A 100,644-nucleotide genomic window follows, 5' to 3' on the forward strand; every position below is an offset into this window, starting at 1 on the left:
ATCCGACTTCAACATTATGCCCTAATTTGATTGTTCCAGTATGTTCTAGTCCATCTACCATCACGCGCGCCAAAGTGGTCTTACCTTGTCCGTTTTGGCCCACAAATGCAATCTTTTCTCCTCGATTGACGTAGAAGGAAACCCCATCAAAGATCTTTTTATCCCCATAGGCTTTTCCAACATTGTCCAATTCGAAAATGATTTTTCCTGGAATCACTGCTGAAGCAAAACGGATGTTCATTTTGTGAACGTCCTCGTTTTCGACTTCAATTCGTTCCAATTTATCCAATTTCTTAATCAAAGATTGTGCTGTTGCCGCTTTGGACGCTTTGGCACGGAATTTCTCGATCAATTGTTGGGTATGTTTGATGTGTTGCTCTTGATTTTTTTGAGCTTGTTCCATCTTTTCACGTCTTTCTTGACGCAATTCTATGTATTTGGAATAATTGGCTTTGTAATCATGCACTTGTTTATTGGCAATTTCCAATGTACGATTGGTTACAGTGTCCAAAAATTGTTTGTCGTGCGAAACCAATACAACTGCTCCTGGATAGTCTTGTAAAAATTCCTCTAACCAAAGAATGGAATCGATGTCCAAATGGTTGGTAGGCTCATCGAGCAATAAAACATCGTGTTTTTGAAGTAATAATTTCGCCAATTCAATTCGCATGCGCCAGCCGCCAGAGAATTCCTCAGTTTGACGATGAAAATCTTCTGTTTTGAATCCCAATCCAATTAGGATTTGTTCCATTTCAGCATCTTTGGTATATCCGCCCAAAATGGAAAAACGATCGGTTAAAACCGTGATATCTTCAATTAACTGTGCATACGAATCACTTTCATAATCGGTTCTTTCGGTCAATTGCTGATTGGTGAAATCTATTTTTGCTTGAATTTCGTTTAATTGTTCAAAGGCTCGTCCGGCTTCTTCCCAAACGGTTCTTCCTTTTTCAAAGTCGATGTCTTGGGTTAAATAACCTACGCTAACTTCTCCTTCATGGACTACATCGCCTTCGTCTGAATCTTGTTGTTTGGCTAAAATTTTCAATAATGTTGACTTTCCTGCTCCGTTTTTTCCCGCTAAACCAACACGATTTCCTTTGTTGATTCGAAACGAAACATTGTCAAATAAATAACTTCCTGCGAAATGAACGCCTAAATTTTGAACTAATAACATTTTGCAAAAATAATCGGATATTGCACGAAATTAAAATAAATAAAAAAAGGAAGGACAATTGCCCTTCCTTCTATGTTGATAATGTTATAATAAAAGCAGTACATGAGGTTATTTATTTTTAAAACATTAAATTTTTTACCTGCCTTTAATTATGACCACAAAGAAATTTGAAAAAAAATACATGACCATAAATTTCCTTACTTATCTATTACTCATTCTTTCTAACTAAGATTTTTAATCCTTGAGAATAGATTCATTTACTTAAGATTTTGATAACGATTAGATAAAGTTAAATTTTTTGTAAAATAGCTGAAAGCCTTTATTACAAAAAGTTTCAGTTCGCATAAGTAGAATGTGAGTAGTTAACATTTCGCGACTTATTTACTACTCAATTTACGAATTCGTTAAGATTATACAAGAGAATTCAGCAGATGTTTTTTTGCTTTGTGAGTCTAATTTGTTAAATAAAAATTTTATGAGGACTAAAAATGTGTTGTTAAGCTTCCTCTTTTTATTTGCATTCTTCCAATTTGTGGATGCGCAGGTAAAAGGGACAGTGAATGACCAAGATGGATTTGCAGTGAGCGATGCCGAAGTAAAAGTACAAGGTACTGAAACGGTTTCTTACACTGATGAAAACGGAGCATTCGAAATTGATGCTCAAATCGGAGATGTGTTAACGATCACAGACATGATGGGTATGTTGGTCGATTTCAAAGTAACCAAAAACGACATGGGTGTGTTGAGCTTCAACTCAACTTTGTTGGATGAAGTAGTTATTTTGGGTTATGGTATTGCTGAATCTGATGAGCAAAAAACAGGTTCATACGTAACTGTAAAATCAGATGACATTGAAAAAGTAGGATCAGTTTCTTTTGATCAAGCTTTACAAGGTCAGGTTGCTGGTTTGAGTATTGGTGCAGCTTCTGGACAACCAGGTGCAGCATCTCCAATTTTCGTAAGAGGGGTTACGTCTTTGACAGGTAATACAATGCCTTTGGTTGTTGTGAATGGTGTTCCAATGGTTACAAACGATTTGTCTAGCATCGCTGCTACAACGAATCCATTGGCAAACATTGACCCTTCTACAATTGAATCTGTCACTGTATTGAAAGATGCGGTTGGAACTTCATTGTATGGATCTCGTGGTGCAAATGGTGTAATCTTGGTAACCTTGAAAAAAGGTGTTAAAGGAAAAGGTAAATTCTCATTCAATACTGAATTTGGATTTGGTGATGTTGCGTATGAGAAAAATGATTGGTTAGATGCTCAAGGGCATACAAATTTCTATGCTCAAACTTTACAAAACTATACGGGATGGTCTGCAGAAGATGCGTATGCATATGCAGTGAATGATTTAGGATGGGATGGTGTTTCTAATACAGACTGGAGAAAAGCTGTAAGACATAATTCTATTGGATCTCAAAAGTATGTATTGAACTATTCAGGAGGTTCTGAGTCTACAAGAATCTTTACTTCCTTAAGCTACAATACGCAAGATGGTATTGCTTCTGACGCAAGATATGACCGTATTGCTGGTTATTTAAGCGCTGGTTGGGATGTAAACGAAAAAATGAACATTGATTTCAACATCAATTTAAGCAAAGCAAATCAAAAAGGACCTACAGATGGATCTTCTTTCTCAAACCCTATTTTTGCTAGCTATTTGATGTCTCCAACTCAAAATGTATTCAATGCTGATGGATCTCACAACTTGAATTTAGCATTTATCAATCCAGAATTCAACCCAGTTGCTTTACAGGCAAGAAACGTTTCTAATTCTGATTTCTACAAAGTTGTAGCAAACTTATCAGGAGATTATGATATCACGAAAGATTTGAATTTCGAATCTCGTTTTGGTGTTGATTACAACTTCTACGATGAGTTGTTGTATTGGAATCCTGATTTTGGAGATGGTGCTGGAGAAAATCCACTAGGAAAAGGATATGGATTGTCTTCTGCTAGAAACTTTTCAACTTGGAACTGGACTAACGCTTTGCGTTATATGAAAACATTTAACGATGTTCACAATTTAACTTTGACTGCGGGAACTGAAGCAATCAAATACAATACAAGTTATACAATTGCTGAAGCAAGAGGTTATGCAGCGGGTAACACAAACCCAACATTGGATAACGCAGTAAATCCTTATGGAGCTACTTCTGCAGGTGCAGATTATTCATTCGTTTCATATTTTGGACGTATGGCGTATAACTTCGATGATCGTTACTCTGTAACAGCGAACATTCGTCGTGATGGTTCATCTCGTTTCGGTGCTGGAAACAGATGGGGAACTTTCTGGGGTGTTGGTGCTGCATGGAACGTACACAAAGAAAACTTCTTAGAAAATTCTGCTGTTAACGAATTGAAATTAAGAGGATCTTATGGTACAGTTGGTAACGCTGAAATCGGAAACTATGCTTCTTTGAAATTATTCAAAGCTACAAACGGAGCTTACTTAGGTCAAGCTGCTGGAGCAATCACTCAATTAGGTGATTCTAACTTGAAATGGGAAACTTCTGAACAAATCAACGTTGGTTTGGATTTAGGATTGTTCCAAAACAGAATTAGAGCTACAGTTGATGTTTACGAGAAAAATGTAAAAGATTTATTGTACACGAAAGCAACGAATGCTTCTTCTTCTGGATTTACTTCTTACTGGACAAACGATGGGGATATGCAATCAAGAGGTATTGAAGCTTCCTTGACTGTAGTACCTGTTAGAACAGAAGATTTCGAATGGTCATTGTCTGGTAACTATGCATACAATGATTCTAAAATCAAAAACTTGAACAACGGAAACTTAGCAGTAAGAAACGGTGTTAAAGCTTGGCAAAACGGACACAACCCAACTGAATTCTATACAAGATTGTGGGCAGGTGTTAACCAAGAAACTGGAGAAGCTCAGTGGTATACAGACGGAACAAAATCAGAAATTACTTCTGACTATTCAAGAGTTCAACAAGCTTTTACAGGAGAGCAAGCTTTACCAGTTCACACTGCAGGTTTGTCAACTTCATTGAACTACAAAGGATTCTCTTTGAGCTCTCAATTCTCTTATGCTGGTGGACACTCAGTATACGATTACTGGGGATTTGTGTACAACGGAGATGGTGCTTTTGGTTACATGAACACAAGAGAAGCTTGGGCTAATGGTGCTTGGACTCCAGAAAATGCTGGTTCTGCAACTTTACCACAAGCTATCTATGGAGGAAACGGAAACAGTTCTGCAAACTCAACTCGTTATTTATATGACGCTGACAACATCCGTTGGAGATCTGCTGAATTAGGATATACTTTTGGTAAAAACATCTTAGGGGATAAAGTAGGATTAGACAAATTGTATGTATATGTAAAAGGATACAACTTGGTAGTTTGGGCATTTGATGATGATGTATGGTTTGATCCAGAAACTTCTTCTAGTGATCCAGATTTCTACGGAATAGAGCAATTAGGTTTATACAACTTGACTCAGCCAAACTTGAGACAGTTCGTATTTGGAGTTAAAGTTGATTTCTAATCTTTATAAATAGAAAACAAAATGAAAAAAATATTTTTTAGTTTAAGTATCATCGGATTGTTGGGATTGACTTCTTGTCAAGACGATTTTATGGAATATGAGCCAACTGACACAAGTGACGTAGGAACTGCGATCACCAACGAAGGTCAGTTGCAAACAGCGGTTTTTGGTGTATATGATGCTTTACAAAGCAATTATGCATACGGAAACTACTACATCACGGCACAAGAAATCATGACCGACAATGGGTTTGTTATGTTTGATAACTCAAACCGTTTCACAGATTTCTACCGTTATACGCACGCACAAGCTACAGGTGGTTCTATTAGCAATATGTGGACGATTGGATACCGTGCGATTGCAAGAGCAAACTTTGTTTTGTCTTTTGAAGGAAATATTACAGGAAGTTCAGTTGATCAAAACTTTGCAGAAGCAAGAGCTTTAAGAGCCTTGACTTTGTTCAACTTGGTAAACTACTACGCTCGTCCTTATGGAACAATCAACCAAGACTTAGGAATTCCAGTTCCAACTGTATTGGAAACAGATGTTCCATTGGCTCGTAAAACTGTAGAAGAAGTATACGCAGAAATTATTTCTGAATTGGAAACAGCTGCACCTAATTTAGGAGCAGAAAACTCTCGTATTACTCAAAAAGCAGTTTATGGTATTTTGTCAAGAGTGTTCTTGTACAAAAAAGACTACCAAAAAGCTCAAGACTATGCTGCTTTGGCATTGGCTGGAAGCGAGTTGTTAAATGGAGTTGTTGAAGTAGAAGGAGAACCTACAACAGACGCAACTGTATTGGAGAATTATTATTTAAATCCATTGGCAAGTTCAGAAACTTTATTTGCTATCGATTTTACAGCTTTGGATAATCCAAATACCAACGATGCATTGAGTGCTACTTGGACAATTGGAGGAACTTATGAAGATACTGCTGCAACAACTGACTTCTACAATCTAATTGAAGAAGGTGATGCTAGAAAAGGTCTTTATTCTGTAATTCAATCTGCAGATAATCCATTGCCATATGCAGTGAAGAAATTTGGTCCAGTTGATAACGATGTTGTGGTAATTCGTGCAACTGAGGTTAAATTGAACCAAATTGAAGCTATGTATTATACCAACCAAGCAGCAGCATTGACTGAATTGGTTGATTGGGTACAAACCTACAGAAATCCAGAGTATACTTTCTCAGGTTCTGGTCAAGCTTTGTTGGATGAAATCTTAGAACAAAGAAGAATTGAGTTGGCATTTGAAGGGCATAGATATTTCGATTTAAATCGTTACGAATTGCCAATCATCAAAAGTGCAAACTGTACAGTGAATTGTGATTTACCATTCTCAAATCATATGAGAGTATTCCCAATTCCTTTCAATGAAACGAACACCAATTCATTGATGGTTCAAAACCCTAACTATTAATAAACAGCAATACTAGTAGTTAATTAATAATAAATGCTTGAAAGCCGCTTCCTTTTGGGAGCGGCTTTTTTTATGGTAGAAAATGTTTTGAAATTTTTAAACCAAATTCAAAGATTGAAGATGGAAGTTTTGAATCCAAATATTCAAGTTCTCTTCAGGTGATAAACTGAATTTTTTACGCAATTTGTATTTGCGATTTTGAACGGTTCGGATAGAACTATAGGTAATTTCTGCAATTTCTTTAGTCGAATAATCCAATTTCATCAAGGCACAAAGTTTCAAATCAGCCGTTGTTAAATCTGGAAAACTAGAAACCAATTGATTGTAAAATTCCGGATAAACCTCAATGAAACGCGATAAAAAGTGAGGAGAATTCATTTGGGCTAATTCCGCTACTTCTTCAAAAGCCGTGTTCAATTTTTGTTTCAATTGGGTATTTTCCTCTTTTCTGTAGGTGTTTTTACGTTTTTGTTTTTTGATGTACAAGTACACAAAAATTCCCGTAAGGATAAAGGAAATACTTAGAATAATCAACAAGAAATTGGATTTTGATTCGGCTGATTCTAGTTTCTTTTTCGAAGCATTTTTTGCCAATAAAATAGGAACTTGAAGATTGTCTTGATGAAGAATTTTCAAGCTATCATCGACCGCAACATAATCAGCTAAATATTGGTTAGAACGATTTTCATCGCCAATTTTACCGTAGATTTCTGATAGTTTTTTGAGCAATTCGGGTTCTGGTCGATTGAGCTGGTTTTTGAGGGCAATAGAGCGTTCGTAATAATAAATCGCAGAATCGTTTTGACCTATTTTTTCATAATACTTCGCCAGCATTTTATCAAAAGTTGCTTCGGTGTTTTTGGTTCCTAATTTTTGTAAAACCCCTTCCGAATTTTTCAAATAATACAAGGCAGAATCCATTCTATTTTGCTCCATATGGACATCGGCCAAACTGATGGAACTAACGAAACGATTGTTCAAATCTTTGGTTGGCGAATGAAAGGCTGCTTGGTAAAAATACAAGGCAGAATCCGTTTGATTCTTTAATTGATAGGCATCTCCAATGTTGATATAGGATTTATACATATTGTCGGTGCGCTTGTCTACGTCACTGATTTTTTTGGAAATGGCAATCGATTCTTTGTAGCGTCTGATGGCTTGATCATGCAAACCCAAAACATGCAAATTGATTCCTTCGCCAAAGTAAATTTCAGACATATCTTCGGGCGATTCTTTGGCATAAGATTCATCTTTTGCTTTGATGAGAAGTTGGGTTGCTTGCTCCAATTTATTTTGCTTAAATAAAATGGCCGAAGCGCCTACATAGCCTTTGGTAAGTCCTTTGGAATATTTTTTTTGAGAAGATTGGGCAATGGCATTTTCAAACAAGACAAGTGCCTGATTGTATTGTTCTTGGCTGGCTAACTTATCAGCCTCATCAATCATTCCATCAATTTCAGGGTATCCTTTTTGATTGGGAAATATAAACCCAATATCGGCTCGTAGATTTGTATGTGACCCCCAACATACAACTACAACGAGAAATAATTTACTCAATTTCATTCTTACAACACATTATCAACACTTTAAAATATTTGATTTAACAAATATTAATTTTTGAGTGGTTTTTTTTACCTGCAATTTGTATACCAACAATCAAATTTGTTTCAATATTAGAAAAACTTAACATTTAGATTTCCTATAATTGAGTTCTTATAATAGAATTTCATAGAAAGGTTTTACACCTGATGGTTGGGAAGTATTATATTAATTGATTCAATTGACAATCAATAAAATCGGTCAACATATGAAAAAGTAAACCAATTCCGAAAATTCTTGTTTTGGAGAAAAAAAGCATGAATGCATAAACGATCATTGCCCAGTAGGAATGCAATAGGTGAAAATTGATGCTACATCTTCCAGGATCAAATATGGGATCGGCTAACAAATGATCCAAATCAACCAACATTGTACAAACTAAGAGTAACCAAGCTTTTTTCCAATTAGATCGATAGAAAAGGTACGCAATGATTCCAGGCGCTAAAAAATGCAAACCATAATGAACCAAAAACTGGAAAATGCTCCAATAGGAAAGATCAGTCATTTGGAAAATGCTTTTTGGTAAAACGATTCAAATCGGCTTCTTTGTCCAAGGCTTGTTTCTCTTCGATGAAGGCAAATAATTCCTCTGTCATGTCTGGAGCCAATAAAGTTCCTCTTGTGCCCATACCATTGAATAAATAGATATGAGGAACCTTTGGATGCGCACCTATAACAGGTCTTCTATCTAGTACAGTAGGCCTAATTCCTGCCCAATGCTCCAAAACTTCCACTTTTCCAGAATAGATTTCCCCTAAATAGGAAAGAATTTCTTGTTTTCCTTTTTCGGTCGGTTCAGGGCTTAGGTCATCTCGATCATAGGTAGACGCGGTCAAGGAAATTCTTGGTTCTATTTCCAATAAAAAATTATGAGCTTTCCAAATTCCTTCAGAAATTGAAGTTTCTGTTTTGATTTTGAGTACTTCTCCTTTTACACCAATGATGGGTAAGTAGTTGAAATAAGGATTTTCCTTGATGCCAAATCCGTCACAAAAAACGAGTTTATCTGCTTGAATATCTTGGTAAAGTACATGATTCTCCTCGATTACGATTTGATGGTAATCAAATTTTTCTTCTAAAATGAATTGATTCGCTTTCAAAAAATTGCGAAAATCTTGAAGACAAGTGGATAAGTCGATTCTCCCGGTTTGTTTAACTTCTGCAAATCCTTTTGGTGCATGTATTTTTTCTGGAGCATCTTGCCTGATCGTCGTATCTAGAAATTTAGAAAGTTCTGGCTTTTCGGCTTTTAGGTTCCAAGCGTGAATTTCATTATCATCTTTTAAAATTCGATAGGTAGGAATTTCATGAACATATTGACCGCCTAATAAGCTTTCGAACGCACGGAAATACTGATGCATACGATCTAATTGTTGTTGGGCTTTCCAAATCAGGGCAAATCGTTTCAAAACAACGGGATTGTAAATGCCAACCGCTACTTTTGACGCCATATGCTCCTGGGAATCGATAACCAAAAATGATTTATTTTGTTGAAGTAATTTTAAAGCGAAACAACTTCCAGCTACGCCTTGCCCAACAATGATATAGTCAACCTTCTTCATGAAGCTATAAAGGTATTTGAAATTATTCAATCTCAAGTTCAAAGAACTAATTAGGGTTTCTTATTATTGGATAGGTTAAAATAACTACCTATCCTATGTTAAGGAAAATTAGTATAAAAAAAGCCCTGCAATAACCAGGGCCATCATTAACTAACAGTGAGTAAAACATTACTTTTTGAGAATCTTGAATATTTCCGTTTTTCCACCTTCTAATTGAACTTTCACTAGATACGTACCAATTGGTAGGTTGGATATATTTAATTTTTTGGAAGAAGTATTCTTAGTTACTTGAACCAATCGTCCTTCTAAATTGTAAACTTGAATCGAAAGAATATCATCTTGTGTAACAATATTCACTATATCATGGGTTGGATTTGGATAGTAAGCAAAATCAATTTTTGATAAATCATCCATTCCCAAAGTGGCACATTCACCTTCTAAACTCATAAACCCTTCTAATCTTAAATCTGGACCATATTCGTATTCATACCAATAGCTTCCATCATTTTCAGATTTCCAAGCAGGTAATGTATTAGGAGAATATTTCACAAATGCTGCCCAATTTACAGATCCATTATTTGGAATTGCATGTGCTTTTAAAGCAATCCAATATCTTTTATCGGCGTTTGGTGTAGCTGGGAAAATAATTGTGTTGGGTAAAGTAAATTCCACTTCATAGACAGGGTAATTTTGAAAATTAAATAAACCAACTTGTTGAATTGAAGAAGGAGAAATGCTTTCAATTGTTTCTCCGAATTGAGCACCAACTCCATTTTCACCTTCATGGAAGCTTATATCAAATTTGGTTGGTTCTGCACTTGTTGTATAAACAAGGATGTTGATTTTTTCCATTTCATATTGCGTATTGGCCAAAACGTTAAAGTCATTTGCCGCTCTATGATTTCCATATTGAGTATCAGATATTGTCATGCCTGTTCTCAAATCTCCATTTAGATCTAATGCGCATGGATCATAATCATCTTCTACACTCTCACATGTAACTTCTAAGGCATAAGAACCTAGCCAAACGTCTGTATAGCCTTCAATTAGGATATAGTAAGTTGAAACACCATCGGAATAGAAAGTTAATTTTGATGCTTGTCCACAAGAATCATCATTGTACATAATTCTATTGTTTAATGTACAATCAGAGTAAACACTTAAATAAGAATCAAAATTAGAATTACATAAAGATAAAGTTACAATTTCAGGTTCTCCATTTCCTGTAAATTTATAGAACACATCTCTTGAAGTTGTAGAACCTCCAGAATCAGTAGCAAAAAAGATGGAACCCGTTGCTACATCACCACAACTTACAGGGATTGCATTTTCGCATTCATCATTTGCCGGTGGTCCAATAGGTAAAGCACATTCAACAAATTTTGTTCTATTTCCAGTTTCGGAATAATCACATTCATCATTTAAATGTAAATAAAAGCGATAAGCGCCTGTTGTAAGAGGTGAAAAACTAACTTCTCCCGTTCCTGCAACGTATGCTACAGTTCCGGTTTCGTCAGCAATGGTAATAAAGTCTGTTTCTACAGAGCTAGAAAATTTATAAAGTGTTTCTTGTGTTAAGTTAATTATGCTATACTCTCCTGTTCTAGCATTGGTTGTAATGGCTTCTGGACCATCTCCACATGTAGGCGTAACAGGACTAGTAGGGAACTGTCCCAAAGGAGCTGTTAAACACCCATCTGTTAATACCGTACAATTTAAATTGGTGGTGATTTTTTCTTCTCCTCGAACAATTTGCCCTGAAGCTACGATTTGGTCTCCGTTAGAAATTATATAATGCGCACTACCACCCATTTCTGTCAAATCTTCAGATTTAATTTCAAACGTTAAAGGACCAGGTGCGGTGATGTGTTTTATATCATCGAAACCATCGGTGGTATAATGTCCACCTGATAATAATAACTCATCTCCAGCGCTTAATTTCCATGAAATGTAATGACCATAGGTATGTCCAATTACAGAAACCGTCCATTCACATCCTAATTCAGGAGCACCATCGTTACAATAAATATATCCAGGACCTGAAATTTGGTTTTCGAAATGTCCATATTCTTCTGCATCAACACCCGTCGTAACAAGGTAATATAACGTCCCGGCTTCTAATTGAGTGGTAATTTGTGAAGTTCCTACCCCACCAAAATTATCATTTCCAGCAACAAAATTAACCAATGGAGCATTTCGACTAAAATTATTTTCATACAAGAAAATCATTCCATCCCATCCATCTTGTGTTGATGTAAGGGTATAGGTTCCTGTCTCACTTACGTGGAAATAACCATATATGTTTAAAAATACATTTTCTCCGTTTTCATCCAATGCTGTACCATCTTCAGTTGGTCGATTGAAAGTAGGTCCATTGGTTGTTTCTGCTGATAAATCACAGCTTGCATACAATGATGGTTCTTCAGAGAAAAAATCGATCCAATAAAAATCCAATACAGATGCACCAATTTGACCAATTAATGTAGACATACCCGTTTCTAGATTCACAGATCTAAATTCTGATGAGATATTACCCACATTGAACGCAGCCATGTAGACTTGGTTCGTTTGAGGATCCCAAGCAATAGCTTGTTGATAATACGCATCAAAACCAATGTACCCAATAGGAGTAGAATTACCTGTTGTTAAATCAATGGAATATAATCTATCTTCGTTTCCATCAAAAGTATAGGCATTTCCATCCCCTGTAATGGCCAATCCAAGAGCATAATAACCCAACGTATTTAAGGAGCCAATTAGCTCGTAGGTAAGATTAATTGGATCTAATAAATATAATGTAGTATCGGAAATCCCATATAATTTTCCATCAACAGGATTGAAAGCCATTGCTACTATAATATCAAACGTATTGATGTTTCCTAAAAAAGTATAAGTTCCAGTCGGAATATCCAATGAATAAAAAGAACCATCATCTCTTAAAGTATATGCTTCATTTTTATTTTCAGGTTTTAATGCACCTGCATACTCAAAAAAATGACCATCTCCAATTACATTTAAAAAAGAAGGATTGGTAATGTCAAATTTGTATAATATTGCATACATTCCTTCATTTCCTACCGCTCTAGTGATAGGGTCAATATCAATCCCATCAGTTCCGTAGTCAAATCCTCCTAATTGAACATTCATGGAGTTTTGAACAGCATAGTAATTTCTCAATTGATTCACTTCATCAATTGTAAAGTAGTTCAAAATACTACCCCTTCTATTCTCATGGTTTTCGAATTTATTAACCAATTCCTGGAGACTTAAGGTCTGTGAACTGGTTTGCTGTGAATAAACATTCAAAATGTTAAACAGCAAGAAAAATGTAAAAATTATTTTTTTCATGTGTTCTTGTTAATTTTTGCCAAAACTAAATGCATCTATACCTTTAACATAGTATGTCATGCTTTTTCCATTAGTATTTCGGCTTTTAATTTGTCACATGATTGAAAATCAACTTTTTGTAAAATGGCTTTTTCTGAATAATGTCCACATTCTGGACTTCAATTCTTAGAATTTATTTGTTTCAGATTCAATTTTACCTCCATTTGAGTGAAAATTTGGGCATACGAAAAGTTCGTTCGAATTCAATTGAAATAAATTCAAACTAAGAATTCTCAAATTTAAAATTCGAAGGATTTTTGGAATTAAGATTTGTTCATTTCCAATAATGGATCTATAAATTCTCTTGAATTGGCCAATCTTGGAACTTTGTTTTGTCCGCCAAGTTTTCCTCTGGACTTCATCCAATCAAAAAATAAATTGGGTTTGGCAACATTCAGTTTTAATGGATTTAAAGTGATGTTTTTGTAGCGCTTTGCCTCATAGTCAGAATTGAGTTCCTGTAAGGTTTCATCCAATAATTGAGCAAAACCATCGATGCTTTCTGGCATTTTCTCAAATTCGATGATCCACTCATGCGCACCCTTTGCATTTCCTTCCATATAAATAGGAGCAGCCGTAAATTCTTTGATAATAGCACCCGTTTTGGCACAAGTTCTTTTCAGGGCTTCTTCTGCATTTTCAATAATCAATTCTTCACCAAATGCATTGATATAATGTTTGGTTCGTCCAGAAACAATTATTCTAAACGGATCTTTGGATGTGAATTTCACGGTATCTCCAATGATGTAACGCCACAATCCACCATTGGTGGTAATGACAATTGCATAATTTTTTCCGATTTCTACATCTTCTAATGCGATAACTTTGGGATTGTCCGAATCGATTTCCTCCATCGGAATGAATTCATAAAAAATTCCATTGTCTAACAACAACAACATGTCTTTGGAATCACTTCGATCTTGGATTCCGAAAAATCCTTCCGATGCATTATACAATTCGTAGAAGTTTAGTTTTTTGTGGGTAAGGTTTCGGTAATTTTCTTCATAGGGTTTGAAACTAATTCCTCCATGAAAAAAGACTTCTAACATAGGCCAAACTTCATCTAACTTTCCTTTTCCTGTTTCGGTCAACACATTGTTGAGCAAAACCAACATCCAAGAAGGAACTCCTGTTAAACAACCGATATCTTCTGTGATTACGGCATTGGAAATTGCTTTCATTTTGGTTTCCCATTCGCTCATCAAGGAAATTTGCTTGTTGGGCGTATTGCGTAATTCGGCGTAGAAGGGAAGGTTGTCAATCAAAATAGCAGACAAATCACCAAAAAGCGTATCGTATTTCTGGTAGATTTCGGAACTTCCTCCCAATCGAAGGTTTTTATTTTTGAAAATTTCGGTGTCAGGATGGTTGTTCAAGTAAATGGCAAACATCATTTTTCCTGCCGCATAATGACATTCATCCAAGGATTCTTGACTGATGGGAATAAATTTACTTTTGGCATTGGTGGTTCCAGAAGATTTTGCAAACCATTTTATTTTTCCTTTCCAGCTGACGTCTTTTTCCCCTTTTCTTGCTTTTTCAATAAAAGGTTCAAAATCTTCGTACTTCACAAGGGGTAAATTGGACTTGAAATCTTCATAAGTGCCAATGGATTTAAACCCGTATAAATCTCCATACTCCGTATTTCGAGCAATGGATAAATTCTTAAACAAAATGTTTTCTTGGGTCTCAATTGGGTTCTTAATGAAATTCTCAATTTGGCGCATTCTACTGCTCATTAAAAGCCCCATGACTTTGTTCACCAATCCTTGTGCCGGCATATTTTCGTACTTTTATCACAAATTTAAGGAAAACAATGATTTTTGAGGGACAGATTCGTAAGATGATTGCAGAAAATGGCAATCCAATTCGTTATTACCTAAATCTTAAAGACGATTATATCGATTTAAATCAGCAACTTGGAAAGAAATTAACTCTTGTACATGATCATTATGAATGTTTGGGTTGTGGATTGAACAAGGAAATTTACCGAATGGGTTATTGCCAAAATTGTTTTTTTACACTTCCTCAAGCCAATGAAAGCATCATTCGTCCTGAATTATCCAAAGCGCATTTAGGAATTCAAGTTCGAGACTTGGAGTGGGAGAAAAAATTTGAATTACAACCGCATATTGTGTATTTGGCAGTTTCGCCCGATTTGAAAGTTGGGGTAACTCGTGCAACGCAAATTCCTACTCGTTGGATCGATCAAGGCGCCAATGCGGCAATTATTCTCGCAAGAACAGAAAACCGATACGAAGCGGGAATGATTGAGGTGGCGTTGAAAAATGTCACGTCTGACAAAACGAATTACCAACGCATGTTGAAAACCGAAAAGGCAGAGGTTGATCTGGTTCATCAAAAGGATTTGTTCAAAGTTTATTTGCCTGAAGAAGAATCCAAATTTTACTTGGATGACAATACAATTTACGAATTTCATTATCCGGTTATGCAGTATCCAACCAAAGTGAAATCCTTGAATTTAAAAAAGGAAGGTAGGTTTGAAGGCACTTTATCAGGCATCAAAGGGCAATATTTGCTTTTTGACGATGGCACCGTTTGGAATGTACGAGGCCATGAAGGATTTTATGTTCAATTGAGCATTTAACCCTAAAAAGATGTGATATAGTCAAAAAGTTCGGCGTTTTCGTCAAGGTTTAATTTTTTGGAAATTCTTTCTTTTCGTTTTCGGCAAGCATCGATGGTAATGTTGAGCAAGGAAGCAATTTCTTTGGTTGTCAAATTCATGTATAAATAGGAGACAAAACGAAGATCATTGGCATTGAGATCGGGATGCTTATCTTTCAAATTTTTCAGAAATCCTTGATTGACCTCTTCGAAATGGGTGAAAAACTCGTCCCATTCCGTTTCATTTTTCATATGTTTTTTTAGATCATTGAACTGTTTTTTCAAATGAGTGTTTTTGGCGACTTCAGAGGAATGGCTAAGTTGTTTTAAAACATCTTCGATCAATTCATTTCGAGCCGATAGAGAAAGTGCTTTGGCGGTTAATTTCCTGTTTTTGGTTTCCAATTCATTTTTCAACTTTTCCTTTTCCAAAAGGGACTTTGTGTTTTGTTCTTCGAGTTCTTTGGCCAAAAGAATTTTTTGATTTCGTTCTTTTTCCAACTCCAATTCCATAATCTTTTGATTGTTTAAATCAATGATTTTTCGCTGTTTCAATCGAGCCAAATAGTTGAAAATGGCTATAATAATCGACAATAATAAAATCAGAGAAGCAATCAAAGCACCAATGAAAATCTTGCGTTCTCTTTGAAATTTTTCCTGACTGACGGCCAATTCATGTTCTTTGTTCTGGAGTTCAAATTTGATTCGACTATTTTCATATACTTGGCCATTTTTGATTTGTTGAATACTGTCTTTTGCAAGAAACATTGAATCTTTGTACTGAAGTGCTTTTTCTAATTCATTGGAATTGGCGTAGATATCGGACAGTAATTGATAAGATCGAAGTTTTTCAATCATGCTGGCGTATTGATCTTTGCCAACCAACTCGGCGTAATAGATGGCCTTTTTATATTGTTTTTCTTCTAAATAGTTTTCAGCCAAAAGCATAAGAAATCCAATTTTTGCAGGCTGATGTTCGGGATTGGTAAGTTTTGGTAATTCTTGTAAGCACAATTCAATTGCTTTTTTGTTTTGCTTTTTAAGGGAGAAGATTTTGGCTTGAATTGTTTGGGCGATATAATAATTTATTTCTGGTTCTTGTAAATGCTCAAAGGCTATTTCAAGATATTTTTCAGCTTTTTCAATGTCTTCGGTTGCCGCTGCAATGGAAGCAACATTGGCCGCAAATAGATGGATGTTTTTTTTGCTATTGTGTTTAACTGCAATATCATAAGATTTGGTAAAATAGGACTCTGCAGATTTATACTCTTTTTCTTTATAGTATAAAATGGCAATGCTGTTGAGAACGATGATTTCATCTTTGGGCTCTAGATGTTCGATGGATATTTTATGGGCAATTAAAAATTGGTTGAGCGCTTCTCCATAATCCAACATCATATAATAATTGAGACCAATGTTGTTGTAGGATAAAAATAGTTCATGGTACCAATCGTTGGTTTTGGCAATTTTTTTGACTTGCGTCAAAAGTTCCAATGATTTTTCATGATTTTTTTTGTGTAATTCTTCAATACCTTGATGCAAAACATCCATGGTTTCTTCCCTAGTCTGACTTTGAAGCAAAGTAGTGTAGGTGAGGAAAACAAAACAAAATAATGTATGAAGATAGAGGGATTTCAAATTTGAGCGAATATACGATAATTCCAAATTTAAATGGATTAGCCCCTTATTTACAAATCAATATCCGAATTTCTATTGATTCAAAATAAAAATATAATTCAAAAAAAAGTCGAACAAAAGTTCGACCTGCCCCTAACCAACTTTCTTATCAAAATTGATAAGCTAGTGTTTTATGATTCTATGTGTTGATGTGTTTTGAGATTTCGTTAGAATTTTTAAGAAATATATCCCTTTTGGCAATTGAGAAATTTCAATTTGATTTTTTGAACTTTCGAACATTAATTTTCCCATAGAATCATAAACTTTCACAGATTGAATCGGTTCATCAGATTGAATAAAAAGATAATCTTGTGCAGGATTGGGGTAAATTTTCACAGAAACTTCAGTGGGTTGAGATTCCAAATTGGATAAATTGTTATGGTAGAAAATAAAAACAGATCCAGCATCCATCAATTCATTTTCTTGGTTTTCGTCAAAATCATCTCTTGTTGCGCCAACTGCTAGAGTTTCGCCGAAAGCTTGAAAACTCCATCCAAATGCATCTTCCTCCATAGATTCATTGGGTTGAATAAGTTCTGCCAAATTCCAAATTCCCTCAGAAGATTTCGTGTAGTGGTAAACTTTCCCAGCCTCTTGTCCAAAGAAATGGGGCGCTGAAATCCATAGATGATTTTCAGAGATTTGGGTCATCCAGCCATAAAAACTGTCTTCACTGGATGATTCTCCAACCAGTCTTTGCGTTTCTTCCCAGGTTTCTCCATTCTTTTGGAAAACGTACGCAGAAGCGTAGTCAGTTCCAGGATTTCCTTCTGCATAGGCACCCACAACAAATTGATTTTCATGAATGTGAAGTGAATTCCCGAAATAACTATTGGTTTGAGGAGTGGAGGATTCGAGTTTTTGCTGAAACTCCCAAAAACCATTTGCGTTTTTTTCATAAACATAAACTGCACCTTTTCCATTGTTTTCACCACTTGCACCGACAATTAAGGTGTTACCTGAAATGCTTACACCAATTCCGAAATTCGAATATTCAATGGGTTCTGGTGCGGTAACTTTTTGAACTTCTGTCCAGTTTTCATTGATTTTTTGGAACACATATACCGCTCCTGCCCAATCGTTTGTTCCAGGCGCACCGGCCACAAGGGTATTTCCGCTGATGTCTATGCATGTAGGGTTGGCTCCGAGCAAACTATCGTCGCTGTAGTCGGAAGCTACAAGTTTTGAATTGAATACAAAACTTCCATCTGTTAGATCATACAAATAAATAGCACCGGCGCGAAGCGCATCTCCAATGTCTGCTCGACCTGAAGCAATAGCAAGGAAATTATCACCCATTTTCATAGCGCCTCCAAATTCTGCCATTTCATGCCCATCTTCCGCTTGAATTTTCTGATGAAATTCCCAAGTTTCATTCTGGTTTTTCTGGTAAACATAAACAGCTCCTGTGGCAATATTTTCTCGAGAAGCGCCAACTGCCAAATACTGAGAATTCATGGAAGTTGAGGTTCCAAATTCAGCTCGTTGTTCGCGATCGCCAACTAATTTTTGTTGGACTTCATATTGAGCCTTTGATTGGGTTGATAATGAGGTCAAAATGACTAGCATGAGCCCTATTGAATTCAATTGTAATTTTTTCATCATAGTGTATGTATTTGAAGTTAAGTTGCTGCAATGGGAAAAGACTTTCGTTAGTTTTTAATGATCTTCTGGGTTTTCGTATCCCCATTTTGAAGATGGATTTTTAGAAAATAAACGCCTTTTGGCAAATCTTCGACAGAAATTTTAGACGAATTTTCAGTGCGTATTTTCTGTCCAGTTTGAGAATAAATTTCTACCGATTCAGTTTGAATTTTGCTTTCAATGTTGACAATTCCTTTGGTTGGATTAGGATATATTATTAAATTCTGACTTGGTAAAATTTCAGAATCGATTAGGTTTAAATTCAGAAGGTCTAAGGTTATTTTCAGAACTCCCAAATCCATGGTTCCCACAAAAATTCTTAGGTTATCCTCGTCCAAATAAAAATCAGTAGATTTCATAATACTAGACAAATGAATAGGAGCATCGATTCCTAGCGAAAATACATTCCAAGTATTTCCCTGATCAGCTGAATACTTAATTTGAAAATTTTTCCCATCAGATTCAGACGTAATGGAAACTAGGATTTCGTCTTTTGCCAATGCATTTACAGTAAATTCATCGGTAAGTTGCTCCCAAGATAATCCCTGATCTGTTGAAAGAAAGATCCCTTTTGAAGTAGCGAGAACAAAACGGTTGGGTTCTGTTGTATTTTGAATTAGTCGGAAGATTTGATCGGTAGTTGCATCCAGAATTTCTAAACCAACACTAGCGTTCAACCAAACTTGTCCATAATTTGTCGATTTAAAAACTTTGCTTCCTTGTGTAATCAGTATGTTTTGGGAATTGCTAGGATCTACATGAATGGTATTGATTGTACCACTTTCTTGTGGTGTCGAAAGGATTTCGGTTTGAATTGAATTGAAATCATGTACATCCAATTTTATTAATTCTGTCATATTTCCCATCATACTAGAACTAGCATAAATGATATGAGAATTAGTTGGATCAACTGTCAATGAATTGATTTGATCCATATTCATTGGTTGATAAATGGGAGTTTGGGTTATGCCATGATCATTGCTCATAGAAAGGGAAGCATTGGGAAAATAAATGAAAATCCTTCCTTCTGTTTTTTCATCAATGTTGAGCATTACATTGGGAGAATAGGAATTAGAATTAATGGGTACAACGCCTACTGAATTTTCTTCCGAATTTTGAGCATTAAGATGAACAAATCCATTTTGAACTCCGAAGTATAAATGTTCCAAGCCATTGGTATAAAAATGATGCAGATTGCCAAATTCACGATGAAATGGATTCTTGATTCGTTCGAATTCCACTCCGCCATCAGAAGAAAATAACGGATAAAAACTGGAGTTCACAAAAACCTCTTGTTCGTTGAATGGATTAAACGAAAGATTTCGTCCATCATAATATCCTTCAATCGACATATCGGTTTCAGGATGCGTGTATAAATTCCAAGTTAAACCTCCATCTTGGGATTTTGCTATTTCATTTTCTTCCAATACCATCATTAAGTCAGCATTGCTAGGGTGAAAGGCAATAACTCGAATGTTGTCGCTCATATAAGATGTCCAAGGAATGGAAACTAGATTCCAGGTTTCTCCGCCGTCTAGTGATTTATAAAGCCCTTGAGTATGATCGTTTCCATACCCAATCCCAGATCCAATCCAAATTTCTGATGGATTTTCTGGATGAAAGCTTATAGGCGAAAAACAGATTCCACTTAATTTTTCGGTCCATGTTTGGCCTGCGTCTGTTGAAATTAACAATCCACCAGCAGATTCCGCATAACTAATCCCTCTTGCGATGAACAATTTTTCCGCATCATCTGGGCTGATGGCTAGATTTTCTGGGAAATAATCGTTGTTATCGTTTGAATAATAAACTTCGGTCCAGTTTTGGCCACCATCTGTTGTATAATATACTTTTGAATAGTTGAAAAATTCAATTCGATATTCTTGAGCGATTAAGGCAACGTCTGGATTGCTTTCCCAAATTGCATAGGATTTAATGGATTCTCTATCTGCTCCTTCTTGATTAGGAACTTGAAATGTTTTGATTACTGATAAAGAGTGCAAGTTGAATATATGCACTCCATAATTGAGAGAAAATTCTCCAAAGGAATTGGGTGAATTTTTAGAAGAAAAGCTCAAGGAATTTTCCGTTTCTAAGAATTTTAAATTTTCCAATTGTCCTTCTGGATGAGCATATAAAACCTCCCAAGTTTCTCCATTGTCAGAAGATGTGAGAATATGATTTCCTTGAGTTAAAGCATAAAGTTTGTTTTCAAGGGTTGGATGATAAGTTATGTCGAGAATTCTGCCGTATTCTTTGGAACCAAGGGTTTCAATTTGGCCAAACATCATGAAACTGGTGAAGAATACAAACGAAAGAAATCCAATTATTTTTTGCATCAGAATTTTTTAAATTATTGTTTGATGCAATTTCTATGGTTTTGAGAAAATTTTGTTCCTTGCTCTAGGGATTTAGCGTGACATCTTCTTAAGTGAGTGATTTGCAGCAATTTGAGCGAGTGGTTTTAGGTGGTATATTTGAGAGTTATAGTTAAAACAACATTGGATGCTTTGGATTTTACAAAAATGGATTCCTTAAAAATGAAATATTTCGTTTAAGAAGTAAAGATTTGTGTAACTGTATAAATAATCAAACCAACCAAACCGCCGACCAATGTTCCATTTATCCGTATAAATTGTAAATCTTTCCCAACTTCCAATTCCAACTTGTCGCTTAATTCTTTCCCTTCCCAACTCGAAACAGTAGAACTAATTAGAGTTTCTACTTCATTTCGATTTCGAAGAATCATTCGATACAAAAACAAACGAATCCATTTGTTGATTTTTAGACCTAATTCTTCATCGTTTTGTAGGTTTTCGGACAATTTTTGATTGTTTTTACGCAAATATTCGTGCAAAGTAGAATCAGGGTCATTCAAATTTTCGACTAACATTGTTTTGATGGATTGCCAAGCTTCATCGGTATAATGTCGAAGGTTTTCGGTTGAAATCAATTCGTTTTTCAATTGGTCAAATTTCTCATTCCAATTCTCTTCAATCAATAAATCTTGAGCAAATTTCTCCAAATTTTCTGTCAGTTTTTTACGGACAAAATGCTCTTTGTCAACTTCAATTTCTTCCAAAAACATCATCAAACCATCGGTCAATTCTTTGGAAATACGTTTTCCTGCTAGAAATGAGATAAACGGACGTTGTTCCGAAATACGCTCACGGATCATTTGTTGGCTTTCGTTCACATATTCTTTTAGTTGAGGTATTAAGTTTTCCAATAATTTGATGTGTTCTTCTTTTTCAATCAAATAATGAATTCCAGAAGATGTGAGTTGTTGGTAATCAATGGATTTTAAGATTTCTTCACTTTTGGAAACTAAGAATTTTTCTACTTCTTCATCATTCAAATCTTTGACGATTTTTTGAATGAAATTTCCAATTTCCTCTTCTAAAATTTTTTGATTGTCAACCTTTTCTAACCAGTTAGAAACCCATTTTACAACATCTAATTGTTCGATATACGGTCGAATATTGGAAGGATTCAAAAAGTTATCCTTGACAAATTTTCCTAAATTTTCACCCAAATCGTTTTTCTTACGTTCAATCAAATTGGTATGCGGAATAGGAATTCCCAAAGGATGACGAAACAAGGCTGTCACCGCAAACCAATCGGCCAGTGCGCCTACCATTCCTGCTTCTGCGAAAGCTTCAACATAACCCATCCAAGCTTGCGGATTTTGATGCTGAAAATACACCATCAATCCGTAAACCATCGCCATCAGGAAAAACAATCCTGTTGCAATGGATTTATGTTTTCGTAATTGGATTTCTTTTTGGTTGGGCATCTAATTAGGTTTCTAACAATAAAATTACGGATAAATTTTAGAATCCATTCGGCTTAATTAGAACCTATAAAATTCTAATTTTATTTTTCTCTCAACCAATTCGATTTCTCAGATGGATATAATTTCACATCGTTTATCAATTCGAAATAAGGGGTAACTTTTTGAATATGAACTGTATCGATTTTGCTTTCAGTCTTATTTTTGCAGTGAGATTCAAGAATTTGAATCTTTTCATTTGAATTTACTTCTGAACTGTAAATAACGTTTCCTTTCTTCAATTCTTCGTTCCAAAATCCACATTGGTATTGAAAATAACCATGATAAGCGATAAATGGAATCAACGCCAACACCAATCCGCCGACAAACAAAAGCAGGTTTCCCCATTGTTTGCGTTTGGATTTTATGCTTAAAATGAACAATCCATAAATGGAAGCTGCGGTTAAAAAGACTAATATTTGAGGGAAATAACTTGCAAATTTTCGATCTGTAAAGGTCAACGAAATTTGATCTCCATATAAGAAATAGACAGAAAACCATACGATTATGGCAATGCTTAGAACTTGAAGAAACCTTTTCGTAAACCGATAAAATTTGTTCATTATCCGTTTTTCATTAATTCATTCAACACTTCAATTGCCGAGTCGGCTAAGTTGGTTCCAGGACCGAAAATGGCGTGGGCTCCGTGCGCATACAAGAAATCATAATCTTGACGAGGTATCACACCTCCGACTACGATGAACATATCTTCGCGTCCGTATTTTTTCAATTCTTCTACAACCTCAGGAACCAAAGTTTTGTGTCCCGCTGCCAAGGAAGAAATACCTAAGATATGCACATCATTTTCTACGGCTTGCTTCGCAACTTCTGCAGGCGTTTGGAATAGTGGCGCGATGTCCACATCAAATCCCATATCGGCATAACTGGTCGCCACCACTTTTGCGCCTCGATCGTGACCATCTTGGCCCATTTTGGCTACCATAATTCTCGGTCTTCGACCAAATTTCGTCGCAAATGTTTCGGCTAATTTTCTTGCTTCTGCAAATGAGGTATTGTTGTTTGCTTCCATAGCATAAACTCCTTGAATACTTTTGGTTTGGGCTTTGTGTCGTCCAAATACCGATTCCAATGCGAAAGAAATTTCGCCCAAAGTCGCTCTTCTTCTTGCTGCTTCGATTGAAAGCGCCAAAAGATTTCCGTTTCCAGATTGAGCTGCTTCGGTTAATTGTGCCAAAATCTCGTCAACTTTCGCTTGATCTCTTTCAGCTTTGATTTGGTTCAATCGATTGATTTGACTTAAACGAACCGCCGTATTATCGATTTCTAAAATTTCCAATTCTTCTTGATCCAATTTGGATTTGTACGAATTCACTCCAATAATCGCATCTTCTCCAATATCGATTTTGGCTTGTTTTTTCGCCGCCGCTTCTTCAATTCGCATCTTCGGGATTCCCGCTTCAATCGCTTTGGTCATTCCACCCAATTCTTTCACTTCTTCAATGTATTCCCAAGCTTTGGTAATCATTTCTTGCGTCAAAGCTTCGACCATATAACTTCCGCCCATTGGGTCAGCAGTACGGCAGATTTGGGTTTCTTCTTGAATGATCAATTGGGTATTTCGAGCAATTCTCGCCGAAAAATCTGTGGGCAAAGCAATTGCTTCGTCCAAGGCATTGGTATGCAAAGATTGGGTTCCACCAAGTGCTGCTGCCATCGCTTCGATAGCGGTTCTCGTCACATTGTTGTACGGATCTTGTTCGGTTAAGCTCCAACCCGAAGTTTGACAATGCGTTCGCAACATCAAAGATTTAGATGATTTCGGATTGAATTCACGCATCATTTCGGCCCAAATTACACGAGCTGCACGCATTTTGGCAATTTCTTGGAAATAATTCATTCCAATTGCCCAGAAAAAGGATAATCTCGGAGCGAAATCATCAATGTTCAATCCCGCTGCCAATCCCGTTTTTACATATTCATATCCGTCTGCCAAGGTATACGCCATTTCCAAAACAGGTGTTGCACCCGCTTCTTGCATATGGTATCCGGAAATCGAAATTGAATTGAATCGAGGAATGTTTTGAGACGTATATTCGAAAATATCGGCAATGATTTTCATTGATGGTGTTGGCGGATAGATATAGGTGTTTCGCACCATAAATTCCTTCAAAATATCATTCTGAATGGTTCCACTCAATTGATTTTGAGCCACGCCTTGCTCTTCGGCAGCAACGATGTAGAAAGCCAAAATCGGCAAAACCGCACCGTTCATCGTCATCGAAACCGAAATTTGATCCAATGGAATTTCATTGAACAAAATTTTCATATCCTCGACGGAATCAATGGCTACACCCGCTTTTCCAACATCACCCAAAACGCGTTCGTGGTCCGAATCGTATCCTCTATGCGTTGCCAAATCAAAAGCAACCGAAAGTCCTTTTTGACCTGCAGCTAAATTTCGTTTGTAAAAGGCATTGGACTCTTCTGCTGTGGAAAATCCAGCGTATTGACGGATGGTCCAAGGTTTGCGAACATACATCGTGGTATAAGGTCCGCGTTTAAAAGGAGCAATTCCCGGAAGGTTGTCCAAATTTTTTAAATTTTGGGTGTCTTCTTGTGAATATATGGATTTCACTTGAAGGCTGTCCAACTCAATCGATTCGCTTTTACTGCTTACTGATGGCTCGTTGACCGTATATTTTAAATTCGAAAAATCTTTGCGTGAACTCATTTTGATTGAAATGAAGTTTAATTTGCTAAATTACGGTATTCCGATCAAACAAGGCGCTATTTCGTGGAAATCCCATCGAAAAATCATCAATATTTTAAGAAACCCACTGCTTATTGAGATTCTATAAACCCCATTTATTTATCTTTGCAAAATGTCAGAAGAAAAGAAATTTAGATCGGGATTTGTGAACATCATTGGAAATCCAAATGTCGGAAAGTCAACTTTGTTGAATTTGTTGATGGACGAAAAATTGGTGATTGCCACTCACAAAGCTCAAACTACTCGTCACCGCATCAAAGGAATTTTGACGGGAGATGATTATCAGATTGTTTTTTCTGACACGCCCGGAATTTTGGAACCTGCCTATGAATTGCAGTCTAAAATGATGGATTATGTGAAGGAAGCTTTGGTCGATGCCGATATGATTTTGTATGTTGTGGAAGCAGGAGAGAAGGCACCTAAGAATCCGGAACTATTTGAAAAACTGAAGAAAACTTCGACGCCAATTATCATTTTGATCAACAAAATCGACAAAATGACGCAAGAAAAATTACTGGAAGCGGTGGATCATTGGCATTCGTTGATTCCCAATGCGGAGATTTTACCGATTTCAGCTTTGGAAAATGTCAATGTCGATATGTTGAAGACCAAAATCATTCAATCTTTACCAGAAGGTCCGATGTATTTTCCGGAAGATCAATTGACCGATAAATCCGAACGATTCATTGTCAACGAAGTGATTCGAGAAAAGATTTTGTTGAATTACCAGAAAGAAATTCCCTATTCGGTTGAGGTTGTCACCCAAATTTTCAAGGAAGGAATTGAATTGATCCAAATCGAAACCGATATTTACGTGGAACGCGATACACAGAAAGGAATTTTAATCGGCCATAAAGGCGAATCTTTAACCAAAGTTGGAAAAGAGGCGCGTGAAGATTTGGAAAAATTCTTTGACAAAAAAATCTTCTTGAAACTCTATGTAAAAGTCAAAAAAGACTGGCGTAAAAAGGATGGAGATTTACGAAGATTTGGGTATTAAGATGAATGAAGTTCGAAATTCGTTTTTAGAAATTCGCAGAAATATAAATCCCGCCAGATTATTCTGACGGGATCGATTTGAATTGGTCAAATTATTTCTTTATCAATCTAGTTGCGTTGATTTTGCCATTGTTTTCGATAGATAAAATGTAAATTCCTTTGGGAAGGGATTTTCCATTCCAACGAAAGGATTTTGCATCAGTTGATTGTTGAGTTTGGTGAATCATTTTCCCAGCTAAATCATGAATTCGGAAGTAATAATCACCCTTTATTGTTTCGGGCAATTGAACATTTATTTCTTCGGTGAAAGGATTGGGGTAAATTCTAAATCCGGAATCAATAATTTCGTCAATTACAAGTGTGGAATTCAATTGAAAAGCGGGAGAAATTGTTTGTTCTTGCTTATTTCCAGCTTCATCCGTACAAATAATTTTGACATCAAACCAAGCATCAGGGCTTTCAGTGTTTATACTCGCCAAAGATGCTTCGTAATAATCGCCATAGGCCAATGGAACTAATTCTTCAGGATAATGAGTCAAAGGAAGTTCTGTCCAATCATTTTCTCCATGAGAGCTGTACAAAAACTTTACCTGATTTCCTGGAACATAGGTCAAGGATCTTATTTCTGAATTGTATTCAAAATCTCCAGCTGCTAAACGTACGAATCCTTCTTCGCCATCTGTAAAACGATCTATAATTTCATTCGCTTCATTTCTGAATTGAAGCATTTGAAGAGTAGGAGGAATATTGTCAGGATTTCCAGCATTGAAACTTAATTTTGTTTCTGTCTTGCCTTGAATTTGATCGACAAGGGTGTTCGAATTGGTAAAATTAAGTTCGATGTTTCCAGTTTGGATAGGATCTGTCCATAAAAAATCGGGATAAATTCCTTCAAAAAGAATATTTCCGTCTTTTTTTAGTAGAACATCTGTGTTGAAGATGTCAGATTCTCGGCCTTCACCATATCTTCCAACATAGCTCGTTCTCACAAAATATTCGTCATAACTGGTGATGCTGATTGGTACGTTATTGCCAAAGGTGATTGGTTTTTCGGGATTGTGTTGAAATGAAAACTTAGGATGAAAAGGCAATAATTCTACACCTTCTTCACTTACATGGTAGGAATAGCCGGTAAAATAATAACCCGATAAGAAAGTAGAAGAACCGTAGATAATGTTTCGATTTTCATCTAGCATAATGTAATTTCCATTGATGTGAAAATTTTCGTCGCCCGTCCACGGATCAGCTGTGCCAAAATAATCTTTCAATACTGGATTTAAAATAATATCAGTTGGATTATCATCCTCTGAATTGTTCAAATGAAAACGCAAATTTTCATTTAGATGGGTAGGGTCTGGAAAAAGTCGCCCAACCCAACCTGAAAGTCCATAACCATCGTAAATGTCCCAATTGGAAAATCCATAATAAAAAGATTCTTGACTTTCCCCTAAAATACTGGGTTGAAAAGCTTGTTCGTGGGTAACCCATTCTTCAGGATTGTTCTGAAGAGTTAGCGCAGAATGTACTCCATCGTCCAAAGTTTCGTACTTCGAAACATATCCTTCTCCATTGTATCCCAATCCTAAATTGGAATGAATTAAGGCATAGCGATCACTCACATCCGATACGTAATAATTCCAAACTTCATTTTCAACACCGTCACTATTTTCCCATAAATAATACAAAATAAAGGGTGTCCATCTTTTGGATTTATAATAAATGTAGGTTGTGGCATAAACATTTGCAGTTCCATCTGTAATTTCCCCAGTGTCAAAATCTACAATTCCGGGTTTTAAATCGTTTCCGTCCTGATCCAAAAATTTGGTGGTAATAAGATTGTCTGCCTCTGTTAAATCTATAGTTACAACTGTATCTTCGGTTACCGAGATTAATTCTTTGAAATTGAACGCAAATTTTCTGTCAGACATTTTTAAAGATTGTACCAAAACATCGTAAATCCCTGGTGTAACTTGAAATGTTACGGTATTTGTATTCCCTATCATTTCGCTTTGAGATTCTTCCTCTTCTTTGAAAACTACGACGAAATTTGGGGTATACGCTCCAGATGGGTAAATTAAATTCACCTCCAATGAAACAGTTTCTTCGGTTCCTTCTGTCGATTGTGTATGTTCATTTGTTTGGGAATTTTGATAAAACTGGAACTCGCCTTGACTTAATTTTAAATTGTAATCCAATAGTAAATTGTCGGATTGATGGTGTTTGGCATTTACCGAACCATTTGTGTGGATAATTTCGGTAATGATTTCTTGAGCCAGTAAATCATGTACATTGGTACATACTAAACTCAAGAATAAAGGGAAAATTTTGAAGTTTCTCATAAATAGATTTTGATTTTATAAGCTGAATTGAATTTTAAAAATCAAAACTATCCATTCAGGTAGGAACTGGTTTGTAAATCAAGTAGACAAACTGTGACACTTGGACAAGGCATATATTTTAGTCAAAAAAAAAAAGTGCCACTTTTTCTGTGACACTTTGGATTTTAAAATTAAATTTTGAATCTATTTCACATTGAAAACCAATTTGTTGTCGCCTTCTTTTTCAGGGAAATAATCAATCAAAACAACACTGTTGTCGTGAACATTTCCTTTCAAAATCTCTTTGGACAATTCGTTCAAAACATCTTGCTGAACCACTCTTTTCAAAGGACGAGCCCCAAATTGAGGATCGTATCCTTTGTTGGAAATATAATCCAAAGCTTCTGTTGTGATATCCAACGTAATGTCTCGTTTGGCTAATTTTTTCGCCAATTCATCGATTTGGATTTTTACGATTCCACCAATTTGACTATTTGACAATGGTTTGAACAAAATCGTTTCATCAATTCGATTCAAGAATTCGGGACGGAAATGGCGTTTCAATTCTTCGAATACTTCACGTTTGGTTTCATCATAGACGAAATTCACATCTTTATTGGCCAAATCTTCAAAGTTTTCCAAGATGATTTGCGAACCAAAATTCGAGGTCATAATGATGATCGTATTTTTGAAATTCACCACGCGTCCTTTGTTGTCGGTCAATCGTCCATCATCCAAAACTTGCAGTAAAATATTGAACACGTCAGGATGCGCTTTCTCAACTTCGTCCAACAAAATTACCGAATAAGGTCTTCTGCGAACGGCTTCGGTTAATTGTCCGCCTTCATCATAACCCACATAACCCGGAGGCGCTCCTACCAATCGGCTAACCGAATGACGTTCTTGGTATTCGCTCATATCGATTCGGGTCATCGAATTTTCATCGTCAAATAAATATTCCGCCAAAGCTTTGGCTAATTCGGTTTTCCCGACTCCGGTTGGACCTAGGAAAAAGAAGGAACCAATTGGTTTGCCTTCATCACTCAAACCAGCTCGGCTACGACGAATCGCATCGGCTACTGCTTGAATCGCTTCGTTTTGTCCAATCACACGTTGGTGCAATTCATCTTCCAAATGCAATAATTTTTCACGTTCCGATTGCATCATTTTGTTGACTGGAATTCCCGTCCATTTGGAAACCACTTCGGCTATATCTTCTGCATCAACCGCTTCTTTCACCAATTTTTTGGAACCTTCTTCTGCAATTTGCTGTTCCAATTGGTGCAATTTTTCTTCTTCTTGTTTGATGGATTCATAACGAATTCTGGCAACGGTTTCATAATCTCCTGCACGTTCCGCTTGTTCGGCTTGAACCTTCAATTCATCAATTTTCTTTTTGGCTTCTTGAACTTGATCGGCTTTGCCTTTCTCTTCCATCCATTTCGCATTCAATTCGGTACGACTTTCTTGTAAATTGGCCAATTCCTCTTTCAGTAAATTCAATTTCTTTTCGTCGCCTTCTTTTTTAATGGCTTGAATTTCAATTTCTAACTGAATGATTTTTCGATCCAATTGATCAATTTCTTCTGGTTTGGAATTCATTTCCATACGCAATTTCGAAGCCGCTTCGTCCATCAAGTCAATCGCTTTATCGGGTAAAAATCGATCCGAAATATAGCGTGTAGACAATTGAACCGACGCAATGATTGCTTCGTCTTTGATGCGAATTTTATGGTGAACTTCGTACTTTTCCTTAATTCCACGCAAAATCGAAATCGCTGATTCTTCATCGGGTTCTTCCACCATTACCTTTTGGAAACGACGTTCCAAGGCTTTGTCCTTTTCGAAATATTTTTGGTATTCGTTCAAAGTAGTCGCTCCGATTGCACGTAATTCGCCTCTTGCCAAAGCAGGTTTCAAGATGTTGGCTGCGTCCATAGCGCCTTCACCGCCACCTCCAGCTCCGACCAATGTGTGAATCTCATCGATGAACAAAATGATGTTTCCATTGGATTCGGTGACTTCTTTTACCACCGCTTTTAGTCGCTCCTCAAATTCCCCTTTGTATTTTGCTCCGGCAACCAAAGCACCCATATCGAGTGAAAATACTTTTTTGTCCAAAAGATTTTCAGGAACATCTCCGCTAATGATTCTATGGGCGATTCCTTCAGCGATGGCTGTTTTCCCAACACCAGGTTCTCCAATTAAAATCGGGTTGTTTTTGGTTCTTCTCGATAGAATTTGCAACACACGTCTGATTTCATCATCACGTCCAATTACGGGATCCAATTTTCCTTCATAAGCTAATTCCGTTAGGTTTTTGGCGTATTTGTTCAAAGAATTATAAGTTTCTTCTGCATTTTCAGAAGTTACTCTTTGTCCTTTTCGTAATTCTGAAATCACTTGAACCGAATCTTTGTAGGTCAATCCTTGGTCTTTCAAAACTTGTGAAACATTGGAATTATTTTGTAAAATACCTAATAATAAATGTTCCAAACTGATGAATTCATCTTTCATTTTTTTCGCTTCGTCCATTGCAGAAACCAAAATTCGATTGGAATCATTGGAAAGGTGATTTCCACCTCCTTGAACTTTTGGAAAACGTGAAATTATGTCAGTTAATTCTTTCGTGATTTGGTTTGGATTTCCACCTTGTTTTTCAATGATAAAATCCAAAACATCTTGTTCTGTTTCCATCATTCCCTTCAAAATATGCCCGGGTTCAATGGCTTGATTGCTGTTTCTAATAGCGATTTGCTGCGCTTTTTGGATAGCTTCTCTTGATTTGATTGTATATTGATTAAAATCCATAGTCTAATTTGTTTTCTTGGGTATTACAAATAAAATTCCAATTCAAAAATTCTGACAAAATGGCAGAAAAAGTTCTTTTAGTGATGAAAGTTAGGGTAAATTGATAGATTATATAGATAATTAAATCATAAAATTGCAGTTATATCTACAAGCGAATTGAGTCTGCTGGATGGAATTCGTATTTTTGTTTTTAAATCAACCCAAAATGGCTTTAGAAAATATTAATCCAACCCAAACTCAAGCATGGGTAAAGCTTCAAAATCATTTCCATGAAATCAAGGATAAAACCTTGCGTTCATTATTTGAAGACCCAAATCGTTTTGAGAAATTTCATCTCAACGTTCACAACATTTGGCTGGATTATTCCAAAAATCGAATCGATGAAACAACGATGAAATTATTGGAGGAGTTGGCTAATGAATGCCAATTAAAAGATGCTATTGAAAGACAATTTTCGGGTGATGCGATCAATCAAACCGAAAACCGTCCCGTATTACATGCAGCCTTACGAAATAGAGATAATCGTCCTATATATGTAGATGGAAAAGATGTAATGCCTGACGTAAATCGCGTTTTGCAGCAAATGAAATCTTTTTCGGGAAAGGTGATTTCTGGTGAATGGAAAGGATTTTCGGGAAAAGAGATTACCGATGTGGTCAATATTGGAATTGGAGGTTCTGATTTGGGGCCAGTCATGGTTTCGGAAGCTTTGAAACACTACAAAACAAGACTAAATGTTCATTTTGTTTCCAATATAGATGGGACGCATTTGGTGGAAACTTTAAATAAATTAAATCCAGAAACGACTCTTTTTATCATCGCTTCTAAAACTTTTACGACACAAGAAACGATGACAAATGCGCATTCTGCTCGAAATTGGTTTTTGGAAAATGAAGGAAAAGAAAACGCTATTTCCAAACATTTTGTGGCGATTTCTACGAATGCCGAAGAGGTTCAGAAATTTGGAATCGATACCCACAATATGTTTCAATTTTGGGATTGGGTTGGTGGCCGATATTCTTTATGGAGTGCGATTGGTTTGAGCATTGTTTTAGCAATCGGATTTGAAAATTTCGAAGAATTATTGGAAGGTGCTTTCCAAATGGACAATCATTTTCGAAACGAAGATTTTTCGGAAAATATGCCCGTAATCATGGCTTTATTGGGAATTTGGTATTCGAATTTTTTCGAAACTGAATCTCATGCCATCTTGCCATACGAACAATATTTGCATCGCTTTCCGGCCTATCTACAACAAGCCGATATGGAATCCAATGGAAAATCTGTGGATAGAAATGGTCAAAAAATCGATTATCAAACGGGTCCAATTATTTGGGGAGAACCAGGGACCAATGGGCAACATGCGTTTTATCAACTGATTCATCAAGGAACAAAACTAATTCCTTGTGATTTTTTAGCTGCCGCTAATTCTTTGAATCCGATTGGTGATCATCACGCCAAATTATTGTCCAACTTTTTTGCTCAAACAGAAGCCTTGGCTTTTGGAAAAACGCTTGAAGAGGCAGAAAACGAATTGAGGTCAAAAGAAAAATCTGAAGAAGAAATCCAAAAATTGGCTCCTTTTAAAGTATTTGAAGGAAATAAACCTAGCAATTCTATTTTGTACGATAAGTTGACGCCCAAAACACTTGGAAGTTTAATTGCGCTGTATGAGCATAAAATATTTGTGCAAGGAGTGATTTGGAACATCTTTAGTTTCGATCAATGGGGCGTTGAATTGGGGAAAGAATTGGCTAACAAAATTTTACCTGAATTAGAAAACCAAGAAACTAACAGCTCAAATGATTCATCAACAAACGGTTTCATCAATGTTTACAAACAATTACGTCAATCGAATTAGTTTTTTACTACTACTATTCTCCGGATTTTTATTCGCACAAAACAAAGCCTCTGATTTTGGTTTGTTGGGCAATGTTTCCAGCATGCAATCGGTTACAAAATCTCTGAAAAATTCAAATTCAACAGAAGTTTCCGGATTTTTGGATAGTGAAATGTATGATTCGATTTCCTTGAAATTTGATCGACGTAGAAATGTGGTTTGGCGAGAAAATTATTTGGATTATCGAGGGAAATTGGGTTTGTTTGACCGAACGATTTTACAAGTAAATGCCAATAGAATGTTGGAGAAGTTGGAAACGACTTTGATTCAAAATGGTGAAGAGCCTAGAAAAATATCACAGAAAAAAATCTATTATTACAAAGGTGCTCAATTGATCAGAATGGATGAGTTCAATTCAGGTAGAACATCCGATCAATTTTGGGTAACCAATTATATTTATAGTGGAAATCAATTAGCTGAAAGAGTGGTTTGGATGGAAGATGAAATTTTTTCTCGAATTAAAAATGAGTACAATTCTCGGAACAGAATTTCGACGGAGAAAACCTATAGCAACAACGGTCAAATGGGGAAAAACATCGTATTTGAATATAATTCTTCGGGCGATATAGAAAAAAAACTAATCCAATTGGGCAATGAAAAAACGAATGAAACGTTTGTATATGTGAACGATAATCTACATAGATATCAAAAATTGGATCAAAAGGCTCAGTTAATTCGAGAAGAAATCTATCATGAATTGGGCTGGCCAACACAAATTCGTCAAGTAAATTATCAAAACAATCAACTTGACATATTTGAGTTTGACTACAAATTGGATTCTATGAAGAACTGGGTTGAGTGTACGATTTATAAAAATCAAACGCCAGAATACGTTCTTAAGCGTACAATAACTTATTTTAAGCAATAATCATTTATGGAAACAAATGAAACCCCAACAACCGAAAACTCTACCAACAAAACCAAAGAATATGTAATCATAGGCATTCTAGCCGCCTGTTTATTGGGTAGTTTGGGATATAACTTTTACCAACACCAAGAAAGCGCGGAGAAAATTGAGTATCTTAATATTGATTTAAAAGATACTGAAAATGCCAAGATTTTGCTTCAACAAGAGTTGGATAATTTGACTTCAGAATTTGAGCAAAGCAAGATTGATCTGGAAATGAAAGATTCTATGCTAACCAAACGTGATGCAGAAATCTTTGACAAACAGAGAGAAATTCAAAACATTTTGAACAAAGAAAATGTAACCTCTGATGAGTTGAAACAAGCAAAACGTATGATTACGGCATTGAATGCTGATATCGCAAGATTCAAACAAGAAATTGCCGTGTTGCAAGAAAAGAATGATTCTTTGATGGCTGCCAATGATACGTTGACGTTCAAACAGACACAATTGTCGGGTGAGTTAACGCAACAGAAACAACGCGCAGATGATACAGAAGCAAAAATGAGATCTACTTTTTCAGTTTCGAATTATCAAATTAAAGGATTGAAAGTAAAAAATAGTGGGAAAGAAGTAGAAACAGACAAAGCAAGACGTATCGACAAATTGCGTGTAAGTTTTGATATTGATCCAAACCAATGGGCTCAATCTGGAACAAGTGAAATTTATATCGCCATTTACAAACCAGATGGAACTTTGGGTAAATTCAAAGATTCTTCATCTGGACAATTGGAAACTTGGTCATCAGGAATGGTAGATTATTCAGATAAAGTTAGGTTTAATTATCAGCAAGGTGTTAAGCAGAACATTAGTTTTGATTGGGAAGAGTATGAATTTCCGAAAGGAATTTATAACATTAATCTATATCAAAACGGTTTGAAAATTGGGCAAAAGTCCTTGGAATTGAAATAATTATCGTTTGACAGATTTAATGAGTTGTGCTTGGAATGCAAATTTTTAGCATCTAAGCACAATTTTTTTCTGTAACTTTATATTCAAATCAAATTTAATATGGACTCAAACGATCATAAAACCATAATCAATCCTGTATTTGATTCTCAAATGAAAACTTTGTTGCGAATCAAGGATTTTCGTAAAGATTTTCTTAGTCATTCTGAAGCTATTAAAGAATTAACCCAAGATTTGGTATCCAAATACGAAGAAGGAGCAGAATTTTTAAAGCGTCATGCTGATTCTGATTATCAAAAGGAATGGGAGGAAAGCTTGAACAATGTTATGGTGCAATCCAATCAAATGAATCAAGTTTTGGCATTGTCTGATGATTTCATGAACGAAAATAAGCAAGACCATGATTTTCAATCGGAATACAATGATTTTGTCGACCGTAGAAATCAATTAAGTCAAGCTGCGTTACAATTTGAAAGTATTGGATCAAAAGCATTGTCAGAAGAAAATTTGAATACTTGGAATGAACGTTTTGTTGTTTGGAAGGAAGAATACGAGCCTCAGATTGAAAATGAAAATGTTACGGTCAAACTGATCTATGATTTCCAACATAAATATTCCCAAGAAGATTTGGTCAAAATCACCGAAATTATTTCACAAGCCAATGCGGAAGAAGTGGATTGGAATGATCCTGTTCAGTTTCAACAACAATACATCAAAGCCATTCAGGAATTTCAGAGAGAATTTAAACCGAAAAACCTATGGGACAACATCATGGAGATTTTGGCTGGAGGCGTTCACCCGTCACCCTCTGAACGAATGATGTTGGAGCAATGGGCAGATGGAGAACAGAAAACGAGAGAAGATATGTAGACTATTCTACAATTTTGTTCTCGATTTCGTACAATTTCGTCCAATTTTTCCCGGTCACCACAAGGTTTTTACCAACGGCTGCAATTCCATTTAATACATCGTCAGATCCTTTGGTTTCAGATAGAGGTGTGAAATCATAATATTGTTCAACGGCACCTGTTTCTGGATTGATAATCAAGACATAATTTGTTGTCCACACATTGGCGTAAATTTTATCATTGATGTATTCCAATTCGTTGACATGCGTATAAATGGAAACATTTCCTACTACCTGAATTTTTCTTTGTAAGTTGAACTTCTCATCAAAAAAGTAAATATTTTGAGTTCCATCTGTAACCAATAATTCTTTACCGTTTGTAGTTAAACCCCATCCTTCACGTACCATTTCGGGCATGCGTAAAGTTTCCAAAAGCTCAAATGTGTTTACATCATAGACGAAAATGTCCTTTTGGCGATAGGTGATTTGGTAAATTTTATTGTTGAACAAAGTGATTCCTTCAGCGAACGTTTCATCATTCATTTTCAACTCTTTGTTGTAAGTCGATGAACCCAATTTATAATTCACCAATTTTGATTTCTTATATTGACCGCCACTTTCGTACATCAATCCATTGTGGTAAAATAAGCCTTGGGTAAACAACTCTGTGTTGTGCGGATATTCTGCAACGACATTGTATTCGATCGCAGTTTCGGGAGTTGGATTCAAAATAGGAAGTTCCGTTTCTCCCCAAATAAAATCATCACCTACAAAGACTTTCATTTGAAATTTGTTCATACCCAGATGAGCATTTTCCAAACTCAATTCCACATCATTGGGCAATTCCTTTCCGTTTAAAATTAAAACGACAGAGTCGATTTTATCTTGATTTGCGCCAAATTCAACCTTTAAATTTTTCCCTAAATGAATGGGGCTTTGTTTAAAAGCATAAAAATTCGATTTCAAATCCGACAAATTGCTGATGTCTTTTTTGCAAGAAACAACAAGTAGTAACCCTAAAAGGAACCAACCAATTTTTTTCATATTAAGCTTCGTTTTTATTCCAACCTTCGATCCATTTTACCAAAACATCGACCCAAGCTTCAGATTCGTTCAAACAAGGGATGTAGGTGTAGTTTTCTCCACCACTTTCCAAATATAATTCTTTATATCCAATGGCAATTTCCTCTAAGGTTTCCAAACAGTCAGACACAAAGGCTGGCGCCACTACGGCTAAATTTTTCACTCCTTCTTGTGGGAAATCTTTCAATACGAAATCGGTATAAGGCTTGATCCAAGGATCTTTCCCCAAACGAGATTGAAAGGAAACTTGCACTTGGTCTTTTTCCAATCCCATCGCTTGACGTACCAATTCGGTTGTTTCAAAACATTGATCGCGATAGGTTTTGATGTTGGCATTCGGATATTTTTTTGCTTTTGCCTTTGCTTTGTTGTCATGTCTTTCTGGAATTCCATGATACGAAAACAACAATTTATCAAACTTCTCAGGCAATTGGCTTTTGATGTTTTCGGCCAAAACCTCGATGTAATCAGGTCGATTGTAGAAGGAATTCAAGAAAGTCAAATTCATATTTTTGAAATACTTCTGTTGAATTTCATTGGTTCTCAAAACAACCGTTTCCGTAGAGCTCATCGTATATTGAGGATACAATGGGATGACCAAAACATTGGTCACACCTTGATCATGCAATTCTTGTAAAGCAGCTTGGATAGAAGGATTTTGATAACGCATCCCCAAGGCAACTGGAATTTCCACTTTTGCGGAAACTTTATTTTTCAAACGTTTTGACAAGACAATCAAAGGAGATCCTTCATCCCACCAAATCGATTCATATGCCTCTGCAGAAGCGGCTGGACGTTTGGGTAGAATCGCAAATTCAACGACAAATTTTCGCACCAAATAAGGCGTATCCAATACCATTGGATCCATTAAAAATTCGCGTAAATATTTTCGCACATCTTCCACCTTGGTCGAATCAGGAGACCCTAAATTGATCAATAAAACACCATTCTTCATAACATAAATTTTTAACGTTCCAAATGACAACCTTTTGGTTTCATTCGTTGAAATTTGCGTAATTTGGTGCAAAATTAAGGGAATAATCTTGAATCGAAGATGATTTCCGTTATGAATTGAATCCGAAATAGATGTCTGACATTTTAAATCCCGATCGAGATAATTTTTCTGATGAAGAATTACGAATAGAAGAGCAGTTTCGTCCGCAAAGTTTTCATGACTTTACAGGACAAATGCATATTTTGGATAATTTGGAAGTCTTTGTGAAAGCAGCCAAATTACGTGGGGAAGCGCTCGATCATGTGCTTTTGCATGGACCTCCGGGTTTGGGTAAAACGACTTTGGCGCATATCATTGCCAATGAATTGGGCGTCGGAATTAAGATTACTTCAGGTCCAGTTTTAGATAAACCAGGTGATTTAGCTGGACTTTTAACCAATTTGGAAGAAAACGATGTATTGTTCATCGATGAAATTCATAGAATGTCGCCCGTGATTGAGGAATATTTGTATTCAGCGATGGAAGACTACAAAATCGACATCATGATTGAATCGGGACCCAATGCGCGTTCGGTACAAATTGCCTTGAATCCGTTTACATTGATTGGTGCAACAACTAGATCTGGTTTATTAACCGCACCACTTCGTGCGCGTTTTGGAATCAATTTCCGATTTGAATATTACCATCAAGAATTATTGAGTACCATCATTCAACGTAGTTCTCGCATCATGGGAACACCGATTGACGAAGAAGCAGCGATTGAAATCGCGGGTCGCAGTCGTGGAACTCCAAGGATTGCCAATGCACTTTTGCGTAGAACACGAGATTTTGCTCAAATCAAAGGTTCGGGAAAGATCGATAAAAAGATTTCAGAATTCAGTTTATCGGCTTTGAAGGTCGATCAAAATGGATTGGACGAAATGGACAATAAAATTCTTTCGACCATCATTGAAAAATTCAAAGGCGGACCTGTCGGAATTACGACCATTGCAACAGCAGTAGGGGAGAATACGGGAACTTTGGAAGAGGTTTACGAACCTTATCTAATCCAAGAAGGGTATCTTATGCGAACTCCGCGCGGTCGTGAAGCAACCGAAAAAGCCTACAAACATTTAGGAAAAATAAAATCAAGCTCCCAAGGAGGTTTGTTTGATTAAATAAAAAATCCCGCTAAAGGGCGGGATTTTCTATGAGTTGAAATTTATTTCTTAATCAGTTTTTTGGAAGTCAATTTCCCATCGACTTCTATGGAGATAAGATAGATGCCTTTTGGTAAAAAAGATAAATTTATATTTTTCAAATCCTTTGCATTTCGAACTTGAGAAAGAATTTGTTTTCCTGAAAGGTCTGTTAGAATTAGTTTGTAATTAGAATTTAGATTTTCAGGAATTTCAAAAGAAACAATATCGCTAAATGGATTCGGATAAACCACAAAATCATTCTCGGCATTTAAATCTTGTGTATTTAAAGTGGAATTCAATTGAAAGGCTGGTGAAATCGCTTGAATTTGTTTGTTTCCGTCAGCATCTGTAGAAATAACTTTCACATCATACCAAGCATTCTCAGACGTAGGCTGAATAGTTGCTAAACTTGCTTCATAATAATTGCCAAAAGCGGGTAATTGAAAAAATTCCTCCATTTCAGTTAATGGAATTTCCACCCATTCGCTTTGGTTATGTTCACGGTAAAAAAATGCTACATTGTTTCCTGCTACATATTGAAATTCTCCACTCCAATCGTCCATAGCCACATAATCGAAATCACCAGCCGCTATTCGAACCACAGGAACATCATCTGACGTAAATCGGTTGGTAACGATATCTTCTCCATTTCTGAATTGTAACATTTGCAAGGTCGGAGGTTCATTTCCTGAACTTGCATCATAAATAAGTTCCGTTGTATTATTCCCAAGGATATCACCAACTTTCGTATTCTCATTGGTTAAAATGATTTCAACTTGTCCCTCTTCAGGAAGTTCTTCTGTCAAAAAGTTCAAATAGGTTCCATCGAAAAGAGTTTGTCCATTTTGTTTCAAGATTACATCTGTCGCAAAAACATCGGTCTCTCTGATTTCATTGTATTGTCCTTTATAGTTAATTAGAAGCGAATTGGACGTTAACTCAGGAGCAAGAAAAGTACCTGTTACAGTAATCGGAACGCTTGAACCTAACACAGCAGAAGAATTCAGCTCTCTACCAAGTGTGAATTTAGGATGATGAGGCAATCCCAAAACATATCCATCCATATTTAAGTAATACTTGTTCGCCAAGGTGATGCTGCTATAACTTAAATGAGAAGAACCATAGTGAACATTTCCCTCAGGATCACCAAAAACTGAAGCTCCCTTGATAGAAAAAGATTCAGGACCATAGTAAGGATCTATTATTGCCACGTGTTCTGCCAATTGCGGATACAACATCATGCCATATTCAGACTCATTTTTAAATCGATTGATGTAGGTTTTGATGGGTGTTTCAGTCGAAATTGGCTGATTATTGACAATGGCCCAACCTCCAAGAAGTAAATCCTGATTTAAGACTAATTCCGTTCCAAAACCATAATATTTAGTATTGTTTTGAGCGAAATTACTTGGTTGAAATTTCTCTTCATGATACACATATTCCGATGCTTGATTAATGATTTCTTGTGATTCTTGGAAATTGGTTAGTTTGTCAAAAAGGATCAAATAATTCCCAGTTTCAAACTTATTCCCAATACTACTATGGTAAGCTACATATCGGTCACTTACATTATTGATATAGAAATCCCATAGAGGACCCGTTTCTTCAACTGGATAATCTGTTACATAACTTGAAACACCAAGCCCCATTTGGGTAGGTTGAAAACTGAAATAACGCTCAACGATAAGTTGTGTATAGGTATTGGTTTCTGGATAATGAATCCCTGGATTCAAGGGTTGACCATTTTGATCGACCGTCTTGATGCTTATATAATTGGTAGATTCTGTCGGATTGATGTCAACAACAGTACCTTCCGAAATGTTCATATGCTCCTTTACAACATATGTCGCCCGATTGGAAATATGCTTGAATTCTGCAAAAACATCATATTCGCCCGCAGGTACATTCATACTGATTTCGTCATTACCTTGATAAAAAGCAACATTCATATAGCCTTCTTCATTGTACACATAAATAATCCATGGCGCAATATATTCTTGCGGGTCATAGTTAAGTTGTAAATTGAAACTGATGTTTTCAGTATCATTTGTTCCTTCAGTACTCTGTTGGTTACTAGAAAGAATTGAATTATTTACATAGGTAGTTTTGTCGGTAGTGAAAGAAATTTCGGTGAAATTTTTAAGATCAACATCTCTTGCAATCAAGTCAGAATTTTCACTGCGTAAATTTCGATTCTCTGTATAGCTTATTTGCGCCAAAGCTGAATTGCTGATCAACAATAACAGTAAGCTAAATTTTTGAAAATGGAACATTTTTCTCATGGTATTAAAAAATTAAGGCGCAATGATATTGTTTCGATTCAGTCTTGCCAAAATTTGAGCTTCCCGAAATCTTCCCGTTTCAAATTCTATTTTACAAAAACTTGAAATTCAAAAATTTAGAAATTGTTAAACCAATCGTACAAATCAACGTTCGTTGGGATATTTAATTTTTTTCTGATGAGATGTTTCTTGTTTTGAACAGTTTTGGGTGCGATATATTTATACCTTGCCATATTTTTCGTCGGAATTTTCAGCTTCAACATCGCACAAATTTCCAACTCCGAACTCGACAAATTTGGATTAATGGCAAGCAATCTTGAACTAAAATCACCAAACTTTTTGTCGAAATAAAGCAGAAAAGTAGGGTCGTTATTTTGCAGAAATTCCATCAAATGATTTAATTCTTCTTCTGATAAATTAATCTGGCTTTGTGATTTTTCTTGATTTGAATTCAGCTTTTCTTTTCTAAATCTTCGATAAAATAATAAACCTATTCCTATCAACACAAGCAAAGACGCAGCCATAATAATGTGAAGAATTTGTAGTGAAGAATTAGAAGTTTTCTCTTCTTTTAATAAAGTTTGAAGAGATTTTTTCTGACTTTGCGTGATGCGTAATTCAAGAGAATCCAACTTATTCTTATAGTTCTTGGCTGCAATAGTATCATTTAATCTTTCGTATGATTTAATGATGTTTTGATACAGTAACCGCGTGTTTAAGTGATTTTTATATCCAGTTATTTTTTCGGCAAAATGGAAATTTATCAAAGCCTTCTCAAAATTCTCTTGTTTGAAAGCAACATTTCCTATTGTTGAATAATTATTAAACTCTATATCATCTCGGTCATAATTCTTTTCAGAAGCCAACGATAACTCCGCAAAATAGACAGCCGAATCTTCCCTGTCCAATTGATAATTCACCACTGCGAGATTGGAATGGTGGATATATAGCAAACGATCTTTTAGAGATTTGTTTTGTATTTTTTTAAAATATTTCCCAGCAATATGAATGTATTCAAACTGCTTTTGAAAATCTTTTTGCTGCGAATAATAATTGGAGTTGGCAATATATATATCGGCCAAAGTAAGCAAGTCCAATTCTTGATCTTCCTTTAGACTTTCCGCCAATTTTGTTCCCAATTGAAGCTCATTGAAAGCTTCTTCTTCCAAATCACTAAAGATGAGTGCTTCAAACAAATGTTTTCTGGCCATTACCTCATAGGTAATTTGTTTATATTCTTGAGCCTTAGTCAACAAGGTTTTGGCGTATTTCAACATTTGGTCAAAATCATTACGTACTTTGCTATAGGTACAATTTGCATCAAGCGCCATTAATTCTGCCCTCTGATCACCCAATTGAATGGCACGTTTTTTCAGCTCTTGAGTGTTCTCAAGATATAATTCTGGGTTTTTACCTAAAATTTCTTGCTGATTTCGCCTCCATTCACTCAAATCTATGGGCAAAATTTCTTGAGCTTTGGGTGAGATAAACCCCATCCATATAGTCAAGATTGCAAATAGAGTTTTGATTGGATTATGTTTGAATATTGATGGCAAAATGGAAAAATCTTTGAATAAAATTTGTACAAATATAGCCAAGCTCTTTTTGGAAATTCCTGTGGCTAGGTTTTGATTAGTATTAATAAGATTTACTTTTAAGCTAACATAATAATGATTAAGGCTTTATATAATTCGAGATTCAATAAAAAAAATCATTCTTTAAGAAGGTCAAATGACAAATTTGTTGAGATTAACAGTCATCCTTCCGACAACTTGTCAGTTTAATGACTTTTTTACTTTCCAAAATGTCAGAAATTGGGTGGAATAGTGAGCTTGACGAACTATGGCACATTTTTCGTCAGTATTGAGGTCAATTAATCTTAATATAAAATTTAGAAATATGTCAGAAATTACAATTAAACCATTAGCAGATCGCGTGGTAGTTTTACCAGCTCCTGCTGAAACGCAAACAGCATCAGGAATCATCATCCCTGATACAGCAAAAGAAAAACCTCAACAAGGAACAATTGTAGCTGTTGGTGGAGGTAAAGTTGACGAACCTATGACTGTAAAAGTAGGTGACAAAGTTTTATACGGGAAATATTCAGGTACTGAATTGAAATGGGATGGTAAAGATTATCTTATCATGAGAGAATCTGACATCTTAGCAATTGTTTAATTAATGACGTTTCAGGTTGCAGGTTTCTCGTTCAAAGTTTCCTGTCCTGATAATCACTTTAAACTTTGAACATCAAACTTTAAACTCAAAGAAAAATGGCAAAAGACATAAAATTTGATATCGAATCAAGAGACGCTTTAAAAAGAGGTGTCGATGCATTGGCAAATGCAGTAAAAGTAACATTAGGTCCAAAAGGTAGAAACGTAGTTTTAGAAAAATCTTTCGGTGCACCACACGTAACAAAAGACGGAGTTTCTGTTGCAAAAGAAATCGAATTGGCAGATCCAATCGAAAACTTAGGAGCTCAAATGGTAAAAGAAGTAGCTTCTAAAACCAATGACGTTGCCGGTGACGGAACAACAACTGCAACCGTATTAGCACAAGCAATCGTTCGTGAAGGATTGAAAAACGTAGCTGCAGGTGCAAACCCAATGGATTTAAAAAGAGGGATCGACAAAGCAGTTGCTGCTGTAGTTGCTAACTTGAAAGAACAATCTCAAGAAGTAGGAGATAGCTCTGACAAAATCAAACAAGTAGCATCCATTTCTGCTAACAACGACGATACCATCGGTTCTTTGATCGCAGAAGCTTTCGCTAAAGTTGGAAAAGAAGGTGTAATCACCGTAGAAGAAGCAAAAGGAACTGACACTACTGTGGACGTAGTAGAAGGAATGCAATTCGACAGAGGATACCAGTCTCCATATTTCGTAACCAACCCAGACAAAATGGTTGCAGAATTAGACAATCCGTACATCTTATTATACGACAAAAAGATTTCTAACTTACAAGACATCTTACCAGTATTGGAGCCAGTAGCACAATCTGGACGTCCTTTGATGATCATTTCAGAAGAAGTAGAAGGACAAGCATTGGCAACTTTGGTAGTAAACCGTTTGAGAGGATCTTTGAAAATTGCTGCTGTTAAAGCACCAGGATTTGGTGACAGAAGAAAAGCAATGTTAGAAGACATTGCAATCTTAACAGGGGGTACTGTGATTTCAGAAGAAAGAGGATACTCGTTAGAAAGCGCAACTTTAGATATGTTAGGAACTGCAGAGAAAGTTCAAATCGACAAAGACAATACAACCATCGTTAACGGAGCGGGTGACGAAGCACAAATCAAAGCGCGCGTAAACGAAATCAAAGCACAAATTGAATCAACAACTTCAGACTACGATCGTGAAAAACTACAAGAACGTTTAGCGAAATTAGCAGGAGGAGTTGCGGTACTTTATGTAGGAGCTGCTTCAGAAGTAGAGATGAAAGAGAAAAAAGACCGTATCGATGACGCATTGCACGCAACAAGAGCTGCAGTTGAAGAAGGAATCGTTCCAGGTGGAGGTGTAGCTTACGTTCGTTCATTGGCTTCTTTAGCAAACTTACAAGGTGAAAATGCAGACGAAACAACAGGTATCAGCATCGTACGTCGCGCTATCGAAGAACCATTACGCCAAATCGTTTTAAACGCAGGTGGAGAAGGTTCAGTAGTTGTAGCAAAAGTAAAAGAAGGAACTGCAGATTTCGGATACAACGCGAAAAAAGACGTGTACGAAAATATGTACGAAGCAGGGATTATCGACCCAACTAAAGTTTCACGTGTAGCATTAGAAAATGCAGCATCTGTTTCAGGTATGTTGATTACGACAGAAGCAGTTATCACAGAAATCAAAAAAGACGAACCAGCAATGCCACCAATGGGCGGTATGCCGGGGATGATGTAATTTATGATGAGTAGCTGGTACTTAGAACCAAGTATCAAGTACAATTCAAAAATTCAGAATAAAACAGAAGCGGACAGAAATGTCCGCTTTTTTTATACCAGCCCTGTTAGGGTTGCAAACCCTAACAGGGTTCAAACTACACAAATTGACAGTTTGCCCCGCTCCACGTTCTTTGCGTTAAAAAAGTATAAAACCTTTGCGTTCTCTGCGGTTAAAATCATAAATCAACAATCATCAATCAAAAAAAAAATTAAAATTTGGGCGTGCCCCCGCTGCTCCGTTGCACTCCGCGTCACGGTCGGGCTATCCGTTCCTATCTTTTTGGGAAAACTATGTGAAAACCAAAATTTATGGGGTGCCTAAGCGAAGTCGAAGGCATTATTAAAATGCAGATATCAACCCCAAAAAGGATATCCACTACTATCCCTCACTCAAACCCGATAAACCAACAAAATTCCATCCCAAAACACCTTTTTAAAAAAAAACATAAAACCTCTGCACCCTTTGCGTCAACCGAATTCAAAAACCTCCGCGCCCTCTGCGGTTTATAACTACCTAACCACTAATTTACCTTATTACGCTTAATTCCTAACTATTTCAAATCCGCAATCAGAAATCCACAATCAGAAATCTTAAATCCATCATCAAAATTTCCTTCAATTCCAAAGTCAATTCCTTGCAGAGCCTTTGGCAACTCCTGCAGGAGCTTTGGCAAGAATGTAATCATTCTAAATAACTACCGCAAACCCTTTCCCATAGCCAATCTTTAAATATTAATTTTCTGTCATTTTTCTATTCACTTTATTCTTAATTCTCTATTTTAAAATCAATAATCAGCAATCCAAAATCTCAAATCTAAACTCTACCTTTGCCCTATGGAGGAAAAAGAAACAATCCGACTCAATAAATACATCAGTGAAAGCGGATTCTGTTCAAGACGCGAAGCCGATCAATACATTGAAAACCGACAAGTAACCATCAACGGGCGCATTGCCAAAGTGGGGCAACACATCAAACCAGGAGATATTGTCAAGGTCAACGACGTGGAGATTGAGCCGAAGGATATCGAAATGGCCGTTTACCTTATGCTCAACAAGCCCGTGGGCATTACCTGCACCACCGATCTTTCAGATCCAGATAACATTATCGATTATTTATCGCTCGGACAACGTATTTTCCCCATCGGACGACTCGACAAAGATTCCCAAGGTCTTATCCTATTGACAAGTGATGGAGACATCGTCAACAAAGTTCTTCGTGCGGGTAACAACCACGAAAAAGAATACATCGTTACGGTTGACAAACCCATTACAGATGATTTCGTGAAACGTATGCAAACAGGCGTTCCTATTTTAGGCGTCAATACCAAAAAATGTAAAGTCGAGAAAATTAGCTCCAAGGTTTTTAAAATTATCTTGATTCAAGGATTGAACCGTCAAATCCGTCGTATGTGTGACTATTTCGGCTACAACGTGACCAAATTAGAACGTGTTCGTATTATGAACCTTTCGCTCAATGTGGGCGTAGGGCAGCACCGCGATTTAACCGCTGAAGAATTAGCCGAACTCAAACGATTGACCGAACAATCCGAAAAAAACGAAGAAGCCAAGGCGAATAAAAAACCAAAACCCAAAAAGCCCAAAAAAGAGGTTGTACAAGAAGTAACTTTCAAAAAGAAATACAAAAAACCATCCTCTCAAGCACGAGTAGGGAAGTCGAACCCTAATAAAAAATCCGGTGGAAAATCGGGTGGTAAGTTTGGAGGGAAAAGAAGATAAACCGCATTATTATAGAAAAGACCGATTTTTTTAAGATCGGTCTTTTTCATTTAAATTTTTTCAAATGTTAGCAAATCGACGCTTCCATCTCCGCCGCTCACATGTTTCAGTTCAATTTTGGTAGAGGTTTTCGTCACAATGTCCCAATCTTCCGAAATTTCCTCAAAAGGTGAATCATCTGCAGCTGTTGGAAAATCAATCACCAACTTATTTCCACTATCATCACCTCCATTGTTCCAAGTTCCCGTCATCGCCAATAAATCATTGGTTGCCGTTAGAACACCTGTCGATTTAAATTCAAACGCATATCCATTAAAATGAGTTGTTTGATTTGTGTTATCTTCCTGGAAAACTGTCACCTTCCAAGTTCCATCTATCAGAATTCCGGTTGTGTTTCCGTTATGCTGACCATCATCGTCGTCATTATTGGAACAAGAATTGATGAATATACCCATCAATAAGCCCAACATTAAAAATGAAATTGTTTTCATATCTTTGATTAGTTTCGACTATAACGTTTAATTTTAATCATTATTTGAATCACTAATAGAATAAATTACAGACTATGAAAAAAATACTAATCCCCACAGTAATGATGCTGTTTTTAGCCATCAGCTGTGAAACCAAAAAAGAAGAATCAGTAATAGATCCTCAACCCACAGAAGAATTTAAAGATGAACACAACGCCAAAAATTCTTTGGATTATGTAGGAACCTACAAAGGTGTTTTGCCTTGCGCAGATTGTGAAGGAATTGAAACGACCATTACCTTAAATCAGGACGAAACTTATACAAGTACTATCAAATATTTAGGGAAGTCCAATGAAGAAATCAAAGAAATTGGAGATTATACTTGGATGGAAGATGGGAACCGAATTAGCGCCGAAGGAATTGATACGCCACCTGTGTATTATTTCGTCGCCGAAGGGAAATTAATCCAATTGGATACTGAAGGAAATGAAATTTCAGGAAATTTGGCCAAAAACTATGAATTAATGAAACAATAAATAAAGTTTGGCACGGACTTTGTTATTTAAATATTCGGAATTTAGTAAAATAAATTGTCCTCATGTGTTAATTAAGATAAAAAGCTCCGTCCCTCAAACGGAGCTTTTTTCATTTATCCTTTTGCCATAAATTCTTCGGCTTTTTCGACCATACTTTTCGATCCACAGAAAAATGGAACACGTTGGTGCAATTCTGTTGGTTGAATGTCCATAATTCGGTTAAATCCGTCAGATGCTTTTCCACCAGCTTGTTCAGCAATAAATGCCATTGGGTTACATTCGTACAACAAACGTAATTTTCCATTTGGGCTTTTGGTTCCAGACGGATAAATATAAATTCCGCCTTTTAGCATATTGCGATGAAAATCTGCACACAAAGAACCAATGTATCTTGAGGTATACGGACGATTATCTTCTTCCATTTGACAATATTTGATGTAATTTTTTACACCTTGAGGAAACAACGCATAATTTCCTTCATTCACACTATAAATTTTTCCATCTTCTGGAATCTGCATTTTTGGGTGTGACAAATAAAAGGTTCCAATCGAAGGATTCAAGGTAAATCCGTTTACACCGTTTCCTGTTGTATAAATTAACATGGTAGAGCTTCCGTAAATCACATATCCAGCAGCGATTTGTTTGTTTCCAGGTTGTAAGAAATCTTCCATTTGAACAGGAGTTCCTTCAGGTGTTACTCTTCTATAAATGGAGAAAATAGTTCCAACCGAAACATTCACATCAATATTGGAAGACCCATCCAGAGGGTCAATTAAAACCACATATTTGCTTTTGGTAGAATTTTGTTGATTGACAATTTCAATAAAATCATCATTTTCTTCAGAAGCAATTCCACAAACCACTTCACGTTGGCTCAAGGTTTTGATAAAAACTTCATTGGCAAAAACATCCAATTTTTGTTGTTCTTCCCCTTGTACATTTTCCGCTCCAAATTTTCCCAAAATATCAACCAAACCTGCTTGGTTTACTTTGTGGTTTACGACTTTTGTGGCTAATTTGATAGAGGAAATAAGACGGCTTAATTCACCGGTTGAATATTGAAAATCTTGTTGATTCTCAATGATAAATTCACCTAATGTTTGCCCTGATTCTAAATTCATGATGGTATTTTTTTGACTCATACAAATATCGAAAAATTATAAAACTTCCACCTTTTATTTCGTCAACAACATCATTATATTTGCTCATTTAATAGAATAGCCTAATCGCAAATGAAAGTTTTCAAGTTTGGTGGTGCTTCTGTCAAAGATGCAGAGGGAGTTAAAAATATTGCTGATGTCTTAGAGTTTACGGGATATAAGGAAACTTTTATGGTGATTTCTGCAATGGGAAAAACAACCAATGCTTTGGAAACTGTTGTTGAACTGTATTTTGAGAAAGGAGATTATGTTTCCAAAATCAAAGAAATTGAAGAACAACATCTAAAGATTGCAAAAGATCTATTTCAAGATTCCGAGGAAGTATTTTATTCAATTAATCAGTTTTTTGAGGATATCAATGCTTTTTTAAGACGAAATAAATCACCGAATTACAATTTTGTATACGACCAAGTGGTTTGTTGTGGTGAGTTAATTTCGACCAAAATTGTTAGCGCGTATTTGAATTCCATCGGAATTGAAAATACTTGGATTGATGTTCGTGATTTTATCAAAACGGATGATACCTATCGCGAAGGGAAAATCAATTGGTCTGAAACCGAAAAGAATTTCGCCAATTTGGAAAAAGGACCTTTTTACATCACCCAAGGATTTTTGGGATCTGATCCTAATTTCTTTACGACCACGTTGGGAAGAGAAGGATCTGACTATACAGCAGCCATAATCGCCTATTGTTTGGACGCAGAAAGTATGACGATTTGGAAAGATGTTCCAGGCGTAATGAATGCCGATCCAAGGTTTTTTGATGATGCACAATTATTGAACAAAATATCTTACGAAGAAGCCATTGAACTTGCGTATTATGGTGCTTCTGTTATTCACCCCAAAACCATGCAACCTTTGCGTCAAAAGGAAATTCCTTTTTACGTAAAATCCTTTTTAAACCCAGAAAATCCAGGAACGGAAATTCAAAAGGAATTACGATTAGATCCTTTTTTACCTTGTTACATTGTGAAAAAAGATCAAAATCTAATTACCTTGACGACCAAAGATTTTTCTTTTATTACCGAAGACAAGATCAGCGATATTTTCAATCGGCTGTATGCACTAAAAATCAATGTGAATATGATGCAGAATTCGGCCATCAGTCTTTCCCTTTGTTTGGAAGATAAATATTTGCATTTGGATGAATTTCTATTAAACGTAGAAAGCGGATATAAGATTGATTATGAAAAAAATGTATCTTTATATACCTTAAGACATTTCGATGAAAAATCTTCTTATTCGTTTTATAAAGGAAAAGAATTGCTTCGTCAAATCATCAAGAATACATTACAAATTATTGTAAAAGAATAATGGTTTTAGTCAATACAAAAGATATTATTCAAGCGGCTGGCTTGAAAAAATTAGGACCATTGGGGTATCCTATTGCATGGTTTTACAAACGATTTGGTGGAATCTCCAAAATCAATGATTTATACAATCGTGGGTATGGAAAGTCGGCTCCAGATTTTCTTCAGTTTTTACTGGAAGATTTGGATACCAAATATGAACTTCACGAGGAAGATTTGAAAAGAATCCCAAAAGAAGGACCATTCTTTATCGTATCCAACCATCCGCTTGGTGCCTTAGACGGAATTTTGATGATGCATATTATTGGTCAAATTCGCCCAGATTTTAAAGTCATGGGAAATTTCCTTTTGCATAAAATTAAGCCTTTGGAACCCATGGTGATTGCGGTCAATCCGTTTGAAACCAGAAAAGAAGTGTATAGCAGCAGTTCAGGAATGCGAGCAGCGATTCAGCATATCAAAGATGGTGGTTGTTTAGGCGTTTTTCCAGCAGGAGAAGTTTCTGCCAAAGATGATGAAGGAAATGTTTCGGATCGTGAATGGCAAGAATCAGCCATTAAGTTGATCAAAAAACTCAATGTTCCGATCATCCCCATGTATTTCAGAGCCAAAAATAGTCCCGTTTTCTACAGAATGGCTGCCATGCATCCCAATTTGCAAACGGCTATGTTGCCATCTGAAATGGTTCGTCCACGAACAAAACCCATTCAAATTCGCATCGGGAAACCAATTCTTCCCAAACAACAACAAGAATTTACGGACATTGAAAGTTTTTCTGAATTCCTTCGCAAGAAAACCTATGCTTTGTCTACCTATTATACCCAAAGCAAATCCTTGTTGGAAACTTTAAAAATTCCAACAACCATTTCCTTTAATTCCAAACCGAAAACGCCCAAAGCGATTGTGGAAGAGACTTCTCCCGAATTGATTGAGAAGGAAATCGACAATTTGAGAAAGATTCCAGACGCCTTGTTGTTTACCAATAATAATTACGAATGTTTTTTTACAAAAGCAGATGATATTCCCAATTTATTGAGAGAAATAGGTCGTTTGCGAGAAATTACTTTCCGTGAGATTGGTGAAGGAACCAACGAAGAAATCGATTTGGATCGTTATGATGTGCATTATCATCACCTATTTTTATGGGACCAAGACGCCAAAAAATTGGTCGGAGCCTATCGTATGGCGCTAGGGAAGGAGGTTTATGAGCAATATGGTGTAAATGGATTTTATTTAAACGAATTGTTCCATATAGAACCCGAATTGCATCCTTTTTTCAAAAAATGCATCGAAATGGGAAGAGCGTTTGTCGTTCCAGCCTATCAACAAAAACCGATGCCTTTGTTTCTTTTGTGGAGAGGAATTGTCCATGTTACCTTGCGAAATCCAGAACAGAAATTTATCATTGGAAGCGTTTCCATTTCCAATCAATTCTCCGATTTTTCTAAATCTTTGATGATTGAATTCATGAAGTCGCATTATTACGATCCGTATGTGGCGCAATATGTACGTCCTAAAAATGAATTCAAATTGAAACTAAAAGACGAGGACAAAGAATTCTTTTTTGACGAAGCAGAAGCCGATTTGAATAAGTTTGATAAGTTGATTGATGAAATCGAACCAAACGTTTTAAGACTTCCTGTATTGATCAAAAAATACATCAAACAAAATGCAAAATTGATCGGATTCAATGTCGATCCAAAATTCAATGACGCCATCGATGGATTGATGTACATCAGAATTTCTGATTTACCAGAAAGCACGGTGAAACCAGTTTTGGAAGAATTTCAAGCCGAATTAAACAAAAAATTGGCGCAGAATAACGGCTCAGAAACGGAGTAGTTTTTTATTTCTTTTTGTCGGTTTATCCTCATAAAATTCCAATAACCAAACCACGGTACAGCCTGCTAAATAAGCCCAAATATCGTTGAGGTCAAAGGTCGTCCCGATGATGGTGGAAAAGAATTTTGAATCTTGGAGTCCTAGTTTTTCTACTAAATGAAAAGCTTGAGATATTTCGACCAAAATCGCAAAAATTCCAATGCCAATGATGGTCTTTTTCTTGTTCCATGCAAAAAAAGATTGGATGAAACAATAGATCAAGATCACTACCAAAACATCGCCTACAGAACCGCGGATCATCGGATTGCTTACATACAATGCTATAAGAATTTCCACAATCAATAACCCAATAAAAAGTAGAAAGTATTTTAAATCAAATCGAAACTTCATGTTTCTAAAGTACTAAAAAATCCTTTTACAAACATAAAAGGACTTTGATACACATTTTAAAAATTGAGAATGAGAGAACCCTTTGTGTGAAATTTTAAGGGAATCTAAATCTACTAATTACACAATATTCAGTACAAAAATCAGCTAACACCAAGAAATTCAATAGGTAAAATTTATCAACTGCGAATTTGACTTGATAAAAAGTTTGAAACCTTAGTTCAAAAAGAAACTAGGAAGATTATTTGGGAAGATTTTGGATAATTTCTAGAACTTCTTGCAAAGTCTCTTGAGGGGTCAATCTTCCATTGTCCACCAAAACCGCATCATCGGCTTTTCGTAAAGGAGAAACTTCACGCGTAGAATCGATACGATCGCGTTCGTTGATGTTGGCGACTACTTCCTCAAAGCTTGCAGGGTGATCGGTTTTTAGCATTTCCTCATAACGGCGTTTGGCGCGTTCTTCAGCTGAAGCATTCAAGAAAATCTTCAAATCAGCATCAGGAAAAACCGTAGTCCCAATATCTCGACCATCCATCACAATGCGTTTGTTTTTGCCCAATTTTCGTTGCAATTCCACCAAATGAGCGCGTACTTCAGGAATTTTGGCAATCAAACTTACCTTGGACGAAACTTCCATCTCACGGACTTTTTCTTCTACATTTTCACCGTTCAAGTAAATTTCATTTCGACCCGTTTCAGGATTCCATTCAAAATGTACATCGATAAATTCGAGCTGTGGCAACAATTCCGCCTCGTTGATTTCCTCACCATGAATCATCCCATTTTCCAATGCATACAAAGAAATAGCGCGATACATGGCACCACTATCAATGTGCAAATAGCCCAACTCCTTTGCCAATAATTTGGCAAGAGTACTTTTACCTGTGGACGAAAATCCGTCTATCGCAATGATGAGGTCACGCATAGGGCAAAGTTAGAATTAAGAATTTAGAATTAAGAATTTTTGATTTGAAATTTATTTCGATTTGTACGAACAACTCATAAATCGAAAATCAGCAATCCAAAATCTCAACTCAATCTTAGGGCGTGTCCCCGCCGCTCCGTTGCACTCCGCGCCGCGGTCGGGCTCTCGGCACTCGCTTTCCCGAAAGCTTTCGGGAAGAGCTCAAACAATGCCTCCATCCCTCACGCAATTGAAAGGTAGAAAGTAGAATTCAGAAAGTAGAAAGAAGAGAAGAGTAGTGAAGGGAGAAAATAGAAATAAATTATAAATCAATGATAGCAATAGGAAGGCTTTTTCTTACTAACCTTAACCACCTTAATACCTTATTGTTTTAAATCAGAAATCAGCAATCAACAATCAGAATTTAATAATACGGATTGCTTCTCCAGTAGTTTCGACCTTGAATCAAACGGTCTAAATTGATGATCATTCCGAAATGCGTAGAATTGGCACCTCGATAATAATTGGCATGCGCAAAATCAAAGCGGAACGAACTAATTCGCAAACCAAATCCATAGGTCAATCCGGCAAAAGTTCGTTTATCATCAATTGCCAATTCATTTCCACGTTTGAAATTATAGCCTAAACGTAAATTGAATCCTCTTCCTGGAAATAATTCGGCTCCCATCGAAACGTGATCAATGAATTTTCGTCCAAATTTCGGTTCGTTTCCATTGTCATCAACTCCATAGGAAATATCAAATTTCTGTAAATCATGCAAAGTTAAACTCAATTCCAAAGGCACGTGTTCCAACCTATGAGACATTCCTAAATTAATTTGCAAAGGCATTTTTTCTTTCGTGCCTGCATAGGTTTGCAATTGAAACCCTAAATTTCGAACAGCCAAAGAAACATTGGTATTATAGTCGATATCGTGGAAAACAATTCCGACATCAGCCGCAATGGCATGAGACGAATAACTTTCAATTCTTGAATTGATGTATTTTGCACTTGCTCCAACGGTGAAAAAATCACTTAGATTCAAAGCGTATCCCAAGCTGATCATAGCGTCTTTCGCAGAGAAATCACCGGTTAAATTTCCATTTTCGTCTGCACCTCTGAAATCACCATAATCGATGTATTGAGCATTCAAGGAAAAGAATTCATCATCATCGTACTGATAAACCCCAGAAAAGGTTCCAAATTTCACATCAGCCATATAACTAACGTAGTTCAATGCCACTTGCCCATGAGATTGTTCATTGGCCAAGGCTGGATTCCAATACGTCATATTGGGGTCTGCATCCCACATGGATTGAGCATTTCCACCCAAAGCTGCTTGACGCGGTGAAGTTGTGATGTTGACAAATTCGTAAACGCGTGTACCATCTTGGCCAAAGCCAAAGACAGTCAAGAATAAAAATACAAACGCAAGCTTTTTTGTCATCACGCAAAAGTAACAATAATGTACATAACGCAATAAGCCTTTTTTTCTTGTATGAAGAACATCTTTTAAGATAAGAAATTTTTTTCAAATTTCAAATGCTCCAAATCATTTCGTAAAACCAATCTTTTGAGGAACTTAGAGCTAGAAAATAAAAAGATTAGTAAATCATTTAAAAGCAAATTGATATGAAACAAAGAGTTCCCGTTACTGAAATCATGACCAAAGATTTGGTAAAATTAGATCCAACCCAATCCTTGTACGATGCCGAAAAGTTATTCAACAAACACAGCATTCGACACATTCCAGTGGTAGAAGGAGATCGAGTTGTAGGAGTTATTAGCCGTTCCGATTTGTTGCGAATTAGTTATGCTGATTTAAATGAAAATGAAGAAACTGTTGATTCGGTTGTCTACGATATGTACACCCTTCCACAAGTAATGACGCGAGTTCCCGTAACGGTAGAATCTGACACAACCATCAAAGAAGTAGCTGAAATTTTATCCAAACAAAGTTTCCACTCCATTCCCGTAGTAGAACAAGGAAAATTAGTAGGAATTGTTACCACAACCGATTTGATTAATTATCTACTAGAACAATATTGAGTATAGTGTGAATCTCTTTATAGAGTTGCTCCGTTGAGTTTATTAGTTTCTCAGCGGAGTTTTTTGTGCAATAAAAACCCTGTCAAAGTTCAAAACTCTGACAGGGTTGTTCTATCTTTAACTTGAAACCAAGTATTAAATCAATCCTTTTGCTTTTTCCAAAGCTCTATCCAATCCAGAGACATCTTTTCCTCCGGCAGTAGCAAAGAAAGCTTGTCCGCCGCCGCCACCTTGGATTTCTTTTCCTAATTCGCGAACGATTTGACCCGCGTTCAATCCTTTGCTTTCAACCAATTCATCTGAAATTGAAACCGTGATCGATGGTTTTCCGTCGGCATCTGAAGCCACAACCAACAAAACATTTTCCAATTCTTTTCTCAATGGGAAAGCAATTTGTTTAATGGCGTTGGCATCCAAACTTGTACGAACCGCCAAGAAATTCACACCATTGATGTTTTGGAAGGCTTTTTTCCAGTTTTCTTTTTCGGAATTCGCTTGTTGCAACACAAATTTTTCCAATTGCGCTTTAAGGTCTTTGTTTTCATCGACCAATTTTTGAACCGCATCAATCGGATCAGCCGGATTTTTCAATTCCGCTAAAATCTGGTTGTATTTTGTAAAGGTTTCTTTCAATTCTTCAATCGCAGCAAGTCCCGTAGTCGCTTCGATTCGACGAATTCCCGCCGCACTAGAACTTTCGCTTTGCAATTTGAACATGATAACATCTGCCGTGTTTTGAACGTGCGTTCCACCACATAATTCGATCGAATCACCAAATTTGATCATTCGAACAACATCACCATATTTTTCACCGAACAAAGCCATTGCGCCTTCTTCCAAAGCCTTTTTGAAAGGAACCGAACGTTTTTCTTCTAATGGAATTCTTTCCACAATGCGCATATTCACCAAACGAAGAACTTCTTTGATTTCTTCGTCGGTCATTTTATTGAAGTGCGAAAAATCAAAACGCAAATAATCTGGACCTACATACGAACCTTTTTGTTCCACGTGCGTACCTAAAACTTCACGCAAAGCTTGGTGTAACAAATGCGTTGCGGTGTGGTTACGCATGATGTGATTTCTACGCTCCACATCTACTTGTGCATGAAAACTTGCATTCAAGTTCGAAGGCAATTCCGTTGTGAAATGAACGATTAAGTTATTTTCCTTTTTGGTATTGACAATTTCAATTTTCTCAAATTCACTTTCGATCCATCCGGAATCACCAACTTGTCCACCGCTTTCTGCGTAGAAAGGAGTCGCTTGGAAAACCAATTGATAAAAAGTTCCGGTTTTATTTTCGACTTGACGGTAACGCGTGATTTTCACGTCAGCTTCCATATAATCGTATCCAATGAATTCTTCGGTTGCATCCTCCATCAAAATCGTCCAGTCAGAAGCTGAAAAAGAAGTCGCCGATTTGGAACGTTGCTTTTGCTTCTCCATTTCTGCTTCGAATCCTTTTTCGTCAATCGTCAAATTCTTCTCTTCGGCAATGATTCTAGACAAATCTGCAGGAAATCCAAATGTATCATACAATTCAAATACGACATCACCTGGAATTTCTTTGATATCTGAATTGTTTTGAATGAAATTATCCAAACGAACCAAACCTTGTTCGATAGTACGTAAGAAATTCGTTTCTTCCTCTTTAATAACTTCGGTTACCAATTGTCCTTGTTTTTCCAATTCTGGGAAGAATTCGCCCATTTGATCTCTGAAAATTGGAATTAATTTATAGATGAAGGCTTCATTCAAACCCAAAAATCGGTAGCCATAACTGATGGCACGACGTAAAATTCGGCGAATTACATATCCAGCACCTGTGTTTGAAGGCAATTGTCCGTCGGCAATCACAAAAGAAACCGCACGTAAATGATCCACCACCACGCGGAAGGCAATATCGGTCGCTTCAGCAGCACCATATTTTTTTCCTGAAATTTTTTCCAATTCAGCAATCAAAGGTTGGAAAATGTCGGTATCGTAATTCGAAGTTTTTCCTTGTAAAACCATCGCCAAACGTTCAAATCCCATTCCCGTATCGATGCTTTTCGCAGGTAAAATTTCCAAAGAACCATCGGCTTTGCGCAAATACTCCATAAAAACCAAGTTCCAAACTTCAATTACTTGCGGATGGTCCATATTGACCAAATCTTTCCCAGGAACTTTTGCTTTTTCTTCTGCCGAACGTATGTCCACATGGATTTCCGAACAAGGACCACAAGGACCCGTCTCACCCATTTCCCAGAAGTTATCTTTTTTATTTCCAAACAAAATACGGTCTTTGGCAACGTGCGCTTTCCAAAGCTCCAACGCTTCATTATCCTGCGCCGTTCCATCTTTTTGATCACCTTCAAAAACCGTTACGTACAGATTTTCCTTAGGAATTTTGTACACTTCCGTCAACAATTCCCAAGCCCAATCAATCGCTTCTTTCTTGAAATAATCGCCAAAAGACCAGTTTCCCAACATTTCAAACATGGTGTGGTGGTAAGTATCTTTCCCCACATCGTCCAAATCGTTATGTTTTCCAGAAACACGTAAACATTTCTGCGTATCGGCAATACGTTGAGATGTTGGTTTTTTATATCCCAAGAAGAAATCTTTGAATTGCGCCATCCCCGAATTATTGAACATCAACGTCGGGTCATCCTTCAAAACGATTGGCGCAGAAGGGACGATTAAATGTTGTTTGTTTTCAAAGAATTCTAAAAATTGTTTACGTATTTGTTTGGAGTCCATTTAATTAAATTTATTTTACCATTTCGTTAACAACAACGGGGTTATTTTTTCCGTTATTTTGTCGAGCACACAAAGATAATAATTACACTTGTAAGAATGGGGGAAAAAAAATACAAATACAACGCACAAACCACCACCTTAAAACCTATTAAAAATAAAGGATTACGTAAAATTCGTAACCTAATTGCTTTTTTGATTGTAACCGCTTTTTTCGGAATCATATCCGGATTCATTTTCAGCAGTAAATTCAATACGCCAGAAGAAAACACTTTGGCTGCAGAGTTAAAAGAAATGAAATTTCAATACGAATTGTTAAATAAAAAAGTCAAACAATCCCAAGAAGTTTTAAGTCAAATCGAAAATCGCGATAACAATATATACCGTAGTTATTTTGAATTGGATCCGATTCCAGAAGATGTTCGTAAAGCAGGATTTGGTGGAGTCAATCGCTATTCAAAATTTACCGATTGGACCTATGGAGATTTGGTGACAGATGTTGCCAAAAATATTGACATTTTGAACAAGCAAATGGTGATTCAATCCAAATCATTGGATGAAGTAGTCATCAGTGCAAAAGAAAAAGACAAAATGTTGCGTCATTTACCCGCAATTCAACCAGTTGCTAATAAAGATTTAACGCGTTTGGCTTCTGGATTTGGTATGCGTATGCATCCGATTTTAAAAATCAGTAAAATGCATGCTGGAACTGACTTTTCAGCACATGTTGGAACGCCAATTTATGCAACCGGAGATGGGAAAGTAAAACTTTCTGGACGTGAAGGCGGATACGGAAATTTGGTCATTATCAACCATGGATACGGATTTGAAACCCTGTATGCGCATATGCAAAAATCAAATGTTCGTACAGGTCAATCTGTGAAAAGAGGTGACATTATTGGATATGTTGGAAATACAGGACTTTCGACGGGTCCGCATTTACATTATGAAATCCACAAAGACGGTAAGCCGATTGATCCAGTAACTTATTTTTATCAGGATGTAAGTCCAGATGAATTCAAAATTTTGCTTGACAAGTCTCAACAAATGTCTGTATCTTTGGATTAATGCAAATTGAACTACCAGATAAACTTTATTATAGCATCGGCGAAGTAGCCAAAGCATTCAATGTGAACGCTTCATTGCTGCGTTTTTGGGAAAAAGAATTCGATGTGATTTCGCCTAAAAAAAATAAAAAAGGAAATCGTTACTTCACACCCGAGGACATCAAAAACCTCAAATTAATTTATCATTTGGTCAAAGAAAGAGGCTATACATTAGAAGGAGCAAAGGTTGCATTGCAAGAAAAAGTAACCATTAAACATGACGTAGAGCTGATTTCACGTATGGAATACATACGCGCAGAATTGGTGAAACTCAAAGAAAGCTTCGATTCAGAAGAAATCTAATTCATAATTTTTTTGGGGCGTGACCCCACCGCTCCATTGCACTCCGCGATGGCGTCGGGCTATCCGCTTCAATCTTTTTTGTGCCATGCTGTGCTTTGCTTGTCCGTCGATAGAGAATCGAAGCACAAAAAAGGATTTTCTCTTCTATCCCTCACGCATTTTAACGTAGAAAGTTCAACGAGACCTCAGAGAGGTTCAAATAGCTGTAATTAGAATAAGTTTCAACGCCAACACGACTTCGGAGAAGTCAAATAGCTGTAACTAGAATAAGATTCACGACCAAACCGACTTCGGAGAAGTCGTATAGTCCTCCCACATCCAACCTCCCACTTCCATCTTCCTACTTCGAGCTTCCTACTCCCAACTTCCCTCTTCCCACAAGAAAACTACCCTCTATTCTTCACCTGTATGCTATATACTATATCTCTTGCTGTACTTCTGGGCATAATTCGAGGAAGGAAAGCCAAAAATTTACAAGAAGCAGATGGTAGGCAAACAATTTTGCCTTTTCTCATTTTTTGAATTCCATATTGAGCAACTTGTCGAGGATCGCTATTCATCGATTTGATTTTCGCTTCTTTATTGGCCGAAACATTCTTACGGAAATTGGTATTAACTACTCCTGGACAAAGTACACTTATTCTTACTTTTGAGCCCTTATTCTCTCGGGCAATGGCTTCGGTAAACGAAATCAAAAATGCTTTGGTCGAATAATATATTGACATCAAAGGCCCTGGTTGAAATCCAGCTAAAGAAGAAACGTTCAAAATTTCTCCTTCATTTTTTTGAAGCATATCTTTCAAGAATAATTTCGTCAAGGCAATCGGTGTCAATACATGTACTCCTGCCATGTTCAATTCAGCGGTCAAATCGGTTTCAGAAAAATTTCCAAAAACACCAAAACCAGCATTGTTAATCAAACCATAAACATTTAGATTATGTGAAATGGTGAAATCGTAAATTTCTTGAGACGAATGAACCAAGGATAAATCTTTGACTAATATTTCGATGTGGATATCGTGGAGACTTTGGAGATTTTCAGCGGTTTCTCGCAACATTTTTTCATTGATGTCTACAAGAATTAACGACAAACCTTCTTCAGCATAAAGTTTCGCAAATTCTTTCCCCAATCCCGAGGCGGCACCTGTGATTATGATGTATTTTGTTTTGATAGGATGTTGATTTTGTGTTAAATATAGAAAAATCTTTATTCAAACCTACCTTAACTTGTGGAAATTTTCTGAAATTGACACTTTATTAAATTGCCCTTTGTTTATAAATACCTGACCAAATTTTGCCTTAAAATTCGTAACTTTCAACCTTTATTCAAGTCCAAAATTTAGCTGCGTATGTTCCTGATTTATGATACGGAAACCACAGGTTTACCTAAAAATTATAATGCACCTCCAACCGATACCGACAACTGGCCACGTATGGTTCAGATTGCTTGGCAATTGCATGATAAAGAAGGAAAATTAATCGAAAACAAAAACTTTATTGTACAGCCAGACGGATACGATATTCCGTTCAATGCTGTACAAATTCACGGGATTACGACCGAAAAAGCCATGCAAGAAGGTCTTCCTCTTGTTGAAGTGGTGGAAGAATTTCGCAAAGTTGTCGCAAAAGCCAAAGTTTTAGGAGGTCATAACCTAAGTTTTGACCAAGGAATTGTGGGGGCAGAATTTGTTCGTTTGGGATTGGACTACCAAGAAATCGATTTGCCGATTGCAGATACCATGGAACTTTCCACGGAATTCTGTGCTATTCCTGGCGGACGTGGAGGAAGGTTCAAATCTCCCAAATTAGAAGAACTTCATGAAGTTTTATTTGGATACAAATTCGAAGAAGCACACAATGCCTCTGCCGACGTAAATGCGACCGCGCGTTCCTTTATGGAATTGTTGCGATTGGGCGTTTTCACTAAGGAACATGTTTCTCTTACTGAGGAGGAATATACCCGATTCCGCGAAATCAATATAACGCCTTTTGAGCCGTTTGATATCCAAATCGATCCACAAGTTCAAGCGTATAAAGAAAAGAAATCAGACGAAGCAGGCTTAAATGAACAAGCGAAATCCACGACAGATGCTCCTTATTTTCATTTTCACAACCATACTTCATTTTCAATTTTAACTGCCACAACATCCATTGATGCTTTGGTGCAAAAGGCTATTGATGAGAAAATGCCGGCTGTGGGAATTACGGATATGGGAAATTTAATGGGTGCTTTTAAGTTTACTTCAGCGGTTAAAAGAGCCAATTCAAGTTTAGAAACACCCATCATTCCAATTGTCGGATGTGAATTGTATGTTTCAGAAAATTATACCCAAACAAAATTCACCAAAGACAATCCAGATCGACGTTTTACCCAATTATTGTTGGCCAAAAACAAAGCAGGATTTAAAAATTTATCCAAAATTTCCTCTTGCGGATTTGTGGAAGGTTATTATGCTGGATATCCGCGTGTTGGGAAAAATGTAATCGAAGAATTCAAAGAAAATTTAATTGCGACGACGGGTAGTTTGACAGGTGAAATTCCCAATTTAATTCTTAACGTTGGGGAAGCCCAAGCAGAAGATGCATTTGTCTGGTGGCATAATTTGTTTGGAGAGGATTTTTATGTGGAGTTGATTCGTCATGGATTGCAAGAAGAAGAGCATGTGAACCAAGTTTTGCTTCGCTTTGCACAAAAGTATGGCGTGAAAGTTCTCGCTCAAAACAATACATTTTACATCAATCAATCCAACGCCGAAGCACATGATATTTTGTTGTGTGTACGTGATGGAGAGAAAAAAGATACGCCAATAGGACGCGGAAGAGGAACTCGTTTTGGTTTTCCGAACGATGAATTCTATTTCAAATCGCAAGATCAAATGCGTTCCTTGTTTCACGATATTCCAGAAGCAATTGAAAACTTATCGGAATTCTTGACCAAATTCGAACCTTATGATTTAGCAAGTGATGTTTTACTTCCGAAATTCGATATTCCAGAAGAATTCAAACATCCAGAGGATGAGGTTGACAACGGAACAAGAGGAGAAATGGCGTATTTGCGTCACATTACCTACGAAGGTGCCAGAAAACGATACGATGAAATCACCGATGATATCAAAGAACGTTTGGATTTTGAATTGGATACGATTGAACGTACGGGTTATCCTGGGTACTTCTTGATTGTACAAGATTTTACCTCGCAGGCGAGAAAAATGGGTGTTTCGGTTGGTCCAGGTCGTGGATCGGCAGCAGGTTCTGCAGTTGCCTATTGCATCGGAATTACAAACGTTGACCCAATTAAGTACAACCTCCTTTTTGAGCGTTTCTTAAATCCAGATCGTGTCTCACTTCCCGATATTGATATTGACTTTGATGACCGAGGACGTGATAAAATTATTCAATGGGTTGTGGACAAATACGGAAAAAATCAAGTAGCGCAAATTATTACCTATGGAACGATGGCTGGGAAATCTGCCATTCGCGATACGGGTCGAGTATTGGATTTGCCACTTCCAGATACAGATAGAATTGCCAAAAAGACGCATCTTAAATTGAACAAATTGTTCAATATGGATGAGAAAACCTTGAAATCGGCTTTGGGTTCAGATGAATTTGTCGATTCCATGGATCTGAAACGAATTGTAGAACAAGACAATTTAGAAGGAAAAACACTTCAACAAGCAACTGTCATTGAAGGTTCGCTTCGAAATACCGGAATTCATGCCTGTGGAGTGATCATTACACCAAAAGACATCAAAGAATTGGTGCCAGTTGCCGTAGCAAAAGATGCGGAATTATTGATTACGCAGTTCGACAACTCGGTGGTAGAAAGTGCGGGATTGCTAAAGATGGACTTCTTGGGACTTCGAACGTTGACCATCATCAACGATGCCATTGACTTAATTGAACAAAACCATGGAATTCGCATCAATCCAGACGAAATTCCATTAGACGATAAAAAAACCTACGAATTATTTCAACGAGCGGAAACAGTAGCGATTTTCCAATATGAATCGCCTGGGATGCAAAAGCATATGCGTGCCTTGAAACCCGATAAGTTCGATGACTTAATCGCCATGAACGCCTTGTATCGTCCAGGTCCATTGCAGTATATCCCAAATTTCATCGCGCGTAAACATGGAGAAGAGGAAATTGTCTATGACTTGCCTGACATGGAAGAGCATTTGGCGGAAACCTATGGGATTACCGTTTACCAAGAACAGGTGATGTTGCTTTCGCAGAAATTGGCTGATTTTACCAAAGGTGAAGCCGACGTTTTGCGTAAAGCGATGGGGAAAAAGCAACGTGACGTTCTAGATAAAATGAAACCGAAATTTTTGGAAGGAGGAGAGAAGAACAACCATCCGAAAAAGAATTTGGAAAAGATTTGGAATGACTGGGAAGCCTTTGCTGAATACGCGTTCAACAAATCACACTCTACTTGTTATGCCTTGATTGGATACCATACAGGATATTTAAAAGCGCATTATCCGGCAGAATTTATGGCGGCTGTATTGAGTAACAACATGAGCAACATCAAATCCGTTACTTTCTTCATGGAAGAATGTCGTTCACTTGGTATTCCTGTATTGGGGCCAAATGTCAACGAAAGTTCCTATGCGTTTTCGGTGAACAAGGAAGGTGCGATTCGATTTGGAATGGGGGCCATCAAGGGAGTGGGTAGTAATGCGGTAGAGTCGATTATCAACGAACGAAATGAAAATGGAAAATATGAATCCATTTTTGATTTTGTCCAACGAATTGATTTGCGTCAAGCCAACAAAAAAACAATTGAAAACCTGGCGATGGCTGGTGCTTTTGATGATTTTGAAGTGCACCGAGCGCAATTTATGTACGAGGAAGACGGAAGCACGAATTTGGAGAAATTAATCCGATACGGTGCAGCTTTCCAAGATTCCAAAAATAGTGCGCAAGGTTCTTTGTTTGGAGATTTTGCCGAGGAAATTGAAATCCATAAACCGCATTTGCCTAACTGTCAACCTTGGAGTTCGATTCAATTATTGAACAGAGAAAAAGATGTCGTAGGAATTTATATTTCCTCGCATCCGTTGGATGATTATTTGGACGAATTGAATTTCTATCAGAATACCACACTTCGTCAGTTAAAGGAAAATCAAGAAAAATTAATCGGTAGAGAAGTTTCCGTTGCGGGAATCATAACCGACGCCCAACATAAAGTTTCCAGTAAAGATGGACGAGAATTCGGCATCATTGTTTTGGAGGATTATGACGATCAATATGAATTCATGTTGTTTGGCGAAGATTACTTGAAATTCAAACATTTCCTTCAACCCAATATGATGGTTGGAGCGAAAATTATGGTTTCGGAACGTGTTTTCAAAGACAAAGAAGGAAAAGTAACCGGTAGAAGGATGTTTGTCAACATTACTCGAATGCAATTATTAAGTGAAATTCTGGAAGGAATTGCCAAAAAAGTAATTGTAACGGTCGACGTAAATGATTTGACACAAGAAATTTATGAAGCATTGGTGAAGGTATTTGACAACCACAAAGGTGATAAAAATGTATTGTTTGTGATGAATGATATGAAAAACAAGGTTCAGATAAAAGCGCCTGCCAGTCATGCAAAAGTAGATATCACCAAAGATATGTTAGCGGAATTAAGAGCCATACCCAATTTGCAAGTTGCTTTGAATTAGAATAGGTGAATTAACTTCGTAGAACAAAGTATTTTATAGGTGAATTGATTTTTCCTATGGAATAACAGATTGAATTCAATATTTTTATCCTAATTTTGAGATTATAATAAAACATTAAATAACTGACAAATGGCACTAGAAGTAACAGATACATCGTTTGCAAAAGACGTTTTAGAATCAGGGAAACCAGCAATGGTTGACTTTTGGGCTACATGGTGCGGACCATGTAGAATGGTAGCTCCTATCGTTGAGGAGTTAGGACAAGAATTTGAAGGACAAGCTGTCGTTGCAAAAGTAGACGTAGATAACAATCAACAAATCGCAGCTGAATACGGAATCCGTAACATTCCTACCATCTTATTTTTCAAAGATGGTCAAGTTGTGGACAAAGTAGTAGGAGTTGTTCCGAAAGCACAATTAGAACAAAAATTAAAAGCGATTATGAACTAAGATTCATTCGCTACAAAATAAAGCCCAATCCGAAACGATTGGGTTTTTTTATTGCTAAAAATGAAAAAAGCTTAGTAGTTTTGATGTCTATCCATTTTATAAAAAAAACAGTTGACTAAAGCATTTAAATATTGTTTTTTATTTATGCTTTTAGCTTGTCAAAAACCTAGTTATTTTGATGAGAATAAATCACATTTGAAATACCATTCCGTTGATTTCACTGTTACTAAAATTGATACCATTTCTTGGGGATTTTTAATTGAAGGTTTTACGGGTGAATTAGACTCTGTTCTTATTGTTAGTCCCAACTTAAATAAGGAGAAAAATTGTAAAAAACACGTCCAAGTTGGAGATATATATCCATTGAAATTGCAGTTTGAATCCTATTATGGTGAAATAGATGGCTTTTCGTTTGATGGCGTCGAATATTCAACGAATTATGCAGTCTCCTATAACAATAAGAATTTGGATGGTTTGTGTTTTAGATAAGGTGAAATTTTTCTTACCCCGACCCTAAAGGGAGAAAAATTTTATGTTCTAATTACCAAATCACACCCTTTAGGACAGGGGATAAGATTTGGTTTTTTTGTGATTTTCTTTACTCCGACCCTAAAGGGTGGAAAATTTTCATCACCTATTTCCAAATCACTCCTTTTAGGGCAGTGGGAAAAGATTTGTTTTTTTTGATTTTTCTTACCCCGACCCTAAAGGGAGAAAAAGTTTTTATGTACTAATTTCCAAATCACTCCCATTAGGACAGGAGAAAAGATTTGGTTTTTTTGATTTTTCTTACCCCGACCCTAAAGGGAGAAAAATTTTATGTTCTAATTACTAAATCCCACCCATTAGGACAGGAGAAAAGATTTGGAAACAAAAAAACCGCCCTTTTGCAAGAGCGGTTTGGGTTATTCAGTAAACGTCAGAATTAGTTTCCTCCTTCTTCCATTTTCTTTTTCAATTCAGCTAACTCATCGATATCTCCCAAAGTAGAAGTTTCGATTGTTTGGCTTTCCATTGCTTTTTTCGCTTGTTTTTCTTCCTCTTCACGGAAAGTAGCCGTGTGAGAAACAACAACGCGACGGAATTCTTTGTTGAATTCGATTACTACGAATTCCAAAGCATCACCTTTTTTCACGCGAGAACCATCTTCTTTCTCCAAAGTTCTTGATGGAGCGAAAGCTTCAACATCAGCATCTTCGAATTGGATAGTAGCTCCTTTGTCGAAAACGTCTACTGCAGTTCCAGTGTGACGAGTTCCAACAGCATATTTAGACTCATATTTATCCCAAGGATTTTCAGTCAATTGTTTGTGACCTAATGACAAACGACGAGCGTCAACATCCAATTCCAATACAACAACGTCTAATACGTCATCAACATTGGTGAATTCAGATGGATGTTTGATTTTTTTCGTCCAAGACAAGTCAGAGATATAGATCAATCCGTCAACACCTTCTTCCAATTCTACGAATACACCGAAGTTAGTGAAGTTACGAACTTTTCCTTTGTGTTCTGAACCTACAGGATATTTAGTCGTGATGTCAGTCCATGGATCTGGAGTTAATTGTTTGATACCCAAAGACATTTTACGCTCATCGCGGTCTAATGTTAAAATAACAGCTTCAACTTCGTCACCAACTTTTACGAAATCTTGAGCAGAACGTAAGTGAGTAGACCAAGACATTTCAGAAACGTGGATCAAACCTTCTACACCTGGAGCAACTTCAACAAATGCACCGTAGTCAGCCAAAACAACCACTTTACCTTTCACTTTGTCACCAACTTGTAAGTTAGAATCTAAAGCTTCCCATGGGTGTTTTTCCAATTGTTTGATACCCAATTGGATTCTTGTTTTGTCTTCGTCGAAATCTAAGATAACAACGTTGATTTTTTGACCATCTTCCAATATTTCAGATGGGTGGTTGATTCTTGACCAAGATAAGTCAGTGATGTGGATCAATCCATCAACACCTCCTAAGTCAACGAATACACCGTAAGAAGTGATGTTTTTAACTTCCCCTTCCAATACTTGCCCTTTCTCTAATTGAGCAACGATTTCTTTTTTCTGTTCTTCGATGTCAGCCTCGATCAATGCTTTGTGAGAAACGACAACGTTTTTGAATTCTGGATTAATTTTAACCACTTTGAATTCCATAGTTTTACCAACATATTGTTCGTAATCGCGGATTGGTTTCACGTCGATTTGAGAACCTGGTAAGAACGCTTCGATTCCGAAAACGTCTACAATCATACCACCTTTTGTACGTGCTTTGATGTAACCGTTTACGATTTCTTGCGTATCGTGTGCTTTGTTAACAGCATCCCAAGCGTTCAATGTTCTTGCTTTTCTGTGAGAAAGAACCAATTGACCGTTTTTATCTTCACGTGTATCAACCATCACCTCAACTTCGTCTCCTACAGTTAAGTTCGGGTTGTAACGGAATTCGTTCAATGAGATAACCCCTTCAGACTTGAAGTTAATGTCAACGATTGCTTCTTTGTCAGTTAAACGAACTACTTTTCCTTTGAAAACAGCATTTTCGTCTAAGCTATCCAACGTTTCGTCGTACATTTTCTCTAACTGAGCTTTTTCTTTACGATCTTCTTCGTTTAAACCAGATTCGTAAGATTCCCAGTCAAAATCTTCAGTTGAAATGTTTGCGTTTGATTGAGTGTCAGCTTTTCCCAAGTCCAATACTTGATCTTCTAACTCTTCGTGTTTTGTGTCTTTAGACATAATGATAATCCTTGTATCCCAAAATGAACCAGTCAAAATAAAGCGGAAACGGGGTTTTGAGAGTGGTTAAACTTTTGTTTTTCAATACTTTGTTTCTAAATCCGCCAAAGTGGGTGCAAAGGTACAAAAAACTTCTGATTTCTTGTTGATAATTTGTTGGAAATCTGTACACTTTGATAAATATTTAAGTTACTATAAAATTCTAAATCAAAAATCCTAAATCTGAAATTGCTATGGGCGTGCCCCCGTCTCGTTTTATGACGAGACGCGGTCGGGCTTTCTGCGTCAATCTTTTTTGTGTTATGCTGAGTTTGCCTCTCCACCAAAGGAGGATCGAAACACAAAAAAGGATTTCTGCTACAATCCCTCACGCAGATTAAGTTGAAAGTTTAAGGTTTAAAGCAATTCTTGGTTTTTTCCATTTTAATTTTAAAATTTTGAATTTAAAATAAGAGAGCAATTCATACTTTTATCAAATGATTGAACAGATTGAATTTCGCCAAGCGACACCCGAAGACGCATCTGCCATTTGGGAAATTTTGCAACAAGCCATTCGTCGTCGAAAAGAAGATGGAAGTACCCAATGGCAAAACGGATATCCCAATGAACAAACTGTCGAATCCGACATCCAACGCGAAATTGCGCATGTTGCAACGCTCAATGGAAAAGTTGTGGCTTCAGCAGCATTAGTTTTCAATGACGAGCCAACTTATGATGTGATTGATGGCGCTTGGCTAACTCAAGGTGATTTTTTAGTCGTTCACCGAATTGCGGTTTCAGATGAGGTTGCTGGAAAAGGCGTGGCCAAAAAGTTCTTTACCTATTTTGAAGAATTCGCCAAAGAAAATCAAGTTTTCAGCATCAAAATCGATACGAATTTTGACAATCTTGCGATGCTCAGCATTCTTGAAAAATGGGGTTATACCTATTGCGGTGAAATCCAAGTTTCCGACGGCGCAAGGAAAGCATTTGAGAAAGTTCTGAAATGAGAATGCCATGCTCCTAGTCATTGAGAGGCACGAAGCAATCTCACGCAGGCTTTGACCGCACGTTTGTCATTGCGAGTGGGAGGTACTACTACAAAGCAATCTCACGCTCGCATATAAAGAACATATATCATTTCGAGGAAGATCGATAAAGATTCAAGTATAGAATTTAATAAAGTTCTGTCGAGGTAGTTATTACCAATTAAAATTGTTTAATTAAATTTAAACAATGCAAAGTCTTAAACTATTTCTATTATTTCTTATTCCTTATTTGGGATATGCGAGTCCGCAAATACCTGAATTACTCATTTATAAAAACGACACTATACCTATTTATAATTTGATAATTGAAGATTATCTCGAGAAAAATAATTTGGATATTTTAGGTGGGAGTGAGGGGGAACTATTTGGTTTAAACTTTAGAGGAGGTAGCTTTAATTGTTGGCGAGGCTATCAAGGAATATATAAAATAGAAAACGATAGTTTGTTTATTGTTGATATGAAAGAGATCGGAGGATTTCTTGAATTTGACAATCAAGAAATTCCAGTGAATCCAAACCCCAAGGTTAGTTTAATGAAGGAAATTTTTAAGGATAAAATTAAAAATAATAAGGTTTTTGTAGATTGGGTTTCTTACGATATTTCCATTAAAAATGGTGATATTTTAAGTTGGGATGGAGTATTTCGATACACGTATGAAAAAGAGATTTTATTGTCTTTTAATAACGGAAAACTATCTAAAATTTCAAATGTTCAAAATTATGTAGAAATGCCAAATGGTATAAAACGTAAATATCAATCACAACCACAAAATGATATTTTTAATGCCTTAGAAAAAATAAAATGGAAGGATCCATATAATTTGGATTGTTCTGAAAAATATACATTTCTAATCGGAAAGAAAGGGAAAATTAAAAAAATTTAAGTAGTTACCTATAAATCTGAAGAAGAAACATTAGAATTTATGGGTAAGGAAGTTTATGATTATTGTATTAAGGAAATAGGAAATGCTGTTAAAAACCTTCAATTTGATATTGTAAAAGATTTAGGTAAACCTATTGAAGAAAAAGTATTTCTAGAGATTTGGGTAAATGATGACGGCTCAATTGAAAACTGGAATATGTAGTAAATTGTATATGATGAATTTGGTTATTTCACTTATTGCGGAGAAATCCAAGTTTCCGACTGACCTAGGAAGGCGTTTGAGAAAGTTCTGAAATGAGAATGCCACGCTCCTAGTCATTGCGAGGCACGAAGCAATCTCACGAACACAATGGAAACTAATTATTCAATCCCGAAAACTGCTCCAAAATCTCATCATACAAATCCTTCCACTCAGGATTAATGGAATTTATCAAATCAATTTTCTTTTGTCTTGACCCAGCTTTTAATTGTTTTTCACGACCAATCGCATCTCCGATAAATTGAAAGGCTTCATAATAAACCAAGTAGTTAAGATTATACCTTGAACTAAAACTATTTCTATAAAATTTAGTTCGATGTTGATTAATTCGTTGAATTATATTGGATGTAACACCAATATAAAGTGTTGTTTTGTTTTTATTGGTTAGGATGTAAACGAAGCCAGGTTTCATAACTGTAATTTACATATTTGTGTTGAGATTGCCACGCTTCATTGCATTTCGCTCGCAATGACCTACTGCACGTCATTGCGAGCAGGAGGCACGACGACGAAGCAATCCCGCGCAGGCAATGACCGAACCCACATCATTGTGAAGCTCGTAGCAATCCCACGTACGCAAAAATAAAATCCACGCATTCCCAAAATTTCCTTAATTTCAATTCTCGAAACTTAATGATCTCATGCGCAATAAATTATTTCGAAAGAAATCGATTGAAAAACTCGTTCAAGAAAGTGAAAATTCATCCAATCCCCTCAAAAAAGTTCTTTCTGTCAAGGATTTAACCTTTATGGGAATTGCTGCTGTAGTAGGCGCAGGTATCTTTTCCACCATTGGTTCAGCAGCTTATAATGGCGGTCCGGGCGTATCGCTTTTGTTTATCATTACTGCCGTTACTTGCGGATTTACCGCACTGTGTTATGCGGAATTTGCCAGTCGGATTCCCGTTTCAGGAAGTGCTTATACCTATTCGTACGTTGCTTTTGGGGAAATTGCCGCTTGGATCATTGGCTGGGCATTGATTCTCGAATATTCCATTGGGAACATTGTCGTAGCCATTTCGTGGAGTAGTTATTTCAATAATTTACTCGTGCATTTGCTCAACATCCATCTGCCCGATTGGATGATCATCGATCCGATGACTGCAAAAAATGCCTTTCTAGAATCGACTCAAGCGTTAAAAGATCCGACTATTTTAACCGCCAAACAGATTAAAAGTTATCAATTTGCCATCAATGCGTACAATTCCGCTCCTGAAATCGGGGGAACCAAAATATTTTTCAATCTTCCAGCATTTATTATCGTTGCGCTGATTACGTGGTTGGCTTATATCGGAATCAAAGAAAGTAAGAAATCGGCCAATTTTATGGTCTATTTCAAAGTAGCGGTAATCATTTTCGTGATTGTGGCGGGAGCATTCTTTGTTGATACCAACAATTGGCGTCCGTTTTTACCCAATGGATTCGAAGGTGTTTTGAAAGGAGTTTCAGCTGTATTCTATGCCTACATTGGGTTTGATGCGATTTCGACCATGGCGGAAGAAACCAAAAATCCGCAACGCGATATGCCAAGAGGGATGATTTATTCGCTTCTGATTTGTACCGGATTGTACATTTTAATTGCTTTGACGCTTACTGGAATTGAACATTATTCGCATTTCAACAATGTCACCGATCCATTGGCATTTGTATTTGAAGATCGTGCGCCTTGGATTGAAAAAATCGTTTCGATTTCTGCTGTGGTGGCGACCACTTCCGTTTTGTTGGTTTTCCAAATTGGGCAACCTAGAATTTGGATGAGTATGAGCCGTGACGGACTTTTACCCAAACAATTCCAGAAAATTCATCCAAAATACCAAACGCCTTCATTCGCAACCATCGTTACGGGAATCATTGTGGGAATTGGAGCTTTGTTCATTGAAAGTGATTTGGTGACCGATTTGACGAGCATCGGAACTTTGTTCGCCTTTATTTTGGTTTCGGGTGGTGTTTTGTTTTTACCGCCAAAAATCAAAGAAAAAGGAAAATTCCATTTGCCGTATATCAATGGAAAATTCATCATTCCGCTTTTGTTTGCTTTATTTGTTTACATATTTAGAGAACGAGCAATGGCGGCGTTTACCGAATTCCATTGGAACAATACCGAAGAAGTTTTGTTCCTTGTTTTCTTGGTATTCGCTGCGAGCATCAGTGTATTGACTTTCTTGCGAAACTATTCGTTCATCCCAATTATGGGTGTTTTGATGTGTTCATATATGATGGTAGAAATTCCTTTGGTGAGCTGGATGTGGTTCTTGGTTTGGATGGCAGTCGGATTGTTGATTTATTTCTTGTACGGCTATCGAAATAGTAAATTGAATCAAGAAAATTAAATCAATGAAAGCTTTCTTCTTTCTCACAATTCTGCTGATCATCTCTTGTAACCAAAAAGAACAAGAAGAAAAACTAATTGTAAAGTCACCAGAGGAAATTCAATCAGAAACATTTAATCGAGAAATTGCAGAGGCTCAAGAGGAAATAGATAAAATAATTCCAGAAGATTCTATTTATAGTTTTGTCAATACAGCCCTAAGTAGTAATAATATTTTCAATTATTGTGATTGTTTGAATGTTTTAAGTAATTGGTTTGTTGATATTTCTGGGGATCTTTATTTCGTTGATCAATTGAGTAAAGAAATCGACATTGAAAAAGAAAGGAACTTTATAACTAAACAATATGTAGCTTCACTCAAATTTGAATGGAAAGAAAATCTGATAAAAGATAAAAGAATTATTAGGATACCTGATGAAATCAATAGTAGTCAAGAACCAATTTCGGAGTTATTCAAATTAATGGAAGTTCAAGATTGTTGTTTTACAACCGTTTCGAAACCCATATTTTTCCAAAACTTTCAGTACGCTGTTGTTGAAGTAAGTTATTATTGTGGAGTTGAATGTGCTGAACGAGCAAATTACATTTATGAACGTGATGAAAAAGGCAATTGGAAACTAATAAAAGAATATAATCACATTTTTGCCTAATTTAATTCCGAATAATTTAAAATTTTAAATTTCTGAAATGGAAGAAAATCAACCCCAAGAAATGAAACGAGCGCTCGGTCTTTTGGACGGGACAATGCTCGTGGCCGGATCGATGATCGGTTCCGGAATTTTCATCGTGAGTGCAGACATTGCTCGAAATGTAGGAAGTGCAGGCTGGTTGATTTTGGTTTGGGTTTTAACGGGTTTGATTACGCTGACAGCTGCTCTGAGTTATGGCGAACTTTCGGGAATTTTCCCCAAAGCAGGCGGACAGTATGTGTATTTGCGTGAAGCCTATGGGAAATTGGTGGCTTTCCTTTACGGATGGGGACTTTTTGCCATCATCCAAACGGGCACAATTGCGGCGGTTGGTGTTGCCTTTGCGAAATTTACAGCATATGTTTTTCCGATTTTTGGAGAAGAAAATATATTGTTTCAAATCCTAGAACTTAAGGTTTCGGCTGCGCAAATCTTAGGAATTCTCTCCATTGTGTTTTTGACTTGGTTGAATTCGCGAGGTGTGAAAAACGGAAAATTCATCCAGACTTTTTTGACGATAATCAAGATCTTATCACTAGTAGGATTGATTGTCGCAGGATTGATTTTTGCATTTGATGGCGATGTTTGGAATGCGAACTGGGCGAATGCTTGGCAAGCAGGAAGATGGACCCAAGATCCGCAAGCTTTTGTTACCGTAGCAGGAATGGCCGTTTTTGCAGGAGTCGTTTCGGCGATGGTAGGTTCTTTGTTTTCGTCTGATGCTTGGAACAATGTGACGTTTATCGCGGGCGAAATGAAAAATCCGGCGCGAAACATAGGTTTGAGTTTGTTTTTTGGAACTTTGATTGTGACGGTTGCTTATGTACTGATGAATTTGATGTACGTGGCGACTTTGCCGATGAATGAAATTGCTTCAGCGCAAAATGACCGTGTTGCCGTTGCTTCGGCTTTGAAAATATTTGGGTCCGAAGGAGCGCTGATTATTGCGGTGATGATAATGATTTCAACGTTTGGCTGCAACAATGGATTGATTTTGTCGGGCGCGAGAGTGTATTATACGATGGCAAAGGACGGCTTGTTTTTCAAAAAAGCAGGCGAATTGAATCAGTTCGAAGTTCCTTCTTGGGGATTATGGATTCAATGCATTTGGGCTTCGGCGCTTTGCTTAAGCGGAAAATACGGTGATTTACTCGATTATGTGGTGATGGCGGTATTGGTATTTTACATTTTAACCATCGCTGGAATTTTCATTTTGCGCAAAAAACGTCCTGATTTAAAACGAACCTATAAAGCTTTTGGCTATCCGGTTTTACCTGCTTTGTATATCTTGACCGCTACTACAATTTGCATTGGATTATTGGTGTACAAAACAACTTATACTTGGCCTGGACTTTTGATTATACTTCTTGGAATCCCGATTTATTATATAATGAATCGATCTAAATCATAAAAAAACATTATCAAGGTTATTTTCAGTATTATGATTAACCTTGACAAGGTTGATACAATCTTTAATAAAAAGGAGCAATGAAATTTGATGAGAAAGGTTTTTACTTCAAGGATAAATTCATTTTATGGGATGAAATTGAAACCATTTCTACCTATAAAATTGATCGTCTAGTCGTAGATGATATAATTCTTGAATTGACAACTGAAAACTTTATTTATTCCTTTTCCGAAGAACTTGAAAATTGGCGAAATTTTGCTGAATTCATTTCGATAAAATTCGAGTTAGAAGATTTTTATATTTGGTTTGAAAGAGTGATGAAACCAGCTTTTAAAGAGAATAGGGCTTTGTTGTTTGATCGAAATTCAATTCGTTAGAAATTAGTATCTTCGGTTGGACTTAAACAGGAAACAATGAACCAAGCATTGTGGGAAAGAATTGAAGCTTTTGAGATCGATCAACCTATGAGCGAATATAGTTTTTCGGTACGATTGGCACACGAAAACTTCTGGACCGAAGAATTTACCCAAAAAGCCATTCTCGAATACAAGAAATTTATGTATTTGGCGGCTGTTTCAGACCAAATGGTTTCGCCTTCTGAAATCATCGACAAAGTCTGGCATGAGCATTTGGTTTTTACGAAATCCTATGAAGAATTTTGCCAGTTATTGGGAAAACAAATTCATCATATTCCTTCGACACACCAAAAAGGTGAATTTGAAAAATTTCGGCAAGCAAGAACTCATACTAGTGAATTGTATCAAAAAAAATTTGGGGAACAACCTTCTGATATTTGGAACCAACATTCGATGTACGATAGTTTGAATTTGAAAAAGGCAAAGGTGAAATTACGAACCAAACTTTTGGTGGTTTTGAGTTTGTTTGTCATCTTGTTTTTTCCCTTGTATTCATACTCCAGTCCTATCATTCGTTTAATGAGTGATCAAAGCTTTTTATGGGGATTTTTCATTTTGGGAGTTTTGTTGATTGTCGTGATGGAATTATACAATCAGTTTAAAATGAGGAAATTAATCAAAGGATTTTCAAAGGATTCCTTCTTTTTTTATTTATCGGCCGATGAATTAATTTACTTAAAAACCCGAAACATCAAGACGCCAATTTTGGGAATTTTACATGAATTGGTAGAAAAAGGTTGGGTTCGCATAAATTCGGATAAGAAAATAGAATTGCTGAAGAATAATTCAAGTTCTGACCCAAAGGAAAATCAAGTTTTGGAAGTAATCAATCATCATGAAATCATTGAATTTGAAAAATTCCAACGAATAATTTCGTCCAAAAAGATATTCCAGAATTTGTCTAACTCTATGGAAGCATTTGTGAAATATGTACACAAATCACAACGGTATCATCGAATTTTCATTGTAAATGTTATCCTGTATTCCTTGTTTTTGAGTTTTGGATTCATTCGATTGAAATTGGGAATAAATAATAATGAACCGATTGGATATTTAGTTTTTTTTCTTTTACTTTTTTCAATTGGTTTTATCGTTGTGCTTGCGACTCTTTCTCAATTTGCCTTTTCGAGATCCATAAAACGCTATTACAAAAATTTTGTACTGCCTCAAACGATTGGGTCAGAAAATTGGAAGTTGAGTTATTATTTATTGGGAGCGTCTGTTTTGGCAGCGAGTTTTGCACCAATTACGGGATATAACAGAAATCAATCAAATGGTGGATGCGGAACTTCTGGTTGCGCTTCTTCTGGTTGCGGCTCATCTTGTGGTGGAGGTTGCGGCGGATGTGGAGGTTGATTTGGCTTCAACCAACCTATTTTTCGATAACGCAATTGCTTGTAAGATCCAATTCCTAAATGATCTACCAAGTGATCAATCCATTTTAAGATCGTATCGGTTTTCAATTCCAAGAATAGAATAAATCGTGCGGAGATGGTATTTCACTGTATTTTCAGAAATGAACAATTGAGCTCCAATTTCTCGGTTGGTTTTGCCTTGTTTGACCAAATTGATGATTTCCAACTGTCTTTCTGTTAGCTCATATTTTGACAGGTCAAGTTTCATTTCGCCTTTTTCGTTTCGTTCGTTGGAAAGTGATTCTAGAAGATTCCTCATCTGTTCGTTTTCCAATTGAAATTCAGCTTTTTTCTTTTTGTTGATGTAGAAAAGACGGAAAACAATCAAAGTAATAATCAAAATGATGGCTATGATACTATACAAAGTATAAGTTAAAAATTGTTTGGATTCCAATTTGGAATTTTGTCGATTGGCTGCTATTTCTTTTTCTAATTGGCTTAATTGACCCGATTTATGGTGGTAATTGTAATTGTATTTCAAAGTGTCCACCATGCGAGAGTGGTGGTAGGCTCTTTCATATTGTTTTAGTTCCGTGAAATGATTTTTCATGGATTCATTCATACCAATTTTATACACAATCATTTCGTAGCGATTGGCGTAGTACATGCCAGAATCAAATGCTAATTGGGCCAATTCTGTTTCTTGGGTTTTGGTATAGATTTCTATTTTTTTTCGGTAGATATTGGGTAAATCGGCAGGGCTTGATTTTTTCAAAAGAGGAATTGCTTCATCTAATTTTTTCAAGGCCAATTGATAATTTCCTTTTTCGAGCTCCAAGATGGCAAATACAGTAATCAGAAAGGCATGCGTCTGGTTGTCTAGCAAATGAAGTTGAATGGGGTCTAAATTTTCAACCAAGGCTTCTACTTCATCAAATTTTAAAAAATCAAATGCATGGAAAATTTGCTCTGCCAATATTCTGACTTGTACCTCTTCTTTTCGATCACTTTTAAGACCATATTCCTTTGCAAGATTGAGGTTCGTTAATGCGTGATGGTAATTAAATAATCGTTTATAAGTAATGGATTTCTGGAGGTAGGCGAGATATTTGTCGTAATTACCATATTCATCACTACCGATGATGTCCTCTAAAATACGAATGGATTCCGTAAAATTATTTTCACTATTGAGTTGAAAGATTTCTTTATTTAATTTTTCTGGATCTAGTTTTTGACCAAATCCTGATATCATCAACCCCAAAAAAAGAAGTACATAGCCAATTCTCATTCCACTCACTTTTCAAATAAAAAGTTTTGATTCTCATTTACGTATTGGTTTAGGAGAGGTTTTCTACCCTACCGAGTGGGTAGTTTTTCTATTTAGAATAGAACGTTAAAGGTAGTAAATATTATAAGTTTAATCGGATAAAGAATTATGAAATAATTAAAAAGCTGATTAAATCTTTTATTTTAAATTTTAATATACTTAGAACTAGTGATTTGTAAAATGACTATTCTTTGGGTAGTCACGACTATACCTAGAACTATACCGGTTGGATTAGGTTTGAATTTGGCAAAATTTGATTTTAGCACCGCTGTTTAGGGTGAGAGTTAAACAGTAAAATTAGTATTAATCAAAAAAATTTTACGAATGAAAAAAATTACGTTAGGTTTAGTTCTAGCAATGGCTTGTATGGGTGTTAAAGCACAATTATTAAACGAAGTAAAAAACATGGCTGTTGCCGAAAGTCAGGAGATGACTGGAAATGCATTGAGCGATGTTACAGATGGTGCAGTTGACAGAATCATGGACGGTGATGTTGTTTGGGGGATTAGAGCCAATGGTTTAATCAACACTACCTCTTTGGGTGATTTAGAAAATGCAAAAAATTTAAGCAATCATGGTTTTAACGTGGGTGTTTCTGCACGTTTTAATTTTGACGATTCTGATCTTTTTGTTAACCCAGAATTGTATTATACTCATTTAGGAAATGGTCGTTTGGATTTGCCAATTTTAGGAGGTTATCAAATCTCTGACACCTTTGCGATTATCGCAGGTCCGACTTTGGCTTATATTTTCTCTGATAATTCAGAATCTGATTTAGTAGAAGCAGGAACAGGAGCTATGGATGGTTCATTGAGCATGGAAGGAATTTCATCTAAATTGACGTTTGGATACCAAGCTGGTTTACAAGCTTACTTTAATAATTTCGTTATCTCTGCTAAATATGATGGCTCATTTACAGGTCAAGTTGTTGACATTGTCAACACAGCTTCTGGAGCAAAATTACAAGAAGAAGTAAGAACAAGTTTTATTTCAATTGGTATTGGGTATAATTTTGGATTTTAACTCTCAACCTGAGTATATACCAATTTAAAAGCCCCTCAAATTTGAGGGGTTTTTACTTTATAAATCATATCGGTTTTCAATACCTAATGTTTGATAAATGATTTTCAAATGGTATTTAACGGTGTTTTCAGAAATGAATAATTGAGAACCAATTTCTTTGTTGGTTTTTCCTTGTTTGACCAATTCTATGATTTGTAATTGACGTTCGGTGAAATTTTGATTGTTGATTAAATTTTTCGTTTCACCTTTTTCATGGATGCTTTTGGAAATTTTTTCCAACTCCTCACGCATGCGTTTATTTTCAGATTCCGAAATGGATCGTTTTACTCGATTTAAACGAAATAATTTAAACAAAACAATAAGAAAGGCAGATAAGATAACAACCAATGCAATCATCGCGATTCGGATTCTCTTTTCGTATTTGATTTCCATATCTTTTCGTTCCGACAATAAATCGCGCTCCAGTACTTTTAATTTGTTGTTGGCAGAGGAAATGTTGTATCGGTTAAACTCTTCCACAGCAATTAGATGGTAATGCATGGCTTGTTTGTAATCTTCTTTCTCCATGTAGTATTTGCTCATGGCATCATGAATCCCAATCTTGTAAACTCCTGTATTGTATTTTTCGGCATATTCAACTCCTAAATTATACGCCTCCAAAGCCTTTTCTTCGTTGTTCAAACTTCCATATAAGGAGATTTTTTTCCGATAAATATTGGGTAAATCTTTGGGGCTATGTTGTTGTAATATAGCAATACTCTCATTGAGCTGTTTCTCTGCTTCTTTAAATTTGTTTTGACGCATATTCATTACGGCCAGCAACCCAATGTAAAAAGCATGGGTTTCGGGATCTAAATTGGCTATATCCTGCGGAGTGATGCTACTTAATACTTCCTCAACATCGTTGAACTTAAGCATATCAAAATGAATGAATAATTCTTCTACTTTGATTCTACTGTTTGCTTTTTCTTTAATTGGAGATTGGTTGGCCCAAATTTTCGCAAGGTTTAAGTTTTCTAAAACCTCGGCATAATTGAAAATACGTTTGTAAGTTAGAGCCTTTTGTAGATAGGCATTGTAAATGTCAATAGGTTGGGAATCGTCAGAATTGATGATTTTGTCCAACTCAATGATGGATTGATCATATTTCTGTTCATTGTTTAGTTTTAAAATCTCTTTTTGGAGATTTTCAGTAGAAATGGTTTGGCAAAAAATAAGGTTGGAAAGTAAAGTTAGGATGATGAATAATAAACTTCCCCTCATGCGTTTTCGTTCATTTTATTTATTTATTAAGTAGAGATTTACGGGCTGCTACCCGAATAGGTAGGTAATAACTACCCGCCAACTATCCTTCAAAAATAACATTATTAACGTTTAAATGTGGAATTTTGTAAATGAATTTAAGTGAAATTTATACTTTGCCGATAAGCGATTAAGCTAAGAAGTTAAATCCTAATGCGTTGAAAATAAAATTAGAAATTATCTTCTTTAATCAAATTTTGACATTCTTTCTACTTATGTCAACTTCCATTAAAAATCAAAACTTTAAATTGTATAAAAAATTATTCTTAGCATTTGGTTAGGGCATATGTTGGAGTATTTAAGAGTCAACTAAATGGATCCTAAAAAGTTGACAAAATTTGTTTGATGTTAGGGGCATCAACAAACAAACCCCGAGTAATTCTCGGGGTTTTTCTTTTTGTATGTTTATTTTGATCGTTAATTCAAACTATAATCGGTGCCATCTTTTCCATCTTTTAATTGGATGCCAGCAGCCAATAATTCATCACGAATTTGATCGGACAATGCCCAATTTTTATCGGCTCTTGCCTGATTTCTCATTTTAATCAATAGTTGAATCGCTGCATCTAGCTTTTCTGAGTTTCCTTGAGATTCTTCTTCTGATTTCAATCCCAAAACATCAAAAACAAATGCTTGAAGCGCATTCTGTAAAGTGGAAATATCCTCAGCTGTTAACTTTTCTGAACCTGCTTTTGCTCCATTGATGACACGAATTGCTTCAAATAAATGCGAGATCAAAATCGGTGTATTGAAATCGTCATCCATCGCGGCATAGGCTTGCTTTAGCCATTCTTGCACATCAAAACTAGATTCTGTCGAAGCTTCCAATGAATTCAAAGCTTTCAATCCATCCATCAAACGGTTGAAACCTTTTTCACTTGCGATCATGGCATCATTGGAAATATCCAAAACACTTCTATAATGCGCTTGAAGAAAACAGAATCGTACCACGCTCGGATGAAAAGGTTTTTCAAAGAAATCGTTGTCGCCATTGACCAATTGCATTGGTAAAATATAGTTTCCAGTTGATTTACTCATGCGTTGTCCGTTCATGGTCAACATATTGGCGTGCATCCAATATTTTACAGGTTGTTGATTATTGGCAGCTTTGGCTTGCGCAATTTCGCATTCGTGATGAGGGAATTTCAAATCCATTCCACCACCATGAATATCAAAATAATCACCTAAATATTTGGTGCTCATTACGGTACATTCTAGGTGCCATCCTGGGAATCCATCGCCCCAAGGAGAACCCCAACGCATGATATGTGCAGGTGAGGCATTTTTCCACAATGCAAAATCCACTGGATTTCTTTTTTCGCCTTGGCCATCAAGATCACGAGTGTTGTTAATCAATTCTTCAATATTTCGACGGCTCAATTCGCCATAATTCAAGCCTTTTTGATTGTAAGCTTCTACGTCAAAATAAACCGATCCATTGATTTCATACGCCAATCCCAAATCGATTAATTTTTGAGTCAATTCGATTTGTTCCAAAATATGACCTGTTGCGGTTGGTTCAATCGTTGGAGGTAAAAAATTAAAGGTATCCAAAACCTTGTGGAAATCGACGGTATATTTTTGAACGATTTCCATAGGTTCCAATTTCTCCAATTTGGATTGTTTCACAAAGCGGTCGTTTTCAACATTTCCATCATCGGTTAAATGCCCTGCATCTGTGATGTTTCGAACGTAACGAACATTGTAGCCCAAATGCAATAAATAGCGATAAATCATATCAAAAGACATAAACGTGCGCACATTTCCCAAATGGACATTGCTGTAAACAGTTGGCCCGCAAACATACATTCCTACTTTTTCAGGATGAATCGGAGCAAAGGCTTCTTTCTCGCCACTTAAGGTGTTTTGTACTTTTAGGTTATGTTCTTTTATCATTTTCAAATTCTTAATATTTAGTCTAAAATTAATTCAATTCGAACAATTTCTTCTCTTTTCTTTTTTACTTCTTGGGTGGAAATGTCAATATTTCGTTTGGCTTCAATAAAATAAGGAACCCCTGGATCGTAAAAAAATTCAAAATAATGATGGTCTTCAATAAGATATTTGGCATTCTTCAGTTCTTTCAGGTTCTTATCATCATTTACCCCCATTTTGGTCAGTAAGTCAAATAACATTTCTAAAGCATCTTCTTCATTTATTTTCATTTCATAGGTAAAAGAACAAAATCCATTCTCTAAATCTACGTGATCAAAATAAATTTTAGAATCACCGCGCATAGTGCCTTCTCCCAATATATTGGGTATTTGATCTTCATATTCATGGACTTCATTTGAATTCAATAAAGCGCCAAATGGAAAATGAAAATAGGTTAATTCTTTCAAAACAATTGATTCAATTCCTTCTCTTGTTTTATAAATAGACAAAAAAGGCTGCAAAGCTTTTTGGAGTTGATCTTTTGAAGTCTGCGAATTATTTTTTAGGGCTGAAACTATTAATTCATTTGTATAAGAAATCAAAAAATCAGAGAGTTCTTGCCAATTTTCTAATTCCTCAAATTCTCCTAGTTCATTGGTCCTATATATATATTCTATTGTGGTTGCATTATTGTTTAATAAATCCGCAAATTCTGGAGGAATTATTCCCAAATTCGATTTATTGATCCATTTGATTCGATAGGAATTTTCGGTTGAATCAATAACAGAAAATGTAGAAAAATAGGTAGTTGAATCTTTATTCTCTAGTTCATCACCATTCCAAGATTTACGAATTTTTGTGACGAAATAATCATAATTATCACCTACAGACCAATACGCTACAAATGGAATTTGGGTAGAGTCTGTTTGCGAAAAACAAAAGACTGAACCCATTAAAAATATTCCAATGTATCGTAAAAGACGCAAAATTTTACACATTAAACTTCGTTCTTACACCAATGTAGTGCAAAAACTCACGACGCGTGGTTGGGTCTGTTTTGAAAACTCCTCCCAATTCTGCCGTTACGGTTGAACTATCGATATCGCGAATTCCACGTGAATTCACACACAAATGTTTCGCATCGATCACACATGCCACATCTTCAGTTCCCAAAGCATCTTGCATTGCTTTCACGATTTGCATGGTTAAACGCTCTTGAACTTGAGGTCTTTTAGCAAAATAATCGACGATTCTGTTCATTTTGGAAAGACCAATTACTTTTCCATTGGAGATATATCCAATATGAGCTTTTCCAACAATTGGTAAGAAATGGTGTTCACAAGTTGAATAAACCGTGATGTCTTTTTCCACCAACATTTGGTTGTATTTGTATTTGTTGTCAAACGTAGACATTTTGGGTTTGCGCTCTGGAAGAAGTCCACCAAACAATTCTTGCACAAACATTTTGGCAACACGTTTTGGCGTTCCTTTCAAGCTATCATCTGTTAAATCCAATCCAAGAACATCCATGATTTTTGCAAAATCAGCTTCAATCAAAGCAATTTTCTCTTCTGGACTTAATTCGAAAGCATTTGCTTTCATAGGTGTATCGTGATGTGATGAAAAATGGCTATCACCCATTTCATCATGAAATTCATTTTGTGACATTCTCTATCAGTTTAAACGGCAAATTTACCGAATCAGAATTAGAATAGGAAGTTAAATTCAGGAATCTCCATTTTTCGGTTGGATTTTAGTAATTCAGGAGTAGATTTTTAACGGAAATTTTAAAAATCAGGGTTAACCCCTAAACATTCGCTACTTCTCAAGCTCATCTTTGCAGTCTAATTTATAGTTTACCTCTCTCAAAATAAATCATGAGAAATCTATTGAATTATTTGGTGCTATACGTAAAAGTCGAAATGTAAAAATGGGATCCTCTATCTACTAAAATTTGATTACAAAACTCTCAAACAACCCATGAAAATTAATTGATACTTTTGCCCAAATAAATTTATATAATTAACAGTAATGATGAGGCATTGCAAAGTATTTTATCCATTAGTCATCTCTCTATTTTGGTTATTTTCTTGTCAAGAAAAAACTCAAAATGGAGAGTCTGATGTAAAAACTACTTCTCTGGAGAGTAAATTCGAATCCATCAATCAATACAATTGGATCCGTGATTTTGCTAATTTCAAGGATGAAAGCTATCAAGAAAAATTTGAGCAACTCTTCAACAAAAGTTTATCTGATAAGAATTTTGAAAATGCCGCAGCTTATTTAATAGCGTATGGAATTGCTGCCAAGCAAACACAAAATATTGACACTGCTTATGTGGCTGAAGCAATTGAGTTTCTAGAAAAACATCGAGACAAAATATCGGGTGAAGCAAATAGTACCTTAAGCCATTACATTGGTGCTCAGTATAAAAATGCACGTCAGATTCAAGAAAGTAACAAATGGTTTGAAAATTCTTTTTCTAAGCATATTGAATCCAATACTCATCATCAAGCCATCGGATTGTCTCATTTATTGATGGGGCAAAACTATTTTGAACAAAGAAGTTTGGACCAGGCAGAAAAACATTTAATTGCTGCTTTGGAAATTTTCGAAAAAATTGGTGATAGAGAAAATAAAGCCAAGGTTAGTTTAATGATGCATAGCATGTATGTGCGAAACAAAGCATATGACAAGGCTGAATCAATTTTAGAAGAAGCCATTGATATTTTTGAACAAGAGAAGAGTGATTTTTATGCGTTAACAGGACATATTTTCTATGTTCATTATCATCTCGAAAAGTACGATACCATCAAAGCGATTGCGCAAATTGATCAAATGAACCAATTTGCCAAATCATACAAGGATATTACAGAATACCATTCCGCTATTTTAAACTTATTTCTGTCCATGAAATTTATGGGATTGAAACAGGAAGATAGTGCTGCGTATTATTTAAATCAGGCAAAGGAAATAACGGAACGAACAGGAATTCCAGATTTGCAAATGCGCACCTTTTTTACCAATGTTTCATTTGCCAACAAATTTGGTAAACCTTTGGAGAATCCAGAAGAGGTAGAAGCCTATTTCAACGCATTGTTTGAAGGTGGCGAAGAAAATAGTCAATATTTGGTGCAATTGGCAGTTCCGCTATATTTCTACAATAAAAAAGAAGGAAATTATGAAAAGGCGAATATTTACAGCGAATACCTGATTTCAGATGCCTTCAATCAAGCAGCAAAACGAGTAGAACATCAATTGTTCGAATTGGAAACAAAATACCAAACCGAACTCAAAGAAAAAACCATTTTACAACAGGAACAGAAAATTGAACAGAAAAATAAAATCATCTATTGGTTGATTTTAGGTGCAATTGTCATTCTATTTTCTTTCGTTGTTATCCTTTTTTGGCTAAAGAACAAAAGCATTTTAAAAGAAAAGAATCTCACCGAAAACTTTGCATCTCAATTGCTTCATAAAACAGAAAGTGAACGCAAACGAATCGCGTCTGACCTCCACGATAGTGTCAGCAATGAATTGGTCAATCTTCGTCATAGTATTGATGAAAAGGATTTGTCCATCAAAATGAAAATCGATTCTATTTTAGAAGAAGTTCGCAATATTAGTAGAAACATTAGTCCAACCTTATTTGATAAAATCGGATTTGAATTAAGTATTGAACAACTTGTCGAAAGAGTTCAAATCCAACATGATTTCTTTATAAGCTCAGAAATTGATTACAATGGTGGCATTAGTAATGACAAAGAATTGCAATTATACCGAATCATTCAAGAAGCCATTACCAACATTTTGAAACATGCCGATGCAGTAGCGGGAAAAATTACTATTCAAGAAACAGATCAAGCCATTTTGGTGGAAATTAAGGACAATGGGAAAGGATTCGATGTCGAGAAGATGCTCGAGAAAGGAAATTGTTTTGGCCTTTTAAATATCAAAGAGCGAGCGAAATACATCAATGGAAATGTGAGTTTCCAATCTGATAAAAATGGAACGATTGTTAAAATTACGATACCTAAGGAATAAAATATGCATTTTATAATCGCAGACGACCATCCACTTTCCTTACTAGGAACGCAAGTTTTGGTAGAAAGTATGGGCTATGTCGTATTGGAAACTTGTAAAAATGGACAATCGGCATGGAACGCCATTAGTCGATTGAAGCCCGATGTTGTGATACTCGATATCTCCATGCCCGAAATCAGTGGACTGGAGCTTTCAGAGAAAATTCGATTGCATCAATTGGAAACCAAAATTATACTGCTAACTTCTCACAAAGAATTGAGTATTTTTAAGAAAGCAGAAGAACTCAACATCAATGCGTATTTGTTGAAAGAATATGCTTTAGAAGAATTGAGGCAATGCATTACCCATCTAAAAACTCATGACAAATACATAAGTCAGCGCATCAAAAACGATTTAGAAAAAGATGTGAATTTTCAGAAAGACGAAGCGATGAATCAATTGAGTTTTTCTGAGAAAAAGGTTTTTGAGCTGATTACACAACAGAAAACAACCAAGGAAATTGCTGAATTATTGTTTTTGTCTGAAAAGACGATTGAAACACACCGCGCTTCTATCATCCGAAAATTAGGATTAAAATCTGAACGAAATGCTTTGTTGAAATTTGCCGCTCAATTGCAAAGCAATCAAGCAAAAATCTAATTTTCAGTCCGATTCTAAACTAGCGTTGTCTCTGTTCCAAATTTGTATATTTGGGTTTTAATACAAGACAGACAAAAATGAATCATACAGTTTACGGAATAGATCATTGGTCAATTTCCGATGCGATTGCCATTGCAAAAGGCGAATTGAAAGCAACTCATAACGAAGTTTCCAAAGAAAAATTAGCCAAATCGGCGCAAAATGTTCAAGCCATTGTCGATTCGGGTGCGACAGTTTACGGTGTCAGTACCGGATTTGGGCCTTTGTGTGATACCAAAATTTCCAAAGAAGATACCCGAAAACTTCAGGAAAACTTATTGATCAGTCACGCTGTGGGTGTGGGAAATCCCATCAAGAAAGAAATTTCCAAACTGATGTTGATTTCTAAATTGCACGCTTTGGCAAAAGGTTTCTCAGGAATTTCCATTCCGACTTTTGAACGAATTTTATGGTTCTTGGAAAACGATGTCATTCCAGTTGTTCCCGAACAAGGTTCTGTAGGAGCTTCGGGCGATTTGGCGCCGCTTTCGCATTTATTTTTACCCTTGTTGGGCGAAGGTGAAGTTTGGTTCAAAGACGAAATCAAACCAACTCGTGAAGTCTTGAATCAATTTGGATTGGAACCGATTGAATTGCAAGCCAAAGAAGGATTAGGATTGATCAACGGAACCCAATTCATCTTGGCGCACGCATTATTCGGATTGGACAAAATGAAGTATTTATTGGATTTGGCCGATGTGATTGGTTCGATGAGTTTGGAAGCTTATTCGGGATTGAAATCTCCTTTTATGGCCGAATTACACGAAGTTCGTCCGTATGAAGGAACCAAATTGGTCGCAGCCAGAATTCGTAAAATCTTAGAAGGTTCCGAAATCATTGACAACAACGATTTCCCAAGAGTGCAAGATCCCTATTCGCTTCGTTGTATGCCACAAGTGCACGGTGCTTCGCGAAACGCTTGGATGCATTTGCGCGATATGGCCGAAATCGAATTGAATTCCGTGACCGATAATCCGATTGTTCTAGACGAAAAAACCGCGATCAGCGGAGGAAATTTCCACGGTCAACCGCTCGCGATGGTTTTGGATTATGCAACCGTTGCAGCAGCGGAATTGGGAAATATTTCAGACAGAAGACAATATTTATTGCTCGAAGGAAAACACGGTTTACCGAAATTATTGACCGCAAGTTCCGGCTTGAATTCCGGGTTTATGATTCCACAATATACATCAGCCGCTTTGGTGACCGAGAACAAAACCCTTTGTTTTCCGGCTTCGGCAGATTCGGTTCCGACTTCTTTAGGGCAGGAAGATCACGTTTCAATGGGAAGCATTTCCGGACGAAAATTCAACCAAGTATTGACTAATTTGGAACGAATTTTAGCCATCGAATTGATGTATGCTTGTCAAGGATTGGAATTCAGACGACCATTGAAAACAAGTCCAGTTTTGGAAGAAGTTTTTACAGCCGTTCGTGAAGTTTGTCCGAAATTAGAAGATGATCGATTGATCGGAAAAGATATCAATGCAATTATTGAATTGATTCAGGGTGAGAGGTTGAAAGAAATAATTTCGAAAATATAAAACTCAAAAGCCTTGTCAAGGAGATTATCGGACGAATTTTAATCTGAAATCTAATGTCTCAAATCTAAAATCTATTTAAAAATGACATTCCAACAACAAATACAACAAGGAATTCCGGCGAGTCTTCCTGCTAAAAAATACAGAGATCCAAACGTTAGTCATGCGCCGAAGCGAAAAGAAATTTTGACCAATGAGGAAAAGAAATTGGCATTGAAAAATGCTTTACGCTATTTCGAACCGAAGCATCACGCTGAATTAATACCCGAATTCAAAGAAGAATTGGAAAATTACGGTCGCATTTATATGTACCGATTGATGCCCGATTACAAAATCTATGCACGTCCAATCGAGGAATATCCGGGTAAATCCCAACAAGCCAAAGCGATTCAATTGATGATTCAAAACAATTTGGATCATGCAGTCGCGCAACATCCTGAAGAATTAATTACCTATGGTGGAAATGGTGCTGTGTTCCAGAACTGGGCACAATACCTGTTGACGATGAAATATTTGTCGGAAATGACCGATGAACAAACTTTGGTGATGTATTCGGGTCATCCGATGGGATTATTTCCTTCGCATAAAAACGCACCGAGAGTTGTTGTGACAAACGGTATGGTGATTCCGAATTATTCCCAACCCGACGATTGGGAGAAAATGAATGCTTTGGGCGTTTCCCAATACGGACAAATGACGGCCGGAAGTTATATGTACATCGGTCCGCAAGGAATCGTTCATGGAACGACAATAACAGTTCTGAACGGTTGCCGAAAAATTGATTCCAAAGGAACTGCCGGAAAATTATTTGTCACCGCAGGTTTAGGTGGAATGTCGGGAGCGCAGCCTAAAGCGGGAAATATTGCAGGAGTTGTTTCGGTAACGGCGGAAGTCAATCCTGCAGCGACTTGGAAACGCCACGAACAGGGTTGGGTGGACGAAGTGATTTCCGATTTGGATGAATTGGTTGCCCGAGTTCGCAAAGCCAAAGAAAATAACGAAGTGGTTTCGATTGCTTATGATGGAAATGTGGTCGAAGTTTGGGAGAAATTTGATGAGGAAAATGTTTACATCGATTTAGGTTCGGATCAAACTTCTTTGCATAATCCTTGGGCGGGTGGTTATTATCCGGTGGGATTGACCTTTGAAGAAGCCAACGAAATGATGGCAAACAATCCAGAATTATTCAAAGAAAAAGTACAAGAATCGTTAAGAAGACATGCTGCAGCTGTCAATAAACACACCGCAAAAGGAACCTATTTCTTCGATTATGGAAATGCCTTTTTGTTAGAAGCATCGCGCGCGGGAGCCGATGTGATGGCAGAAAACGGCATCGATTTCAAATATCCAAGTTATGTACAAGACATTATGGGGCCGATGTGTTTCGACTATGGTTTCGGGCCTTTCCGTTGGGTTTGTACTTCTGGAAAACCAGAAGATTTACAAAAAACCGACGAAATCGCTTGCCAAGTTTTAGAAGAAATTATGCAAAATTCACCTGCCGAAATTCAACAGCAAATGCAAGACAATATTACTTGGATCAAGGGTGCGCAAGAAAATAAATTGGTGGTAGGTTCGCAAGCTCGAATTTTGTATGCGGATGCTGAAGGCCGAATCAAAATCGCGAAAGCCTTTAACGATGCGATTGCGCGTGGAAAAATTGGTCCGGTTGTATTAGGTCGTGATCACCACGATGTTTCCGGAACGGATTCTCCATTCCGTGAGACTTCCAATATTTACGATGGTTCAAAATTTACAGCCGATATGGCGATTCACAACGTGATTGGCGATAGTTTCCGTGGCGCAACTTGGGTTTCGATTCACAATGGAGGTGGAGTAGGTTGGGGCGAAGTCATCAACGGCGGATTCGGTATGTTGTTGGACGGAAGTTCAGATGCCGAACAACGACTAAAATCGATGTTGCATTGGGACGTAAACAATGGAATTGCGCGTCGCTCTTGGGCTAGAAATGAAGAAGCAATTTTCGCCATCAAACGTGCGATGGAAGAGGAACCTTTGTTGAAAGTTACTTTGCCGAATTTGGTCGATGAAAATTTGTTGTAAATCTAATTAACTAAATATGAAAAAACTTGCATTTGTTTTAATGTTTATTCCTTTCTTGGCTTTTGCCCAAGTAGCGGAAGCTCCATCTGGAAAAATTGAGTTAGGAGATAAGAGAAAAAACTTTTTTATCAAAGACGGTGAAGGTTTTAATTTAAATCAATATAAAGAGGTTTTTAGTAATGAGGAGGCGATTTACCGAGTTGAAAGGGCAAGGACAAATAAAAATATAGCGTCAGTTTTAACCTATTCGGGTTCAGTAATTTTAGGATTAGGAGTTGGTGTAACTATTTATTCAAAATCCAAAGATGGTAATGTCTATGGATATATTTTGGGATTTACCAGCGTAGGATTTGGAACTGGATTACTACTTTCCAGCATTCCTTTATGGATGGGGTATTCCAAAAACATCAAAAAAGCAGTGGATATCGAAAACGGAACTTCTGAAACTGCAGTTTCCGAATTGAAATTAAAGGTTAATGGTGATGGATTTGGATTGGCTTATCAGTTTTAAGAAGGAACAAATCATAATAAATCATAAAAGCCAATCTTTATCGGATTGGCTTTTTTATTTTTTATTATTCTATTTTAAACCGCAAAGAATTTCTCCAATTCTTTGAGAGTTTCTTCAGATGTTTGGATGTCTTTCACCAATTCGCCTTTGTTGAGGGCAATAATTCGATCGGAAACTTCTACGGTATGGTTCAAATCGTGACTGGAAACCAAAATCGTTTTCTCTTTGTTCAAAGTCAAATCCTTGATGAGGTTTTTCAAACGGATTTGAGTCGTAGGATCTAAATTCGCAAAAGGCTCATCCAAAATGATGATTTCAGGATCGCCGATCAAAGCGGCAATGATTCCGACTTTCTTTTGATTTCCTTTGGACAAATCGCGTAAATACTTACGTTTGCCAAGGATTTCATCGTTGAAAAAATCGGCATATTGTTGCAAAAACGCATCGACGCTCGCTTTGTTTTGTCCGCGTAATTCGCCGATGAAATAGAAATATTCCTCTGGTGTTAAATAACCGATTAAAAAACTTTCATCAATAAAAGCTGACGTAAACTTTTTCCAATCTTCGCTTTCGTGGACTTTGATTCCGTTCAAAAGAATTTCGCCAGTGGTAGGTTCAATCAAATCCAACATCAAACTAAACAAAGTGGTTTTTCCGGCTCCGTTGTTTCCAACAAGACCGATGCTTTCGCCTTTGTTGATGGTGATTTCGCCCAAATTTAAAACTTGAACGTTGTTGTAAGCTTTGGATATATGTTTGATTTCAATCATTTCAATTCAATTTTAAATTAAGCATTTTGTTGTTTAAATCCGTTAAGTGCGGCGTGTTTGCGTGACTTGTAAGCCGCGATGATAAATTGCATCAGCCAATTCCTCAAACTAAAGCCAATAACGCCTAAAATCGCGATTATAGCTGTTGCAAGGTAAAAGTTTCCTGCGTAGTTGAAGATGGTCCAAATCAGTACCGGAACACCAATCAACGGAAGAATGATTATCCATTGCATAATGCCGGTTCCTTGGTAATTGGAAAATTGGCTTTTGTCTAAATCAATTCGTTTTTTATTGAACGAACCCGCAAAAAGAATCACCGGAACATTGACCCCTAAATTGTAAATCGCACAAGCGATGTTGAGCAATATGATGTTCGGATCGAAAAATCCGTACGGTAAAGTCAAAAGTGTCATCACTACAATCGAAAAATTCATCAAGGAAATTTTGGAGTGCAGGTACAATTTCATCGGGATGTTTTGGCTCATCATCATCGAATAATAACTCGAATCCCAAGCCGGAATGAATTGTCCGAAATTGATCATAAAAATTCCCGTCATAAATAGTCCGGCAAATACCCACATCGGCGAGAAATCGTACATATCTTGGGTATAGAAAAACAATCCATAAGCCGCGAAAAACAAGGTCATATACACGACGGTTTTTGGACGTTTGTTTCGCCAAATCAGTTTCATGTCCAATTGCATAAAAGGAGCCACTTTTCCAAATCGGTTGGTCCAAGACAAATCGGTATCGTCAAAACTTTGGGATTCTGTTTTTAAATAGGCATCTAAATAGAAGTTTTCGATTAAATTTTTCTGATTCAATTTAAACAAAAGGAAAACCAAAGCCAAAGGAATCAAGGCCCAGAAAGGTTGTAGAAGCAATTGATCAAATAGATTTCCGACGAATTTTGTGGATGAAAACACCTCGAAATATTCCAATCCGTACAAGATTGCTACTGATCCGAAGAAAAGAATGAAGAGTTTTTTGCTGTCCAAAATTTTCTTTTCGATGTAAATGTTCAGAAAGTTAGCAATCAAAACCAATGATAAAATCGCTACTGTCCAACCCAAAATTTGAAACCATTGAAATTCCGATTGAAATAGACTGACCATTGCAAATGGAACGATGAAAATAGGCGTCATCAGGTTGAAGAAAGAGAATATGCTTTTGGTCAAGATGAAATTCACCAAAGTGCTTCGCTTGATATTTTGAATCAGAAATGGTTTGATGTTGAGGATCGGAATTTTTTGCATCATATAGCGCACCATCAATTCCATCACAAACCAAATCAACACATATTGATTAACCACTTGCAAAGGTTCCGCTGTTGGCATCAATTCCTTGATCAGAAAATGCAATCCAATTCCTAAAAACAAAAGACTAAAAATACCGTAAATGGCAAAAAGACCCACGAAAATTTTCAAGGCGATTTCCTTCCCTAAAGTTGCCGATCGGAAAAAAGATTTCCATTCCAGTGAAAGTAATTTTAAAAACATAGGATTGAAACGTTTCTTTAGTAGTAGCAAAAAAATGGGAAGAGTTACAGATGTTTCAACTTTTAAATTGATTGCCTTGAAAAGATCCATTTAACATAAACAAAAAAAGCACCTCAATTCTGAAGTGCTTTTTGCGATCCGGACGGGACTCGAACCCGCGACCACCTGCGTGACAGGCAGGTATTCTAACCAACTGAACTACCGGATCAGTGATTTGGTTTGCAAATATACGTCGAAAATCATTCCATGCAAATTATTGAGCAAAAAATTTTTAAAAAATTGCAAATTAATTTGAAACCCGCTGTGAGTCAAGGTTGTTTAAAAATCAATTTTATTTAATTTTTTTGAGCATTCTTTGGATCTCTATTTGAATTTTAATTTTTCGCATCAAATTCCTAGCCTCAATTCAGGAAATTTTTCAACGATTTGATAAAAGATAGTGGGTTTAATACAAATTCCAACTAAAATTTTGCAAGTATAGATGTAGGTACTGTTGGAAATTCAATGGAAAATTTAGTACAAAAAAAAATCCGAAACTTTTCAGCTCCGGATTTTCCTTTCGATAATTTGTTCTAATTATTGTACAAATTGACGATCTAATTTCTCACTTCTTGTGTCTTCAATGTCTGCAGACATCATCAAGGAATGTAAGAATTGTTGGTTCAAGGTTTGTTTTGCCGTATTGGTTAATTGGTCAACCAAGAAGGTTGCGTCTTCAACTTTTGGAGCTTCAGAGATCGCATTTACTTTTACGACATAAATTCCAGCATTTCCAGCAATAGCTTTTGACGTAGCGCCTGGTTTCAATCCAAATGCAGCACCTGCTACTTTTGGCTCTGAGCCTTTATCCATTAAGGCAGCAGCTCCAAACGTAATGGATCCTGTTCCTTTGGTTGCTCCATATTTCGATACAAATCCGTCAACAGAAGGTGTTCCCAATTGTTTGTTGATTTCTGCCGCTAATTTTTCTTTGATGATGATAGGTTCAACTTCTTCTCTTACAGATTTAGCAGAAGCCAATCCTTTTTCTGATTTAGAAGTCAAATACACGATGATTTGATCTTCTTTTTCCGTTGTAAATAAGAAAGAGCTTCCTGGTTTTGTATCCTTCGCAAATGCCCATTTTAAGATGTCATTGTCTTTGTCATTTCCAAATCCAGTAGAAGGATCTACAATCGGCTGCATGCTGTATCGAGTCATGTTGTCTGCCGTGTTATAGTTAAATCCTTTTTGTTGCGCCAAATTCGCAAATTCATTCAAAGATTTTCCTTGAACGTCTTGTGCAAACGTACGAGCATCTTTGAAGTTTTTGTCAGAGGTTCCTTGAGAAGCCTTGATTTCTTTGATGATGTTGGCAAACTGATATCCCGTTTGGTTTTTCACTCCATCGATTTTGATGATATGGAAACCAAATTTTGATTCCGTTACACCGATTTCTCCAACTTTATGCGTATTCAAGAATTGCAAATATTCTTGAGCAATTCCTTGAGAAGCTTTGTAGGTCCAACCAATGTTACCATTTTTAACTTTGGATCCTAAATCTTCTGAATATTGATTCACCAATGAAACAAAGTTTCCAGCATTTGCTTTAGCTGCGATACTGTCTGCCATTGCTTGAGCTTCTGCACGAGTTCTCGTAATAGCAGGATTGTTAGCGGCAACTTCTGTTCCTTTATACGAAATCAAGATATGACTTGAATTGATAGAGTCAGCAATTTCTTTTGATTTTGAAACTTTTACCAATTGGTAAGAGTTTCCAACTTTGAAAGGACCTCCAATTTGACCAACTGATGCGTTTCTCAAGAATTCTGCATAGTCTTGTGGCAATTGTGAACCAAATTGTTCGATGTCTTTTTTCGTGATATACTGACTCATGAATGGACCATCTGAGTATTTCGATACGTAGATAGAGTCATTGGTAGCCGAAGCAAAAGATGGAATTGTGTCCGTTACATTGTTCACTGCGTCATGAGAAACCGTATTGGTTAAATATTTTTTGATGTCATTCAACGCGGCAGCTTCGTCTTCTGCAGAAGCTTGAGCTGGGAAATATACATAACTCAAATCAACAGTTGCTTCGCTTTCATAAAATTTTGGAAATCTTTTCACATACGCATTGATTTCATCATCTGTTACAGTGATGTTGAATTTTTTCTTCAAATCATCGTAAGACATAAATGCATATTCAATAGTAGAATTTTGGATATTGCTCACTTGTTGGAATTCCGCTTCTTTCTTAGTTGTAGCGACACCCATAGAGATCAAATCCATATATTTTTGACTCAAGATGTTTGGCTTCATGTTTTCAAACGTCATCATGAAATTTTGGTAAGCTTGACCTGCACCTTGAACACCTTGTTCTGCTTGACCTTTTAATTGACCAATTTGGGTTTTTAATTCTTGGGCATCAGCCATTCCATATTGTCTAGCCATGAAATTCCAAATTTCATCTTCGCTCACTTCCAATCCAGCTTTTTCAGCATGTGATTGAATAAGTTTTTGTGAAACTAATGAATTCCAAACTTGTTGTGAAATTTGGTTTTGAGACATGCCCTGGTTATTTCCCATTGCATTTTGTGCATTGATAAATTCTGCGATCGATATCGACTCGCCGTTTACATTTCCAACCTCATTTGGATCGCCTGTAAATACGCGTTTCAATACGGAATTCTCACTGAATAAATCTCCTGCCAAAAATGCCACCATGGCTACACCGATCACTACGATCAAAAGCCAGGTTTGTTTGCGAATTGCTCCTAAAATTGCCATTATCTTGTGTCTTTAAATAAAAATTTATGGTTGGCGAAATTACAATAATTATATCAATTTGAAAATCTGAAGCCTATAAATTTTGAAAATGAAGCTTTTAAAATGATTTTCAAAGAGAAATCTTATAAATTTTCGTCTTTTACTAATTTAATTCCTTGGTTGTTGAATAGGGTATATTCCGTCAGGTCGTCCTTGGCTTCCAGTCCGTTATTCGCTTGAAGTGAATCTCCTGATTTTGATATGATGAAAACAGTATCTTGGGTAAATACTAAACGTTTGGTTTTGTTCCAAAACAGTTTTTCGGTTTTTAATGTATCGCCTTTCTCGCTGATTACCACAACATTTCCTCGGCCCTCATACCATCCTCTCATTTCGTTCATCATCGCCCAATCGGCTCTTAAATAACCAGGCGAATCGATGGTTTTATTGAAGAAATTCATCTCCAATCCTTTTTTAAATAGGGTATAAGGGGAGTCAATCATCGCGAATTCCTCGATCAATGGTGATCGCAAATCAATTTTGATGAATCCTGAATCCTTGAAAATCACATGGGCATTGGTAAGGGTACGACTTGGAAAATCTTGTTTCCTTTTTGATAAATCGACATCTTCCGTTTTCGTACAAGTCCATAAGAAAACGAAAGCAATCAATGGCCAATACCTTTTGCGAATTCGAAAAGAAGAAGTCATAAAGCGATTCGCCATTGATTAAATCTTAGTCAATTACACGTTTTCTGAACCAAATGTCGTTTAAAGTAAATCCGACTTTGATGTTGGCGAAATTTTCTTTGATGATTTGAGAATCAGCTTTTCCTAGTTGACCCAATTCGCAAGCGATGTTCAACATGGACGCATCACGATCTTTTCCAATAGGGAATCCAAATCCAAAGGTCATCCCATATTTTTTAATTCCAATGTCACCAAATTGCAAAGGAGTTGCTTCATAGAAACCTCCTAAACGATAGGTAACGCGATCAAAGTAACTTTTGTAACTATTGAAGTTTGGAATCCAGTATCCACCTGCCGAAACTCGGAAACGAGTATCCAAATCAGAGTTTTCGTCTTCTGTCAAAGAATATCCACCCCAATCTCCCCAATCTACTTGGGCGCCAATCATCCAATTTAATTCTTTGCGATAAGAAGCTCCAAACGAAACCATTTGAGGCAATTTCATGTCGCCATAGACTTTTTTGTAATGAATGGTGTCAATATGATTTGGGAAGTTGTCCACAAACGTATAAGTCGTGGTCATATCTTGAATCTTCGCATTGACATTGGTTCCCAATGTATAGGTAGCACCTGCTTCAAAGCGACGATTGGTTCCAATTTTTTTGGAATAACTCGTTCCTAAGGTAAATTGAAATCCGCTTAATTTGGCTTCGTAGTTATAATCGGTCAATAAAGACAATCCTTCTGTGGTAATGGTTTGTTTGCGTTCCATCTCCCCAAATAAATAATTCATGCGAACACCAGCAGAAAATTCAGGAGTAATGTTATAAGATCCCATTACATGAAGGGAATTGATTCCCCCACTACCTTCATATGTGTTTGCAAAGTTTACTTCATCGTTATAACTAACCGTTTGTAAATCGTATCCAATTGTTGAATAAGGTTGAAATCCAAATCCCGCTCTTGCTTTGCTTCCAACTGGAAAAGCTAGGGAAATATTGGAAATATACGTTGCGCTTTTTTTCGAAGTATTCACTTCATCTTTGAATTGGCTTAATCTTGTATTTACTCCAAAATCAAAAGAAGTCATATTAAGCTGAGCATTGGCAGCTGGATTGTAAAAATTAGCACTTGAATTATACGGGTTGGTTGAAAGAGTCGAAAGACCACCCATCCCTGCTTGTTCTATGTTGTTATCAAATAAGACTTCCCCAATTCCATACGAAGTATAAGGAGAAGTAGAAACAGATTGTGCTGAAACTTGTACACTCAATCCCAAAAAGCCTATCATGGCCAAAACGCTGTTTAATTTCATGCGTATAGTAATATTTTCAAGTTGCAAATATGATGAAATGATTGCAAACTGCAAAGTTGCTAGGTAGAATTGGCTGTTAATGAACTATTAAAGTTTGTTAAGTTCGGCTGGTAGAAAGAAATTTTCAAGATTTTCGAAAAAAAATTTTGGAATATTCAAAATTGCCCTATATTTGCAATCCCAAATGAGTAGGTGCCTTAGCTCAGTTGGTAGAGCAAAGGACTGAAAATCCTTGTGTCCCTGGTTCGATTCCTGGAGGCACCACCTACGAAACCCTCGATATTCATCGAGGGTTTTTTGTTTCCTTTATTTTTTAGTTGAAAATATTCAGTTTCTGATTCCCCCGATTTCCGAAACCTCGGGACGTGGCTGTAGGCACCACCTAGGAAACCCTCGATGTTCTCCCGAAACTTCGGGAGAGGGTTTTTTGTTTCCTTTATTTTGTAGTTGAAAATCTTCTATCCCTGATTCCCCCTACTCCCGAAACCTCGGGACGGGGCTGTAGGCAACACCTACGAAACCCTCGATGTTGTCCAAAGACTTCGGAGTGGTTTTTATTGTTTTTCTATTTAGATTTAAGCCGAATACATTGGAAACAATTTATCATTCCTGAAATTTAATTTCCTAAGGCGAAGAATCTCCAAGATTTCACATTTTCTTAGAAGCTGAAAAATAGACGAATCGAGAAATTAATGTAATTTTGCGACTTCGAAAATCAATTTATATGCACGTGAAAATTGCGATTATTGGGTTGGGATATGTAGGATTGCCTTTGGCAAGACTCTTTGCAACCAAATATCCAACTGTCGGTTTTGACATCAATTCCCATCGAATTGCCGAATTGAAAAAAGGAATTGATTCCACGCTTGAGGTGGAAGAAGAATTGCTGAAGTCCGTTTTGGTTGAAACTTCTACTCAAGAAAATGGATTGTACATCACCGATCAATTGGATGAATTAAAAGATTGCAATTATTATATCGTGACGGTTCCTACGCCCGTTGATAAAAACAATCGTCCCGATTTAACTCCTTTGTACAAAGCGAGTGAAACGGTTGGGAAAGTTTTGTCAAAAGGTGACATTGTCATTTATGAGTCCACGGTTTATCCGGGAGCTACCGAAGAAGATTGTATTCCCATTGTGGAAAAGGTTTCTGGCTTGAAATTCAACGAAGATTTCTTTGCTGGATATTCTCCAGAACGTATCAATCCAGGCGATAAAGAACATACGGTTGAAAAAATATTGAAAGTAACCTCGGGTTCTACGCCAGAAGTTGGGAAAAAAGTCAATGACTTGTATGCATCCGTAATTACGGCGGGAACGCATTTAGCGCCTACCATCAAAGTGGCAGAAGCAGCCAAAGTAATTGAAAATTCACAACGTGATATCAACATTGCTTTTGTGAACGAATTGGCGAAGATTTTCAATTTGATGGACATTGATACGCATGCGGTTTTGGAAGCTGCTGGAACCAAATGGAACTTTTTGCCATTCAAACCAGGTTTGGTAGGCGGACATTGCATCGGTGTAGATCCTTATTATTTGGCTCAAAAAGCACAAGAACATGGCTACCATCCCGAAATTATTTTGGCGGGTAGACGATTGAATGATTCCATGGGCGAATATGTTGCCTCTCAAGTGGTGAAATGTTTGATCAAAAAAGGTATCAAAGTTAATGGATCGGAAATCTTGATGTTGGGAGTTACGTTTAAGGAAAATTGTCCTGACGTACGAAATACCAAAATTGTCGATGTCATTGAAGCTTTGGAGGAATACAGCATCAAAGTTACGACCTATGATCCTTGGGCAAGTCCTAAAGAGGTTGAACACGAATATGGAATTCAGAGTACCGACCAAATTCCAACTCAAAAATTTGACGCCATCGTTTTGGGTGTCTCTCACCAAGAATTTACAGATTTGAATCTGAATAATTTGAGAAAAGAAAAATCCATCATTTATGATGTGAAAGGAGTTCTCAATCAAACCGAAATAGAAGCAAGATTATAAATAAAAAAAAAGGAGATTCAATTGAATCCCCCTTTTTTTTCTCATTGTCCCGTCCTAAAATAAGTTGACACAAAATCGACTTATTATGAAAGAATTAAATTCCGAAAGGAACAAACGGACGCAACGAGATTATACTTTAGCTTTTAAATTAAGTATCGTTTC

Annotated in this window: 73 protein-coding genes and 2 tRNA genes (1 of these 75 cut by a window edge); 37 read left to right on the plus strand and 38 right to left on the minus strand. The window is 36.6% G+C overall.

Translation table 11 applies throughout. The features are described from left to right. A protein-coding gene (locus tag ABID46_RS01535; RefSeq protein ID WP_354506167.1) for an ATP-binding cassette domain-containing protein crosses the window boundary here: on the minus strand, positions 1 to 1,177 show its 5' portion. 710 nt of this gene lie to the left of the window's left edge; 1,177 of the gene's 1,887 nt are visible here — the first part of the coding sequence; it begins with the start codon at positions 1,175 to 1,177; its stop codon lies beyond the left edge, outside the window. Positions 1,178 to 1,652: 475 nt separating this feature from the next. Between ABID46_RS01535 and ABID46_RS01540 the strand changes: the two genes are divergently transcribed. Continuing rightward, positions 1,653 to 4,697: a SusC/RagA family TonB-linked outer membrane protein gene (locus ABID46_RS01540; RefSeq protein ID WP_354506171.1), complete on the plus strand. Its 3,045-nt coding sequence runs from the start codon at positions 1,653 to 1,655 to the stop codon at positions 4,695 to 4,697. A 21-nt stretch (positions 4,698 to 4,718) separates the two neighbouring features. Beyond that, a complete protein-coding gene (locus tag ABID46_RS01545) occupies positions 4,719 to 6,122 on the plus strand; it encodes a RagB/SusD family nutrient uptake outer membrane protein (protein WP_354506174.1) in 1,404 nt (467 codons plus the stop codon). 96 nt (positions 6,123 to 6,218) lie between these two features. Here ABID46_RS01545 and ABID46_RS01550 read toward each other — a convergent pair whose 3' ends face one another. The 5 genes from ABID46_RS01550 to ABID46_RS01570 all read right to left on the minus strand — a co-directional run bounded on the left by ABID46_RS01550 (position 6,219) and on the right by ABID46_RS01570 (position 14,451). After that, on the minus strand, positions 6,219 to 7,679 hold the full coding sequence (locus tag ABID46_RS01550; RefSeq protein WP_354506177.1) for a tetratricopeptide repeat protein: 1,461 nt from the start codon (positions 7,677 to 7,679) through the stop codon (positions 6,219 to 6,221). A 205-nt stretch (positions 7,680 to 7,884) separates the two neighbouring features. After that, the gene (locus tag ABID46_RS01555) at positions 7,885 to 8,226 is read right to left on the minus strand and encodes a DUF6122 family protein (RefSeq protein WP_354506180.1); all 342 of its coding nucleotides are present in this window, start codon (positions 8,224 to 8,226) and stop codon (positions 7,885 to 7,887) included. Then, a complete protein-coding gene (locus tag ABID46_RS01560; protein WP_354506183.1) occupies positions 8,219 to 9,283 on the minus strand; it encodes an NAD(P)/FAD-dependent oxidoreductase in 1,065 nt (354 codons plus the stop codon). The genes ABID46_RS01555 and ABID46_RS01560 overlap by 8 nt, the downstream gene beginning before the upstream one ends. A 168-nt stretch (positions 9,284 to 9,451) precedes the next feature. Further along, on the minus strand, positions 9,452 to 12,631 hold the full coding sequence (locus tag ABID46_RS01565) for a T9SS type A sorting domain-containing protein (protein WP_354506186.1): 3,180 nt from the start codon (positions 12,629 to 12,631) through the stop codon (positions 9,452 to 9,454). Positions 12,632 to 12,933: 302 nt separating this feature from the next. After that, positions 12,934 to 14,451 carry a GH3 auxin-responsive promoter family protein gene (locus tag ABID46_RS01570; RefSeq protein WP_354506189.1) on the minus strand — a complete coding sequence of 506 codons (1,518 nt, stop codon included), beginning with the start codon at positions 14,449 to 14,451 and terminating at the stop codon, positions 12,934 to 12,936. 35 nt (positions 14,452 to 14,486) lie between these two features. Between ABID46_RS01570 and ABID46_RS01575 the strand changes: the two genes are divergently transcribed. Then, entirely contained in the window at positions 14,487 to 15,278 is a 792-nt protein-coding gene (locus tag ABID46_RS01575) for a DUF2797 domain-containing protein (protein ID WP_354506192.1), read from the plus strand. Between the two features lie 2 nt (positions 15,279 to 15,280). Here ABID46_RS01575 and ABID46_RS01580 read toward each other — a convergent pair whose 3' ends face one another. From ABID46_RS01580 to scpA, 6 genes are all read right to left on the minus strand, one after another. Further along, positions 15,281 to 16,879: a tetratricopeptide repeat protein gene (locus ABID46_RS01580; RefSeq protein ID WP_354506195.1), complete on the minus strand. Its 1,599-nt coding sequence runs from the start codon at positions 16,877 to 16,879 to the stop codon at positions 15,281 to 15,283. Between the two features lie 219 nt (positions 16,880 to 17,098). Continuing rightward, positions 17,099 to 18,580, minus strand: coding sequence for a T9SS type A sorting domain-containing protein (locus ABID46_RS01585; RefSeq protein WP_354506198.1), 1,482 nt, complete (start codon positions 18,578 to 18,580; stop codon positions 17,099 to 17,101). A 47-nt stretch (positions 18,581 to 18,627) separates the two neighbouring features. Then, complete coding sequence (locus ABID46_RS01590; RefSeq protein ID WP_354506201.1) at positions 18,628 to 20,958, minus strand: T9SS type A sorting domain-containing protein; 2,331 nt, start codon at positions 20,956 to 20,958, stop codon at positions 18,628 to 18,630. Positions 20,959 to 21,173: 215 nt separating this feature from the next. Beyond that, a complete protein-coding gene (locus ABID46_RS01595; RefSeq protein ID WP_354506204.1) occupies positions 21,174 to 22,415 on the minus strand; it encodes a DUF445 domain-containing protein in 1,242 nt (413 codons plus the stop codon). 80 nt (positions 22,416 to 22,495) lie between these two features. Next, positions 22,496 to 23,014: a hypothetical protein gene (locus tag ABID46_RS01600; RefSeq protein WP_354506207.1), complete on the minus strand. Its 519-nt coding sequence runs from the start codon at positions 23,012 to 23,014 to the stop codon at positions 22,496 to 22,498. Continuing rightward, entirely contained in the window at positions 23,014 to 25,143 is a 2,130-nt protein-coding gene (gene scpA / locus ABID46_RS01605; protein WP_354506209.1) for a methylmalonyl-CoA mutase, read from the minus strand. The genes ABID46_RS01600 and scpA overlap by 1 nt, the downstream gene beginning before the upstream one ends. Positions 25,144 to 25,294: 151 nt before the next feature. Between scpA and era the strand changes: the two genes are divergently transcribed. Beyond that, complete coding sequence (era, locus tag ABID46_RS01610) at positions 25,295 to 26,182, plus strand: GTPase Era (RefSeq protein ID WP_354506212.1); 888 nt, start codon at positions 25,295 to 25,297, stop codon at positions 26,180 to 26,182. 91 nt (positions 26,183 to 26,273) lie between these two features. On the opposite strand, the gene ABID46_RS01615 is transcribed toward era, so the two are convergent. Together ABID46_RS01615 and clpB are read right to left on the minus strand one after the other, a co-directional pair. Beyond that, entirely contained in the window at positions 26,274 to 28,520 is a 2,247-nt protein-coding gene (locus ABID46_RS01615) for a T9SS type A sorting domain-containing protein (protein ID WP_354506215.1), read from the minus strand. A 183-nt stretch (positions 28,521 to 28,703) separates the two neighbouring features. Then, positions 28,704 to 31,310, minus strand: coding sequence for an ATP-dependent chaperone ClpB (gene clpB / locus ABID46_RS01620; RefSeq protein WP_354506217.1), 2,607 nt, complete (start codon positions 31,308 to 31,310; stop codon positions 28,704 to 28,706). Positions 31,311 to 31,515: 205 nt separating this feature from the next. Between clpB and pgi the strand changes: the two genes are divergently transcribed. From pgi to ABID46_RS01640, 4 genes are all read left to right on the plus strand, one after another. Further along, complete coding sequence (gene pgi, locus ABID46_RS01625) at positions 31,516 to 33,171, plus strand: glucose-6-phosphate isomerase (RefSeq protein ID WP_354506220.1); 1,656 nt, start codon at positions 31,516 to 31,518, stop codon at positions 33,169 to 33,171. Next, on the plus strand, positions 33,140 to 34,078 hold the full coding sequence (locus tag ABID46_RS01630; RefSeq protein ID WP_354506223.1) for a hypothetical protein: 939 nt from the start codon (positions 33,140 to 33,142) through the stop codon (positions 34,076 to 34,078). The genes pgi and ABID46_RS01630 overlap by 32 nt, the downstream gene beginning before the upstream one ends. A gap of 6 nt (positions 34,079 to 34,084) precedes the next feature. Beyond that, positions 34,085 to 35,029 carry a DUF8428 domain-containing protein gene (locus ABID46_RS01635; RefSeq protein WP_354506226.1) on the plus strand — a complete coding sequence of 315 codons (945 nt, stop codon included), beginning with the start codon at positions 34,085 to 34,087 and terminating at the stop codon, positions 35,027 to 35,029. 99 nt (positions 35,030 to 35,128) lie between these two features. Continuing rightward, positions 35,129 to 35,896 (plus strand): hypothetical protein, encoded by a 768-nt coding sequence (locus ABID46_RS01640; RefSeq protein WP_354506229.1) that lies wholly within the window; start codon positions 35,129 to 35,131, stop codon positions 35,894 to 35,896. Position 35,897: 1 nt separating this feature from the next. Here the strand turns inward: ABID46_RS01640 and ABID46_RS01645 are convergent, their stop codons facing one another. Further along, positions 35,898 to 36,917: a glutaminyl-peptide cyclotransferase gene (locus tag ABID46_RS01645; protein WP_354506232.1), complete on the minus strand. Its 1,020-nt coding sequence runs from the start codon at positions 36,915 to 36,917 to the stop codon at positions 35,898 to 35,900. A 1-nt stretch (position 36,918) separates the two neighbouring features. Further along, positions 36,919 to 37,911 carry a ferrochelatase gene (gene hemH, locus ABID46_RS01650; protein WP_354506235.1) on the minus strand — a complete coding sequence of 331 codons (993 nt, stop codon included), beginning with the start codon at positions 37,909 to 37,911 and terminating at the stop codon, positions 36,919 to 36,921. A 131-nt stretch (positions 37,912 to 38,042) separates the two neighbouring features. On the opposite strand from hemH, the gene ruvB reads away from it, so the two are divergent. Further along, positions 38,043 to 39,068, plus strand: a complete 1,026-nt coding sequence (gene ruvB / locus ABID46_RS01655) for a Holliday junction branch migration DNA helicase RuvB (protein ID WP_354506238.1) — start codon at positions 38,043 to 38,045, stop codon at positions 39,066 to 39,068. Between the two features lie 44 nt (positions 39,069 to 39,112). On the opposite strand, the gene ABID46_RS01660 is transcribed toward ruvB, so the two are convergent. Both ABID46_RS01660 and ABID46_RS01665 read right to left on the minus strand, forming a co-directional pair. Beyond that, a complete protein-coding gene (locus ABID46_RS01660) occupies positions 39,113 to 41,365 on the minus strand; it encodes a T9SS type A sorting domain-containing protein (RefSeq protein WP_354506241.1) in 2,253 nt (750 codons plus the stop codon). 125 nt (positions 41,366 to 41,490) lie between these two features. Next, entirely contained in the window at positions 41,491 to 42,930 is a 1,440-nt protein-coding gene (locus tag ABID46_RS01665) for a helix-turn-helix transcriptional regulator (protein ID WP_354506245.1), read from the minus strand. A 343-nt stretch (positions 42,931 to 43,273) separates the two neighbouring features. Here ABID46_RS01665 and ABID46_RS01670 point away from each other — a divergent pair, with 343 nt between their 5' ends. The 3 genes from ABID46_RS01670 (at position 43,274) to rluF (ending at position 47,051) form a co-directional block, all read left to right on the plus strand. Next, positions 43,274 to 43,552 (plus strand): co-chaperone GroES, encoded by a 279-nt coding sequence (locus tag ABID46_RS01670; protein WP_354506248.1) that lies wholly within the window; start codon positions 43,274 to 43,276, stop codon positions 43,550 to 43,552. Between the two features lie 95 nt (positions 43,553 to 43,647). Beyond that, complete coding sequence (groL, locus tag ABID46_RS01675) at positions 43,648 to 45,273, plus strand: chaperonin GroEL (RefSeq protein ID WP_354506251.1); 1,626 nt, start codon at positions 43,648 to 43,650, stop codon at positions 45,271 to 45,273. 875 nt (positions 45,274 to 46,148) lie between these two features. Continuing rightward, the gene (gene rluF, locus ABID46_RS01680) at positions 46,149 to 47,051 is read left to right on the plus strand and encodes a 23S rRNA pseudouridine(2604) synthase RluF (RefSeq protein WP_354506254.1); all 903 of its coding nucleotides are present in this window, start codon (positions 46,149 to 46,151) and stop codon (positions 47,049 to 47,051) included. Positions 47,052 to 47,101: 50 nt separating this feature from the next. Here rluF and ABID46_RS01685 read toward each other — a convergent pair whose 3' ends face one another. Continuing rightward, positions 47,102 to 47,542: a hypothetical protein gene (locus tag ABID46_RS01685; protein WP_354506257.1), complete on the minus strand. Its 441-nt coding sequence runs from the start codon at positions 47,540 to 47,542 to the stop codon at positions 47,102 to 47,104. 74 nt (positions 47,543 to 47,616) lie between these two features. On the opposite strand from ABID46_RS01685, the gene ABID46_RS01690 reads away from it, so the two are divergent. Then, positions 47,617 to 48,057, plus strand: coding sequence for a copper resistance protein NlpE (locus ABID46_RS01690; RefSeq protein ID WP_354506260.1), 441 nt, complete (start codon positions 47,617 to 47,619; stop codon positions 48,055 to 48,057). A 113-nt stretch (positions 48,058 to 48,170) separates the two neighbouring features. Here the strand turns inward: ABID46_RS01690 and fbp are convergent, their stop codons facing one another. Continuing rightward, positions 48,171 to 49,178, minus strand: coding sequence for a class 1 fructose-bisphosphatase (gene fbp, locus ABID46_RS01695; protein WP_354506263.1), 1,008 nt, complete (start codon positions 49,176 to 49,178; stop codon positions 48,171 to 48,173). 111 nt (positions 49,179 to 49,289) lie between these two features. Between fbp and ABID46_RS01700 the strand changes: the two genes are divergently transcribed. Then, on the plus strand, positions 49,290 to 50,531 hold the full coding sequence (locus ABID46_RS01700) for an aspartate kinase (RefSeq protein WP_354506266.1): 1,242 nt from the start codon (positions 49,290 to 49,292) through the stop codon (positions 50,529 to 50,531). Beyond that, positions 50,531 to 52,369 (plus strand): bifunctional lysophospholipid acyltransferase family protein/GNAT family N-acetyltransferase, encoded by a 1,839-nt coding sequence (locus tag ABID46_RS01705; protein ID WP_354506269.1) that lies wholly within the window; start codon positions 50,531 to 50,533, stop codon positions 52,367 to 52,369. The genes ABID46_RS01700 and ABID46_RS01705 overlap by 1 nt, the downstream gene beginning before the upstream one ends. On the opposite strand, the gene ABID46_RS01710 is transcribed toward ABID46_RS01705, so the two are convergent. The 3 genes from ABID46_RS01710 to porQ all read right to left on the minus strand — a co-directional run bounded on the left by ABID46_RS01710 (position 52,355) and on the right by porQ (position 55,110). Beyond that, positions 52,355 to 52,759: a ribosomal maturation YjgA family protein gene (locus ABID46_RS01710; RefSeq protein ID WP_354506272.1), complete on the minus strand. Its 405-nt coding sequence runs from the start codon at positions 52,757 to 52,759 to the stop codon at positions 52,355 to 52,357. The two genes, ABID46_RS01705 and ABID46_RS01710, sit on opposite strands and share 15 nt — an antisense overlap. A gap of 238 nt (positions 52,760 to 52,997) precedes the next feature. After that, the gene (cmk, locus tag ABID46_RS01715) at positions 52,998 to 53,684 is read right to left on the minus strand and encodes a (d)CMP kinase (RefSeq protein ID WP_354506275.1); all 687 of its coding nucleotides are present in this window, start codon (positions 53,682 to 53,684) and stop codon (positions 52,998 to 53,000) included. A gap of 403 nt (positions 53,685 to 54,087) precedes the next feature. Further along, the gene (gene porQ / locus ABID46_RS01720) at positions 54,088 to 55,110 is read right to left on the minus strand and encodes a type IX secretion system protein PorQ (RefSeq protein ID WP_354506278.1); all 1,023 of its coding nucleotides are present in this window, start codon (positions 55,108 to 55,110) and stop codon (positions 54,088 to 54,090) included. A 185-nt stretch (positions 55,111 to 55,295) separates the two neighbouring features. On the opposite strand from porQ, the gene ABID46_RS01725 reads away from it, so the two are divergent. After that, positions 55,296 to 55,712, plus strand: coding sequence for a CBS domain-containing protein (locus tag ABID46_RS01725; RefSeq protein ID WP_354506281.1), 417 nt, complete (start codon positions 55,296 to 55,298; stop codon positions 55,710 to 55,712). Positions 55,713 to 55,847: 135 nt separating this feature from the next. Here ABID46_RS01725 and alaS read toward each other — a convergent pair whose 3' ends face one another. Continuing rightward, positions 55,848 to 58,454 (minus strand): alanine--tRNA ligase, encoded by a 2,607-nt coding sequence (gene alaS / locus ABID46_RS01730; RefSeq protein ID WP_354506284.1) that lies wholly within the window; start codon positions 58,452 to 58,454, stop codon positions 55,848 to 55,850. A gap of 96 nt (positions 58,455 to 58,550) precedes the next feature. Between alaS and ABID46_RS01735 the strand changes: the two genes are divergently transcribed. Both ABID46_RS01735 and ABID46_RS01740 read left to right on the plus strand, forming a co-directional pair. Beyond that, positions 58,551 to 59,519, plus strand: a complete 969-nt coding sequence (locus tag ABID46_RS01735; protein ID WP_354506287.1) for a M23 family metallopeptidase — start codon at positions 58,551 to 58,553, stop codon at positions 59,517 to 59,519. Further along, positions 59,519 to 59,860: a MerR family transcriptional regulator gene (locus ABID46_RS01740; protein WP_354506290.1), complete on the plus strand. Its 342-nt coding sequence runs from the start codon at positions 59,519 to 59,521 to the stop codon at positions 59,858 to 59,860. The genes ABID46_RS01735 and ABID46_RS01740 overlap by 1 nt, the downstream gene beginning before the upstream one ends. A gap of 386 nt (positions 59,861 to 60,246) precedes the next feature. Here the strand turns inward: ABID46_RS01740 and ABID46_RS01745 are convergent, their stop codons facing one another. After that, positions 60,247 to 61,071 carry an SDR family NAD(P)-dependent oxidoreductase gene (locus ABID46_RS01745; RefSeq protein WP_354506394.1) on the minus strand — a complete coding sequence of 275 codons (825 nt, stop codon included), beginning with the start codon at positions 61,069 to 61,071 and terminating at the stop codon, positions 60,247 to 60,249. A gap of 138 nt (positions 61,072 to 61,209) precedes the next feature. On the opposite strand from ABID46_RS01745, the gene dnaE reads away from it, so the two are divergent. From dnaE to ABID46_RS01760, 3 genes are all read left to right on the plus strand, one after another. Next, positions 61,210 to 65,538, plus strand: a complete 4,329-nt coding sequence (gene dnaE, locus ABID46_RS01750) for a DNA polymerase III subunit alpha (RefSeq protein ID WP_354506293.1) — start codon at positions 61,210 to 61,212, stop codon at positions 65,536 to 65,538. A 129-nt stretch (positions 65,539 to 65,667) separates the two neighbouring features. Beyond that, entirely contained in the window at positions 65,668 to 65,988 is a 321-nt protein-coding gene (trxA, locus tag ABID46_RS01755) for a thioredoxin (protein WP_354506296.1), read from the plus strand. 144 nt (positions 65,989 to 66,132) lie between these two features. Further along, the gene (locus ABID46_RS01760) at positions 66,133 to 66,477 is read left to right on the plus strand and encodes a hypothetical protein (RefSeq protein WP_354506299.1); all 345 of its coding nucleotides are present in this window, start codon (positions 66,133 to 66,135) and stop codon (positions 66,475 to 66,477) included. Between the two features lie 436 nt (positions 66,478 to 66,913). On the opposite strand, the gene rpsA is transcribed toward ABID46_RS01760, so the two are convergent. Then, a complete protein-coding gene (rpsA, locus tag ABID46_RS01765; RefSeq protein WP_354506301.1) occupies positions 66,914 to 68,725 on the minus strand; it encodes a 30S ribosomal protein S1 in 1,812 nt (603 codons plus the stop codon). Positions 68,726 to 69,201: 476 nt separating this feature from the next. On the opposite strand from rpsA, the gene ABID46_RS01770 reads away from it, so the two are divergent. The 3 genes from ABID46_RS01770 (at position 69,202) to ABID46_RS01780 (ending at position 70,837) form a co-directional block, all read left to right on the plus strand. Continuing rightward, positions 69,202 to 69,714, plus strand: a complete 513-nt coding sequence (locus ABID46_RS01770) for a GNAT family N-acetyltransferase (protein WP_354506304.1) — start codon at positions 69,202 to 69,204, stop codon at positions 69,712 to 69,714. Positions 69,715 to 69,940: 226 nt separating this feature from the next. Continuing rightward, the gene (locus ABID46_RS01775; protein ID WP_354506307.1) at positions 69,941 to 70,636 is read left to right on the plus strand and encodes a hypothetical protein; all 696 of its coding nucleotides are present in this window, start codon (positions 69,941 to 69,943) and stop codon (positions 70,634 to 70,636) included. Positions 70,637 to 70,675: 39 nt separating this feature from the next. Continuing rightward, on the plus strand, positions 70,676 to 70,837 hold the full coding sequence (locus ABID46_RS01780; RefSeq protein ID WP_354506310.1) for a hypothetical protein: 162 nt from the start codon (positions 70,676 to 70,678) through the stop codon (positions 70,835 to 70,837). 154 nt (positions 70,838 to 70,991) lie between these two features. On the opposite strand, the gene ABID46_RS01785 is transcribed toward ABID46_RS01780, so the two are convergent. After that, the gene (locus ABID46_RS01785) at positions 70,992 to 71,306 is read right to left on the minus strand and encodes a GIY-YIG nuclease family protein (protein WP_354506313.1); all 315 of its coding nucleotides are present in this window, start codon (positions 71,304 to 71,306) and stop codon (positions 70,992 to 70,994) included. A 229-nt stretch (positions 71,307 to 71,535) separates the two neighbouring features. Between ABID46_RS01785 and ABID46_RS01790 the strand changes: the two genes are divergently transcribed. The 5 genes from ABID46_RS01790 to ABID46_RS01810 all read left to right on the plus strand — a co-directional run bounded on the left by ABID46_RS01790 (position 71,536) and on the right by ABID46_RS01810 (position 77,092). Continuing rightward, positions 71,536 to 73,224: an APC family permease gene (locus ABID46_RS01790; RefSeq protein ID WP_354506315.1), complete on the plus strand. Its 1,689-nt coding sequence runs from the start codon at positions 71,536 to 71,538 to the stop codon at positions 73,222 to 73,224. A 4-nt stretch (positions 73,225 to 73,228) separates the two neighbouring features. Then, positions 73,229 to 73,873 (plus strand): hypothetical protein, encoded by a 645-nt coding sequence (locus ABID46_RS01795; protein WP_354506318.1) that lies wholly within the window; start codon positions 73,229 to 73,231, stop codon positions 73,871 to 73,873. 37 nt (positions 73,874 to 73,910) lie between these two features. After that, positions 73,911 to 75,323 (plus strand): APC family permease, encoded by a 1,413-nt coding sequence (locus ABID46_RS01800; RefSeq protein ID WP_354506321.1) that lies wholly within the window; start codon positions 73,911 to 73,913, stop codon positions 75,321 to 75,323. Positions 75,324 to 75,400: 77 nt separating this feature from the next. Then, a complete protein-coding gene (locus ABID46_RS01805) occupies positions 75,401 to 75,697 on the plus strand; it encodes a hypothetical protein (protein WP_354506324.1) in 297 nt (98 codons plus the stop codon). 36 nt (positions 75,698 to 75,733) lie between these two features. Next, positions 75,734 to 77,092 carry a glycine-rich domain-containing protein gene (locus ABID46_RS01810; protein WP_354506327.1) on the plus strand — a complete coding sequence of 453 codons (1,359 nt, stop codon included), beginning with the start codon at positions 75,734 to 75,736 and terminating at the stop codon, positions 77,090 to 77,092. A gap of 75 nt (positions 77,093 to 77,167) precedes the next feature. Here the strand turns inward: ABID46_RS01810 and ABID46_RS01815 are convergent, their stop codons facing one another. After that, on the minus strand, positions 77,168 to 78,379 hold the full coding sequence (locus ABID46_RS01815) for a response regulator transcription factor (RefSeq protein ID WP_354506330.1): 1,212 nt from the start codon (positions 78,377 to 78,379) through the stop codon (positions 77,168 to 77,170). A 363-nt stretch (positions 78,380 to 78,742) separates the two neighbouring features. On the opposite strand from ABID46_RS01815, the gene ABID46_RS01820 reads away from it, so the two are divergent. Beyond that, a complete protein-coding gene (locus tag ABID46_RS01820) occupies positions 78,743 to 79,441 on the plus strand; it encodes a porin family protein (protein ID WP_354506333.1) in 699 nt (232 codons plus the stop codon). A gap of 57 nt (positions 79,442 to 79,498) precedes the next feature. Here ABID46_RS01820 and ABID46_RS01825 read toward each other — a convergent pair whose 3' ends face one another. From ABID46_RS01825 to folE, 4 genes are all read right to left on the minus strand, one after another. Continuing rightward, positions 79,499 to 80,704, minus strand: coding sequence for a helix-turn-helix transcriptional regulator (locus ABID46_RS01825; protein WP_354506336.1), 1,206 nt, complete (start codon positions 80,702 to 80,704; stop codon positions 79,499 to 79,501). A gap of 456 nt (positions 80,705 to 81,160) precedes the next feature. Then, complete coding sequence (gene cysS / locus ABID46_RS01830) at positions 81,161 to 82,639, minus strand: cysteine--tRNA ligase (RefSeq protein WP_354506339.1); 1,479 nt, start codon at positions 82,637 to 82,639, stop codon at positions 81,161 to 81,163. 17 nt (positions 82,640 to 82,656) lie between these two features. Then, positions 82,657 to 83,571: a hypothetical protein gene (locus tag ABID46_RS01835; protein ID WP_354506342.1), complete on the minus strand. Its 915-nt coding sequence runs from the start codon at positions 83,569 to 83,571 to the stop codon at positions 82,657 to 82,659. A gap of 37 nt (positions 83,572 to 83,608) precedes the next feature. Further along, on the minus strand, positions 83,609 to 84,286 hold the full coding sequence (gene folE, locus ABID46_RS01840; protein WP_354506345.1) for a GTP cyclohydrolase I FolE: 678 nt from the start codon (positions 84,284 to 84,286) through the stop codon (positions 83,609 to 83,611). Positions 84,287 to 84,649: 363 nt separating this feature from the next. On the opposite strand from folE, the gene ABID46_RS01845 reads away from it, so the two are divergent. The 5 genes from ABID46_RS01845 (at position 84,650) to ABID46_RS01865 (ending at position 91,456) form a co-directional block, all read left to right on the plus strand. Further along, positions 84,650 to 86,662, plus strand: a complete 2,013-nt coding sequence (locus ABID46_RS01845; RefSeq protein WP_354506348.1) for an ATP-binding protein — start codon at positions 84,650 to 84,652, stop codon at positions 86,660 to 86,662. Positions 86,663 to 86,665: 3 nt separating this feature from the next. Beyond that, the gene (locus tag ABID46_RS01850; RefSeq protein WP_354506351.1) at positions 86,666 to 87,301 is read left to right on the plus strand and encodes a response regulator; all 636 of its coding nucleotides are present in this window, start codon (positions 86,666 to 86,668) and stop codon (positions 87,299 to 87,301) included. 77 nt (positions 87,302 to 87,378) lie between these two features. Next, positions 87,379 to 88,884, plus strand: coding sequence for a histidine ammonia-lyase (hutH, locus tag ABID46_RS01855; RefSeq protein ID WP_354506354.1), 1,506 nt, complete (start codon positions 87,379 to 87,381; stop codon positions 88,882 to 88,884). Between the two features lie 81 nt (positions 88,885 to 88,965). Beyond that, positions 88,966 to 90,945, plus strand: a complete 1,980-nt coding sequence (gene hutU / locus ABID46_RS01860) for a urocanate hydratase (protein WP_354506358.1) — start codon at positions 88,966 to 88,968, stop codon at positions 90,943 to 90,945. A 16-nt stretch (positions 90,946 to 90,961) separates the two neighbouring features. Continuing rightward, the gene (locus tag ABID46_RS01865; protein WP_354506361.1) at positions 90,962 to 91,456 is read left to right on the plus strand and encodes a hypothetical protein; all 495 of its coding nucleotides are present in this window, start codon (positions 90,962 to 90,964) and stop codon (positions 91,454 to 91,456) included. 74 nt (positions 91,457 to 91,530) lie between these two features. On the opposite strand, the gene ABID46_RS01870 is transcribed toward ABID46_RS01865, so the two are convergent. From ABID46_RS01870 to bamG, 6 genes are all read right to left on the minus strand, one after another. Further along, complete coding sequence (locus tag ABID46_RS01870; protein ID WP_354506364.1) at positions 91,531 to 92,226, minus strand: ABC transporter ATP-binding protein; 696 nt, start codon at positions 92,224 to 92,226, stop codon at positions 91,531 to 91,533. A gap of 17 nt (positions 92,227 to 92,243) precedes the next feature. Further along, a complete protein-coding gene (locus ABID46_RS01875) occupies positions 92,244 to 93,725 on the minus strand; it encodes a DUF5687 family protein (protein ID WP_354506367.1) in 1,482 nt (493 codons plus the stop codon). A gap of 134 nt (positions 93,726 to 93,859) precedes the next feature. Then, a tRNA-Asp gene (locus ABID46_RS01880) sits at positions 93,860 to 93,933 on the minus strand. Positions 93,934 to 94,301: 368 nt separating this feature from the next. Further along, positions 94,302 to 96,494: a peptidylprolyl isomerase gene (locus ABID46_RS01885; RefSeq protein WP_354506370.1), complete on the minus strand. Its 2,193-nt coding sequence runs from the start codon at positions 96,492 to 96,494 to the stop codon at positions 94,302 to 94,304. Positions 96,495 to 96,616: 122 nt separating this feature from the next. After that, positions 96,617 to 97,198, minus strand: a complete 582-nt coding sequence (lptC, locus tag ABID46_RS01890; RefSeq protein ID WP_354506373.1) for an LPS export ABC transporter periplasmic protein LptC — start codon at positions 97,196 to 97,198, stop codon at positions 96,617 to 96,619. Positions 97,199 to 97,208: 10 nt separating this feature from the next. Then, positions 97,209 to 98,477, minus strand: a complete 1,269-nt coding sequence (gene bamG / locus ABID46_RS01895) for a BamG family beta-barrel-assembly machinery protein (RefSeq protein ID WP_354506376.1) — start codon at positions 98,475 to 98,477, stop codon at positions 97,209 to 97,211. A 191-nt stretch (positions 98,478 to 98,668) separates the two neighbouring features. Between bamG and ABID46_RS01900 the strand changes: the two genes are divergently transcribed. Both ABID46_RS01900 and ABID46_RS01905 read left to right on the plus strand, forming a co-directional pair. Next, a tRNA-Phe gene (locus ABID46_RS01900) sits at positions 98,669 to 98,741 on the plus strand. Positions 98,742 to 99,201: 460 nt separating this feature from the next. Beyond that, positions 99,202 to 100,482, plus strand: a complete 1,281-nt coding sequence (locus tag ABID46_RS01905; protein WP_354506379.1) for a nucleotide sugar dehydrogenase — start codon at positions 99,202 to 99,204, stop codon at positions 100,480 to 100,482. Positions 100,483 to 100,644 lie beyond the last annotated feature (162 nt).

Origin of the sequence: Moheibacter stercoris (genome assembly GCF_040545805.1) — a bacterium.
GTDB lineage: Bacteria > Bacteroidota > Bacteroidia > Flavobacteriales > Weeksellaceae > Moheibacter > Moheibacter stercoris.

Excerpts from the sequence above, each read along its gene's own strand:
- ABID46_RS01595 (WP_354506204.1), bottom strand. The coding sequence starts at position 22,415 with ATGCCCAACCAAAAAGAAATCCAATTACGAAAACATAAATCCATTGCA.
- ABID46_RS01850 (WP_354506351.1), top strand. The coding sequence starts at position 86,666 with ATGCATTTTATAATCGCAGACGACCATCCACTTTCCTTACTAGGAACG.
- folE (WP_354506345.1), bottom strand. The coding sequence starts at position 84,286 with ATGTCACAAAATGAATTTCATGATGAAATGGGTGATAGCCATTTTTCA.
- ABID46_RS01565 (WP_354506186.1), bottom strand. The coding sequence starts at position 12,631 with ATGAAAAAAATAATTTTTACATTTTTCTTGCTGTTTAACATTTTGAAT.
- ABID46_RS01740 (WP_354506290.1), top strand. The coding sequence starts at position 59,519 with ATGCAAATTGAACTACCAGATAAACTTTATTATAGCATCGGCGAAGTA.
- ABID46_RS01735 (WP_354506287.1), top strand. The coding sequence starts at position 58,551 with ATGGGGGAAAAAAAATACAAATACAACGCACAAACCACCACCTTAAAA.
- hutU (WP_354506358.1), top strand. The coding sequence starts at position 88,966 with ATGACATTCCAACAACAAATACAACAAGGAATTCCGGCGAGTCTTCCT.
- clpB (WP_354506217.1), bottom strand. The coding sequence starts at position 31,310 with ATGGATTTTAATCAATATACAATCAAATCAAGAGAAGCTATCCAAAAA.
- porQ (WP_354506278.1), bottom strand. The coding sequence starts at position 55,110 with ATGACAAAAAAGCTTGCGTTTGTATTTTTATTCTTGACTGTCTTTGGC.
- ABID46_RS01760 (WP_354506299.1), top strand. The coding sequence starts at position 66,133 with ATGCTTTTAGCTTGTCAAAAACCTAGTTATTTTGATGAGAATAAATCA.
- ABID46_RS01885 (WP_354506370.1), bottom strand. The coding sequence starts at position 96,494 with ATGGCAATTTTAGGAGCAATTCGCAAACAAACCTGGCTTTTGATCGTA.
- alaS (WP_354506284.1), bottom strand. The coding sequence starts at position 58,454 with ATGGACTCCAAACAAATACGTAAACAATTTTTAGAATTCTTTGAAAAC.
- fbp (WP_354506263.1), bottom strand. The coding sequence starts at position 49,178 with ATGAATTTAGAATCAGGGCAAACATTAGGTGAATTTATCATTGAGAAT.
- ABID46_RS01545 (WP_354506174.1), top strand. The coding sequence starts at position 4,719 with ATGAAAAAAATATTTTTTAGTTTAAGTATCATCGGATTGTTGGGATTG.
- ABID46_RS01780 (WP_354506310.1), top strand. The coding sequence starts at position 70,676 with ATGGGTAAGGAAGTTTATGATTATTGTATTAAGGAAATAGGAAATGCT.
- hutH (WP_354506354.1), top strand. The coding sequence starts at position 87,379 with ATGAATCATACAGTTTACGGAATAGATCATTGGTCAATTTCCGATGCG.
- ABID46_RS01705 (WP_354506269.1), top strand. The coding sequence starts at position 50,531 with ATGGTTTTAGTCAATACAAAAGATATTATTCAAGCGGCTGGCTTGAAA.
- scpA (WP_354506209.1), bottom strand. The coding sequence starts at position 25,143 with ATGAGTTCACGCAAAGATTTTTCGAATTTAAAATATACGGTCAACGAG.
- era (WP_354506212.1), top strand. The coding sequence starts at position 25,295 with ATGTCAGAAGAAAAGAAATTTAGATCGGGATTTGTGAACATCATTGGA.
- ABID46_RS01865 (WP_354506361.1), top strand. The coding sequence starts at position 90,962 with ATGAAAAAACTTGCATTTGTTTTAATGTTTATTCCTTTCTTGGCTTTT.
- ABID46_RS01835 (WP_354506342.1), bottom strand. The coding sequence starts at position 83,571 with ATGGGTTCAGTCTTTTGTTTTTCGCAAACAGACTCTACCCAAATTCCA.
- ABID46_RS01825 (WP_354506336.1), bottom strand. The coding sequence starts at position 80,704 with ATGAGGGGAAGTTTATTATTCATCATCCTAACTTTACTTTCCAACCTT.
- ABID46_RS01805 (WP_354506324.1), top strand. The coding sequence starts at position 75,401 with ATGAAATTTGATGAGAAAGGTTTTTACTTCAAGGATAAATTCATTTTA.
- ABID46_RS01570 (WP_354506189.1), bottom strand. The coding sequence starts at position 14,451 with ATGCCGGCACAAGGATTGGTGAACAAAGTCATGGGGCTTTTAATGAGC.
- ABID46_RS01785 (WP_354506313.1), bottom strand. The coding sequence starts at position 71,306 with ATGAAACCTGGCTTCGTTTACATCCTAACCAATAAAAACAAAACAACA.
- ABID46_RS01690 (WP_354506260.1), top strand. The coding sequence starts at position 47,617 with ATGAAAAAAATACTAATCCCCACAGTAATGATGCTGTTTTTAGCCATC.
- ABID46_RS01820 (WP_354506333.1), top strand. The coding sequence starts at position 78,743 with ATGAAAAAAATTACGTTAGGTTTAGTTCTAGCAATGGCTTGTATGGGT.
- ABID46_RS01700 (WP_354506266.1), top strand. The coding sequence starts at position 49,290 with ATGAAAGTTTTCAAGTTTGGTGGTGCTTCTGTCAAAGATGCAGAGGGA.
- ABID46_RS01555 (WP_354506180.1), bottom strand. The coding sequence starts at position 8,226 with ATGACTGATCTTTCCTATTGGAGCATTTTCCAGTTTTTGGTTCATTAT.
- ABID46_RS01875 (WP_354506367.1), bottom strand. The coding sequence starts at position 93,725 with ATGTTTTTAAAATTACTTTCACTGGAATGGAAATCTTTTTTCCGATCG.
- ABID46_RS01590 (WP_354506201.1), bottom strand. The coding sequence starts at position 20,958 with ATGCAAAAAATAATTGGATTTCTTTCGTTTGTATTCTTCACCAGTTTC.
- ABID46_RS01660 (WP_354506241.1), bottom strand. The coding sequence starts at position 41,365 with ATGTTCCATTTTCAAAAATTTAGCTTACTGTTATTGTTGATCAGCAAT.
- ABID46_RS01775 (WP_354506307.1), top strand. The coding sequence starts at position 69,941 with ATGCAAAGTCTTAAACTATTTCTATTATTTCTTATTCCTTATTTGGGA.
- ABID46_RS01710 (WP_354506272.1), bottom strand. The coding sequence starts at position 52,759 with ATGAAGTTTCGATTTGATTTAAAATACTTTCTACTTTTTATTGGGTTA.
- hemH (WP_354506235.1), bottom strand. The coding sequence starts at position 37,911 with ATGAAGAATGGTGTTTTATTGATCAATTTAGGGTCTCCTGATTCGACC.
- rluF (WP_354506254.1), top strand. The coding sequence starts at position 46,149 with ATGGAGGAAAAAGAAACAATCCGACTCAATAAATACATCAGTGAAAGC.
- ruvB (WP_354506238.1), top strand. The coding sequence starts at position 38,043 with ATGTCTGACATTTTAAATCCCGATCGAGATAATTTTTCTGATGAAGAA.
- ABID46_RS01905 (WP_354506379.1), top strand. The coding sequence starts at position 99,202 with ATGCACGTGAAAATTGCGATTATTGGGTTGGGATATGTAGGATTGCCT.
- lptC (WP_354506373.1), bottom strand. The coding sequence starts at position 97,198 with ATGGCGAATCGCTTTATGACTTCTTCTTTTCGAATTCGCAAAAGGTAT.
- dnaE (WP_354506293.1), top strand. The coding sequence starts at position 61,210 with ATGTTCCTGATTTATGATACGGAAACCACAGGTTTACCTAAAAATTAT.
- rpsA (WP_354506301.1), bottom strand. The coding sequence starts at position 68,725 with ATGTCTAAAGACACAAAACACGAAGAGTTAGAAGATCAAGTATTGGAC.
- ABID46_RS01845 (WP_354506348.1), top strand. The coding sequence starts at position 84,650 with ATGATGAGGCATTGCAAAGTATTTTATCCATTAGTCATCTCTCTATTT.
- ABID46_RS01790 (WP_354506315.1), top strand. The coding sequence starts at position 71,536 with ATGCGCAATAAATTATTTCGAAAGAAATCGATTGAAAAACTCGTTCAA.
- ABID46_RS01575 (WP_354506192.1), top strand. The coding sequence starts at position 14,487 with ATGATTTTTGAGGGACAGATTCGTAAGATGATTGCAGAAAATGGCAAT.
- cysS (WP_354506339.1), bottom strand. The coding sequence starts at position 82,639 with ATGATAAAAGAACATAACCTAAAAGTACAAAACACCTTAAGTGGCGAG.
- ABID46_RS01560 (WP_354506183.1), bottom strand. The coding sequence starts at position 9,283 with ATGAAGAAGGTTGACTATATCATTGTTGGGCAAGGCGTAGCTGGAAGT.
- pgi (WP_354506220.1), top strand. The coding sequence starts at position 31,516 with ATGGCTTTAGAAAATATTAATCCAACCCAAACTCAAGCATGGGTAAAG.
- bamG (WP_354506376.1), bottom strand. The coding sequence starts at position 98,477 with ATGAAATTAAACAGCGTTTTGGCCATGATAGGCTTTTTGGGATTGAGT.
- ABID46_RS01585 (WP_354506198.1), bottom strand. The coding sequence starts at position 18,580 with ATGATGAAAAAATTACAATTGAATTCAATAGGGCTCATGCTAGTCATT.
- ABID46_RS01725 (WP_354506281.1), top strand. The coding sequence starts at position 55,296 with ATGAAACAAAGAGTTCCCGTTACTGAAATCATGACCAAAGATTTGGTA.
- ABID46_RS01685 (WP_354506257.1), bottom strand. The coding sequence starts at position 47,542 with ATGAAAACAATTTCATTTTTAATGTTGGGCTTATTGATGGGTATATTC.
- trxA (WP_354506296.1), top strand. The coding sequence starts at position 65,668 with ATGGCACTAGAAGTAACAGATACATCGTTTGCAAAAGACGTTTTAGAA.
- ABID46_RS01600 (WP_354506207.1), bottom strand. The coding sequence starts at position 23,014 with ATGAACAAATTTTATCGGTTTACGAAAAGGTTTCTTCAAGTTCTAAGC.
- ABID46_RS01815 (WP_354506330.1), bottom strand. The coding sequence starts at position 78,379 with ATGAGAATTGGCTATGTACTTCTTTTTTTGGGGTTGATGATATCAGGA.
- ABID46_RS01800 (WP_354506321.1), top strand. The coding sequence starts at position 73,911 with ATGGAAGAAAATCAACCCCAAGAAATGAAACGAGCGCTCGGTCTTTTG.
- ABID46_RS01635 (WP_354506226.1), top strand. The coding sequence starts at position 34,085 with ATGGAAACAAATGAAACCCCAACAACCGAAAACTCTACCAACAAAACC.
- ABID46_RS01540 (WP_354506171.1), top strand. The coding sequence starts at position 1,653 with ATGAGGACTAAAAATGTGTTGTTAAGCTTCCTCTTTTTATTTGCATTC.
- ABID46_RS01770 (WP_354506304.1), top strand. The coding sequence starts at position 69,202 with ATGATTGAACAGATTGAATTTCGCCAAGCGACACCCGAAGACGCATCT.
- ABID46_RS01630 (WP_354506223.1), top strand. The coding sequence starts at position 33,140 with ATGTTTACAAACAATTACGTCAATCGAATTAGTTTTTTACTACTACTA.
- ABID46_RS01645 (WP_354506232.1), bottom strand. The coding sequence starts at position 36,917 with ATGAAAAAAATTGGTTGGTTCCTTTTAGGGTTACTACTTGTTGTTTCT.
- groL (WP_354506251.1), top strand. The coding sequence starts at position 43,648 with ATGGCAAAAGACATAAAATTTGATATCGAATCAAGAGACGCTTTAAAA.
- ABID46_RS01670 (WP_354506248.1), top strand. The coding sequence starts at position 43,274 with ATGTCAGAAATTACAATTAAACCATTAGCAGATCGCGTGGTAGTTTTA.
- ABID46_RS01870 (WP_354506364.1), bottom strand. The coding sequence starts at position 92,226 with ATGATTGAAATCAAACATATATCCAAAGCTTACAACAACGTTCAAGTT.
- ABID46_RS01795 (WP_354506318.1), top strand. The coding sequence starts at position 73,229 with ATGAAAGCTTTCTTCTTTCTCACAATTCTGCTGATCATCTCTTGTAAC.
- ABID46_RS01810 (WP_354506327.1), top strand. The coding sequence starts at position 75,734 with ATGAACCAAGCATTGTGGGAAAGAATTGAAGCTTTTGAGATCGATCAA.
- ABID46_RS01615 (WP_354506215.1), bottom strand. The coding sequence starts at position 28,520 with ATGAGAAACTTCAAAATTTTCCCTTTATTCTTGAGTTTAGTATGTACC.
- cmk (WP_354506275.1), bottom strand. The coding sequence starts at position 53,684 with ATGCGTGACCTCATCATTGCGATAGACGGATTTTCGTCCACAGGTAAA.
- ABID46_RS01640 (WP_354506229.1), top strand. The coding sequence starts at position 35,129 with ATGGACTCAAACGATCATAAAACCATAATCAATCCTGTATTTGATTCT.